This window comes from Paenibacillus sp. N22P23, assembly GCF_059383735.1.
Window position 1 is genome coordinate 57672 of record NZ_JBXENT010000008.1, and the last position, 114419, is coordinate 172090.

A 114419-nucleotide genomic window follows, 5' to 3' on the forward strand; every position below is an offset into this window, starting at 1 on the left:
CGATACTTGCTCCGACAATTTTTACTTTCAGCGGGACCGGAAATAGCGCGAAGTCCCTGGAGCTCTTGGCATTCGCGAAACTTCGCTCTGGCGGTTTGCCTGAATGCTCTAACGAACCGTACAGCGCTTATTTGCCCACTAATGGTTCCGAAAATATTCTAACGAACCGTAGGGGCTCTATTTGACGGTTTTGGTTTAGTTGGGAGCCGATTAGCGCCTAATAAGACCTCTACGGTTCGTTAGATTCCCAAAGCCCCGAAATTCGGTCGAATAACGCCACTACGGTTCGTTAGATTTTCGCGTCATGCAAAATGGGGAGTGCGAGATGAGATTTTCACTATCGACGGCCTGGCCTGAACCTTCCCTCCATGAGGTAGGGCTTCTTTCTTGCGTCCGGGTCGCTCTATTTCCACCTTCAAATTGCTTCCAGCTCCATAATCTGGCACTATGGAAGGTGTACCTAATCACGAATCGATAAGGAGCGACTCCTAGATGAAAATCAGTTTTCACGGCCATGCCTGTATCCAAATCAGCACTGGCGACAAATCTCTTGTCATTGATCCCTTCCTTAGCGGCAACCCCGTTGCTGTTATGAAACCGGAAGCGCTGAAGACCGATGCCGTGCTGCTCACTCACGCCCATCAGGACCATATTCTAGATGCTGCTCCGGTCGCTATCGCTAACGATGCGCCTATTGTATCCATTGTCGAGCTTGCCACTTATATGTCCTGGCAGGGAGCCAAGACGATTGGGATGAATATGGGCGGGACGGTCGATCTTGGATTCGCAAAAGCAAAAATGGTGCAAGCCTTCCACAGCTCCGGCATCGTGGATATGGAAACCAAACAAATCATGTATGCCGGCATGCCGGCCGGGTACCTCGTTTTCGCAGAAGGGCTTACGATTCTGCATGCGGGAGATACGTCCCTGTTCAGCGATATGAAGCTAATTGGAGACCGTCATTCGATTGATGTCGCATTCATACCGATCGGTGACCACTATACAATGGGCCCTGGCGATGCTTTGCAAGCTGCGACATGGTACAACGCGAAGCTGACCATCCCTATTCACCACAGCACCTTCCCGCCAATTAAGCAGGATGCGGAGCTGTTCGTTCGCCGATTAGAGGAACAAGGACTTAAGGGGAAAGTGATGGAGCCGGGAGACGAAATTACAGTCGAAGCCAACTAATTCTGTTCAGAACAGGGGAATGGGAATGAATCAGGAGCAACCGGTCATCGAGCAGTTTAAGCAAGCGGTAATAAGCAACAATACGGCGGCGGCGACGCAATACTTACAGGAACATCCTTTCCTAGCCTCGGGGATAAACGAGCCTTGGTTTTCCTTCGATACCCCCGCTATCGTAGCCGCGGCTGCATCAGGACACCGCCAGATGGTCGACGTCCTGCTTGCTCACGGCGCAGATCTGCATGCCAAAAGCAGTTGGTGGGCCGGGGCGTTCGGGGTCCTGCATCATGACCATGCCGAGCTGTCCCGCTATTTGATCGAACGAGGTGCCCCCGTAGATATCCATGCCGCCGCTGCACTTGGCATGCTGGATGTGATATCTGAAATGGTCCATCAAGATCCGGCCGTCGTAAATCAGCGTGGTCCCGATGGGCAGGTCCCTCTTCACTTTGCTGTGAAGCCTGAAATCATAGATTTTCTGCTTGCGCACGGCGCCGAAATCGATATGCGCGATATTGACCATGGCAGCACACCTGCTCAGTGGGCGGTCGATAACCCGGCAAAATGCAGTTATCTAATAGAGCGCGGAGCAACTGCTGATATTTTCATGGCGATCAAGCTCGGAAACGCGGCGCTAGTCCGCACGCTTATTGAAGCCAGCCCTGAGTGCCTTCTCGCTCAAGTCGGGCTAGGCAGCTTCACATCCGGCGAATCGAACGGCGGCCATATTTACACGTACAAAATAGGCGCCAATGTCAGGCCGCTCTTCCTGGCGGCACGCTGCGGCAATACCGAGATCGTAGAGCTGATTCTCGAGCATAGTCCGATTGAACAGCGTTTCCTGCTCGCTTGCATGCAGGAGGATGGTAAAGTCGTTCATGCGCTGCAGGAGAAAAATCCGGGCTTAGTCGACTCCTTGTCTTCCGAGGACCAAAGCTTGATTGCCGATGCGGCCTGGGATAATCAACCTGGTGCCATCCGTGTCATGCTGGAGGCTGGATTCCAGGCGGATGCCCGCCGTGATGCTGGGTCATTCACAGCGCTGCATAACGCAGCTATTCGAGGAAATGTTGATGCGGTTCAACTGCTTCTGTCGCATGGCGCATCCGTCCACCTCACCCATGGACATGGCGGTACGGCGTTAGACAGTTGTGCTTGGGGCTCCGTTCATATTCAAGATCAAACGGGGAATTATCCGGCGGTAATTGAGATCCTTATTGAAGCCGGAGCTTCTTTGCCTCGCCGCGCAACAGGCAGCGATGCTGTTATTGACGTGCTTGTCCGGCATGGCGCGCCACACTGACGACCATTTCAATACCAACTAACGTTACGATTGGGGGAGACTGCAAGTGCCGGATTGGTCTTATCAAACCTTGTTTCGCCCCCTGCTGTTCCGACTCCCGAATCGACTCGCCCGCTCCGTCACGCTTGGCGCTATCGGCACCTTAAGCCGCCTGCCGCTGGGCTCCTTCGTCATTCGTACGCTGGGGCATATGGAGCCCGCTCCTCTGCTTCGCAGCCAAGCATGCGGTGTCGAGTTCATCACGCCTGTCGGTCTGTCAGGCACGGTTGATCCTTCGGGCACCGCCCATCGGGCCGTGGCACAGTTCGGGCTGGGCTTTATGGAGATCGGACCGATTACTATCGAGCCCATTCACACCGCAGGCGCGAGGCCAATTCGACTGCAACAAGAGGAACGAAGCATCACCTACCCGTCCTATGCAGAAAATGACGGCGCTGCCCCAGCAGCATCGCGGATTGCAAAACCCGGTCACCAGCTGCCGCAGTTTGCAAGACTGTTGCCGCTGCCAGCGCGTACGCCTGAACAGTCGCTCGAACAACTGCTGACTATGATCCGGCAGTTAGGCGAGGCAGGTGCCGCAGGGTTTTATCTGGATATTTTGCAGAAATCTGTGTCGCCTGAACAAACGATCCAGCTGCTTCAGCTTATTGCTGCATCCGGCGCGGCTGCCGAGAACCGCTTGTTCCTGTACATCCCGCACGACGCCGCTGACGAAACGCTCAAACTCGTGCTCGATTCCGCAGATTTCACAGCGTGGTGTGGCGCTATCATCGGCGAAGCTCGTGCAAGTGATGGCGGGCTCATGATACAGCCTGCAGATAAGCAGTCTTGTGCCGAGAAGCTCGCCTTGCTTCGGCGGTTTGGTCCACAGCATTTCGTGCTCAAAGCATCCTGCGGCGTCTATGAACCACAGGATGCCTTAGACTTAATGGCCGCAGGCGCCGACTACATCCTGCTGCATGGCGGGCTCATCGATACCGGGCCCGGACTGCCCAAACGGGTCAACGAAGCGATCCTGTATGAGCGAGTCCGACACCTCCCTGAGCCTAAGCCCGAATCCTTCTGGCGTCACTGGGGCTGGATGTGCTTGCTCGGCATCGGGATGATTTTCGGCGGACTAGTCGCTTGGATGATCGCAACCACATCGGTGCTGCTTCCTTATGACGAAGCGTTTCTCGGCATGAATCGCGACACGCTGCATCATCTGAATCACCGCCTGCTGCACTTCATGTCGCATGACCGCATTACGCTTGCCGGTACGATGATCTCCATCGGCGTGCTCTATTTTCAGCTTGGCAGGCATGGACTGCGTCAAGGGATGCATTGGGCGAGAACGGCACTGCTCGTGTCTGGTATTACCGGCTTCGCAAGCTTCTTTCTCTATCTTGGCTATGGCTACTTCGATCCGCTGCATGCGGTCGTTGCCCTGATACTTCTTCCTATGTTTCTGCTGAGTATGCGCGCTAACCCCGATAAGCCGTTTCGCAATCCTGTCAACTTACGCAGTGATCAGGTGTGGAAAAAGGCCATGTGGGGGCAGTTCTGCATGGTGGTGCTTGGTTTTGCGCTCGTGATCGGCAGTATCACCATCTCTGGCTTCGGTGTAACACGTGTGTTTGTTCCGCAAGATCTAGCCTACATGGGCCTCACTTCCGACCAAATCGCAGCCATGAATTCGCGGCTTATTCCGCTCATTGCCCATGACCGTGCCGGATTCGGCGGCGCACTTTTCTCTGATGCACTGGCGATGCTCACGATGGCATTATGGGGAATTCAGCAAGGGGAACGCTGGCTGTGGTGGACGTTTCTAATTGGCGGAGCTCCGGCATTCTACGCGGCCTTCTCCGTTCATTGGCATATTGGCTATACGGATTTCGTTCACTTATCGCCTGCTATCTTCGCCTTATTGCTCTATATAATGGGCCTCATATTACTCTATCCCTATTTGATGCGGTCACCGCTTAGCGCACCACATAGCCGACAATAGAATCAAACCTTCTCACATAAGCGGCTCCCGGCATAGCGGCCATAACCGCATTACGACAACGAATGAGCAGTGCGTTCTCCACCTGCACCATTCTCCCCATGGAGCGCGATATTCGAACGATTTTATAGGCTCGTGCCATACGTTCCTTCTCGTAGAGCTGCAATGCAGCCGGCACTCCGGATGTTGTCTGCTGCAGGCACCGAGCCAGCACCACAGCATCTTCGATGGCCTGCGCACCGCCCTGCCCCAGATTAGGCAGCATCGGATGCGCGGCATCGCCGAGCAGCGTCATGCAGCCGGAGCTCCACCGAGTCAGCGGAGCTCGATCTACGATGTCATGGGCCAGAATCGATGTCGGTTCTGTGGCTTCAATTGCAGCGATAACAGGTCTATACCAGCCGCTAAACTGACTAAGCAGCGCGGACTTCCGCTCCGCAACGGGCAAAACTGTTCCCTGCGGCGCATTAATCGCCGCAAACCAGAACACACGACCATTGCCCAAACTGGAAAATCCGAACCTCCGGCCTTGTCCCAATGCCTCAAATCCGCCGCCTTCCGCCGCTCCAATCGGTAGATCAGACAACGTGCATACACCTCTAAGCGCGGTATAACCGGAATAACGAAGCGGACTTGCACCAAATAACTGCTCTCGCACCGCAGAATGAATGCCGTCAGCTCCAATAACAAGTGCGGCCTTCTCACGCGTCCCATCGTCAAACACAGCAGTAACTCCATCATCCGTCTGTTCGCCGCGAATCCACTGCTTCCCGGTGTACACAGGGGATTCCGCCATAACCGCTTTCAGAAGAATCGACTGCAGCTCTGCTCGATGAATGACGTAGCTGTGCGTGCCATATTTCACCGCTTGTTTCGCTGCCGGAAGGCTCGTAATAAGCTTACCGTCCCAAGTCCGAATGTCCGCTTGCATGACAGGAGCGCCTGCTTCTCTGACCCTCCCTCCAACACCTAACAAATCCAGTGCCTTCATCGCATTGGCGGCAAGCACGATACCTGCGCCGGCTTCCCGCAGTGCCGCAGCTTTATCGTATACCGCCACCTGCCACCCGCGCTGCCGCAGTGCCAAAGCCGAACACAATCCGCCAATACCCGCTCCAATTACAATAGCTTGACGCTTGTTCATGCTGCTCATCACCGCATCCACCGACCTTCTCCTATTACTCTGGTTCCATCATACCCAAGGAGGAATGACGTTGACTACCCTTAAAGTTTGGCTCGACACCGACATCGGCGGCGATATCGACGATGCGCTTTGTTTAGCGTATCTGCTGGGCCAACCGAACTGTGAACTGATTGGCATCTCGACCGTAGGCGGCGAGGTAGAGAAACGAGCCATGGTTGCGGATGCCATCTGCAAAGCAGCGGAGCGCCGTATCCCCGTGTACGCTGGGGCAGACAATCCAATTATGCCAACCAGCGTCTATCCCACACCGGACGGTGCATCGAAACTAGTGAATTGGCCGCATGAGCCCCATTTCAAAGCGAGCCAAGCCGTAGATGCTATGCGCTTAGCCATCCGCGAGCACCCCCATGAAATCATGCTGCTGGCTGTCGGTCACCTCACCAATATTGCGCTGCTTTTTCTGCTCGATCCGGAGATTCCGAAGCTGCTGAAGGGGCTGTACATCATGAGCGGCGTATTCTCCGATGTGCTCGCAGCCGGGCCGGATATGCCAATGGGAAATTGGAATTCCTGGATGGACCCGCATGCCTGCGCCATCGTGTATAACACGCCGGTGGCTATTCATCGTACATTTGGATTGAATGTGACGTCACAGCTTGTCCTTGGGCGAAACGAGCAAGCAGACTTATTCGCGGCACCCGTCATGCGGGCGGTAGAGGATTTTGGATCACCGTGGCTGGAGCATTACGTGATGACATTTCACGATCCGCTCGCAGCGGCATGTTTATTTGAATCCGAGCTGTGCACGTACCAACGCGGCTCCGTTGAAGTAGACTATGTCCACGTTGACACGTTCGGCCAAATGACGTTCCAGGTGAGCAGCTCCGCCGACCATGAAATTGCCACAACCGTCGACCGCAACCGATTCTTCGAGCATTATTTCTCCATCACCGGCCAGTAGAGCCACCTTCTCTAACGCAAAAAGAGCCTCCTTACCACCACAACGGCGTGAGTAGGAGGCTCCTTTTTTACTAGCTAGTACGCTCATTTGACGGGTTTTTCCCGAAGAAGCTCACCAGGTGATCCACATGGAGCAATTCCACGGATTTTACTCCAAAGGAGCTCGAGCTACATCGAACCTGCCTTCTTCTCCCCCGACCCAACCATACTCCCGAGCTTCTGCACCGGAACACTAGACAGAATAAGCAGCGCCGCGAGGCCGTCCATCAGCGTCAACTGCTCATCGAGCAGCAGCACGATAAACAGCAGCGTGACGAACGGAGTAAAGAAGGTAAAACTCGCGATGAGCGAAGCCGGCGAATAGCGCAGCGCCCGAAAATACAAGAAGAAACCGAGCACGATGTTGCACATGCTTAACCAGAACACGCCACCGAAATCTACAAGCCGAGGGAGCATGAGGTTCGAATAAACCAACAGGCCACCGGCAGACAGCACGAAAGCTACGACCGTAATCAAGAAGGTGCTGATCAGCATATCCTTCTTGTTCCTCTTCACCAAATTGGTGAACAACCCCCAACTAACCGCCGCCAGAATCGCCAGTACGTCGCCGGTCAGATTCGTCAGCTTTAGCGACGATACATCCCCTTTGGTCATGAGCAGCACCGTCCCCGCAAAGCCCATAACGACGGAGAGCAGCTTAAACCGATTCATTTTCTCCTTATGGATAGGGATCGCGAAGATGACAATAAAGATGGGAAACAAATAATTCAGCATAGATGCCTCGACCGCCGGAATCCGATCAAGCGCCTGCAGGTAGAGAACATCATACAAGAACGCAAACAGGCCGCACGACACAATAAGCGCCGTTTGTCGCCATGTCCACATACGCAGTGTTCTCCATCGCACTTTATACAAAACGATACCTGCGAAAATGACAACGCCGATCCCATTCATATAAAATAACACCTGGTAGCTGTCCAATTGGCCCAGCACCAGCTTACTAACTGCTGCAACCGAGCCCCACAGCAGCAGCAAAATCGGCATAAGCACATAGGGGCTCCGCGATAATTCCGACTTCGTCTGACTAGCTTGCATCCTGTCTACTCCTCACTCCACAACTTCCTTAACGGCGGTCAAATCGACAGATCATCAGCGCATTGCCTTCGCAATCCTTAAAGCTAAAACAAGCATGGTCACTGTATTCCCGAATGGGCTCCGGATTCACGCCCCGCTCAGTCAACTGTTGATGCGCCAGCTTAAGATCAGTCGTATCAAACGTGAATGGCGCCCGTGATACCGGCACAGCTTCACCTTCTGATTGTAGCAAATGCATGACGTAACGACCATCAATCGCCAGCTCGACAAACGAACGGTAATCATAAGCGGTTATCGTAAACCCAAGCGTGTCGCAGTACCATTTTGCCGCAGACTCCAAGTCCTTCAAATAATGCATGACCCCGATAATATCTTGCTTAATTAATGGCTTCATCTGCTTCATCCACCTCACCTGGTTATTTGACAACCCCGTACTTGTTACCATCCGGATCGTATAGCGGAAAGCCGGTAATGCCGTCATCATAATGGATGATCTCGCCGATATTAGCTCCTTTGTCCTTTAAATTACGGTAAGCTTCTTCCACATCATCCGTGTGAAAATTATAATATTGCTCAACCTGGTAATCGTTCTGCGGAAACGAATGCTGCACGATGTCATACGACTTCACGAGGCAGAACATAATGCGGTAATCATTCATCATCATAACGGTTGCTCTGGGCTCGTCTCTACCTGTAATCTCGAAGCCAAGCACCTCCGAATACCACGTTGTAGAACGTTCCAAATCGCTCACCGGGACAAAAATACCTACGCCAAATAAAGACGGTTTACTCATCTCATTGTTCCTCCTGCTCGGATAGTTTGGATAGATTGGATCTGAAAGGCGTCGACACCATCAGGACATTGCCATCGGGATCTTTAAAATAAAACCAAGCTTGCCCGCGGACCACCATGACCCGGTCAATCGTTATACCAAACCCCGACAGCTCGCGATAGCTGCGGAACATCGCCGTCATATCCGCTTCGCGAAACGCTCTCACGAAGGATTCGAACAGCTCCGTGCCGGACTGCCGATGCATGGCCGTTTCCTTCGGGGAACCAGCTGCCTCCAACCAGTGAAGCTGCCGCTCTGCCGCTTTCTTAAGCCTCGTACGCGCTCGGTGAAGCACAGCCTTAATCGCTGTTACCGGCTGCCCCAGCGCCCGGCTGGTCTCTGTTGGGGAGAAGCCGAACACATCTGTCAGTAGAATAAGCACAACCTGCCTTGGCTCAAGCGCGTCCATTAGATATTCGAGTGACTCTCGTACATCATGTCGATTCCATTCCGTATAAGCCAAGTTGTTATAGTCGGCCAGCAGCTCCGGCATGAAGGCGATTTTGCGGCGGCGGCAGATATCAAACCATGCATTTGCGGCAATCCGGTACAGATAAGGCTTGCTCAGCTCGCGCTCCGGCCAGCGTGTAAAGCTGCGATACGCTTTGAGCATCACCTCTTGATACAAATCCTCGCCATCCCAGGCTGACCCGGCTAATTTGCCGCAATAGCGGAGCAGTTCCGATTTGTATGGTGTCGTCTGTTTCTCGAATGTTTCGTCATTGTAAGTTGTCATAGGTGTTAATCGTGGTTGTATTTCTGTTTGTGCGAATAGTAAGCCGAAGTTGGCAAATCTTCCACAATGCCGATGAGATTGCCGTCCGGATCAAGGCAATCAAAGAAACGCGTTCCGCTCGCATCATGCACAATCGGCAGCACTTCAGCTCCTTTCTCACGAAGAGAAGTATGGGAGTATTCGATATCAAAGGACTCAAAATTGTAATACGGAATCCGCGCCCCGCCTCCCGCATCGAACTGCGTCGGTACAGGCCTCTCTACTTTCCATAGATTAATAAACGTAGCCTCACCCGAGAAAGCAAGCCCTGTGCAGCAGTCTGACAGATCGATCGTCTCCAGATCAAACATCCGTATGTACCACTCCGTAGAGCGCTGCATATCCGTTACAGGAATAAAGATACCGCTAATCTTACTTACGCTTCGTCGCATGAGACTCCCTCCCAATTGGAAATTCACTACACCTATCATAACGCGGTCAGAGGGCACACAGATACGGGGTCAAAATAATTTATTCAAGGTGATAATAATTATCATTTTCAGTAAATCTATTGAAAATTTACATTTGCTGTTATAAAATAGACTTTCTTGATAATGATTATCACTATTAACTAGCGTAGAAACGCACAAAAGGGGACATTAGACATCATGAAATCTGTACTAACGAAACGCACTGCACTCATCACTGCCATTCTTGCACTATCCATCGCCACAGGCTGCGGCAACAACAATACGCCGGCTGCTAACGAATCGGCTAACGACGCTGCAACAACCAATGCTGCTGCCAACAATGCAACAACCAATAATGCGGCTGCTAACGAATCGACTAATACTGCTGATGAAGCGGCTGCACCTGCTGCTGTCACTGTCGATGAGGCAAAAGCTACTGAACTGAAAGCGAGCTTCGGCGACAAGAAACCAGAGAAGGTTGTCGTTGCTTCCGTTGCCATCGCTGAGTTGCTGGATGCACTAGGCGTTATGCCAGTTGGCGTGCCAACATCGATGTCGGCTCTTCCTGCAGCCTTCGATAACGTACAGAAAATCGGTTCCGCGTTGAAGCCGGATGCCGAAGTGATTACAAGCCTGGAGCCGGATGTTGTACTCGGCCCTGCATCTATCAAAGACAGCCTCGACAAACAACTCGGCTCTGCGAAGCTGAATATGGTTTATATCCCTACTGACTCCTTAGAAGAGCTTACGCTGTCCACTGTCGTACTCGGCCGTGTATTCGGTCAAGAACAGAAAGCAACAGATTTGGTCAACAGCCTGGCAACTGCAGAAGCTGCTGCGGTTAAACAAGCAGAAGGCCAAACACAACCGAAGGTTATGTTCCTGTTCGGCTCTGCCGAATCCTTTATGCTGATGAACGAAAGCACGTATGCAGGCAGCATGGCGAAGAAGCTCGGTGCTTCCAACGTCGTATCCGATGTTCTGAAATCGCAAGAAACGTATGTACCGCTCGATATGGAGAGCGTTGTAACGGCTAACCCGGATGTAATCTTGCTTGTGGCACACGGTGACCCTGAAGCTGCGAAGAAAGCGTTCGAAGACGATGTGAAGAAGAACGGCGCTTGGGAGAAGCTGAACGCATTCAAGAACAACCGCGTAGAAGCACTTGACTACAATCTGTTCGGTATCACTTCGATTACAAAAGCAGCATCTGCTTATCAAGAATTGGCAAGCAAGCTCTACCCTGCTAACTAACATCATGTGGAGGAACTAGAATATGGCACCCGGAGAATTGCAACGTCGATCGAGTAAACTTATTATGCTGCTCACCTTTGCGCTGCTGGCAGTCGCGATTATCGCATCCATCGGCCTTGGCAGCGTCAAGATCTCGGTTGCCGACATTATTACAGCGCTGTCCGGCCGTGCTACCGATGCTTCCGATACCATCCTATGGGACATCCGCATCCCGAGAGTGCTGCTCGCGTTAATTATAGGCGCGAATCTGGCAGTCTCGGGCGCAATGCTCCAAGCCGTGATGAACAATCCGCTCGCTGATCCCGGTCTAACCGGGGTTTCGAGCGGCGCGGCTGTAGCGGCGCTGTTCATTCTGCTCGTAATGCCTGAGCTCAGCTCGCTCATTCCGATTGCAGCCATTGCCGGAGGCGCTGTGGCAGCGGGCATGGTTTATCTATTAGCATGGAACAAACGCGGGATCGCGCCTTTGAGAGTCATCCTCTCCGGGGTCGCGGTCAATGCCATTTTTGGCGGGATTATCGGGTTGATGTCCATCTTGTACAGTGAGAAACTGCCAGGTGCGCTACAATGGCTGAACGGCAGCTTGTCCGGTAAAGGACTCGGTGACTCGTTGCTTGTACTTCCGTATTCCGTAGTCGGCTGGATTGCTGCTTTCTTCTGCATCCGCAGAGCAAACACGCTTCGCCTCGGCGAACAAGCCGCTGTGAATCTCGGGGAAAATCTGACCCGCGTCCGTCTTATCCTGTCATTCGTTGCCGTCTACTTGGCTGCCGTATCCGTATCCAACGTCGGCTTGGTCGGATTCGTCGGTTTGGTTGTTCCGCATATGGCTCGCATTTTGGTCGGTTCTAACTACGGTAAGCTTATTCCGATGAGTCTCATGCTTGGCGCACTAGTGCTGCTTGTTGCCGATACAACCGGACGTACGCTGTTCGCGCCGCTTGATATCCCGGCCGGCATTATTATGGCGATTGCCGGAGGTCCTTATTTCTTGTATCTGATGCGTAAAGGAGAGGTCTGATATGATCGAGGCCCAGTCGGTAGCCGTCAAATACGATGGAAGAACCATCATCGACAATTTATCGCTTCAGGTGCATGAAGGAGAGATACTATCGATCATCGGCCCGAATGGGTCCGGTAAATCGACGCTGCTGAAGAGCATGTCCCGCATCATTCCTTGCGAACGCGGCAGCGTACGGCTCTGCGGAGAGAAGCTGGCGTCCATGAGCAGCAAACGGATCGCGCAGCTCCTGTGCATGCTGAGTCAGTCCAACCAAACTCCGCCTGACATGACGGTAGAAGAACTCATCTCCTATGGGCGTCTGCCGCACAAGAAATGGTATGAGCGTCTAGGTGAGTCCGATCACGAGATTGTTAATTGGGCTTTGGAACGTACCGGTCTCCTTACCTTCCGGAAACGGTATGTCAGCTCACTATCCGGCGGAGAAGCGCAGCGGGCATGGATCGCAATGGCGCTTGCGCAGCGGCCGAAAGTACTCCTCCTTGATGAGCCGACGACTTATCTCGACATCGCTCATCAACTGGAAGTGCTGGAACTTGTTCGTTCCATTAATCGCGAGCTCGGCATTACGGTCGTGATGGTGCTGCATGATTTAAATCAGGCCAGTGCGTACAGCGACCGCATCTGTGTCCTTCGGGACGGCAGCTTGACGGTCACCGATACACCGGCAAACGTATTGACGCCTGAACTGATTCGCAATGTGTACGGCGTGGAGGCCGAAGTGACGCCGGACCATCTGGACGGCAGTCTTCGCATCCATGTACGCCGAAGATCAGCTATTTAGCTTTTTTCTTATATGTTACTATCCACTACAAGGAGGCATTTCCATGAAACAGCCCAACATCGAAGAGTCACGCGGGAAGTATATCGACTTTATTGAAAGCCGCAAATCGCTGATTCTCAGCACACAAGATGCAGAAGGTACACCTTTCATCAGCTACGCGCCATTCGTTAAAGTGGACGGCAAGCTGTACATCTACATCAGCCGGATCTCCGATCACTACCGTTTCGTAGAGAATAACGAACGGATTCACGTGATGTTGATCAATGACGAGTCGGCTACGCCGAACGCTTTTGCCCGTGAGCGCGCTCGCTGGGTATGTGAATCGCAGAACCTCGGCAATGAAGGCTATGAAGCCATCTTCACCGCATTCGATGAGAAGTTTGGCGACAAAATGATGACAATGCTGCGCGGCCTCGACTTCTCGCTGTTCGAGCTCACGCCATCGGCAGGCCGTTATGTGGTTGGTTTCGGACAAGCGTTCGATGTCGATCTGGCCGGAGACCGTTTCGAGCATGTTGTCGTAGATCGCAAAGATAAATAATTTGATGAGGACGGTGTAAGCATGAGTTATGAAGCGGTTGGTCCAATTTGGCGCGTTGTCCGTGATCGGTTTCAGAAAATGGTTCAAGGATTGAAAGAAGAAGAGCTTAGTCTAGCGATGACTTCAGAATCCTCCTCTATCGGTCATATGATTCGGCATAACGCCGAGGTTGAATATATGTTCGCGGAGTGGTTCTTCGGCGCAACGGTGCCTGAAGGAACGGAATACATTGCGAGCGGTCAAGGCGGTGCGCAGAACGAACATGCCCTTACGCTGCAAGAGTTGATCGCGTTCTCTGCGGCATCTGATGCTTTTCTGACGGAAGCAATGAAACAGCTTGGCGATGATGCTTGGGATACAATCGTCGAATCGAAGATCGGACCGTCCTCACCGCGCGAAGCGCTGGGCCGTGCCATCTATCATACGGGACTGCACGCAGGTCAAATCGGACTCATTCGTAAACATGCACCACAACCATCGTCAGCTCAGTAATAAATTGAGTAAGAGGGAGTGCTTTACTTCCAACCACTCATACCACCGAACGTGTCGTTCGGTATACCGCATACAAAGAAGGGGCGAGCCTGTCTAGGCTCGCCCCTCTTGTTAGCTAATGTACAACAACATAGCCTGCTCGTTCTCAGCAGCCACCCGATAGTAATGAACCAAATCCCGATAGTAATCCATCACGTATTCACGATCACCGTCGTCATCCCAGCTCAGTGAAGGGTAAAGATCGATCTCCCTCATATGCTCAGGATTGTAACGCCTTAGCAGACTTTCCTCTGAAATACTCGCCAGCGCTTCATGAATCTGTTTTACCTGCGTAACGGTCAAATAACGTGTCGGCTCCTCTTCCTCGTCAGTCTCCTCACCAATCGGTGTACCTCCAAGAACGGTATGTACAAGTGGTTCCGTGCCTTCCCATGCAGCCCCATTGAGCAAATAATGAATGGCATGCCATGACTTATCTAAATATAACGATTCGTTTTCACTTCCGCCGTTATATAACACATCTTCCAACTCCACTTCCCCTTGAAGCAGATCATCAAGTAATACGGACGAGATTCGTTGTAAATTTCCTACCATGCTCATGAAAAACACTCCTCTACACATCGGTTGGGGTTGATGCTATTCAAGTGTGACATGCGTGAAATCCAGTTCTGGATGATTCAGTCCGAAGTATGCGGTATTGTCGGAATTTCTTCCTTCCTCAACGAACGCATTCTCTCCCAAATGTTTCTTAACTGCTATCCTAGCTTCATAAGGAACATCCTGCATCGGATCATCCGTTAATTGCAAGCTAACCATACCATTGCTTAACTCTTCGATCTTGAAGCATGGCGTAGACAATAGCTTCTCTCTTCCAAATAGATCGATATAAGGTTTACCGAAGAATTCTTTCCATACTAATTCCGGATGAATACGATTCAGCGCTATGGGTTGACTCCAAGCTTCAAATGAAGTATTGTACATTCTTGCTTTTATCGGATCGAAAAAGGTTAGAAACTGATTACATGTCAGTAAAAACTGTTCAAAGCTTAATCCTTTTTTGAAGAAGCTCTCATGAATGCTTATTGATGCCACATTGTATATCTTTCTACTACTCCTTCCCCATCTAAACCGATAAGATACCTTATTCCTAGCTCCCCTTTCTAGAAAAAGTACGCCATCCTCGAAATTATTTTTATATCCTGCTTTCGATCTCATTTCATTTACTTTCTTATTCATTAATATTTCATATGCTTGATCATACTGTTCTTTATTGAATGAATAAACTTTTGCAGGTGAATACTCATCCATTCGATCAGGGACCATTAATTCATGCTGAGCCATAATAAAGCCAAAGATTTCATTCCAATTTTTTCTTTGAAAATCTTCTAACGTAATAATGTCGAAGGAAATTGTCTTCATCATATTCACCTCTCATCAAGAACTAAGTGAGAAAAATCTAAACTTATAAAGTAATATAAGTCGGTTTCTATAATTTGTAAATAATGATCTGAATTGCAAATCATGTGTCATTTCTCGGATCTGAGCGGCGCAATCAAAGAAGGCAGGGCCTCGTAATGAGGCCCTGCCTTTTATCTTGATCAGCCGAGCTTAGTGACCTTTGCTCTTGTTATCCTGATTGTCTTGATTATCTTTACTGCCTTGGTTGTTTTGGTTGTCTTGATTGCTTTGGTTGCCGCCTTGGCCGCCGCCTTGCGAACCACTGTTATCCTTGCCTTGTTTTTCAGGACCTTGTTTTTCAGGACCTTGTTGTTCCGATTTCTCTTCTACTTGGCCTTTCTCCTGTCCTTGCTCGGTGCCTTGTTCTTGTTTTTGCTCTACGCCGCCGCCTTGGCCGCCACCTGCACCGCCGCCTTGGCCGCCGCCTGCGCCACCACCTGCACCGCCGCCTGCGCCGCCACCTGCACCGCCGCCTGCACCGCCACCAGCACCGCCGCCTGCACCGCCACCTCTACCGCCGCTGCGAATGCGTTTAGCGCCTTTACCCATACCGTTGCCCATGCCTCTGCTCTTCGCCTTCATCTTCACGCCTGACTTCTTGGCGTCGTAGGCATAAACCATCGACTTGAGCGTCCGTTTATCTACAGAGCCGGTCATCGGAAGGCCGTGTGTCTTCTGATAATACTTGACACCGCGAACGGTCAGCGCATTATAGCGCCCATCGATCGGTCCGGAATAGCTGCCTAACGATTTCAGCATCCCTTGAATAACGTAAACATCGGGCCCTTTTGCCCCTTTGCCTATCGCCGAGCCGACATTCGGTGCACCAACAAGAAGGGTAAGCACCAACAATAAAGATCCAAGCACCTTAGCAGCCGATCTCAAGGATTTTCCTTTAGATCCATGAGAACGTTTATTTTCCTCCATTCAACAAGACACCTTCCTTTTGGATGTAGTGAGCATGATTTGCCACAGCCCTTACTATACCCAATACCTAATTTCCATTATGCTTCTTCATGGTAAAGGAATGGTCTTGCGCGCAGTTTTTTAAAGCGGATATTTCTTGAACATGCCCACCGACTGGGGAGCCGTGTATGCAAACCCATATTTCTGGTATAATTTATCTGCCGGAACATCAGCAAGCAAACTCACATACGCACCGCCTGGTGCATGAGCATCCAAATATTTCATTAGTTCTTCCATAATCCGTTTACCTAAACCTCTGCCTTGAAATACGGGATCTACTGCAATATCCACCACTTGATAGAAACAGCCGCCGTCGCCGATAATTCTGCCCATTCCAACGAGTCTGTCTGAAATCCGCAGTGAAACCGCATAGATCGAATTTTGCAGCGCAGTGAGTGCTGCCGTTTCGTCCTTGGAACTTAAACCGGCTGCCATTCGCAAGGCAATATACTCACGCGCCTCAGGCGCTATGTATTGAACATTTACATCTGTGTTCAGTTCATCATGCCCCCTCGCTCTTGCCATTTTCTCGCACATTATTTCCATGGGTAACATGAATGATACCAAATAGGAGGAAATCATCGATGATCCATAACCGCTCTGTACCAACTAGCCATGTATTGCCGCATCTTTATTACGAGAATGTCGCAGAGGCACTGACATGGTTATGCCAAACCTTCGGTTTCCAAGAGCATTTCCGCTTCGAGCTTCCGGATGGGCAGCTGCATGGAGCCATGATTTATCTGGATGATGTGTGGATCATGCTGAAGAGCCTCGGCCAACTAACGGCTAGTCCCGCCAAGTTCGGGGCTGTGACGCAGTCATTAATGCTCTTCGTGAGCGACATTGAAGTCCACTATAACCATACAAAATCAATCGGAGCGCGAATCCTAGAGGAACTCTTCGAAACGGAGTATGGGGAGCGGCAATATACGGCCGTGGATATTGAAGGTCACTTATGGCTGTTCTCGCAACATGTCAAAGACGTGGATCCTGCTGAGTGGGGAGCCACTCTGGCAGCTCGTACATAAACAAGAAAGCCGGGAGCTTCTCGATAAGAAGTCGCCCGGCTTTTTTTGTGCCGATTGACATTGGATTCCATATCCTATAAAATCTGATTAAGTAATCAGTTTTTTGATTAAATGCTCAGCAAGTTTCGTAACCGTATAATTAAAAAGGAGAATGTCTATGAATGAACCCATCAAAGAAACTCAATCAGGAACAGGTTGGAGATCGCTCCCATTAAATACGCTCGGCCTGCTGGCCGTGTTAGCCGGTATTGCTTATCCACTAGTCACCTGGCTGCTCTTCCGTCATTCATGGGGATCTCCTGACTTCGAATGGTATCAATGGATCACCCCAATCGCATTTCTGCTGGGCGGCGCAATGAGCTTGCTTGCAGCAGCGATGCTCTTCAGCCGTCATGCAGCCGGCCGCGATGTGCTGGAGCTTGCGATTGCTATCCTACCAATTACACTGGCACTGCGCTTGTTAATTGTCATCGTTGTGTTCATCGGTACTGCAGCACGCAGACTGCTTGATGGAACGATTGTCGATTTCTTTACAGGGCTGGAGATCACATCCGGCAAGTTGCTCATTAATATCGCAATTATTCTGGTCATCATCACCCTAATCATCGTACGAACCAACGCTAAATCCAAACCAACACCACCGAAGGAGAACAAGGATGACTGATCGAAAGGAAGGCGAGAAGCAATCCTTCATAACCGAAGCGAGAAGGTCGCAAATCATGAACGCGGCCATCACTACACTCGATGAGATCGGTTATGTGAACGCGAGCCTCGCCCAAATCGCCAAGAGAGCCGGCATCAGCACAGCGCTCATTTCGTATCATTTTAAAGACAAGAACGACCTGATGGACCATACACTTATGATGCTCGTTCAGGAATCGTCCGCCTATGTGCTGAAGAGAACGGATACCGCGGTTACAGCCACCGAGAAGCTTCGTGCCTATATGAACGCCAGCATTGCCTATCAAGGCACTCGGCCCCAACATAACACGGCCCTGATTGAGATTGTGTTTCACGCTCGGACGCCCGATAATGTGCCGTACTACAAACTTGGCGAAGATGAGGATGATCCGATGCTTGCTCAGCTCAAGCAAATCTTGATCGATGGGCAAGCAGCAGGCGAATTCCGTGCTTTCAACGTCCTCATTATGGCAAGCACTATTCAGGGTGCCATCAGCGAATATTTGGCGAATGGGAGTCTTATTGCACAAGTGGACATGGAAACGTTCAGCGTGGAACTGGTTCGTACTTTTGAACGCGCAATCCTTGCTTCGCCATAAGGCGCTATGAAGAAAACAAAAGCCGGACATTCACCTGTTGAGATGAGACCCGGCTTTCTCTATTACATCGGACTGCCGCCCGTTAAGAACATCAGCTGCTCCTCCGTTAGTGTCAACTCACCGGCCGCACAGCTATCCAGCATATATTCCCGCTTATTCGCTCCGGCAATCGGGAAAACAGGAATCGGCTGTGAGGTCAAATACGCGAGCGCAATGCGCGAGGCCGTCGTACCGAGCTCTTCTGCGAGCTGCTTGGCGCGATCCAGCCGGTCGAAGCTGGCTTCGTTGAAGTAATGCGCTTTGACGATATGCGCGCTGCCGCCCATCTGAATGTCCTGCCCTCTGAAGTAGCGTCCGCCAAAAAATCCGTTCGCCTGCGATGAGAAAGGAACGACCGCCATGCCGATCTCCTTGTAATAGCCGAGCGACTTCTCGTCCATAATCGCAACCGTCGGATCCGTGATAATGCCTTCATTAAGCACTGCCAGGTTCCACAGAGGTTGACTCGCTGCGAAACTCGCAATCCCTTTCAGCTCTGCATATTGGCGTGCCTCCTCGATACGCGCGGCACTCCAGTTCGAGCAGCCGAACGCGCGGATCTTGCCTGCGGCCGCTTGTTCATTCAGCGTTTCGATGATTTCTCCTGCGGGAATCGACGGGTCATCTCTGTGCAGCCAGTATAAATCAATATAGTCTGTTTGCAGATGGCAGAGACTCTGTTCGAGATCATGAGTGATCTCCTCCTTGCCTAACCGGGACACGGACATCGATTGCAAATCCGGATGGCCGCCCTTGGTCGCGAGGATGACCTTGTCTCTGCCTCCGCGTAATTGAAGCCATTCCCCAAGCGTGCGTTCACTCGTGCTCTTGCCTTTGCCAAGCCAATCTTCATATACATTGGCCGTATCCAGAAAATTGCCCCCGAGCTCCGTGAATAGATCCAGCAGCCCAAAAGCCTCTTCCTTAGGAAGAGTGCCCCCGTAAGCGGAAGTTCCAAGACAAATGACGGAAGCCTCAAGCGGCGTTCCCGGTATGGTGCGCTTATTCATCCTAACTGCCTCCCCCATGATTGTTACTCGGATGATCGAATCGCCGCTTTCTCCCTGTATTCCTGAGGCGAAAGGGTCGTCATTTTCTTGAAATATCGGGAGAAGTATCCGGGGTCCAGCCCGATTCGGATCGCAACCTCGCCTATCTTGAGCTGAGGGTCGCGCAGAAGCTCCTTGGCTTTGGACAGCTTCAGCTCCGTAATGTACTCCGATAAGCCGCTCCCCGTCAACTGCTTATACAATCTGCATAAGTAGCTGGCGTTCAGCCCTACCAGATCCGCCAATCGAGACAACGAGAGGTCCCCTTCAATATGCTCGTGAATATATCCATGGAGCTGATCGACGACCTCATTGCTCTTCGCCGACTTATCCTGATCGAGCAGCGCGAAAATCACTTCGGCGGTTCGCTTGAGATAGTCGCCTGCCTCCTGCCAAGACACATGGCCATCCAAATGAAGCAGCCGATTGATGGGAAGCTTGTGGGATACGGCTTCATAAACGCCCCAGCGGTTCATGTTCGAAAGCAGCAAAGTCGCAATCATATAATAGGTTTCCTGCACGATGCCATATGACCGCCCGGCCGCTCGCTCCAAGATGCTCTCCAGCAGCTGCAAGAAAGCATCGCGATTGCCGCTGTCAAGCAGTGTTCCCAGCTGGTTGAGCTCGCTGTGCCAACGCGAGATGCTCGTCTCCGAATCCGGATCCTCCTGCTTCTCGTAGAGCAGCATGCGGTCGCCGTGCCCAAGCCCTCGAATAAGGAGCCTGTTCAAGCGTCCGTAATAATCCGGCAGCTCGCTCCAAGCGATCTCCTGTTCTGTTGAAGCGAGCGAAATCGGTATGCTGAGCAGCACCTCGCATTGATTCTGGATAAAGTCGAGCGATTCCTGAACAAACCGCGACGGAACCTCACCTTCCGATGCACGGCCACCCATTTGAATGAACCAGAAGAAACGCGAGCGGTCGTTCATCACGGGGACGAAGGTACCCGCATGGTTGACCACTTCCTCGGCTATATTCTGAACGGCGTACAGGAGCAGCTCCTTGTCCAATGCGGAATACTTCTCATCCCAGCGGTCGATCCGCCCTACGACAAGCATGAACGGTCGGTCGGCCCGCAGTCCCAGCTCCAGCTCTTGAAACCGCTTGGCTCTCGTCGCATCGGCAATAGGTTCGCCTTCTGCAAGTTCGGTCAGAAACCCTCTTTGCAGCACCGGCTGTGCCTGCCGCATACGGAGCTGCGCTTTCTCGATCGAGCTTTGCAAATGCTGTTCACTGTTCATGCCCGCGATGACGTTCGCTACGGCATTCACGATTTCCTCTTCATCATCTGTCTTCAGCAGATACCCCGCGCTTCCCTGCCGAAGGGCCTCTTGTACATACGAGAACTCATTATGCCCGGAGAGGAAAATCACTTTGCAGGCCGGCCATCTGCGCCGAATCTGCTCAAGCAGCTCAAGCCCTGTCATGCCAGGCATGCGGATGTCGCTAAGCACGATGTCGATGCGCGTCTGCTCGAGCCGTGCAATCGCGTCCATAGCCGAGCCTGCACAATAGATATCCAGCTCGAGATGCTCCGCTTCCTCGAACAATTCCTTCAAACTCGAGACGATATACGGCTCGTCATCTACAATCAGCAGCCGATGCATCATGATTCCTCCTTTACCGGAATATAGAGCTCTACTTTCAGCCCGCCGAGCGCCTTGCTGGCCGTTACACGAATACCGCTTTCCTTGCCATACATCAGTTGAAGCCGCTTGTGCACATTGATCATGCCCGTCGTTTCCAGCCTCGCCTGCGGATGGCTGAGTTTGCGGTTCAAGGACTGCATGTCCTCCTCGCTCATCCCCTTGCCGTTATCTTCGATGACAACGGTCAGTAAACCGACCGCTTGTTCGAAGGAAATGTGCAAACGTCCACCCGATACGACATCCTCCAGCCCATATTTATAGCAATTCTCGATAATAGGCTGCAGGGTAAGTCTTGGCACCAGCAAATCGGCAACATGTTCCGGCAGTTGTTCGATATCAATCTGGATCCGGTCCTCAAACCGGATTTTCTGAATTTCCAAATAGGACTGTGCAAAAGCCAATTCTTCACGGAGCGCGACCTCGTCCGAGGCGTCTCGTGTTATGAATTTGAAATAGTTGCCTAAGTGTTTCGTGAACGGCTTCAGCTTCGGATAATCCTCCACCTTCACCATCCGGTTCAGAATAAAGAAGGTGTTGTACAGAAAATGGGGATTGATCTGAGCCTGCAGCTGCTTCAGCTCCGCGCGCTGGGAACGAATCTTCTGCTCGTACACTTCTTCGATTAAGACGTTCAATCGCCCAAGCATCGAGTTGAACTGGCTGTACAAGTATTCAAATTCATCGCGGGTTGTCGGATTCAGACGCACATCGAGCTGTCCTTTCTCCACTTTGCGGAACGTTCGGACGAGCTGCTCAAGCGGCTTATGGATCACCCGGTAGATCCAATACGAGAAGAATAAGACGATAATGAGCGAGGTGAGCGAAAGCACCCACAGCCATACGTTATATTTTGCAATCGGCCCGAGCGCGTTCTTCACCGGCATGTACATGACGAGGGTCATATCAAAGGAAGACTCATGTTCCAATGTAAGCAGATAAGACGTTCCTTCGAAATCGATCGTATCCATGGCCGTCACCGTGTCGCCGTCATTCACTAAACGCCTTGCGATTTGCCCTATATGTTCAATCAAATCGGAGTGATCGTCATTCGTGATCGACCAATCAAAGTCAGTCCCAAAAAGAATAGCCTGCTCGTCTTGATTATTACTATATTGCTGCAGCTCCTGCCGAATCGCTTTCTTCGAAATCTCTTCATTTAAGAAAAAGGTGAGCGAATCGGGATACCCGATATCGGGATATTTCTGCGTGATGAACAGACGATCCTGCCACGACTGGACAATGGGATGGATGCGGTCGGTTTCGTCGATCAGTGCCTTCAAATACGCTTGTTCCGCGGAATCATAATTGTTCTGCGAATTGATAACCTTGCCCAATGTCGGGATATAGGCGTTGAAGCTGGCGATATAATTACTGGAATTCTTCACAAGCGCAAGCCGTTCCTGCAGCCTGATAATCGCCTGGGTCCGCTCATTATCGGACATAATTTCACTGGTTACGCTTAGCCTCTGCAAATCGCGATCATTAATGAAATCCCACTGCAGCCGCTGGATCCGTTCAAACTCCACAACGAGAGATTGAATATAGAAGTGCACTCTGCCTTTCATCGACTTCGTAATTTCATCGCGGACGCTGGCTGCGCCCCACTGATTCAGATAGAGGCTTATCGTGTACATCGGAATAATGACGAGCATGAAGGCGATGACGAGCTTGCCGAAAATCGGGATTCGTAGCTTGGCGGTTCGTCTCAGGTGAATCGACTTCCTTTCGGATCTTAACATCTGCTCATTATAACATGCCCTCGTTCATCACCTTCGCTTGGTGTCGCTATTCCTTCACGCTTCCGAGCACGATGCCTTTGACGAAGAATCGTTGAAGGAACGGATAGATCAACAGGATCGGCAGCGCCCCCATGAAGATTTGAGCGGCCTTGGATGTGCGGTCAGACACTTGCGCAAGGGAATCCAAGTCCTTCGCCGATTGCATCGCCAAATCAATCTTGATGACAACCGTATGCAGATAGCTCTGAAGCGGATAGTTCTCCGGGCGGTGCATGAAGATTAACCCGTCGAACCAGGAGTTCCAGTGGTGCACGATGGTAAACAGCACAATCGTCGCAAGTGCAGGCATAGAGAGCGGAACAAACACTTTCCACAGCACCGTCCATGCACGAGCGCCGTCTACGAATGCAGCCTCCTCCAGCTCTTTGGGTAATCCACGGAAGAAGTTAAGCAGCAGGATCACATTAAATACCGGCACCGCGCCGGGGATAATCAGCGCCCAGATCGTATCCATTAAATGCGTCTTCGACACAACGATATAACTCGGGATTAAGCCGCCGCTGAACAGAATCGTCAGCACGAAGAACCATGCGTAAACGGTGCGGTATTTGAACGTCCGGACTTCCTTGGACAGCGGATAGGCCAGCAGAATAGTCAGAAACATATTAACGAGCGTGCCAAGAGCAACCCGCTCTAATGTAACAATGAAGGATCTCGAGAATTCCGGTTTGTGAAGCACGTATTCGTAGGATTGCAGGGTGAAATCTACGGGCCATAACACGACATCACCTGCGGCAGCCGCAGTCTTGTCGCTAAGCGAAATGGCGAATACATGGAGCAAAGGAAGTATGCACAGAATGGACAATCCGATAAGAAACGTATAGTTGGCTGCGTTAAACAGCTTGCGGCTGGTCGTTAATTGATAAGACAAGTTCGCGCACCTCCTAGAATATGCGATAGTTGGCCAAACGGTAGGCGAGTAGATAGGAAGTCGAAATGAGCACGAACGAAACGAAGGATTTGAACAATCCGACCGCTGTCGCAGGTCCGAACTGCGCCTGCTCTAGGCCAAGGCGGTAGACTAGCGTATCAATAATATCTCCGCTTTCGAATACTTGCGGGGAATAGAGATTGAAGATTTGATCAAAGCCGGCATTAAGCACATTGCCAAGGCTTAAGGTTGTAAGCAGCACGATAATCGGCACCATGCCCGGAAGCGTCACATGCCAGGTTTGCTTCCAGCGGCTTGCTCCGTCCACAACGGCCGCTTCGTAAAGCACCGGATTGATGGAAGTGAGTGCGGCCAGATAGACAATCGTGGAGAAACCAAATTCCTTCCACAGATCACTGATGACGACCGTAAACGGGAACCAGCGGTTATCACCAAGAAAATAAACCGGTTCTACGCCAAAGAGACCAAGTACATGATTCACGATACCGCTCGATGGCGACAGAACATCGATTAGGATGCCGCCAAGGATAATCCAAGACAGGAAGTGAGGCAAATAGATGAGCGTTTGAATGCCCCGCTTGATTGCGGTCTTGGTCACTTCATTAAGCATGAGCGCGATGAGTACGGGAAACACGAGCCCAGCTGCGATTTTCATAACGGAAATGTAGATGGTATTCCAGAGCACGGTTAGCGTCTCCGGCATATCCCACACGTACTTGAAATTCTCCCAACCGGTAAACTCCGAGCCGGAGTAGCCGAGCGCAGGGATAAAATGCTGAAACGCCATTACAATGCCGAGCATCGGACCATAACTGTAGATCAGCACAAGAATGACACCCGGAAGCAGCATCAAATGAAAGGGCATCTGGCTGATTCTATTCTTAACCATCGCGGTCCCTCCGTCTTTCGTATGTCGTATTTGGGGTAGATGAAAGAAGAAGAAGAAGGATAGGAAGATCACTATCGTTCTTCTTCTTTAGCTTCTGAATTATTTGCTTTGCTGCGCGGCCCACTCGGACACTTCTTGCGTAATTTGATCGCCGCCAAGCTTCTTCCAGTCGGCTACGAACTTGTCGAACTCTTCGATTGGGGAACCTAGAATGATTTTGGTGAACACTTCTTTTTGCATTTTATCAAGCGTCGCCATTTTCTCTGCCATCGTCTTCGTCTTGGAGCCGTAGAACTTCGTGAAGCTGATGTTCTGCTCCTTGTTCTGGTAGATGCCGTCTAGGACGCTATACGCGCTTTCCGTACCGAATACGCGCACGGTTCCCCATGTGGTGCGGTCGCCGCCTTGGAAGGCAACGATTTTGTCGTAATAGCCCTTCTCCTCCGGATTAAGCGGTGCCGTATCCTTAGAGTCGAGCGCGCCAATTACTTTCTTGTAGTGGCCGTAGTTTCCGATCGGGTCGGAGCCTTTAACCATCATGACGTTCTCTTTGAAGTGTGCATATTCTTTGTCTCCCACGATTTCCGTGTGGAACACTTTAGGATCTGCTTGACCGCCATAGAGCTTCTCTTGGCTTGTATTCAGCAGCTTGATGAGCGCTTCGGGATGCTCCATCTTCTTGCTGACAACCATATATTCGTTGAATTCCAATGCACCCGTATACTGAACCGGTTTATCGGTAGCCGAGATGCCCGGAAGCACTACCCAATCCGCATCTGCATTCTTCGTTACGCTGTCTTGCAGCGGCCAAAGTGGATTCCACAGTGCACCGAAGTTAATACCGATCCGGTTATTCGCATAGTCCTCGCCGACTTTACCGGAATCTTTGACCCCGAATTCGCGGTCGATGAGGCCCTTATTCTTCATCTCTTGCAGCTTGATCAGCGCTTCTCTTACTTCCGGCTGAATACCGCCGTAGCCGATTGTGCCGTCTGCTTGTTCAACCCACGTGTACGGCTGTGCGCCGAATGCGTTGAATATGCCCGTAGCCTCCGCAACGCCGTTCTCGTACAAGTCTTTCGTCAGACCCATTCCGAAAGTATCCTTCTTGCCGTTGCCGTCCGGATCTTGGTTCACGAATGCATCCATGACCTTCTCGAGCTCAGCCCACGTCTTAGGTGCCTCAAGATTCAGTTTCTTCAGCCAATCTGCACGGATGTACATCAAGGACAGACCGCCCTCGAATGAACCTTCATCCGGCGGAATCGCCATCAGCTTGCCGTCAAACGTAGCAGAAGCTTTGGCCAGAGGTCCCATTTCGATCGACTTCTTCGTCAGTTCGGAAGCGTATTTGTTATATACATCAGTCAAGTCGGCGATTAAGTCGGCATCCACCAACTGTTTTAATTGCGCGCCGTTTACTTTCATGATGTCCGGAATATCCCCGGAAGCGATTGCAACGTTAAGTTTCTCGTAATATTGGTCAGATGGAGCGATCCAATCGTACTTTAGCGTAATGCCAAGCTCATCCGCATAAGCTTTGGTCCAGTTGTTCTTCTCGAAGTCGTCTCCTTCTTTGAAGGCCATGGACGGGTCTTGATCTCGAATGGCAGTAACGGTAATCGGCGGATCATACTTCGCATTAATGTCGATCGTTTCTTCAGCCGCGTTCGCATTATTATTGCCTGCTGCAGCTTCATTCGTCGCATTGGTATCCGACGTGTCGTTCGATTTACTGCATGCTGAAGTAAATACGACCATGGTCATTAGAGACAACAGCAACGCGTGTTTCATGGATTTCATCTTTGCAACCTCCCGTTTGTATATACGCTGTCATTCTTGCTGCTTCATCATACCGAACTCACCGGGAGGCGAAAATATGAATGTATTGACATGAAATGTCCAATCTTTACTTTAGTAAACGAAAGAGCAAGGAAGTCAATACTTTCCTTATCTATTGGAACAGAATCGGCTTCTTGGATAAGGCATCCTGCTTCGTGGCGCTGCGAATTGGACGATAGATCGGTGAGAAATCGAGCTTATTCTGTTCATCCCGATACACTGCGTTTCCGAGTGGCACCAGCTTGGAGCCCGCTTGGATGGATATGGCCTCGACGTCTTGCGTTCCATGAAGGAGAAGCGCGCCATGCCGCAGCGTAACCGGAGCTTGACCCTCCTTGCTGCTTCGGATGGGTACTTGCTGCAGCGCAATGCCGAAATTGAGTTCGAGCTTCATTCCTGTTGCAAAGATAACCTTAACCTCTATGAAACCGTTACACGGCACTGCATCGTTCACCGGCTCACCATTTAGACGAAGTTCCACAGAACCCGCCACGGCGTAGCTTGGCACGAACAGCCGGATCGTCTTCTGCTGAATGGCTTCGGGGCAGTCGACGACGGTTAGTGCTGCGCGGCCTGCATATGGATAGCTCGTCTCCAGCTCGATCGTCACTGAGCCTTCTGTAAATGAAAGCTCAGCTTTGCTCGCGTGGTAGAAGGGCACCGTTACTTCGTTGTCTCTCAGCCAATAGCTGTATTCCGCGGCGCGTGAGAGTCCTTCTCCGCCGCGCATCGTGCAGCACCAATAAGCTTCATATACATTCTCCAGCGCGTATAATGAAGGCTCCTCTTCACGCGTGCAGCAATCGCAGCCAAAGCCGCCGTTCTCGCGCTGTCCATGGCTGATTGCATTGTAATAGATAAGATGCGCGGTCTCCAGATAGTGCGGTTTATCTGTATAACGCCATAGCTCTACGGCGGCGACGAAGGAGTCCACAACTGCGCAAGGCTCCGTCCACCACGGGCGGTTAAACCAATTGCGATTCGCATAATTCTCCGTCTTGCCCTCGTCCAGATATAAGGCATAAATAGATTCGGCCGCTTGCAGCAGCCTCTTATCCCCACTCATGCCATAGAAGCGGAGGATGCCTCGCAGCGCCGATAACGTTGCGTGTGTTTGCGCGTTAATGCCCGCGAGATCAATCGCGAGGAAACGCTCGATCATTTCTTGGACGGTCGCTTTCAGCTCCGGCCATTGCAGAAGCTCGTAAGCATGAGTCGCCCCGTCGAGCATAATGAAGGCACAGCCAATGTCCGTCGACAGGTACCAATCGCGAACAGGCTTATCGGCTAGCGTGCCGGACGCTTCGCCGCCCTCCGCCCGCTCGGACGGGTCGGTCGGGTAATGCGCAAAGTGGCTGTGGGCGGGCAGCAGCAGGTTCTTCACGATACGTCCGATTTGCGCCAGCACATCGGGATTCTGCTTCCAAGCGTACAGCTCGCGCAAGGCGCGCAGAAACCAGCTGTTACCGGAGAGCTGCTGCTCATCGGTAATCCCTTCAGGCAAAATATTCCCAAAATAGCCTTGTTCATTCAAATAAGACGGAAGCTTCGCCAATATGGCGTCCATGTGGACGGCATCCTTGCCTGTCGCGCGGGCGGTCAAGATTTGGGCGAGCAGCGTTCTGCCTTCATTATCGCCGGGCCAATCATAGCTCGATGGTTTGAAGACTTCCTCTGGACTATATATCGTGTCTGCCAAACGAGAAGCATTCGCTCGTAAACGATCAAGTAAATCCCCCTGCGCAGCGACATGTTCCAAACCGATTGTATTGCGATTCGTCATACCGATTCCCCTTTTCTCCTCGTATTCGGTCCGTCTTCTTCCAGTCACGGCTCCCCGCAGCCCGCTGCTGCATCTGCATCGTCCAATATGAAGACCCAATCCTCGCCGACTCCGGAGGTGGGCGGCACGAATGTTTGTTTCCCCTGGTTCGGAATCACCTGTATAGGCGTACTCAAAGTCTCGCCTGTGCGCGGATCGTACCAACTGGCGCGGACGTGGTCGCCCGTTATGTGCCCCATGTTCACCTCGAACGGCTGTCCGGTCGCACTGTATACATACAGATAGCTGCGCCCTCTAGCCGCCCGAATATGGTTTGCCCCTTCGAGCTGATCTGTGATCAGACTCTGATCCGGAACTAGCTCCAGCAAAGGTCGCGACTCGAAGAGCGTCCGCACATGCTTCATCTGGTCGGCCCCCGGGCGGCTGAGCGCCTCCCGCCAGTGCAGCTTCGCCCCGCTATACGCTAGGCGGCCCGGCTCATAAAACTGCCAAACACTCGTATGGCCGTAAACATGACCAAAGGCACCGGCCAAGACCGCCCAGTACGCCGCCTGCCGGACGTCATAATCGAGGAAGAAACCAAGCTCCTCGTTCCAATTGACCGAGTGGTCTTCATAGCGGGGTTCCCCATCGATCGTCGGCTTAGGCGGATAGATATGATAGTCCTTGGCAATTAAGTTGTAGTTCGCCAAATGCCTGCCGAAATGGCCGGATTGATGGGTGTGATAATCACACCATTCGTCGTGATGGAACCAGATCGAAGAGGAGAAGCCGCCCATCGGATGATAGGTAATCAGATGATTGCCGCCGTCTCCTTCGCGCAGTCCTTCCGCCATCGCCCGCCACACCGCAATACGTTCATCCGGATTCCGGTCTCCGCCGAGAATCCAGACGATATTTGGCTTGTCCTTGTATCGCTCACCAACATAACGGCCGTATTGGCGTGCATTGTCCACATTGAAGATCTCCGGTCCCTTGGCAAAGGGATTACCCAGCAGCACCTTGTCCCCCCAAGTCGGTACGATGCCAACGACGAGGTCGAGCGATGCCGCATGATCGACGACATAATCGATATGCTTCCAATAATCGTAGCGATCCGCGACTTCCGAGGGACGCGCGGGATCATAGTTGCCCGACTCATCCTGAAGCAGCGGCACCTCGCCGTATGCATTCTGCTCTGCCAGCCCTTCAAGCTCGAAGAGAATGACCGCTTGTACGACATTAAAGCCCTGCTGCTTACGGGTTTCCAAATACGCTGCCGTCTGCTCACGGTCAAGCCGGTGGAACAGCTCCCATGCGGTATCGCCCATATAGAAGAAAGGCGTACCGTCCTCTTTGACAAGAAATCGTTTATTCTCGGATATGTTCAGCATCGCTAGCTTCGCACCTTTCAATCTTAGTTGGCATTTTGACTTAGCCTTGCGGTCTCTGCGTCCGCCACTCATTGCCCCACAGCTTCGTTCCGCCCCCGAATGCTTTGCGGTATTCTTGCCGCCAATAATGCACGTCGTGCAAATTGAGCATCGGCATGTTCTGTCTGCCGGCCCGATCAGGCAGCTTCGGATACGGCTTATGCGGCTCTGATTGATACCAGTACGCAACGGTGGCAAGGTCCAGCGTCAATACGTTTCCATGACCATGCTCGATGCTCGCGCGCAGCGATTTCTCGAAATACACCGGATCCTCCAGCATGAAGCGATAGCAATGCGTTCGTCCAAGGAACCCGGTTTCCCCTTCATTGATCTTGGCAATGCCGAAATACGGATGCATGAACACTTCCTTCGGACACCAAGCGGTATTAAAATAATCCTCCGTCCCCGTGCCATGCAGCGATCCCGGCCATTCTTCGCCGTCGATCATCCACATGTCATCACCTTCTCCGTACCACATCGGGCTCGGATTATCGACGAAGTAATTCAGCCCGACGAAATGGCCCTTTCCTTCTATATCTGCAAACACATAATTGTTCTTATCATCCAAAGTCGGCTTCAGCGGTATGATCTCAAGCAGTCCCTCATTCTCGCCGTCCTCGGGATCCGCATCCGTCAACTCGCGGCGCCAACTAGCGTGAAATCTGCCGATATCATCTCCGAGCTCGTCATGCTCTTCATAATCCACATAGAAATAGAGAGCATCCATCGGCGTGTCCGAATCATTCTCTACCGTAATGACAGCCCCTTGACCGAACGGCATCGGAAAATAACAATTCAGTCCTCTGCCCCCTTGCGGAGCGGCTGCGAGCGGCAACGACATGAACGGATAGGACTGGCCCCAGCCTTGTCCGAAGAAATCGCCGATCGGTGACTCCACGCTTGGCTCGCTTTCTCCATCCCAATACATGCGCAGCACCGCATTGCGGCGAACCATGTGATCACTTGTGCTGATAGTCATCCAGATATGGCGGATAATGCCCGCTCCTTCGATCCGTGCAATTTCCCGGACCCCTCCCGCCCCGATCGGCACGGAATCTTTGTTGAAGCCTGCTCGGTCATAGCTCGAGATGCGCTTCGTTCTTCTGCCGTTTTGAAGCTTGTAAATACCGTCTAGTATGGACATGATGATCGCTCCTCTATTGGATATGATAGAAATGTGTGATTAATAAACTTGCCTACTCCAAAAAAACTCCTATCCTCAGGTGGACAGGAGTGGTCGGAGCTATGCGGGACTGGTGTTCGTTTTATTACTTCAATTATAGAGCCTGCGCAAGCACGCCAACAACGTGAAATCGTTGACTCTAGTTGTCTTTCATTTACCTTTTTGTTGATCGTCGATTACATTTTTTAACGCTGGCCTTTTTGATCGGCTTCAACTAAGATAAGGGAGGTTGATTGATTCGTTCAAAAATTTTTGAACAAACTTTACTATGGGGAGTGGAGCAGCATGAGAAACAGAGAGAATAAAAAAGCTGGCAAGTTAGTTGCAACTACATTGGCAGTAGGGATGCTCGCAATGCCATTTAGCGGGATCGTTTCGGCAGAAGCAGAAGGCAGCTCGACTTTGAAGCTTAGCATTATGGAAACAACGGACATTCATACGAATCTGATGTCCTACGATTATTATAAGGATGCTGCAGCTCCAACTGTTGGTTTAGCAAGAACGGCGAACCTGGTCAAACAAGTGCGTGAACAATCCCCAAATACGTTCTTGGTCGATAACGGTGACCTGATTCAAGGCACGCCGCTCGGCACGTACAAAGCGAAAGTCGCTCCACTGAAAGCCGATGAGATTCACCCGGTTTATAAAGCGATGAACCTGATGGGCTACGATGTAGCTACGCTCGGCAATCATGAGTTCAACTATGGCCTTGATTACCTGAGCCAAGCCATTAAAGGCGCTAACTTCCCTTACATCTCCGCTAACGTATACGTGGATGATAAGGATAACAACCCTGACAATGACGCAAACAAATTCGAGCCGTACAAGCTCATCGAGAAAAAATATAAAGACGAAGCCGGACAAGAGCAAACGCTGAAGATCGGCGTAATCGGTTTTGTGCCTCCGCAAATTATGGATTGGGACAAAGCTTCGCTAGAAGGCAAAGTCATCACGAAAGACATCGTTGAGACGGCTGAGAAATTCATACCTGAGATGAAGGCTGCAGGTGCGGATATCATTATCGCTATGGCGCACACAGGTTTTAACGGCAGCGCGCAGGCGAATGTGAAAGCGGAAGATGCTGTATTGCCGTTAAGCAAAGTAGCTGGCATTGATGCAATCACGTTCTCTCACACGCATAAAGTATTCCCGGCAGTTGACGAGAAGTCACTTGATGCGCTGTTCAAAGACGCTTCGGGCAAAGTATTGCCTGGCGTAGACAACGCTAAAGGTACAATCAACGGCGTTCCTGCTGTTCAAGCCGGATACGGCGGCAGCGACCTCGGCGTAATCGATCTTACACTCGAGAAGCAAGACGGCAAATGGAAAGTGGCGACTTCCCAGTCCTCCACGAAATCCATCTATGATAAAGTAGCGAAGAAATCGCTCGTTGAAGAGGATCCTGCGATTGTAGCAGCGGTTAAAGCTGATCACGATGCGACGATTCAATATGCGAACAACCCGATCGGTACAACGACTTCGCCGATTCACAGCTATTTTGCCCTAGTTCAAGACGATCCATCGGTCCAAATTGTAACGAACGCGCAGAAATGGTATGTGGAACAATATGTGAAAGACAATTTGCCGCAATACAAAGACACGCCGATTCTGTCGGTTGGCGCTCCGTTTAAAGCCGGCCGTAACGGCGTAGAAGAATATACCGAAATTAAAACTGGCCCTCTTGCGATTAAGAGTGCAGGCGATCTTTACCTCTATGACAACACCATGAAGGCCATTTTGGTTAAAGGCTCTGTAGTGAAAGAATGGCTGGAAATGTCGGCAGGCAAGTTCAATCAGATCGATCCGACCGTCAAAGAAGAGCAAGCTCTGCTGAACGCAAGTTTCCCTGTTTACAACTTTGATGTGATCGACGGCGTAACGTATCAAGTTGATGTTACGAAGCCAGCGAAATATAAGACAGACGGTACCGTTAACAATGCGGATTCCAGCCGTATCATTAACCTGAAATACAAAGGCAAAGCAATTGATCCAAACCAAGACTTTATCGTGGTAACGAATAACTACCGTGCAAGCGGCGGCGGTAACTTCCCAGGCGTTAAAGGAAGCAAGTACATCATTGATTCCACGGAAGAGAATCGCCAAATTCTGATGGATTACATCACGGAAAATGAAGAGATTAACCCATCGATCGACAACAACTGGTCCATCGCGCCAATCTTCGGTGACGTGAATGTAACGTTCGCTTCTTCTCCGAAGGCAGAAGGGTATGCGAAAGCAACGAGCAACATCCGTTACTTGGACAAAACAGATGACAAAGGCTTCGGCATCTTCTCCATCAACTTGAACAAAACGTTCCGTGACGTACCTGCTTCGCACTGGGCATTCCCATCGATTCAGCGTCTAGCGGCGAAACAAATCGTACAAGGCAAGAACGAGACAGACTTTGATCCGAACGCACAAGTTACACGTGCTGAGTTTGCAAGCATGCTTGTGAAAGCACTGAATCTTAAACCAACCGCAACTACAGCATCGTTCAAAGACGTTCCGGCTGGCAGTTGGTACGCTGACGCGGTAGCAGCAGCTTACGGCAACGGTTTGGTTAAAGGCATCACGAGCGATCAGTTTGCTCCAAAAGCAAACATCACACGTGAGCAAATGGCTGTGATGGCTAAGAATGCATTGGATCTTCAAGCAGCGGAAACACAAGAAGCAGCTGCCGCGATTGTATTCGCAGACAGCGACATGATCAGCGCTTGGGCGAAATCCAGCATCGATGCAGTAACAGGCAAAGGCATCATGAACGGCCGCGGAAACAATACGTTCGTTCCAAAAGCTACATCGACACGTGCAGAAGCAGCTAAAGTTATTGATCTGCTGATGACAAGCGCAACAAAATAAATTTCGTGCAGGCCTAAGACCCGCGAGATGGACACTTGAATTCAAGTGACCTCTTGCGGGTCTTTTTTTGGTGGTAAAAATGGACGGCGATTTGGCGGATGGATGACCCGGCGCCTTCGTTCTATTTTGCAGCACAATTGTTCAAGCGAGGCGTACGGAAGCTGCGCTCATCATAAAGGATGGCACACCATATTTCTTGAAAACAGGGTACCCTAATCAGGTACCTTTTTCTAATTTATATATCAATATTGACATATACCATGGTTCGAAGCATAATACTTCGTATGCGAAAGTTCGTATACGAAGTAAATTGCAGCACGCTTAGGAGGTAGCCGCTATGGACGAACAACATCGAATCCTTCAAATATTTCAAAGCTACCGCGAAATCAATCAGGCCTTCTTCCAAGTTATGAAGAAAGTTGCGAAGCAGCATCAAATCACGCCGATTCAGCTCATCGTTCTACGCATCTTGAAGGAGCATCCTGAGATCAAACTGACAGAGCTGGCCGAGAAGCTTAATCTTGGCAACAGCACGACCAGCGGCATTATTGATCGGATGGTGCGGGATGAATTGGTGTGTCGCGAGCGCACCGAGGCGGATCGCCGAGCCATGACGCTAACGCTCTCCGATAAAGGAAACACCTTATGGGAAGAGTCGAACACGACGCGCACGCTGCTGTTCCAGCCTCTTCTTCGTTTGTCCGAAGAGGACCAACAACAGTTCCTCCGTATCCAAAGTGAAATTTTAGGCATCTTAAGAAAAGTGAAAGAGGATGGTGTTCTATGACTAGCATGATAAGTTCAACACTACGTAAAGGCCCGATCATGGCCTCCCTGCTCCTCGCAGCCTTCGTAGCGTTGCTCGCCCAAACAGTATTGAATGTCGCGTTACCCAAAATGATGGCTGATCTTAACGTAAATGAGAGCACGATCCAGTGGCTGGCCAACGGCTACATGCTCGTAAACGGTGTGCTCGTACCGATCAGTGCCTTCTTGTTCAATCGTTTCTCAACGCGTAGGCTGTTCTTGGTAGCCTCCTCATTGTTTGCTATCGGGACGATCATTTGCGCCTTCTCCGGCAACTTCGGCGTGCTGCTCTCCGGGCGTCTTGTGCAAGCTGTCGGCGCAGGTATCCTTATGCCGCTCATGTCCGTCGTGATTCTAACGATCTTCCCAGTAGAAGAACGCGGCAAAGCGATGGGGATGATGGGAATTGCCATGATTTTCGCGCCAGCCATTGGTCCAACCATGTCCGGATGGGTCGTCGAGCATTATGATTGGCATGTCCTGTTCTACATCATCTTGCCGCTTGCCCTCTTAGCCGTCATCATCGGTGCCATCTTCATGAAGGATGTTATTAAAACCAGTCTTCCTAAGCTCGATATCCTTGGGGTTGTCCTATCCACCATCGGCTTCGGCGGACTCTTGTACGGCTTTAGTGACGCCGGCTCGGCCGGCTGGGGCAGCACAACCGTTATTGTCTGTCTTGCATTAGGCGGGCTGTCCTTACTGCTCTTCATTATTCGATCACTCACGGCCGAGAAGCCGCTGCTTGATTTGAATGTATTCAAATATCCGATGTTCTCCTTGACTACACTGATCAACGCAATCATCACGATGGCCATGTTCTCCGGGATGATTCTGCTTCCGATCTTCTTGCAGAATATCCGCGGCTTCTCACCGCTGGACTCCGGTTTGCTGCTGCTGCCGGGAGCGATCCTGATGGGGATTATGTCGCCGATCACGGGGATGATTTTCGATAAAGTAGGCGCCCGCTGGTTGGCTGTTGTCGGCCTCGTCATTACGACGATTACGACCTATGAATTCAGTCATTTGACGGCGGACACCACTTATAATCATATGATGCTGATCTATACGCTGAGGATGTTCGGGATGTCAATGCTCATGATGCCAATCCAGACAGCCGGTATGAACCAGCTGCCGCGACGCCTGAATGCACATGGATCGGCGATGTCGCAGACACTTCGAAATGTCTCCGGCGCACTCGGCACCGCGATTCTGGTCACACTCATGACGAACAAATCGGCGTCTCACGCCAAGGAGCTAATCCTTGCAGGCAAGATCGATACGACCGACCAAACCAAAATGGCGGAAGTCACACAAACAGCGATGATCTACGGAATCAATCATTCCTTCATCGTTGCAACTTGGCTGACCGTGGCCGCGCTCGTTCTGGCGTTCTTCATCCGCAAGGTGAAGCCGCATGAGGAGCCTACAGTCGCACGCACGGACTTCACTGATTTCGCCGATGTGGATTAACTAACCATGTTTGTCCCAGAAACACAAAAGGCCGGGAATTCTCCGCAAGCGGAGATCCCGGCCCTCTTTTTCACCATTTTAAGCGATACCACTCTCTTGCCGGCGCAGATCCTCATAGAAATGCCCCATCGACGTGCTGAAATATGGGCATAACCAGAGGAACCCAATCCCGAGTGTCGGGATGCATAGTAATAACCAGCCGAGGAAGGACAAGTAGAGCATGAACAATCTTCCTTTGTTCCCCGCCATCATTGCCTTGCTGCGGTTGATAGCCTCCGAAGGTGCCATGCCCGGATTATCCCGCAAAATATAATACGATTGCGAATAACGAAGCGCAGCGATGATGCCTGGAACGATCAGCAGCAGCAGCCACAGCAACGTAAAGATCATATTCAATACATAGAGCACTAGCGTTTCTTTATACCGCTGAAACCCACGGAAAATGCCGTTAACTTCCGGCACATGCCCCCGAGCAAAATCCAAATAATGATTGTAAATCCCGTACGCCAATGGGGCTTCCAACAGGATGCTAATGATCCACCCGATGTAATCAATCTTATTCGTGACGGTACTAATGAGAATGGAAATGATCATGAATAATAAAGTGTGGAGAACAGCCGGCTTCCAATTGCCCGATAAGCTTTGCCTTGCTCTGGCACGAATCTGAGGACGAGTAAGCATGTGTTGTTTTTTCCCCCTGGAATAATAATGTGTCATTCTATTCCTATCTTACTTGGGAATTCTCAGCTTTAACAATCTCTTTTTTACAAAGATTGTCTAGAATGAACCATTCTACAATGACAATATCGAGAACAATCGCGGTCCAAATGTTGACGTTCAACACTTCCTCAATCATCCCTTCTCTACCCGCCGGCAGAGAAAACCCATTCACCACACCATAGGTTAGCAGCAAAATCGGAACCACCACGCGCGCGCACACCGCCACCAGCGTAATCCCGTAACTGCGAATCATCCATTTGCGATGATCGTCAAACCTCCTAAGCACCGCAGTGCGATACCCTTTCCAGCTCGTAAACAGCCAGAGGCTGGTCAGAATGAGGAAAGACACCGCTTTTGTAAAATCCTCTACATACAGAATGACCACTAGAGATAGAATCCCGCTTAGGAAGACACACCCGACATACACGCGTCCCAGAGTCCGATGTACACGGGGATGATGTTTGCGGATGTGCCCCACAAATTGACTCCATCCCGTCAGCAGTGCGATAAAAGCAAAGGAAATATGCGCAACGAGTGCCGGATATTGAATATTCGCAGAGGAGATACTCACGCGACTGTTATTCGGGTCAAATGTCAAATAAGGGAACATGAATGGAATCATCACCCCAATCGAAACCACAAGCAGAATCCACCAACGCCTATTCGTTCTCACAACCATCACGCCACCTAGGTTTTCTTTTCATTGTACCCCGTCATTCTATGGAATCCGTAAAGGAATTCTAAAAAAAGGCTAAAAACAAAAACCGAGAAGCTCCGCTAACGGAGTTCCCGGTTTCTTATCAACCTGTTTAAACGGTACGCCCTTGCGAACCGGCAAGATCCTCGTAGAAATGTCCCGCCGCCGTGCTGACATACGGACCCAGCCAGAGGTATCCGATACCGAGCGTTGGGATACACAGCAATGCCCATCCGATGAAGGACAGGTAGAGCGTAAACAAACGCCACTTGTTCCCCGCCATCAACGCCTTGCTTCGGTCGATCGCTTCTAGCGGGGCGATGCCTGGATTATCCCGCAATATAAAATAAGATTGCGAGTAGCGAAGCGCCGCGATAATACCCGGAACGATCAGCAGCAGTGCCCATAGCATCGTGAAGATGGCCATAACAACGTAGACCACAAGCGACTCCTTATACCGCTTAAATCCGCGAAAAATATCTGTCGCCTCCGGCACCTTCCCCCGGGCGAAATCCAAATAATGATTGTAGATCCCATACGCCAAAGGAGCCGTGAGCAGAATATTGATGATCCACCCAATGAAGTCAATTTTATTCGTAATGGAACTAATAAGGCCCGAAACCACCATATACAGTAAGAAGTGAAGTACGGCCGCTTTCCAATTGCCGGATAAGCTTTGCCTTGCTTTGGCGCGAATCTCAGGACGAGTAAGCATGAATCGGTTTCCCCCCGAACTAGTATCGTTTAGCTTCAAACTATACTACGTCGGAGAGATCGAATTTAGTCCCCATACATACCGTCTATGAGCAAATCTTCAGCATTGATTCGTTCATTCCGTCGTTAATGCTTATTTTCCCCTTGCTCCTCCGCACTCCTGCTTCCGATGGGTCTGGACAGCAGTTCAATTAGCGATATCGGGTTATCCGACATTTGAATATGATCGCGGACCTCGGGGTCGTTATTCTCAATATCTTGCATCGATTTATACAGGTTATACAATACGCCCATTATACGGATCCTCCAACTTCGGCAAGCATGCTGACAAATTGTCCGCCAAACTGTTTGCAGATTTCTTTCTCAGCGGGGCTTGGCCCGAATTCTATTTTTAGCCCTTCCAAAACAACATCTGAGCCTAATTCCTTGAGTTTATCCATCAGGATATCTACAGCAACTCCATACGCAGGGTAAGAGGAATCACAGGAGCCGAATACGGCAGATTTGGTGCCCTGCAATTGCAGGCCGTTCATTTGTGCATAGTAATCAAGAAACTCATCCGGCAGTTCTCCGTCCCCCCACGTATACGCGCCAAGGACAATTCCATCGTAAGCCGCCATGTCGGCAGCAGCAGCATCCATTACCATCTGAACCTTGAGGGTTCCGCCTGCCTCACGGATGCCTTGTGCGATTGCCTCCGCCATATCCTCTGTATTACCTGTCATGCTCGCATAAACCAGCAGTATATTAGCCACGCCGTCAACACTCCTTTACCCTATGTCTCCATAGTCCGTTGCTTGGTTGTGCGTTCCTTACGTCCCGCATTTCCTCTCTCATATTAGTTGATAATGATTCTCATTGTCAATTATAGTTTAGAAAAAAGTTCCGATTGTTAGAAAACGTTTGTCCATTTCGAGAACAGTGTTTGGGCAATCCTCGATTTTGTATAGCGTCCCTTGCGGAAAAATTATACAATTTGTCTATTACCGTCGAATTGGAGTGGAATTTGTGACGAGAAAAATAATCGTGCCGTTGCTTTGTATGATGATGATGCTTCTTTCATTGCCGGGAGTTACGCAAGCAGCCGCCCAGCCTGCTGGTCAAGCGGCAGTTCTCCGAATGGAGAATGCGATGAAAGTAGGCAGCAATTATATTTTTTATTTGAAGGATTTTCTGAAAGACAAACCCTTAACACGAGCTTCGCTGAGTGATCTATCAATGAATTTCTATAAAGCTTTAATCAAAGGAGAGTTTGATGCCAGCAAAGTACAAGGTACGCAGACGATTCCATCGGATGTCCACACAAGCAATGCATTAATGGCTATTCGACTCGGATTCATCTCGCCTGTGCAGGGCAAATTTATGGCTAGTCTTCCGGTATCCCGTGAACAGGCCGCCGTTACTCTATACCGAGTTATGCTAAAAGCCGGCGTCGTCAAGCCTGTCAGTGCGGCGAAGAAGCTAGCCTCCGTTCAGGATTACAATCAAGTGTCGAGCTGGGCTCGTCCAGCGGTTACTTATTTTGGAGATAAGCAGCTGCTCCCCTATCAAGTCGCAGGCACGACGCTGAAATTATTGCCAAAGTCCAACATTACCTATGGGGATATGGTTGCTTTTGTCGGATTGATTTATAAAGCAATCGCTACCGTGGACGTGACAGATCATTTTGAGCTGATTGAAAGCATGGAACTTGGGATGAGAATGATGATTACTGACAAGGAATTGAAGCAGGCATATATTAAAGCAGAGAAGCTGGTCAAAGATCTGATCTCCCCCGGTATGAGCGACTTCACGAAAGAATTAGCGATACATGATTATATAATTATGCATATGGAGTATGATCAGGCGGAGAATCCTCCACCAAGTGCGTACTCCATTACCGGCGCACTCTTATATGGATCAGGGGTATGCGACAGTTATACCAACACAGCCTTTGTGATGATGAAGCTCGCTGGATTGGATGTAATCACTATCTTGGGTTCGGACAAACAGGATGGAGTCGCACATTCTTGGAATAAAGTAAAGGTGGACGGCAGCTATTATAATGTGGATCTTACATGGAATGACGGGGACGATACTGTTGGCTATAGGTATTTCAACTTAACGGACGATGAGTTCATGGAAGACCATACCTTTTATCACCTTGAAATTCCGGCAACTGCAGTTGACGGCAATTATTATAACTATCAGGGCTTAGTGGCGGATTCAGAAGAGCAGCTACTCGCCTTAATAAATCAGCATGCGGCAGAGCTTAAAGAAGGCGCATCATTTAAAGTGACGTTCAATCCCACTCGGGAACAGTTGCGACTATTGGTCGAGAAGCATTTTCCTCAGCTTCATATCTCGCTGCTTCTGTTAAACAACACGAATATCATAAAGGTTCTTAACACACCGATTTATGACGACGAATAGTGAATAAAAGCCGGAACTCCTTATGTAATAGGGAGTTCCGGCTTTTTTAGTGGTTTAAGATTTCTTTTGCCATACTGGCTATACGGTAAAGCTTCTCTTTGTTGGTTAAGGAACGCGTAAGCACTCGCAGGCCGAGCAAGCTGTTATGCAGACTTTCGGCCAGTTCCTCAGCACTGTGCTTCGAGGTGAACTCACCCGACTGCTGCCCTCTACGAATAACATCCGTGACAGTTTGCTCCCAATAAGCGAAGCTCTCGCTCACTTTGGTTCTTGCCTCGGGATCGCTCGATGCCAGCTCAACTGCCATATTCACCATCATGCAGCCGGCAGGGTTATCTTCGCTTGTACCCTGGATCGTGTAATCGAATATGAAATCGATCGCCTGACTAGGTGTAGAGTTCGGAATGAGCGAACCAAGCCGATTGTTGGTCAGCGTTTTGTACCGATCAAAGGCCCTTAGATATAACATATGTTTATCACCGAACGTATCATACAAGCTCCTGCGGTGAATGCCCATACGCTCGACAAGATCATTAATTGACGTTTTCTCGTAGCCCTGCTCCCAGAACAGCTTCATTGCCTTCAGCAGTACGACGTCTTCTTCGAATTCTTTCGCTCTAGCCATAAGCATACCCCTTTCCAGTCGATTTTACCATATTGAGAACATTCGGTAAAGAATCGGCGGCGGGTTGTCGATCTTGGATGACCTTCTTACGCTTAACGATACAACGGCGCGCCGAACGGCGATGAGCCCGCGCCTCCGTCTACACTGATTTCGGCACCTTGAACGAATGATGCATCATCCGAAGCCAGGAACAAAGCGACGTTGGCGATTTCTCCAGGCTCTCCTAAACGGTTTAGAGGAATCGATCGTGTGAGTTTGGTCTCCATTTGCGCAAGTCCCTCAGGCTGACCCCAAATCGGCGTGCGGGTAGCACCGGGAACGACGGTGTTTACGCGAATACCCCGTGGAGACAGCTCGGAAACAAACACTTTAGCCATGCTGGTTACAGCTGCTTTGCTCGCCGCATAAACCGCCCATCCCGGGCTTCCTGCATTAGCAAGCACCGAGCCATTCAGGATCACCGAAGCGCCTTCCTTCAGGTAAGGCAATGCAGCTTGTACGGTGAAGAATACGCCTGTCACATTCACGTTCAAGACTTCCTGGAATGCGGACAACTCCGTACCGCCTAGCGGAGTATGACCGCCTATGCCGGCATTGGCGAATACGACGTCTAGTCGGCCAAATTTCTCAACAGCTGCAGCTGTTGCCTTCTCCAAGTTCTGCGGATCGGTTGTTTCTGCTTGAATACCGAAACTATTCGCCGTACCAAGCTCCTCCACTGCTGCGTCCAAGGTAGCTTGATTTCGACCTGTAATGACAACCTTAGCTCCTTCTGCCACGAACAATTTCGCAGTTGCGAAGCCAATCCCACTGTTACCACCTGTAATGAATGCTACTTTACCGTCTAATTTACCCATTTCAAATCGCTCCCTCAAATTAGAATGATCGTTCCCGAAATAATAAAAAAAATGCTGCTGCACATCCTATCATTAGTTGCCCGCCTGACTACATATCCACATCCTCATACGAGAATGATCGTTCTACTATTTCGATTAAAAAAGGAATGCATCCATACCACATGTTTGCTTCCTTCTTGCTTACGAGTTGATCATATCATATTGAGAACGATCGGTAAAGAATAAATTAAAAGCTAGCCCACTCGTGTGGACCAGCTCAACTTCTTCAAGAACGTAACCCGATGATGTTGATCATTAACCTCGTACCCTGTCATATTCCATCAGCTTAGCAGCCAACTTCGCCCGCTCCTCGCCCAGCAGCTTGCCGATCACATATAACGATGCATCGATTCCCGCAGAAACGCCGGCTGACAAAATAATGTTCCCATTGTCCACATAACGCGCATTCTCGTCAATGTCAGCGGATTTCGGAGCAATAGCTCGCAGCTCATGAATCGCGAGATGATTCGTAGCAAGCTTCAAACCTTCCGCCAGCTGTGACTTTACTACCAGCAGTGCACCTGTACAAACCGACAGCAGCAGCTCGGCTTCTCCCGCGGTCTTATGGATCCAGTCCGTCATGACCGTATTGTGCATTTCAGTTCTGGTGCCTGGTCCTCCGGGAATGACGAGAATGTCCGGCTTCGGACAATTCTGAAAGCTGTAGGCCGGGTTAATGCTCAGGTTGCCTAACGCACGAACCGGACCATCGTGTTCCGCCACGGTGAACACATTGAAGTCCTGACCAAAGTTACTACCGGATAGAAAAGCCTCGAATGGCCCTGCAAAATCCAACACTTCCACGCGATCAAAGATCAAAATCGCTACATTTCTTGCCCGCCGCACCTGCTCCATCTCATCATCTCCCATGAAATAATAAAAAGTGCTCAGTCCAAAGACCAAGCACTTCGCCCAGGCGTACGGCATATGAAATATGTGCTCCCTCGTGGTACTCCACGTTTACGCCAGTCACACACACCCAATACTACCTTCAGTTTAGTCCGAATATTCTCACAAATCAATCGTTCGTTTCATCCGTTGTCCATAAACCACTCGAATTACGAACTCGGCTGCGAGCAGCAGGAACAGGATTGCCCCATAAACGCCGATGGTGTAGCTCCGCGTATACGACACGCCGAATCCTTGGTGAACCACATAAGTAATCGCGTGAATACACAGGTTCGTATAGCAGAATGCATAGCTTCTCACCATCCAATTACGATGGGCGATGCGCTGTTTCCTTCTTATTTTCACAATAGCGATCACCGTCATGGCCGTCCATAGCATGCTCACAAGGTTAAATGGAACGCTGTTCAGCTTGCCACCGGTGGCAGAAGGCGCCATATAGCCGGAAGTGAGCACAACGACAAGGATCGCGCCAAAATAAACATAGCCGATTATTCTGTGTGCCTTGCGGTATTGGGTCTGCACCTTCGCTGCAAAATTAACCGCTCCCGCCACCATCGCGATGCACGCGCACACCACATGAACATACATGATATTGAGCCAAACCGGCTTATTTAGCGGATGCTTCAGGTTGATTTTATGACTCAAAAAACGCTCCGCCTGAGGATCTATAAAGAAATTGATGCTAATGACATAAACGATAAAGCTAATCGCAATCGTCAGCATGCACCGATAGAGTATATTTGATTTCTGCATCGCTATGTTGTACCTCGCTTTATAATTAAAACTCCACGCCGCGTACCTTCGCATAGATCACCGTATCCTGCAAACGTCCTTCCACATCGAGTTTATCGCTGTAAAAAAATATGGCGAGGCTGCACACAGTACAATGATAACCTGCGCACAGACTCACCACAATTTTTTTCGCGGACAACTTATATCTTCTTCACCCAGCCGAAAGGATCTGCAACAGCTCCGGTTTGGATGCCCGTCAGCGTTTCATAGATGGATTTCGAGAGCTGCCCTGTTACGCCATCGCTAATCACGAGCTTCTCTCCGTTCCAGTTCATCTCCCCAATCGGCGAAATGACAGCAGCTGTTCCGGTTCCGAAAGCTTCTTCCAGCGTACCGTTACGACCGGCCTCATACAACTCCTCAACGGAGAGTGCTCTCTCTTCAACCGGAATGTCCCAATGCTGTAGAAGCTGAATGACCGAGTTACGCGTGATGCCAGCCAGAATACTGCCGTTTAGTGCAGGCGTAACAACCGTTCCGTTGATTTTGAAAAACACATTCATACTGCCGACTTCTTCTATATATTTGTGCTGTTTGCCGTCGAGCCACAGAACCTGGGTGTAACCTTGCTCCTTAGCAGCTTGCTGCGATTTCAGAGCTGCCGCATAGTTGCCCGCTGTCTTCGCTTCGCCTACGCCGCCAACAACTGCGCGAACATATTCGGATTCCACGTGGATTTTGACTGGGTTGATTCCCTCCGGATAGTAGGCACCAACAGGCGACATGATAATGATGAATTGGTAATTCTCGGATGGAGACACGCCAAGCGTCGCTTGCGTAGCAATGACGTAGGGGCGAATATAGAGCGACGTGCCCGGAAGATCCGGAATCCAGTCTTGATCGACTGCAATTAATTGCTCCAGCGCCGCAATAGCCGTATCTGCATCTATAGCAGGCACGCTCATGCGATCATTGGAACGGTTCATACGGGCGAAGTTGTCGTAAGGACGGAACAACTGAATGCCGCCGTCTTCGGTCTTGTAGGCTTTCAACCCTTCGAAGATGGTTTGTCCATAATGGAACACTTTTGCTGCCGGATCGAGTACGATCGGCTGGTAAGGGGTGATACGCGGGTTATGCCACTCTTGCTCGACACTATAATCCATTACAAACATGTGATCGGTAAAATAGATGCCGAAACCAAGCTGATCCTGCGCTGGCTTGGTCTTCTTGTTCTGACTGCGTTCAATCGAAATGGCGTTATTGGCTGTTGTCATGGTTTTATCAATACTCCCTTACTTTCATAATTGGTGATTGCATACTACCATTCGTTGAGGTATATATAAAATATCTATTCTGTTCATCATCCATACCTTTAAAGTATGTAAGGTGGAATTGAAATTGGGGATGCTTACATGGACTTTCGACAGTTAAAATACTTCTTGGCGATTGCGCAGGAGAAGCAGATTACACGAGCAGCGAAGCTGCTGCATATGGAACAACCGCCCCTTAGCCGTCAGCTCATGCTCATGGAAGAAGAGCTTGGCGCCCAACTGTTTGAACGTAGCCGAACCCAGCTGACGCTGACCGCTGCAGGGCGGCTGCTTAAGGATCGGGCGGAATCGTTGCTGCTGCAATTGGATGAGACGATGAAAGAGGTCAAGGAGCTCGAGCTGGGTGTACGCGGTACGCTTTCTCTAGGCGCTGTTGTTTCCTGCGTTTCGATTCTCCCTGGACCCATTCAGCAATTACGAGAGAAATACCCCCAGGTAACGTTTAAGATTGCCGAAGGCGATCATTATCTGCTGGGGGAAATGCTGGAGAGGCGCTCCATTGAACTTGTCATATCCAGATTGCCATTCGAAGCTCACCTGCTTCCGAATAAGCTGGCCATGCTCCCGCTTCCTTCCGATCCCTATGTTGCCTTGATGCCTGCCGCGTGGGCTTCCCCTGGCGGAGGGAACGATATTAGCATGGAAGAGCTGGCCCAATATCCACTGCTAACGTTAAAGACGGATAAAACGATCAAAATGCACGAACAAGTCGTTAACGAATTCAGGCGCCACGGCTTCGAGCCCAACATCATCTGCGAATGCTCCAGCGTCGCTATTATTATGTCCCTAATTGCTGCAGGAATCGGCGCGACCGTGTTTCCGAAATCGGTCATTTCATCGTTCCCCTCCGGGGACGTCATCACGCTTGGCATCCGCGATGCCGATTTCCAATCCGAGGTCGGCATTCTGTGGCTGAAGGATCAGCTGCTGTCTAAGCGCGCTCAGCATTTTATTGAATGCTTTCAATAATCAAGCAAACCTAATTAAGGCCGGTATCGCTCCTTCGAAGGAGTATACCGGCCTTAAATATTTATTCAAACTCCTCGTCACGGCAGTCTGCTCCACTACTATGGATGACCGGAATCATCCACTGATAACGCTGGCGCTCGTGGAGCTGATGACGCTCCAGATTAGGTCCATCCGACTCGAAGCCGAACGATTGCAGAACGAGCATTAAGCTAAAGCAGGCATAGGGATCATTCGATAAACAATCCAGCGTCACAAACAAGGTTGGTTGTATTTGCTCTAGTTCGATTTCAAAGCGCGTCTCATGCTTCCAGCTATCCGGCACGATCGTCTTTGCAGGCAAACGGAACCCGATCAGACCGATCATTTCATCGCCGATGATTTGTTCCTGCCGCACATAGGCCTCTTGCGATACCAGAATCCCCTGCTTCTTTAAATAGGCCGCACTCTGATCCATAGCCTGTGCATAGGGCTGAAGCTGACGTTTCACGCGATGTCGGAACCACAGCATTCTTGTTGCATGCGACCACCTCACCAGCCGAACATGCTCATCAACCGCGTCATCGATGCCATCCAAGTATTGCTTCGCTACGTTCAGAGCGAGCAGCTTGGAGTCTACATCTTGACGCCATTTGCGCAGCCACCCTGTCTGTCCCTCTGTGTCCGCGGCAAGATATTGTCGAATCTCGGCCAAACCTATATCTGCTTGTCGAAGCGTATGAATTTTCAACGCACTCGGAATTTGTTCCTCCTGATAGAACCGATAGCCGTTATCCGCTCGATAGCTCGGCTGGAGCAGCCCTTCTTTCTCATAATAACGAAGCGTACTGGCAGGTAGACCCGTTCGCTCGGCGAAGCTTTGGATCGGCATGCCCGTTCTCAAACAGATCCCCTCCATGCAGCCTTATTAATAGTAGCTCCAGACGTTCAAGCGATTGCCATCCGGATCGTAGAAATGGAATCCTTTCCAGCGTTCCCCGATAATATCCGAGGCTTCGATTCCTTGCTCCTTCAGCCAAACATTCGTTTTATACAGATCCTCTTGCTGCTTAATATGAAAATAGAGTCGTGCGCCGGGATTGGCCTTACCCGCACGCTGAGACTTCTCCCCTGTGAGCTGCTCCAACCAAACAAAGTCCCATTTGTCTTTCTTATCGCGCATGAGGGCAAACCCTTGATCCTGGTAGCTCTTCTTCGACCGCTCCCAGCCGAAAACCTGCTCATACCAAGAGATCGAGGCTTCCAGATCCGTTACACCAAGCCATAGCGGCTTAGGTGCATATTGCACGATGCGCGAGTCAGGGAATTTCCCTTCCAGCTTGCGATCTTCGATTAGCGTCAGACGAACATTGCCGAATGCGAGAATATCAGCCGCCCATCTGCCATCGGGCATCTCAAACGGATCAGCACAAGTGACGTCCTGGGATTTGAAATAATCCAGCGTCTGCTTCAAATTAGCCGTACTGAAACAGAATCGGCAGTGCCCTTCTTCATAATCGCTTAATGTGAAGTGATCCAGCTCACTCTCGAACGACTTCAAGTTTGCTTGTCCAACGCCGGGCAATTTGAAGAACGCTTTTCGGCCGACCGGCCCGTCGCCTGTTCCTTTCAACCGCCATCCCATCTTCTCCCGATACCATTCCACGGCTTCGTCGAACTGCCCCCAAGGCACCATAATAAAGCCGCCGTCAAACTTAAAGTAAGGTGTCTCCATGTCGTTTACTACCTCCACTTTTGGGATATTTTTGCTAAGACGATCATACACCTTGAAGTTACTTTAAGGTCAATAGCAATCTGGACCTCCATAGCAGAATAATACGCAAATAGACCGGGAGCGCTGCCAGGCAGATGCTCTCGGTTTATTGTTGGCATACACACTCCATTCCTCGAATATGTTGTCTTGAAACTCCGATGTATGGATCCAGCTAAAGGGGCGAACCGAAATGATGAGACGATACCTGGGCATGCTGGCAAATGTAGTGCTGTATTTGGCTATGATCATAGCCGCGATTGTGGTCTATAATGTCGCTGTAAACCCGCTGGTCGGGTGGGGAACATTCGGGGAAGGCGAACAATTGCCTGCGCAGGCTTTTATCGTGCTGGCTCTGTCCGTCGTGCTGTGCTATCTAGCCTATAAGGTGAAATACAAGCTGATGGTATCGCAATCGCCGCCCGGCTTCATACGGATGCAGGAGTACCTGCCTATTTCAACCCTGAAGGCTGTACATATGGTCACCGTCGGCATCGGGTTTGCTTTCTTCTTCACCGCTGCCCTCAAGCTCCTTCTCCATCAAGGGGTAAGCGAACTGGCGAGCTTCACGGATCAATATGCCGACGTTCCAACCGGTTACCTCATCGTCTCTGCCGTCATCAACACCACGCTTGAGATCATTTTGTTCATGGGCATCCTCTTTAATGAAGCACGCCGAAATGTCGCCGTCTTCTGGGCCGTGCTCCTTGTTTCCTTCATTATCGCTGCCCTACAGCCGGGCGGAATCGCCATGCAGCTGCTTGGCATCCCACTTGGTTTTCTGTATGGCTACATGTATATCCGTTTGCGTTCCATTTGGCCCGTCATCCTCATCGGGTGCTCCTTTAATGTCCTGTTCTTTGCTTTTGTCAAATCGACCGCATTCGAGTGGTTCGACAAGCTTCACGATGGCTGGCTTATCGTCATTATCGCTGTTGCGGCAGTGTTTATGGCAGTGAGCGTCTTGAAATACAGCGCTAAGCGCTCAAGTACCGTGTAGCAAAAAAAAGCGTCACTCGCATGAGTGACGCTTTTCATTCTGATTCTGCATGCCGTTCCAACTGCCGACGAATACCATCGCGATCATTCCAACGCACATAGAACGCCTCCCCCGGCAGCACGGAAAAGTTGCCTTTTCCATGCTGCACCGGGGAGGCGCTACTCGCTTCTATTCTAAAGCTTCAAGGACAGCCTGCAGGCCGTAGCTGTTGCCGATCGGACCGTAGCCCATCGCCAGCTCGCCATTAATGGCGTAGGTATGTTTGTTTTCAACAGCCTTCAGCTTGTTCCAGACCCCGCTTTTCTCCCACTCATCTGTCATGGCAGGGAGCGATTTATCGACGTAATTGAAATAGCCAAGGAAGAGATGGTCGGGATTAAGCTTGCTTAACCCTTCGAGAGAGAGCTCTACGCCTTCCTCCATAGCCGGATCGTCAGGTGCTTTCAAGCCAAGACCGCCTTCGTAGTACTGCGTCAAATACTTCGTGCCGCCCAACCATACCGCATTATTCCGAACTTGGATGAAGGCTACAGTTCCTTCCACCTTCGCCACTTTTTCTTTGACTTCTTGAAGCTTCGCATTGTAAGTGTCGATGTATTGCTTCGCAACATCCTCTTGTCCAAGGATTTCCCCGAACTTCGTCACAAGCGGCTGCCAATTGCTCCATACATCCGTTACGGCTTCATCGATAACAACCGTCGTTGCAATCTTCTGCAGTTGATCCGTGATTTCCGCATTGACGCTGTTACCGGCAATGATCACGTCCGGTTTATAGCTCAGCAAGGCCTCCATATTGACAGTTGTATTCTCGCCAACGACGACCATTTCACCAAGCTTGTCTACATAAGGCTTGTAGCTGTCCGTATGCAGCGCTGACGACTTCTCTGTAAAAGGAAGTGCAAGCGCAGCTGATTTCACATCAAACAGCAGAATCGAGTCGATATAGCCCCAGTGAACGACTGCCACTCTTTCCGGCTTCTTAGCAATCTCGATTTTGCCATTCGCTGCATCGATGGTACGCGGAAATGCACTTGTCGAAGTATTGTTGCTCTGCTCCGTTTCACCACTCGGCGCAGTATTAGTTGCTCCTTTATTATTTGAACCAGAGCACGCGCTCAGGAACAAAGCCAAACTTAACAGAGTTATTAGTACCAAATAAGATTGTTTTCTCAGTTGCATGTCAAGCTTCCCCTCTTCCATATCCTCATTCTATCTATCTCGATAACGATTCTCATTATCAACTAAAACAGTACCATCAGATGCGGGAAAATAGAATAGAGAAATTCCCGACTCCACAATGGACTATTTCTTCTGATGAAGCAGTCCGACCATGCTTGGCGCTACGCCTTTATATTTCTTGAACAGTCGGCTGAAGTAATAAGGGTCGGCATACCCGACACTCCTCGCAACGGCCGATACCGACACCTGCTCGGTAAGCAGCCACTCGTGCGCTTTGTTCATTCGATATCGAATCAGATAATCGATCGGTCCGGTACCTGTATATTTGTGAAATAGATAAGAGAAATACTTCGGCTTCAGCTGATAGCGCTCAGCTAACCCAGCAAGCGTAAGTGCATCCATGAAGTGGTCATGAATATGGCTGAGCGCGTCGTCAATCACCGAATAGCTCTCTTTGTTCTGACGGTTACGCTCGGACTGCAGCAGCTTGGCAACGTACTGGTAGAACAACGACTTCTTCTCGAGCATCCCCATATTGTCAGGAACCGAAGCAGCTTGAAGCAGCTGCTCTTGCAGCCGCAGCAGCTCCGGATCGACCGTAACCTCCAGCAGCGTTATTTCATGGGTGCGCTTTAAGCCGCCCGGCACTGCTTCCGACATGCTTGGCATATAATGCGCGATGTTGTATTGAAAACCGCTGCTGCCCACTACGATTTCAAGCCTTCTGCCCGCTCCTCCAAGCAATATTTTGCCAGGTTCAAGCTGGTAGCGCTCCTCGTCATCGAAGATAAATTCGGCAGATCCGCTTAGGGAGCAAACAATCGCGCATTTCGAAGTTGGCTTGTCCACATGCCCGCTGTACACTTGATTCGCTTCTAGCTGTGTCCGAAACACACCAAACAGATCAACAGGCGTATGTACAAATTCTCTCGCCAGCTCTTCATAGCTGTAGGCCATGTGGTGCCACCCCCTTCGTTAATTCTCACAATCATATAATAAAATGTACAGGCTGACGACTACAATAGCAGCTATGACTATGAGGTAATGTGATCCTAGTGAAGCTATACGTCATCCCCGGGACAGTGAATTATGATATACTGTCTACTACATATACACTTATGGAAGCCGTAAGCTGACGGAGGAATAGTAGCAATGTCCGACAAAAAGGATCACAATGATGATGAAGCGATACAAAGCTTGCCCGAGAGCGTGAAACTGAGCTGGGGTATTATCAAGCCGTCACGCAGAGGGCCAAAGGGCGAGCTTAGCATTCCCAAAATCGTGGACACCGCCATCGCGATCGCCGATCAAGATGGTCTGTCCGCCGTATCGATGAGCCGCGTTGCCGGAGCGCTTGGTTTCACTACGATGTCCCTTTACCGATACATAACGAGCAAAGAGGATTTGCTGCTGCTCATGCAAGATAGAGTGTGTCCGCTTCCACCTGAGGCGGAGCCGGGGGAGTCAAAGAAACATTGGCGAGAGGAAATGCAGGACTATGTTCAGTTCTGTATTGGTGTCTTTAGGGATCATCCCTGGTTCGCCGATATTCCCATTCGAAGCGTCCCTATGATGCCGGGCAATCTTCGTATTATTGATTGGATGCTTCGCATTATGCGCGACTTCCCAGTCAATGAGTTTGAGAAAATGTCATTTGTTCTCCTGGTTAGCAGCTACGCGAGAGCATGCGGCATGATTGCCAGAGATATGGATTTGGTTATCAAGGCAGGCGACAGTTTCTCGACTTTCTCCGGATTGAGCTACACCGCTGCATTGAAGCAGCTCATTACGGAGAGCAGCTTCCCGGACCTGCATCCCATCGTCATGTCAGGCGCCTATACAGGAGAAACGGAGAGTCCGGTTGGGGACGATTTGGTCTTCGGACTTGAACGTATTCTGGATGGCATCGAGCAATATCTTGAAGTTAGGCGTCAGATTAAACCTTAATCTGCATTAAAAAAGCAGCGACTCGGGCTATAGCTCGAATCGCTGCTTTTTCATTTATCGCTGCCCGGCTTTCCGGCGGAACGCGAGCGTGCACCATACCAGCGCAATAATCAGGATGGCTGCGCACCAAGCGATCGCCCACCAGCCGTTGTTTCCAATTGGCGTGCCGGAGAGCAGGCCGCGAATGGTCTCGATGACCGGCGTGATTGGCTGATGATTGGCCACGCCTTGCAGCCAAGAAGGCATCGTACTCGTCGGCACGAAGGCGCTCGACAGATACGGAAGGAAGAGCAGTGCGAAGCCATACCCGCTTGCGGCCGACGGGCTCCCGGTCACAAGTCCGATTGCGGCGAATAACCACGTGAACGTCAGAATGAACAAGATGATGACGCCGAGCGCACCCGCCCACTCCATTACGCTTGCGCCCGAGCGGAAGCCCACGGCCAGAGCAACGCCGATGACGATACACGTCGCAAGCAAATTGCGGACCAGGCTGGCGACCACGTGTCCAACGACGACGCTTAATGAGCGGATCGGCATCGTACGGAATCGATCAATGATGCCGTTCGTCATGTCTGTCGCGACATCGACTGCGGTGCTTGAGGAACCGAAACCTGCGCACAGAAGAATGATCCCCGGTACGACGTAATTGACATAATCGCCCGAAGGGTCAATCGCACCGCCGAACACATACGTAAACATCAACATGAGCATAACGGGGAGCATAATCGCCATCACGAGCGACTCGACGTTGCGAAGGCTATGACGGAGGCTGCGCATGATGAAGACAAGGTTGGTCACTCCGAAGGATGCGGGCTTCGGTGCCCGCTGCTGTATAGTTCTCATGCTCATGCCAGTGACGCCTCCTTCTGGGTGGTCGTTAACGCTAAGAAAACATCGTCCATGCTCGGCTTGCGAATGCTGATATGCGTACCTTCAGGGAAGGAATGAACGAAGCTCCCAAGCGTTTGCCACACATCAACGATGGTTCCGCTCGTTGGTATCGTTCGCAGCAGCTCGTTATCCTTATTTCGCAGCTCGATCACTTCTCCGCCCACACGCGTTTTCAGCTCGGCAGCTGTTCCAGACGCAACGACTCGGCCGTGGTTAATGACCGCGATCGTATCGGCCAGCTGATCGGCTTCCTCCAAATACTGTGTCGTCAGAAAGATCGTGATGCCCTGTTCCTTCAATTGCTGAATATTCGCCCAGAGCGCGCGGCGGCTCACCGTGTCCAGCCCGGTTGTCGGCTCATCCAAGAACAACACCGGCCGGTGCACGACGAGGCTGACGGCAAGATCCAGCTTCCGGCGCATCCCGCCGGAATAGGTCTTCACGCGTTTGCCTGCGGCAGCTTCCAGATCGAAACTTCTCAGCAGCTCTGCTGTGCGGGCACGGCTCTCCGCGGCTGATAGACCAGACAGCCGGCACATCATGTTTACATTCTCCGCCCCAGTCAGCACTTCGTCGACCGCAGCAAACTGGCCTGTCAAACCGATCGACTGACGTACTTCTTTCTTGTCTGCCACAATGTCATGTCCTTCAATCCGCGCATGGCCGTCATCAGGTTCGATTAAAGTAGATAGAATATGAATAAGTGTCGTTTTGCCGGCACCGTTCGGACCAAGCAGGGCAAAAATCGTACCCTTCGCGACCGCCAAGTCGATGCCGTCCAGCACCGTTTGACTGCCGAAGCGCTTACGCAGCCCCGCAGCTTCAATTGCAAGCTTTGCCATAAGATTATCCTCCTCATTAACTGTGTATGTTGTAATCAGTATATTATGTATACAGTTATTTTACAACAAGAAAAAAGGGTCCCTTGTATCTTATTTAGATACAACTTGGACCCTTTCTCTTCTCCAACCATTAAAAATCGTGACGATTACCACCACACAAGCTGCTATGTGCTGAGAGTTGGATTAAGCAACTCTCAGCGTCAATTCGGCGTGTTTCGGGAGGTGAGAGTTCGTTTTTGCGACTCTCGGCTCCAGTTGTGGGACCCTTCTCACTTTTGCACCGGCAATACGCCCGGCAGTTCCGCCTGCCCGAGCAGTACCTTCATGCCGGCTCCGATATTGGGCTCTTGCTTCCCGTATAGCGCCACGCCTGACTTTACGTCCCGCAAGTAAAGCAGCTCGTAAGGGTTGCCCAGCGATACGAGCGAATACCGTTTGCCCAGCTTATTTACCTTATCGATAACCGATTGGTACTCCGACCACCCGAACTGACTGGCTGCATTGCGGAACTGGTAGGAGGCCACCACAACGTAATCTGCACCATTCAGCTTAGGCAGCGCAGCCGCTGTCTTCCCTGGCCCGATGACCACAACCTCTATGCTCAGATGCTGTGAAGCACCGGCCTCTCGCAATTGTTTCTCCAATTGCTTCCCGATCTCTTCGTCTACAGCGGCAATGACGACCCGATCCCCTTGTTCAATTAGATCAGGATATTTCCCATCGCGTCCAGCCAGCAGTGTCACCGCACGTTCTCCAATCTCTTGCTCGACCTTGCGATGCGGCGCAGAGCCGATAACTTCCGTAAGCCCAGCCAGCTTGGAAGAGAGACTCTTGCCCCTTTCGCCAAACAAACCATACTTCGCCTTCAACTGCAAAATCCGCTTAACCGCGGCATGAATCGCATCCGAGGAGAGCGTCCCATTATGGACGGCCTTCACCAGCGCCTGATGCGCAATCGCCGAATCCTGCGGCATCAGAATGATATCGATCCCTGCGGATACCGCACGCACGACAGCCTGTTCCTCGCCAAAATGCTCCGCGATCCCGTTCATCGTAAACGCATCGGAAATAATAACCCCTTTGAAGCCCAGCTCTTCTCGCAGCAGTCCGGACAGCACCTTCTTCGATAAGGTCGCCGGCACAGGCACGCTGCTGCCATCTTTGCGGGAGATGACATGTTCATTATCTACAGCCGGGAACGCAATATGCGCGCTCATGATCATTTCCACGCCGCCCTCAATGGCAGCGCGGAACGGCTTCAACTCAACCGCGTCCAACCGCGCGCGATCATGCGTCAGCACGGGCAGCCCCAGATGGGAATCCACCGTCGTGTCGCCATGCCCCGGAAAATGCTTTACCGCCGGAATGACGCCCGAGGACTGCAGCCCCTTGATCTCCGCCAGCCCAAGTCGCGTAACCAAATCCGGGTCCGAGGAGAAGGAGCGCATCCCGATGATCGGATTGTCCGGATTACTGTTAATGTCGAGCACCGGAGCAAAATCAACCTGCATACCGAGCGCCTTCAGTTCCTCGCCCGTCAACTGACCCGCAGCCTCAGCCAGCACCGCATCCCGCGCAGCTCCCAGCGCCATCTGCCCTGGCAGATTCGTACCGCCGGGAATCCGCTTAATCACGCCGCCTTCTTGGTCGATCCCAAGAAACAGCGGAATATCCCCTGCCTCTGCTTGCAGCTCATGCGTGAGCGTCGTGACCTGCTCGGCGTTCACGATATTTTTCTCAAACAGAATTAAGCCGCCCAGATCCTGGTCGTGAATCGTCCCCTGGATGCCTTCGTTTACCGTTGTCGTGGGCTGCCCCTTCCACTGCCGGATATCCGGCATGAGCATTTGCCCTACCTGCTCGCTAACGGTCATATACGACATGAGTTTATCCCAGTCCTGCGCCTGAATCGCGTTCTCTCGCTCAAACCGGATTACTCTTGTCATAAACACCGTAAACTCCGCACGCGTAACCGATTTATCCGGTCGATAGGTGCCGTCTGCATACCCGCCGATCAGCCCATTCGAGCTCATAATTCCAATAGGTGCAGCCGCCCAGTGCGTCGCGGTATCCGTCAGACTCACTAGGCGCTCGCCGGATTGAAGTGCGTAGGCACGTGTGAGAAAAGCCGCTGTTTCGGCTCGACTGATGGGTGCGTCCGGGTGGAACGATCCGTCAGGAAAACCACCGGCCAGTCCCATTTGTGCAGCTACGGCAATCTCTTTGTAGAAATGGTGGTTTTGCGGTACGTCCTTATACGTCTGTCCACCGTCAGCTGATTGCTGCGGATACAGCTCTCGCACCATGAAAGTAACCGCCTGTGCACGGGTAACCGCCCCTTCAGGCTTAAACACCCCACTGCCGTAACCGGCCACCGTTCCCCGCTTGGCCATGTACGTAATACTATCTGCCGCCCACTGTGCTCCCTGTAAATCTGTAAATTGTTCTTCCGCCGCTGCCGCAGTTCCCGCCCAAACCATAAAGGCAACTCCAGCAGCCGTGCCAATCGCAGCAGTTGGCTTCCATTTCATCATTTGTCACACACCTCTGTATCTCATCTCTACATGGTTAAACGCAAAGGAACGTGTTTTGTTACTTGGCAGCATTTTCTAACCGCAAAGGAAGATAATACGCTCGGCAGTGAATGATTAGGCTGCAAAAGCGTACACCAGCAAGGCAACGATTCCGGCTACCCAGATCATAGGCACGGAGTTGATTATCTTCGCTAAACCCTTCTTACGCTTATAAAATACCCAGGCAAGGATTGAACAAATAATTGCAGCCACCGGATACGCAGCAATAGTGGAGACGAAAGCCACATTCCAGGTACTGAAGCCGGCATCGAAGGACATGAATGACATGAGGAATATCCCTAGCCACGGCAGCAAGAAGAGCAAGTAAGCAATCTGGCTAATGATGAAGTACTTTTTCATTTCTTATTTCCCCCTGTATTCTCCTGATAGAAACGCTACTAAGCTATGATATAGGGCAAGGCCACCTGTAACAAGACGGGGGGGTGATATTTTTTATTAATACCCACTTGACTGATTGGAATTATTGGTTTAATATCAACTCAAGATCCTTCAGCGGTCATTATTTTAGTACTAAAGTAATTTCATAAGCCGATTGGTTAACCAAAGGCCACAACAAATCCCTACTCTCGGGACGACGTTGCGGCCTTTTTTGGCGCTTCAAATGAAAGTTGCTAAAGGAAGGAGATTATGGTGGATATTGAATGGTCACAGCTAGAAGAACTCGACTGGCTCTTTCGGCGGATGGTCCGGAAGTTCGTCAAGGAACGCGACAAAATCTCCATTGAAGGGGTTGCGCTGCCCGGCATTCTCATCCTGCACAAACTGGTCCGCGATGGACAGCAAAAGCTTGGCGATCTGGCGGAACAACTCGATTTGACCTCCGGAGCGATCACAGCACTTTGCGACAAACTCGAAGAGAAGGGCTTCGCCGGACGTCACCGCATGACGGAGGATCGCAGGACCGTACTGCTCGATATTACCGAAGAAGGACGCTCCCTATTAGCACGGCATCAAGATATTGGGCAGCGCTGCATCACCCTCCTATTCGGTGAATTTTCGAAGCAAGAGCTCGATTTACAGAAGGCTACATACACCCAAATCACAGACAATCTGGAGCATTTCGCGGAGACGATTCTAAGTATGGTTCGCAACAATACTGCCAAACCTCGAGAAAACAAAATCGCTAAGCCAGCTGTGCCGGCCCAAGAAAACCGTTTCCTGCATTACTAAAACCAACCTTTAGAGGAGAGATGAACATGGGACACCCTACTATTTACCCGACCGGAACAACCGTCTACTTACCGGAGAAAGCTTGGAGCGGCTACACCATCTACCAAGCAGCCGAAACCGGAGCGCTTCTAATCGACATGAGCGGCAAGGAAGTCCACTTGTGGCAAGGACTCCGCGGCTTTCCGAACAAGATCCTGCCAGGCGGCTTCGTAACGGGGAGCACCAAGGAAAGAGATCCGAGGTATGGCTTCCAGGATGAAGCTGACCTCGTGCAGGTAGATTGGGATGGCAATATCGTATGGAGCTTTAACCGCTATGAGCTCATAACCGATCCCGGCTACGAGCCGGAATGGATGGCCAGAGCGCATCATGACTATCAGCGTGAAGGCAATCCGGTCGGCTATTACGCGCCTGGTCAGGAGCCGAAGACTGACGGCGGGCGCACGCTCATCCTCGCCCACAAGAACGTCTCCAAGCCTGAGATTTCGGATAAAGTGCTGCTGGACGACACGATTATCGAGGTCGATTGGGAAGGCAATATCATTTGGGAGTGGGCGGTCAGCGACCACTTCGACGAACTCGGCTTCGACGAGGCAGCGAAGAACGTCCTGTTCCGTGATCCGAACGGCCGCCATTTCGGCAATGATACCGGTGGGGATTGGATGCACATCAATTCCGCGTCATGGGTCGGTCCGAACAAGTTTTATGATGCCGGTGACGAGCGGTTCCACCCGGACAACATCATCTGGGATGCGAGGGAATCGAATATTACGGCCATTACCGACCGGCAAACAGGCAAGATCGTCTGGCAGCTCGGCCCTGATTTCTCGAAGCCGGAATTCAAGCATCTCGGCTGGATCATTGGCCAGCATCATGCCCATATCATTCCAAGAGGGCTTCCCGGTGAAGGCAACCTGCTTGTGTTCGATAACGGCGGCTGGGCCGGATACGGTCTGCCTAATCCCGCTTCCCCTTACGGCCAGAAGAACGCGGTACGCGATCACTCGCGTATTCTCGAAATCAATCCGGTTTCGCTCGAGATTGAATGGCAATATACGCCGACTGAAGCCGGCTACTTAGCGCCGCTCGACTCTTATCGCTTCTATAGCCCTTATATCAGCTCGGCGCAGCGACTGCCAAACGGTAATACGCTCATCACAGAAGGTGCCGACGGACGAATCTTCGAAGTGACAAGCGAGCATGAGCTGGTGTGGGAATATATCTCCCCTTACAAAAACAAACGCAACTCGAACATGGTCTATCGCGCCTACCGCGTCCCTTACGAGTGGGTACCGCAGCTGTCTAAGCCGCAGGAAGAAGCGATTATCCCGCTCGATGTCGCGGACTACCGAGTGCCAGGCGCAGCAGCGAAAGGTTCTAGCTCCGTCGTGAATATCGTAGGCACACGTTCCTTCGAGGAAGGTGCATTCTGTGTAGCCAGTACAGACGAGAAGCCGCCGGGACAGGATTCATAACTTTTAGTCGAAAATAGGAAAGCGAGGGGTTCCAGATGAAAACAGCGAAAAAGAATCGGTCCTTATACAGCTTACTAATAGCCACCCTATTATTGACGGTCGTGCTGAGTGCATGCGGCAAGAAAGAGAATACCGCGAATACGAATGCCGCGCCGGCGAACGCTTCTCAGTCGGAGGACGTGAAGTCTGACCCGGTCACGATTAAGATTGCCGACATCTTGACCAATCCGGTGTTCCGAATGGCCAAGAACAAAGGTTTCTTCGACAAATATGGCATTGATGCAGAGATCATTACATTCGCCACGCCTGCCGAAGGGATCAATTCGCTCTTCATCAAACAAGCGGATGTCGCCTTTGGTGCGGATTTCCCGATCCTTAACGCGGTGAGCAAAGGCGATTACTCCATTATTGCAGCCACCGGCACCAACACGGACATTGCAGCGTCCCAGTGGAAGCTTTTCGTCAGAGATGACATTAAGCAAGTGTCCGATCTGGCAGGTAAGAAGCTCAGTACACTTCGCGGTACCTTCCTCCCCTACTTGTGGGATGAATATCTGAAGGAGAACGGAGTCGCCTTGCAAGATACGAAACAGATTGGTCAAGGCGGCTTTGACGAAGCTTACGTGGCATTGAAGAAAGGCGAGATTGACGCAACCTGGATTGTTGGCGCAGCCATGGTTAGCAAGTTCCAAGCCATTGAAGGGGTTCACGAGCTGACGGATATGTCCAAGACAAAGGTGCGGATTGGCGGCGGTATCGTAGCACCGAACACCCTAATTAAGGAGCACCCGCAAGCCATTTCGAACTTCTTGCTTGCCCTCGATGAAGCGTCCGCGTACATTACAGCGCATCAAGAAGAGACGGCAGACATTCTGTATAAAGAAGTGAAGCAGCCGAAGGATGCCACCATTCGCGATCTGCCGACAAACAACTGGGAAATCGGCTTCAAGCAGGAATCCTTCGATTCCTTGACCAGCCAGAAGACTTACATGGTTAACGCGGGCATCATTAAAGAGGACTTTGACCTTACCGCCAAGCTTAGTCTGGATGGCGCAAAGCAGGCAGTGCCCGACCGTGTTACTTACGGCCAATAAGGGAGGAATATCGATGTCCTTAGCAACCTCAACCTCAACTTCGTCTTCGTTACCCGGTAACAGTACCGATACCAATACGATAACGATTGAGCGGCTGAACAAGAGCTATTCCGATCATAAACCCGGTGCCGTGCACTATATCATCAAAGACATCGACTTAGTCATCAAAGGCGGGGAATTCTTCGTCCTGCTTGGTCCGAGCGGCTGCGGAAAGTCAACGCTGCTGAACATTATTGCCGGTTTCGTATCCAAGACCGGAGGCAATCTGCGCGTTGGCGGCATTGAGATCGATAAGCCGGGCCGTGAACGGGCGGTCGTCTTCCAACAGGCCGATTCGTCGTTATTTCCTTGGTTGACCGTGCGCCAGAACGTAGAATTTGGTCTGAAGATGAAGAAGATGCCGAAAGAGCAGCGTAAAGTCATATCGGATCGTTTCATTAGTCTCGTCGGCTTATTCAGCCATGAGAACAAGTTCCCTCGCGAACTGTCCGGAGGCATGAAGCAGCGTGTACAACTGGCACGCGTACTAGCTAACGATCCAGCTATCCTGCTGATGGATGAACCGTTTGGGGCGCTAGATGCCATGACCAGGCGAACAATGCAGAAGGAACTTAGCCAAATTTGGTGGGAGACGGGCAAGACCGTTATCTTCGTTACGCATGATATCCAAGAAGCCATTCTGCTTGGCGGGCGAATTGCCGTCATGTCTTCCGGACCTAATGCATGCATTTCGGATATCTACGATGTTCCGTTAGCCTATCCTCGCGAAGCAGCATCATCCGAATTCCAGTCCCTGCATCGGCGCATTCAGTCCCACTTCGATGCCGAGCTCGAAGGAGGATTGCATCCATGAAGAAAACATGGCAGAACAAATGGGTTACCCTCCCGTTACTGTGGGTATTAGCCTTCTTCGCTTGGCAGGTTGGCGCTTGGATCTATGGGCCGGAGATTATTCCCGGCCCGATAGCCACATGGCAAGGCGCACAGGAACTGCTATCTGATGGTTCCCTCATGAAGTACATCGGTATTAGCTTCTACCGCGTATTTACCGGCTGGGCGCTTGGCAGTCTTCTCGCGATTCCGATTGGGCTGACGATCGGCAAGGTCTCCGCCATCCGCATTTTTGCAGAGCCGTTTCTCAACTTCATTCGGTTTATCCCGCCTATTGCCTTCATCACCTTGTTTCTGGTCTGGTTCGGGATCGGCGAGCAGTCGAAGATCGCCTTAATCATGTACGCGACCTTATTCATCGTCATTATGAATACGTTAACGGGCGTCCTCTCCGTGGAGGAGGATAAAATTCGTTCTGCACGAAGCATGGGCGCTTCGGAGTGGCAGATTGTGCTGCATGTCGTCATTCCCGCAACCACCCCTTATATCTTCACCGGTATTCGCCTGGCTATGGGTACTTCCTATATGGCCATAATTGGCGCGGAAATGATTGCAGCGAACGAAGGCGTCGGCTTTCTGATTTGGAATTCCAGGCTGTTCTTCCGCACGGATTGGATTTTTGTCGGCTTGATTAGTCTTGGCCTCATGGGCTTCATTACAGACCGCGCCGTCGGATGGATTGGACGCAAGGCATTATATCGATACGGTGTAATTAGTTCGGCACCGAACCGTCGATGAGAAACGAAAGGCCGTGAACCCGACCTCAGCGTCGGTTCACGGCCTTGCTTGCGTTATGTGCTAAGCGTTGGACTCTGGCTCTGCGCCGTACTGCGTGCTTTACTGCCTCTTAATGCAGCCAAGCAGACCCAGATGATGCCGATGCCCCAAACCTCAGGCGCGATTTGAATGCCGAAGTCAATCGGGATAAAATCTGCGATCGGACCGATCATGATAATTATAGCGCCAATAACAGGCAGCTCTCTTCGTACAATCAGGCTGATGCCAAAGTAAATCCAGCTTAAAGCAAAGAGCATGAAGGTCACCATAACCCCCTCCTGTGCAGGGGAAGGCGGGTCTTCTGCAAGTGGCCGTGCATGTTCGTAAAGCATCGGCAGCGCGAAGCTCTCGACATACTTAAAGCCAATGAAAAAGCACATGCCGGTGAAGAGAATAAGAAAGCTCACAAGCAAATTTGTGGTTGTTTTCGAATGGTACGCAAACATCGCGATGATACCAATGACGATCATAATCGCGCTGACCATGTCAATTAACCCGATTGTGACATCATGCGCCATCTTATCAAGCCCCAACACGTACTCATCAAAAAACACATTCAGGAACTGCACCGCTCCTCCGATTATTCCAAGTACCGCAAATACGCGAAGCACACTTGGTTTCATTAGAACTGCCTCCTTCTCCATAGGGACGTTTTCGGCCTGTTTATCCCATCTTAGAATGGTTTTACTCCCATAAACACTACCATTCCACTACCACCTTAACGTCTATTAGCGACTGGAACGAGTCACAATTCTGGAAGCGACGAAAACGAGCAGGATCAAGGCTAAGCTGAGCCCCAAGCCTATCCGTTCGTTACGATGCAGGAGTGCGCCGGAGATTGCCGCCAGAATAAGTACCATTCCGATATAAGCGCCATAGGGATGTGCAAAGGCCCGAAACTTGCCAGTACTCGCCTCATTGCGATTATGTAATTTGAGCGATGAAGCAAGAATGAGAATCCAGTTCAAGATGAGCATCGCACCCGCTGCTGTGCTCACATATTCATACATCGTATGGGGCAGCAGATACGAGCACACAATGGAGATGGCCAGCGCAGCCGCCGTAATCCAAAGCGATTTCGAGGCAACGCCGCGACTGTTTACCTGTTTCAGCGAGCGTGGGGCATCGCCATCCTCCGCCAGCGACACCATAATCCGATTCACACCGAATAACGCCCCGACCATAGTAGAAAAGGCCGCGCTGATGATAATGAGATTAAACAACGTATCGAGATACGGGATGTGAAAGCCAGAGAGGGCCGTTACAAAAGGACTGGTAGCGTCGCTGATTGCAGACGGATCCGTCATTTTGAGTACGCCGAACAAGGCGAGGACATAGACAAGAACCAGCACCACTAGGAGCGTAAGCCCGGCTTTTGCAATCTCATCCCCGCGCTTCAATTCCGAAGCGGTCACGCCTACCACCTCAATGCCCCCGAAGGAGAAGAAGACAAAAATCATGCCAGACCACAGCCCGCTAAAACCATGCGGGAACCAGTCATGCATACCGATGGGTTGAATCGGCACCTTAGGCGAAGTGGATAACAAGCCGCACAAGAACAGCGCGCCAAATAAGATGAACAAGACTAAGATTGAAAGCTTGATGACGGCAAACACAGACTCGATGGTTCCGAAATTGCGCACGCCCATGAAGTTGATGCCAAACCCCAGCACGGCATAGACCACGGAGAAGACGCCGAGCGGAATGTTTGGAAACCAATACTGCGTGAAGGTAGACAACGCGACGATTTCGCTGGACATAATGAGCACGCCCGATAGCCAGTAGATCCATCCCGACATAAAGCCTGCCGATCGGCCGAAGGCCAATCTCGCATACGTGCGAAACGAACCCGGCTGCGGGTCGTTCACGGTCATTTCAGCTAAAGCAGCAAATACAATAAACGTCGCAAGACCTGCTATCATATAGCCGATGAGCACGGATGGCCCGGCCATACCGATCGACAGACCGCTCCCAAGAAAGAACCCCGCTCCTATAATGGAGCCTATCCCGATTAGCGACAGCTGCCACCATGCCAATCTTTTATGCATTCCTAGTACCCTCCACATCTAAATCGTCGCATTAGTATGCCCTGGTATAGTGGAGAAGTTGCGGATTATCGAATGTAATAACCACTTGGGTTCCCCCGTGTCGTCGAACACATAGCAGCAGCCCGCTCGAGCTGTTGACCAGTTCGGGCGGGCTGCGTGGACGATATGTTACAGCACGAAGACAAGGAGCATCCATAGGAGATGATACATGGCCAGCAGCGCGTAGATGAGGGTCACGATAAGCACCCACTTTTTAAGAAAGGATGTTTCAGATACATTTTGTATCAAAAAATACAGAAGAAGCGGCAACATAATCTTATACGCGTAGAAGACGGTTGGGTCCGTCTCGTACAAATAAGCAGCAAACGGGTTTACTTCACTGATCGCACGCATACGAATGCCCATATCTGTAGCAAATGCATCGAAAAAAGATAAAAACACCAGCCATTTCAATGTGTTTTTACCCGGACGCAAGCTCCATATGGCCATTTTCGCTCGAGCCGGCATGGCATCGCCTCCCTATTTTAGATACATATTGTATCATATTCTACCAAATAAATACATACCCTTGCCTAGTAAAAAGAGCAGCGGCGACATCGTCGCCCTGCTCTCCTATGCTGCTTAATCTCTCGAGGCTTCATACAGCTTCTGTGCCAGAAGTCCGGGCTGTGTTCTAAAGTAGGTCATATGGTCGCCATGCGATCGAATCAGCCTAAACAATCCGAGTCGGCTCGACATATGCGGATGCCAGCCGAAACCCTCCCCCTGAGGCAGCAAATTATCCTCCGTGAGATAGAGATAGCTTCGCGGGATGTTCAAACTGTAAAACTTCTTGAGGTCCAGCTTCTCAAAAGCAGGCTTCGCCGGCTCCGATCCCGCTTCGCTGTACAGCTGCTGCGCAAGCTTCAGATCCGCCAAATTCACGAACAACTCACGGAAGATCGGAAACGGCAGCACGAGCGAATCATCCCTCGAGGATTGTCTAAGCTGCTCGAACATTTGCTGCACAGGAGGCGGAAACTGATCCACTACCGATTGCCCGTCGCCCAGCACAAAACCATCCATAAAGACAAGCCGCTTGATGCGGTCCGGAACTAGCTCCGCCGTTTTCTGTATGACCGATCCACCGAAGCTATGCCCTACCAGCACAATATCGCGCAAGTTATTTTTGATGATGAAATCAGCTACCGCTTTCGTAATCATGGCATGCGTCACATTCTTATTCGGATCACTGCCATGGCCGGGATATTCAGGGGTATAAACGCGATGCCCCATCTTGCGCAGCATCACCGCTACCCCGTTCCAGAAGCTGGCATTCGCCCATGAACCATGGACGAGGACGAAGGTGAGCGGCTGCTCTTTCGCCCTCTGCTCCATCACATATTGCCAGCCTGGGATCCACTCACTCACGCTATTTCTTATATCGAGATACATGACTTTTATTCCTTTCGTACATAGCATTGGTTTATAGCCTAGTCTATGTCCGAAGCGGCTTTGGGGTGCCTTACCTGGCATTGCCTCCATTTGAAATATGTACATTCAAACGATCTGAAATTTCATATATAGTGAGAGAACAATGATCAATTCAAAGCAAATGGGGGAACTATTTCAATGAAAACAGGCAGCTCGATTATCGTTCAGGCCGAAGAAGGCCGTTTGCAAGGCGTTGCGGTTGCACAAGAGACGCCGGGTTATGGCGGAGCCGGTTATGTGAATGGCACCAGCAACGATGGAGATAGGCTTGAAGTGGATGTACAGATTCAGGAGGAAGGCTTCTATGAGCTAAGCGTCCGCTATGCAGTACCGGACGGCTATCGGTCCAACGCGCTTCTCGTCGACGGCAACTGCTACGGTTACGTAAGATCGCGTCCGACAGGCGGATTTATAACGGAGCATCAATGCAGCGTTTTTCTAACGGCCGGCTTGCATACGCTTGCCTTGCTCAAAGCATGGGACAGCGGTGTAGAAGTCGATTGCTTCTTGTTATCCGCCGTGGACAAGCCCGAGCTTAGCCGTACGCCGCGCCAACTGATCAACCCCAAGGCCACGGCGGAAACCGTGTCGCTGTGGAACTACTTGAACAGCCAGTTTGGCAGCAGCCTCATTACAGGCCAACATACCGCTTCCGGGTTTACGCCCGTGAAGGAGTTCACTTATATCGAGCGCGTAACCGGCAAACAGCCTGCCATCCGCGGGTTTGACCTGCTCAGCTATACACATGCAACTGAGACAGCAGATCCAACCCCGCATAAGCTGCTGGAAATCGCAGAGAACAAAGGCTCTATTGAGTCCGCGATCGAGTGGACGACCGTTCACAATGGGATCGTCACCTTGACCTGGCACTGGTTTGCGCCTACAGGCGGCACGGACAAAACGTTCTACACGAAGAACACCGACTTTAATCTTCCACTCGCTTTGATGTCTGATTCGAAAGAGCATCAACTGCTGCTCGCCGATATCGATGCCATTGCAGAGCAATTGAAGAAGCTGCAGGATGCGAACGTACCTGTGCTATGGCGGCCATTGCACGAAGCAGACGGCGCTTGGTTCTGGTGGGGCGCATTCGGTGCCGAGCCATGCAAGCAGCTATGGCGATTGCTGTATGACCGTCTGACGAACTTGCACCAGCTACATAACTTGATCTGGGTATGGAATTCTCATGTGGACGAGTGGTATCCGGGCGAGGGCGAAACCGACATTGACAGCTGCGACATTTATGCGCCATCTGCCAATTACGGCCCGCTGCGCAAGCCGTTCGAGCAAGTGGATGCGCTGGCCGGAGGCAAGAAGCTCATTGCGCTTGGCGAGAACGGATCGATTCCTGATCCGGATCAGCTCCTCGCGAGCCGTACACCTTGGCTGTGGTACATGACATGGGGCGAAGGCTTTGTGCTCGATGGCCATTCAACGACCGATGAGCAGTTGAAGAAAGTCTATCACCACCCGAACTGCATTACGCTTGACCGACTTCCAAACTGGAGAAATATCGGACAAGCCTAGGGCAGTATCATAGCTGGAAAATACGACTCCGAGCCTGCTCGGAGCTCAAGCTATAGCCAAGGTCCCTGTTTGGGGCACTTCAACCAACAAGATCGCCTTAACCTCCTTGATCAAACAGGTGGTTGGCGATCTTTTCTTTTCAGGAATGCGCTAACGAACCGCAAGGCGCTTATTTGCCCATTCATGGCGCCGGAAAAATTCTAACGAACCGTAAGAGCACTATTTGACGGTTTTGGAGTCGTTTGGAGCCGATTATCCCCCAATAACGCCTCTACGGTTCGTTAGATTCTCGGAGCCCCGAAATTCAGCCAAATAACGCCCGTACGGTTCGTTAGATTTTCGCGGCACGCAAGCTGTCACAGAAACAGAACTTCAATTGTCTTATTAGGTGTGAACGACAAATGAGACTCATTGGAGGAATCGATATGAACTTACGAATGAACGCGTCCCAAGCTAACCCAGCTGCCTACCAAGCGATGCGTAAACTAGATGGAACGGCAAAGGAATTAATTGCAGACAAGGTGCTCTATGAGCTCGTCAAAATCCGGGCTTCCCAAATCAACGGCTGTGCGTTCTGCGTGGATATGCACACAACCGATTTGCGGAACATGGGTGAAAGCGAGCGCCGGCTGAACCTGATCGTTGTATGGCGTGAATCCCCGCAATTTACGGAGAAGGAACGCGCTGCACTCGCATTGACCGAAGCGGTGACGCTGATCTCCGAAGGCGGCGTGCCGCAGAGCGTATACGACGAAGCCCGCAAACATTTCGACGAAAGCGAGTTTGTTGCCCTGCTCCTCGCCATCAATGCCATCAACGGCTGGAACCGCATCGCGATAGCCACAGGCATGTTCCCTGACTGCTATGCAAATGCGAAATAAGTGAATGTACTGACAAGCCACCCGGCCGGGTGGCTTTCTTTCATGCTCTTCTCTTGATAAAATGCATCTAGAATCGGAGGTGGATACGCCTTGACGTCAATCGATGACACGTTGGAAGTGGAACAGTTATATCGCGAGCATAAGACGCTGCTTACCTCCATTGCTTATCGGATGCTCGGTTCGATGAGCGAAGCCGAGGACGCCGTCCAGGATGTGTTCGTCACGATTAGCAGACTCGGTAAGATTGAGATGTCGCACCCAAGAGCCTACCTGGTCAAAATGGTTACAAACCGCGTACTCAACGTGATGAAGGCAGCGCCGCGCAACCGTGAGAGCTACACCGGCCATTGGCTGCCGGAGCCTGTCATCGCGTTTGGACCTGCGGAGGATCTGCCGCTCGCGCGAGTAATCCAGCATGAGCAGCTCGGCTATGCCATGCTCGTTCTGTTACAGACCTGCACGCCTCAAGAGCGTGCTGTCTTCGTGCTGCGCGAATCGTTCGGCTACGATTACGCCGATATCTCGGCCATGCTGGATAAGACCGAAGCCGCCTGCCGCAAAATCTTCAGCCGCGCCTCCGCGAAGATCGGCCACTTGTCGCGCACGGACAATGAGCCTATCGTGGATACCTCCATCGAACGTTTCGTCCAATCGTTCACACAAGCAATCCATACCGGAAGCCTGGAGAGCTTCCTTCACCTGCTGACCGAAGATGCGGTCATGCTCAGCGATGGCGGCGGCATCGTTCGCGCAGCCATCAAACCTATTCTGGGCCGCAGCCGCATCGTTGCTTTCTTTGAGGGTATTGCGGGTAAAGGCTCCCTTAACGGGAAGCTCCTCCGTGTATCGATCAGCGGCCAGCAGGGACTGCTTCTGCAGCGGGAGCAGAAGCCGCCGATTGCATTCGTGCTCGAGCCGAATGAGGATTTCAGCGCCATCCGAGCTGTTTATATGATTTCAAACCCCGAGAAGCTTACCCGAACTAGCGGCGAGTCTGATCAGACAAAGAGCTGCTGAGGTCATGCCCCGGCAGCTCTGTTCGTATATTATGGAATGCGGCTCTCGCTTAACGCTTGCACGGCTTTCTCTACGCGCCGCTGCCTGGTCTCGGCCGTCTTCGCGCCGTCAATGGATAGTACAATTCTACGCTTATTACTGTATGACAACCCGTCGAAGAAGGTTTGGGATGCCGGTACTCCGCTGAGTGCATCAGATAAATCTTCAGGCACCTCAAGCTCCCGAGGCTCGGTATCCAGCTCGAGCTCTACCTCGATCTCTTCGCCTGCAGCAACGCCGGCACCTTGGCGATTCTCCGCACTGAGCGGGAGCATGAAGCGTCCGCCATATACAGCAACCGTGCTGCGGTACGTATGAGAGCCAATCTTCACCTTTACGGCTGGCTTCTTGCCCGTCCCAAGTGACGCTACAGCATCGCTCGGCACCTCAAAGCCGGTTGCGGTCTTGCCGCCTAGCTCGACTACGGTTCGAAATTTCATACCCTTCGCCTCCTTACTTTTCTTTGATCGTCTACCGTTCCATTCTCGCTGCCTGCAATATCGCGATTGCAGCCTGTTCTCGCCGCTCTACATCCTCGCTTCGCATCGCGGCTTTCAGAATCTCGAGCGCTTCCAGAATCGTCGCTTCGTCGACCAGCCTCGTTCCGGCTGGCGCTTGTCTGCTCACCAACTGATCCAGCTGCTCCCGGCTAACCGGACGTCCGAACATGCCAAGCTTCCCGTCCTGCTCCAGAAAAACGATCAGCTCCGGATGCAGCTCTTCGCTGTTCAAACTTCGCAGCCACGTCACGCCTCGCCGATGCCCGCTCTGATCCTGCGCGTTATCGAAGTCATCGAGATAATAATAATCGCCAAGATCGCCAAGATACATGCGATCGCCATCGCCCACGATAATGTAATCGCCGTCCTGCATCACATACGCGAAACTGTAATGCGCCTGTACTTCGCGTTCCAGCTCTGGCCCATTAAGCCCATAACCTGCAGCAGCTAGTGACTCTTCCAGCTCTGCCTTGGTTAATTGGCTCATGTCTCCGATACCCGGTCTGCCGCAGCTTATATAATGATTTTCCACAAATTCCGATAATCCGTTCTTGCCTTCCGACTCCACCTGCATCCGAAACAACTGCATGTCGGTATCGCCCCTTTACACCATTATCCAGTTGCTTTACCATTCATACTATAACGCCCTTTAGCACGGTTTGCCATTCATCCGCATCATATCGATTAGGAGGCAATGAGCATGACAGCAGCCATGAAGGAAGAGTTCGATCGGCAAGGCTATATCATCCTGAAACAGCTCTATTCGCAAGAAGAGGTGCAAGCCTTAAAGGCGGAAGCAGCCGAGATTTTAGCTAGACATGATGTGGATAAAAGCGGTGTTTTTCTCGGATTAGCAGCCGAAAGCGAATTGTTCAAGGAGGCTGCACGGACACCTGAGCTGACCAACGTATTGAAAGCTATCATCGGCGATTCCGTCCTATTCATGAACGACAAGGTGGTCTTCAAGAATGCGAGCACGGGCTTCGGCTCACCCTGGCACCAAGACTACTCTTACTGGCACGGCAGTCACAAGTTCTCGGTTTGGATTGCGCTTGACGATGCCACTCCGTCTAACGGCTGTCTGAGAGTTCTTCCCGGTTCCCATCGCTCGACAGTCAGCCATGATGGTGAAGCAGCGGATAACAACGGATTCATCTATCGGTTAAAGGAAGAACAGATCGACGCATCGCAGATTGTTGATTTCTCAGCCTCCAAGGGAGACGCCATCGTATTCCACGACCTGCTGCTGCATGCCTCCTATTCCAATTCATCCGGTGCAGACCGCTGGGCCTTAATCTCCACCTACAAAGACGGTACACAACCTGATCCCGAATATCCGTGGGCCAAAGCCGCCTTTGCGCTGAATTAACGCTTGACGCCTCCGCTGCGGATCATTCGTTGCGTTCGCTAATACCTCTTCTTATAATCGACCAAATTACGTAGATTAGCAGCATTCCCGGACACATACAGCTCCATATTCGATAGGAACAAGTGAACGAGCCGCCCCCCGTTACGGACGGTCAGACCACCGGCATTATGCGGCGTGAGAATCACGTTCGGCATTGCCCAAAGTGGATGATCAGCGGGCAGCGGCTCCTGTTCGAATACATCAAGTCCTGCACCCGCGATAATCCCCTTATCCAGCGCCTCCACGAGATCTTCCGTCCGTACTGTCGCCCCGCGCCCAACGTTGATAAAATAAGCCGTCTGCTTCATCACAGCGAAACGCTCCGCATGAAACAGATGCTGAGTCTCGCCCGTAAGAGGCAGAATGTTAACGACATAATCGGCTTCCCGCAGCGCATCGTCAAGACGTGACGTATCGTACACAACATCCGCTTCCGGCATCGATCCGCCCGAACGGCGAACGGCAATGACGCGCATATCGAACGCACGGGCAATCCGCGCCACCTCGCGGCCAATTTCGCCTGCCCCGACAATCGCAACCGTGCCTCCGTTCATCTCGGCAAGCGTCTCCGGACTTTCCCATAAGCCTGTCCGCTGATTGCGAACGGCTGCTGCAATACCGCGTGACAGCCCAAGCATCATGGCGACGGCCGTCTCGGATACCGACCTGGCATGCACACCGCTGGCATCCGTCAGCAGGATGCCGCGCTCCTCCAGCAGGTCCAGCGGCAAGCTGTCGATCCCGGACGACCAGCTCTGCACCCAGCGCAGCTTAGTACCCTCCTGCAGCGCAATTTCTTTGACCCTCTTATCCCACCCGAGAATAATCTCCGCTTCGCGAAAATCTTGATCGACCACGCCAGACTTCCCGCCGCCGAAAATAATCGATGCATCAGGCGCTGCATGGCGCACCGCTTTCTGCTGTTCCGAAGTAAGCTCTTGTAAACAAAGTATCGTTATCATGAGGTGCAACTCCTCCTTGTTGGTTATCCCGTTTCCAGTTTTAACCGTACCATTATTGGGCATAGTTGTAACTACTAAATCTGTTAAAAAGAGGTACAGCGTATCTTGTGGGAATATCAAGCGCTGTCAGTAGGGCAAGTAAAAGAATCCTAACATGCCAATTTCTGCATTTCCAAAAATAAATAGTTTACATTCCATGTAATATCTTTATACTTAATAAAGATCATTCACACATGCAGAATAACCCATAATAGGAGGAATTTGAAGTGAGTAAAACAATCAAAATTGGTATTGTAGGTTACGGAAACCTCGGCAGAGGCACCCAGAAAGCGATCGCTCAAAATCCCGATATGGAGCTTACCGCGATCTTTACCCGCAGACAGCCTGAGCAAATGACCGGCGGAGAAGGCGTCCGCTTCGAACATATTTCGGCAGCAGAGCAATACAAAGGCATTATCGATGTTATGATCCTGTGCGGAGGGTCGGCTACTGACCTACCTGAGCAAACGCCTGTTATTGCAAGCATGTTCAACACCGTAGACAGCTTCGATACCCATGCCAAAATTCCGGAATTCTTCGACAAGGTCAACGCTGCCGCGCAGCAAGCCGGTACACTTAGCATTATTTCGACAGGCTGGGATCCGGGTCTGTTCTCCCTTAACCGCCTGCTTGCAGAAGCTATTCTGCCTGAAGGTAAAGACTTTACGTTCTGGGGCAAAGGCGTGAGCCAAGGCCACTCCGATGCCATCCGCCGTGTACCCGGTGTTAAAGCAGGCGTTCAATATACCGTGCCGGTGCAAGAAGTCATTGATCAAATCCGCTCGGGTGAAACACCGGAGCTCGCAACTCGTGACAAACATTTGCGTGAATGTTTCGTCGTCGCTGAAGAAGGCGCGAATAAAGAAGAAATTACACAAACAATTGTGAACATGCCGAACTATTTCTCGGATTACAACACGACCGTTACGTTTATTAGCGAAGAACAGCTGCAAGCGGAGCACCAAGGCATGCCGCATGGCGGTTTCGTCATTCGCAGCGGTATTACCGGAGCCGGCACCAAACAAATCATCGAGTTTGGCCTAACGCTCGAGAGCAATCCCGAGTTCACGGCAAGCGTCCTGGTTGCCTGCGCAAGAGCGGGCTACCGTATGAGCCAAGAGGGCAGCAAAGGTGCGAAGACGATTTTCGACCTTCCGATCGGCTACCTATCCCCAAAATCAGCTGAACAGCTTCGCCGCGAGCTGCTCTAATCGAAATTCAAGCTTGCCATGACACTCATGGCAAGCTTTTTTATTTGACAAAAACAACTTCTTTCGTTTCTCCACCGCCCCACTCCCCGTAACGCCAAACTGGGCCTCTGCATAGGATAATCCATGTTTACAATGGAGGTTATCAATCATGAGCTCGCAAAATCAGTCCGTGCAACAGGAACTAAAGCCGATCTATCAGTGCGACTCCAAAGTTTATCATACGCTGCGATCCGTTCAGGACCATCTTCATCAGCTGTGCACGAATCATGCCAATCGGATGGTTAAGGTCGAAACGATGGACGGCGATGTTTTCGAAGGACATATCGTCCATTGCGACAAGAGCATTCTCTACATTTGCCTGTCGAATGAAGGCGCCCATCGCGGGTTCTTCCCTGGACCTGGTTTTCCGCCACAACAGACCTACAATAACGTTATCCTGCCGCTCGTTCTGTTTAATCTTCTTGCCATCTCGCTGCTTTAAGCATGTAGTGGACCCGTTACATTTACATTTACTACAAAGGAGTGATAAGCATGGCTTTTATGCCACCGGTCGGACCTCAAGGTATGCAGCAGCCCCCAGGTTCACCGCCGCCGCAAATGGTTCCTCCAAGACCTATGACTTCATCGATGCTTGCCATTGATCCGGGAGCAATCTCCCGCTGCCTGTTCCGCCAAACCTATATTTGGCCGCGCAATGGAGCCGGCTTCTGGTTCTACCCCGTCTTCCTCGGTCGGACGTCGGTCTCCGGATTCCGCTGGAACGGCTTCTTCTGGATGTTCTCCGGATTCGACCTTAATCGAATCGATGCTTTTGCCTGCGTTTAATTGATAACGCCTGTTAAGCTAAGCCTCCAGAATTCCCCTTGGAGGAGAAGCTCCAACTTTTCCGAGAGGTAATAAAGCGAGATGTCTCTCTGTCATGCTGGCCATGGCCGAGGGACATCTCTTTTTGCGCTAGCGAATCCTGAGAGTCTTATTCCTGCAAAAATAGCCATTTATCAGATCTAACAAATCGTAGGAGCCTTATTGTGAGGGAATCGAGCGAGAATGGACCTTTTGACACCGAATAAGGCCTGTAGGATTCGTTAGAATTACAATCCCCTTCAATTTGTTGATATAAGACCTGTAGGATTCGTTAGCGCTCGTGAGCATCTAACTCTGCGGGACTTGCCGGGTTTTTCATTCGCATGGAATCTGACAAGCTCGCTGCAAATACAATTTCAAGTGGAGATTGTTACGACGAAAGCAGGGATATATGGAATGGGGAGTAAGCAAGAGTTTATAGTCGTGGTCGTTCCGATGTCGGAAATTAAGAAGTTTGTCGTGATTGATATCATTGGAGGTACCGTATTGTACTATTTAATTAAACTGCCGCTCCATTCCTTCTATGCAGCAATGGTGGGAAGCGCGGTTGGTCCGCTCCTCATCCGCCGTTCCTTGAGGAATCCGCGGCCGCGCAAAAGATAGCGATCGCCTAATAGGGCAAACGCTTTCCATCCAGATGGGCTTTCAAGTTTTCCAGTGACATCGAATACCCTTGTTCGGTCGGCCTTGCCTGTTCCTGCGATTCATAACCAGACTCCGTGATCGTCACGCGCGTGCCGCCGTTCTCCTCTGCGAGGATAAAAGTCGTTATCATTTCATGCTCAGGTGCAGCCTCCAACTCCCACCGCAGGGAAAACCGAAGCGGAGGATTAACGGTTACGATTGCTGCTCTCATCGTCACGACTTCGGCGCCCGTGTGATAGGCATTCGGGGAATGATGGAACCATATATAATCTCCCTCCCGCAGATGCGGAATCTCCCAAGGGGAGCCTGGGGAATACCATAACGAAATCTCCTCCGCTGCTGTTACCGCAGACCATACCCGCTCCTGCGAAGCCGCCACCCAAATCGTACATACTGCTTCTATATTGGCCATAATAACACGCTCCTTATCGCTATTATCCTAACTTGCCATCACCTAGATGGCAAGTTTTCTCACATTTAGTCTATAAATGTATTCTATCACCCCGCAAAGATTAATTAATTGGTATTATAACAACCACGCGCTTACAATGTATAAAAATACAAACTTTGAGTAGAAAAATGCAAACCGCAACAACCATCATCTAAAGGAGCGTTGGTAAAATTGATAACCGTTATACCTGATCAACAGACAACCGCAAAAGAATATGTTCAATCCGTATACGAAACAATTGTTCAACGTAACCATCACGAGCCTGAATTCCACCAAGCTGTGAAGGAAATTCTGGACTCCCTCGTCCCTGTACTAGCCCAGCATCCGGAGTATCAGCAGAATAGCATTTTGGAGCGAATTGCTGAGCCGGAGCGTGTCGTATCCTTCCGAGTGCCTTGGGTGGATGACAAGGGAAAGGTGCATGTGAACCGCGGATTCCGTGTTCAGTTCAACAGCGCACTAGGTCCGTATAAAGGCGGACTTCGGTTCCATCCGTCTGTAAATGCAAGCATCATTAAATTTCTGGGCTTCGAGCAGACCTTCAAGAACAGCCTCACCGGCCAGCCGATTGGCGGCGGCAAAGGCGGATCGGATTTCGATCCGAAAGGCAAGTCAGACCATGAAATTATGCGCTTCACGCAAAGCTTCATGACGGAGCTCTATAAATACATTGGACCTGAGGTCGATGTTCCTGCAGGCGATATCGGCGTGGGAGCACGGGAAATCGGCTATATGTTCGGGCAGTACAAACGTATTCGCGGCGGCAACGAGGCAGGTGTTCTGACGGGGAAAGGCGTTGTCTATGGCGGCAGTCTTGCACGCAAGGAAGCGACCGGCTATGGCTGCGTTTATTTCGTGAACGAGATGCTTGCAAGCAAAAACTTGAGCTTCGAAGGCAGCACGGTTGTCGTATCCGGTTCGGGTAACGTCTCCATCTATGCGATTGAGAAGGCACAACAGCTTGGTGCTAAAGTGGTTGCATGCAGTGACTCCAACGGTTATATCTACGACCCACAAGGAATCAACCTGGATACGGTCAAGCAATTGAAGGAACTAGATCGCAAACGCATTAGTGAATACGTGAAAATCCATTCACATGCTACCTACACGCCTGGCTGCGACGGTATTTGGTCCATTCCATGCGACATTGCGCTGCCATGCGCAACTCAGAATGAGATCGACGCGGCGTCTGCACAGCTGTTAGTAGATGGCGGGGTAAAGGCGATTGGTGAAGGGGCTAACATGCCGTCAACTTTGGAAGCCATTGACGTGTTTCTGAATAACGACGTACTGTTTGGGCCTGCCAAGGCTGCAAACGCGGGCGGAGTGGCTGTATCTGCACTCGAAATGGCGCAAAACAGCATGCGACTGTCATGGACCTTCGAAGAAGTAGACGCCAAACTACATGATATTATGAAAAATATCTATGCTAACAGCATCAAAGCAGCTGCAGATTACGGGCATGCCGGCAATCTGGTCTATGGTGCGAATATTGCTGGATTTATTAAAGTAGCCGACTCCATGATCGCGCAAGGCGTCGTTTAAGCATAACATGCAAAGGCCGGGAGACCGCTCAAATGAGCTGTTTCCCGGCCTTTTTCTGCTTGATGCTACCCTTCTTCGCCCAGAACGGCTCCGAATTGGTTCTTAAACATATTGGCATACACGCCTTGCTTCTGAAGGAGCTCTTCATGTGAACCCTTCTCCATGATAGCCCCGCGGTCGATGACCATGATCGTATCGGCGTCACGAATCGTATTGAGCCGATGGGCAATCAAGAAGCTGGTGCGACCATGCAGCACACCTCGCAGCGCATCTTGGATATGCAGCTCTGTCCGGGTGTCGATGCTGCTTGTCGCCTCGTCGAGTATAAGAATCGGCGGATCAGCCAGAATGACCCTTGCGATGGCAAGCAACTGCCGCTGGCCTTGGCTTAGGTTACCGCCGTTCTCGGCGAGCACCGTATCATACCGCTCTGGAAGTCTGCGGATGAAGGAAGCGGCATTCGCCAGCTCTGCCGCACGTTCCATTTGCTCGTCCGTTGCACTTGGCATGCCGTACTTGATATTTTCCCGGATCGTCCCGGAGAATAGATAGGTATCCTGCAGCACAATGCCGAATGCCTGCCGAAGGCTATCCTTCGTGTAATCACGGATGTCGCGTCCATCGATACGGATGGAACCGCCTGTCACATCGTAAAACCGATTTAACAGGTTCACAATTGTTGTTTTTCCTGCGCCAGTTGGACCAATAAGCGCCGTGCTTGTGCCCTCTGCGGAATCAAAGCTGATTCCCTTCAGAATCGGCACATCAGCACGGTAATCGAAGGACACATTGTCGAAGACGACATGTCCGCGCGGATTGACGAACGTCTTCGCCCCCGGACGATCGGCCGGCTCCTCCTCTTCATCGAGCACCTCGAATACCCGCTCCGCCCCCGCAACGCCTGACTGCAGCACGTTGAACAGATTCGCAAGCTCGATGAGCGGCCGCACAAATTGACGGGAATAGCTGAGGAAGCTGGCGATTACGCCGACTGTAATATGCCCATTCACCGCCAGCATCCCGCCTACAATGGCAACGGCCGCGAAACCGACGTTGTTGATGACGTTCATAATCGGCATGAGGAAACCTGAACGGATCTGCGCCTTAATCCCAATCTCACGCAGCTCTTCATTAACGACCTCGAAGTCATCGATAACCTTGTCTTCGCGGTTAAACGCCTTCACGATCTCGATGCCCGAGATCGTTTCTTCAATATGGCCGTTCAGCTTGCCGAGCTTGTTCTGCTGCTGCTTAAACAAAGGCCCTGTAGCACGGGCAATCGTGCGCGTCAGCAGGAATACGGCCGGTACCGTGATCAAGCTCGCCAGCGTCAGCACGGGGCTGAGCACCAGCATCATCACGAGCGCGCCTGTAATCGCTACCGATCCCGTCATCACTTGAATAGCCGACTGCGCGACGGTATTGCTCACATTGTCGATATCATTGGACATCCGGCTCATCAATTCCCCGTGCGTCCGCGTATCGAAGAAGCGAATCGGCAGCTTGTGCAGCTTCGCGAATAAGGAGGTCCGCATCCGCCCAACGATACGCTGCGATACACCGGCCATCAGCCACCCTTGCAGGAAGGTCAGACCGCCATCTGCGATGTAAGAAGAGACAAGCGCAATGAGGGCAATCTGAAGCAGTCCGAAATCGACAGGGCTGCCATCGTTCTCTACGGACATGGCATCGATCGCCACGCCGATGAGGTAGGGACCAGAAAGCGTAATGAGGGCATCGATCAGTACGATGACGAAAATGATAGCCAGAAGCTTTCTTTCCTTGCCAAAATACGACCACAGCCGACCCAGAGTCGCCTTCAAATTCTTCGGTTTCACAACCGGCCCCCGGCCCATCAAACCGCCTCGGCCCGGGACATTCACGGCAGGCATGGGCGGCGGCGAACCCTGCGCTTGCGCCTGCGATTGAGGTTGACCCTGCGCCGGAGTACCTCCTTCGGGTCGGTTATTCCGTTCAGACATTGGCACGCGCCTCCTTGCCGGTCTGCGACCGATATATTTCCTGATACGCCGCGCAGCTTAGCATCAGCTCTTCGTGCCGCCCGGAGCCAACGATCTCCCCATTGTCGAGCACGATAATACGGTCCGCATCCATGACAGAGGACATGCGCTGAGCGATTAGAATACAGGTTAAGCCTTGTGCATATTCCCGCAGCGCTTCCTTAATACGTGATTCCGTCGACGTATCCACAGCGCTCGTGCAATCGTCCAGAATCAGGATCGACGGCTGGCGAATGAGCGCCCTTGCAATGGAAACCCGCTGCTTCTGACCGCCGGAGAGATTTACCCCGCCTTGACCGAGCAGCGTATCGTAGCCTTCGGGACAATCCATAATGAAGTCATGCGCCTGCGCCATCCGCGCTGCCAGCTCGACCTGCGCGTGGGTAGCTTCTTCCTTGCCCCATAGCAGGTTCTCCCGAATGGAGCCGGTAAACAGCACGGCTTTCTGCGGCACAATGGCTATTTTCTCCCGAAGCGACTTCAATTCGATGTTTCGTACATCCTGCCCGTCCACTTCCACCGTTCCCGAGGAGGCATCGTAGAACCGGGGAATGAGGTTAACGAGCGAGCTCTTGCCCGAGCCTGTTGAACCGATAATCCCGATCGTCTCTCCTGGCCGGCAGTCCAGCGTAATATTGCGAAGCACAGTCTCCGACTTGGCATACGAGAAAGACACCCCTTTGAACGAAATGCTCCCGCTGCCGGATTGCCCGGAAGCACGCTGCCCCTGTCCCCCATCTCTCACCGTCATGGAATCCTTCTCCGCGAATACCTCGCCGATCCGCTCTGCCGACGCTTTTGCTCTTACGAACATGGTGAACACACTTGATATCATCAACAAAGAGAACAGAATTTGCGTCATATAGTTGATAAATGCAATAATATGGCCAACCTGCATATGGCCGCCGTCAACCCGAACGCCGCCGATCCAAATAACCGCGGTAATACCAAGGTTCACGGTCAACATGATGCTTGGGCTGAAGATCGACATTAAGCGCATCGCGCGCGAGGACGCTTCCCGATAGGTATCATTGACCATGCCGAACTTGTCCGTCTCATAATCGACCCGGTTAAAGGCTTTGACAACACGAACCCCGGATAAATATTCGCGTGACACGCCATTTACGCGATCGAGCGCTCGCTGAACGCCTGCAAACAACGGAAAACCAATGCGCATATTGATCACAATGAGCAGCGCCACGAATGGAATGACAACAGCCAATACAACCGAAAGCGGCGGATTCAATCGAATCGCCATAATGAGACTGCCGATGCAAATAAGCGGTGCTTTGACAAAGATACGCATGAGCCCGTTGGTGAAGTTCTGAATTTGGGTCACATCGTTCGTCAGCCTTGTTACTAGAGAGGCACGATCGAATTTGTCGATGCTGTCAAACGATAACGTCTGAATCTGGCGGAACAGGTCCGACCGCAGTCGTGTGCCGAAATTCAAGGAGACATGGCTGGAGATAATGTTGCGCATGGTCGCCCCTGCCGCACCAATAGCCGTTATGAGCAGCATGTAGCCGCCGAAACGGAAGACATAATCGAGTTCCCTGTTCGCAACACCAACGTCAATAATGCGCGACATGAGCGTGGGCTGCATGAGATCACATAACGCTTCAAGCATCAGGAACAGAATCGCTGCGGCAAACGGTTTTCCAAATTGGCGAAAATAAGGCTTTAGAAAGCTCAACGTTCAGGACTCCCTTACAGTTTGTCTTCCTTTTATTGTAACGACTATTACCCTGCTAATGGAACCCAGTTAACGAAAACTAATCAAGGGGATACCTTCTATGAAGAAAAAATTAATCATTAGCGCTGCAGTCCTTGTACTCCTTATTCTGATTCTATTCGGTACGCTTAAATGGATGAACTCGCGAACCTTTCAAGTATTCGGAGGCATCACCAACCAGGTGGAAACGAATCAGAAAGTCATCGCCCTCACCTTTGATGACGGGCCCACCGGCAACGTCGATCAGATTCTGCCGCTTCTGGACAAATACAAAGCAAAGGCCACCTTCTTCCTCATTGGCGGTGAGCTTGCGCAGAACCCGGAGGAAGGACGCCAGATAGCAGAGACTGGACATGAAATCGGGAATCACACCTATTCGCATGACAGGATGGTCTTTAAATCTCCTTCTTATATCCGGGACGAAATCGAAAAGACAAATACGCTAATCCGCCAAACCGGCTACGAGGGAGAAATTCTTTTTCGCCCGCCCTACGGCAAGAAGCTGGTTGGACTGCCTTATTACTTGAAGAAGCATCATATGAAAACGATCACTTGGAACCTGGAGCCGGATACGTATTATTCAACGACTGCCGATAAGGTACGTTATGTCAACGAGCAAGCGAAGCCGGGGGACATTCTGCTTCTTCATCCCATGTATGATCAGAACGAGATCACCGCGATCGATGAAATTCTGCAGGCGTTGACGGAGCAAGGGTATTCCTTTGTTACGGTTAGCGATCTGCTGAAGCTGAAATAGTAAGGGCTTGTATCCCAGCTTGTATCCAGGCCTGCATCTTGGCTCGCCTTTAACGGGCCGCGGAGCAAGAAACACCTAACTAAAATGTTGCACTTTGTGCAGCATATAGCGGCGGTAGACCTTTGGGAGATGCGAAATGTATTGCGGAAGCGTCCATTAGTGCTGCTTCACTCCGCGGCGCTATCGTGTTCGGCGGCGGTTACGTGAAGGATCTGATTAAGATGGATAAGGACCGTAATCGCATAGTTTGGGCACTGAAAAGCTGGACGAAACAGTATGTCCGGGGCATCCTTGCTGCGGTGGGATGATCATCACTATTCAATCAAAAAGGACCGAGCAGCCGCTTGGTCCTCAGGCTGTCCGAGAAAGTCTAGACAGCCACTTTTGTGCCTATGCTTCATGAACAAAACTTTAACGGTTGTCAGCGTGGCTATTTGATGATTATAAGCCTTTTTGAAAGGCTAACGGTTGTGACAGACGTTATTTGGAGCAAATGGGTCGATTCCCAATAGAAAACGTTCAAATAAGCTCGCTGACAACCGTTAGCATATAAAAAGGGGCTATTTATGCCAAATAACCACTGTCACAACCGTTAGAGTTTAAAATGCGACAAAGATCCGCCCATCACGGGCGTATAGGACATAAAGAAGTTTGCTCTCGTGCCGCGCCGGAAGCTAAAGAACAGAAGTGAGATCAAACGTAGGTTTCTCAACACACGAAGGACCGAGCGGCCGCTCGGTCCTTTTCCAACTTACAAATAACGAATGGCTGTGCCGTAAGCGTTCAATGACCCAGCCGCCAGACCGGGCGTGAGCAGAATGCCGATGACCGCATCACACGTAGCAACTGCCCCGCCGGCGCGACCGAGCTGCTGCAGCATATTAACGGGCGAGCTGTTACTAATCCTGCCGGAGTAAACGGTGCAGAGCACTTCATAAGGCTGGGGCAGCGAATGAACGGTGTATACCGGCAATACCCGGGCTGTCTCCGTTGCAACCGGCTCGGTTGTTTGTTTGGAATTCTTATTGCCGAACATGGAACCATCACCCCGACTGTTGTTTTGCAACTATCATAGCAGATGACTCCCTAATCGCATATGGGCTCGGCCCAATTAAGCTTCCTGCCCCCGCCCGGCGGCTCGTCGAACGGACGGAAATAGAAATCCTTGAAATGAACGAGCGACACGGGCAAAAGCGGCGGCTGCAGTCCTTCTTTATTTGTCAAAAAAAGTCGACACGGAGTCTCCTCCATGTCGACCTGCTGAACTAGCTTATCCATGTCATGTCTGCCTTCTCAACTTGCCATTTGCCGTCTTTCCATTCCACGACAACTCGCATGCCTATGGCCCCGTCACCAGAACGATACTTGGAGCCCTCTACAATAAGCTGCTTAACGGAAACTTCCGTTTTATCGACTTTCAACAGCACGCCGTCAAGCGAAAGCGTATCCGGGTTATATAACCCTTTGGCCTTCAACTGCTCATAGGTCGCTTCCATCACTTCAACCTTGTAGGACTTGAAATGCTCCAGAATCTGCTGTTTATCTGCAGCATCGAGGTCCTTTAAATTGCTCATATCAATCGCAATGTACTCCATGTCACTATTCAAACCTTTATCAACCGGCATATAGGCATCTAAAGCCAAGCCGTACAGTTCGCCTAAGTCCATAGCTCCGACCTCAGATTTCTCCCCGCATGCACTCAATAGCAACATGACCGCACATAAGGATACCCACATCATTTTTTTGAAAAGCATACTGCGCCTCACATCCATTCCGACCTTATTGCTATACAAGACGGTGTGAATAGTAAATTTGTTGCCGGGGTAAGTTATACAATCCGTCCTTGCGGGTGGTTTGTTCTGTATTTAAATATTCCTTGACAGGAATATTCCTAATAAGGTATATTCAAAACAAGAACTTAACTCTGGAGGAATCATAATGACCGATAACCAAGCAGTAAAAGCCAATGTAACAAGCATGGAGGATGGGAAATTAGTCATTTCCCGTACCTTCAACGCGCCACGCGAACTGGTTTTTAAAGTATTTACGGAAGCCGAGCATCTGAAGCACTGGTGGGGACCGAAAGGTCTCAGTCTTGAAGTGGTGAAGCTTGATCTGCGTCCCGGTGGGATCTTCCACTACACCATGAGCGCTCCCGATGGACAAACCATGTGGGGTAAATTCGTTTATCAAGAAATCGTGGCACCGGAGAAGCTCGTCTGGCTCAACTCGTTCTCTAATCCTGAAGGCGGCACAGAGCGCCCTCCGTTCGCAGCGGATTTCCCGCTGGAAATCTTGAATATCGTTACGTTTACGGAACAAGACGGCCAAACTACCCTTAAACTGGAGGGTGGCCCTCACAATGCTAACGATGCGGAGCACGCATTCTACAGAGGCATGTTCGAATCCATGAACCAAGGGTTCGGCGGCACCTTCGACCAGCTCGACGCTTACTTGGCAAGCTTGTAAACGACAGAAACAAGGCCGTGGCAGTCACCTTATCAGGTGGCTTTCACGGCCTTTTTGTATGATTTCTACTCGTACTCGCTCCTAATAATAGCTAGGATTCGTTTAGCTTCTCCTGCAGCGGCAGACTCTTTATCGTGCCCATAGTAAGTGATGAGCGCTTTCCATAATGCCCAGCCGCACGCCCGGTGACGTGTTCCTTCGTCGCAGCCAAGCTCCCGCAAGAATATCTTCCTGCTTTCCTGATCAAAGAATGTCCATGCCATCGCATAATCACAGGCTGGATCACCCACGCCCAGTATACCGAAGTCGATCACGCCGCTGAGCCGACCATCCTCCACCAAGAGGTTGCCTGGTGCGATATCGCCATGCACCCAAACCGGCCTTCCCGTCCATTGCGACTGAAGTGCCAGGTCCCACATGTCGTGGAATACACGAGTTTCAAAGGCTGATTTCAAATGCTCGAGTGTACTCTTCGTTTCCTCATGATAGACAGCAAGCGAACCGCCACGATGGAAATTATGTGCTCCCGGAGGAGGCCCATCCGATGCCGGAATGGCTTGAAGCTCCTTTAGGAAAGCAGCTAAATCTGCGGCTAGTTGATTCAAATCGTCTATTGCAGCTTGGCTTACGGTCTCCCCTTCAATCCATTGATTGACGGACCACGGCCACATATATCCTTCCGCAGGATTCCCTTTAGCTATTGGAGCTTGTATAGGCAAAGAAAGATGCGGTCTAAGCTTCGGCAGCCAGAATAGTTCCTTCTCAACCTGAGCCGCATACGGCTCATGACTTGGCAGCCTGACGCTCATCGCAGCGCCTAAGTGGAAGGTCCGATTATCATGGCCGCTGCTGGCAACCGGATAGATCGGCAAGTCCGCCCATTGCGGGAATTGCCCTTTAATAAGTTTACTCACTAGTTCCGTGTTGATCTCCATCATTAGTAACCTCCTAGACGAATCCGAAACGCCAATATATTCGATGCCGCCGGGTAACGATGAGTGTCCTCCGGCGATGCGGCAGGGATCTCCAGAACGCGGGATCTGCGTGTTTGATTCATCATTTTGATTGCCTCCGCTACCATACATCACTCATTTCGATAATTAGCACCGCCGCCGAGCAATTCCACGAAGCCGTTGAACGCTTTCGACTTCCATTTCTTCTTTGAGTAAATCAATTGCGTATAGAACCTGCAGTCCGGGTGGGCAAAAGGAATCGCGATAAGCTGGCCTTTGCGGACTTCCTCGGCCACTGTAATCTGAGGCACTAAGGCGATCCCCAGACCGTAGATTACACACTGCTTGATGGCTTCCAAATTGCCAAACTCGTAGGAGAGACTGAAGCTCACTTGATTGCCCTTCAACACCTTGAGCAGCATAGCTCGGTACGTGCAGCCATCTTCCGTCAGAATGAGGGACTCGTTCTCCAAATCCTCGACATGGACCTCGCCTCGTCCATTTAACCGATGCTCGGTGCTTGCGATAATGACCAAAGTTTCTTCTCGCAGGATGCTGCTGTGAAGCTCCGGGTCCGTGAACGGAGGATCCAGAATGATCCCGACGTCGAGCTCTCCTTCTTTGACCGATTCGATAATAAACGGCTCATTAGCCGGCTTAATGACAATGTTAACGTCCGGATACTCACGGCGATAGGCCTGAAGATGCGGCGGGAGGTAAAAGGCGGCCAATGTCTCAATTGTTCCAATCGAGAGAGTCCCTTTGGCTTGCTTGGCCACAACTTCTTTGGACTCTTCATGCAGCCTGTAAATATCGTTGGCGTATTGCAGGAGCGATTCACCCGCCATCGTCAGCTTCATGCCTCTTCCGAAGCGCTCCAAGAGGACCGCTCCGTAAGATTCCTCCAGCTTTTGGATCTGTGACGTGATGCTCGACTGGGCGTATCCCAGTGATTCCGCGGCTCGCGTGTAGCTCCCACACTTGGCCACCTCGCGAAAAGTCTTCAAGTACGTCAGTTCCACCGGTACCGACTCCATTCCTATAAGAAGTTCCCGCTACTTTATCATGATCTCGCAGTTACGGCAATCCATACGACTATGAGCCATTTTCTGCTTATAAATTCGAATGGAACTCGCGCAGCGTGTTCAAGGCGTTCACCTCTAATGCCTGAAGCTCTCTTAGGAGCACGGCGCACTGTTCACTCTGTTTCAGTTCTTGCCGGCGCGGTTCCGAATATGGATACATGTCCTTTAGAACCTTGCATTTCGCCGCGATTTCGTTATAGGCATGAACGAGCTCATCCAGTAACCCAAGATTGACATTCGTCACGTTCTCTCTGATTTCAGATAGAAACTGGGCCGCATGATGCCTGGCTTCATTCAAGATTTCGACGAATAGACTGAAGAAATACTTATCCAGCTTATGGTTATCCAAAGCCGTTAACCAACGCTCATAGGCGCGAGAACCGACGTCATATGTTTTTCCCGACTCTTGATATGTCCCCCGATCATGTAACCGAATGACGAAGCCCAGTGCCTCTTTCAATGCAGTCCGATCCTCTTGCAGAGCCGGAATAGGCCTCGCCCAGTGCAGGGAAATCAGTCCGCTGGATGGGTCGGTTTGCGTATCGGATGACGTACGATCATTGACGCAATTGATGCACGGGCATTGACTGAACCCCAGTCGGTTCCACGGAATTACATCTTCACTATGCTCATACCCCGTATGCCACGTGTAGGTGTAGTACCCCTGGTTATCGTACGCGTAGATGACCGACGATTGGTTGCCGATATCGATGTTTTTTGCAAAAACAGGCTGCCCTGCGTTAATAGCCTCTTTCGCTTTCTCCCAAGCCTCAGCCTGTAAACGTGTAAAGGTTTCGCCTTCTGCATGTATATGCAGGCCCTCAATGCCCAAGCCGATATTACGGGCAAGCTGAAACACCTCTGGCTGAGGCGGTCCGCCATTCGGTTCGCACATATTCTCATCAAGTATATGCAGGAAGGCAATGCCTGTCATGCCATAGATCCATGAAACCGTTAGAGGAAGCTGATAATAGTCCGCAACGGACTTCATCGCACCGACTAGTGAAGCATCAAGGCCGCTAAACTTATAATTCTCTACCTTTACAACACCACTCGGGAGAACAATCGCATCATCCTGCATTTGGCAGCACCACCTCCGCAATTTCTTACAGAGATTATTCACCATTATTATCCAAATTACCTGCCGTATATAAAAAAATACAGAGCCACGGCGGTAAACTCCCCCCTGCTCTGTACGCATACTTACTGCCGAAAAGATAACCCGTTTGCCTCTAAAGCCGCTCTCAGCTTCGGCATTGAACCGGGTCCCATTCCGTGATATTTCAAAATATCCGCTTCGCTATAATTGGACAGCTGCTCTAACGTCGTTATTCCGTTATTCTCTAATGCTCGCCTTGCTGGGGCTGATAGCTGCGATAGAAATCCGCTTTCCGGCTTCTTTTCTTGCTCACAAGTTGGGCAGGTCGGACAATCGCTGCTTTTATAATACTTATGCCCTTTGCGGCAGGTTCTTAACGTCTTCTCCGTCGTTGCCATGTTTAGATGCCACCCTCTCTCGAGAATCTGTCGTTTTTTCTTTATTGTACCGCAAAAGGACCGGGTATTTCCGCCTTCGGTCTTTCTCTGTTATGATTTCACGATTTATTCGCTTGCGGATCGTTCGCGTTCGGTAACCGCAGCATCAACAACCTGACGCAGCTGCCGGGATGTGGCGAATGGATCCTCGACCAACGAAATCGCGGAGATGAGAGAGATGCCATCGGCACCTGCTTGAATGACCTCAGCCGCATTCGATTCCGTAATTCCGCCGATGCCGACAAGCGGAAGGCGCATGCCCATTTCCCGCATCTGCGTGAGCACGCTGAGACCAGAGGCGTCCTTAGCATCCTCCTTCGTGCGAGTGGAGAACAGCGGGCCAATGCCTAGGTAGTCCGCGCCGCAACGAATTGCGGCTTCCGCCTCCTGCACGTCATAGGCGGAGACACCAAGCAGCTTATCGCCGATCAATCGGCGTACGGTCGATGCCGCCTCGTCTTCTTGGCCGACATGAATGCCGTCCGCGTCTACTTCCAAGGCCAGCGCTACATCGTCGTTGACGATGAATGGAATGCGATGCTCGCGGCACAGCTTCCGAAGGCGCCAAGCGAGCTCAAATCGGGCATCGCCAACAAGCGCGCCGCTGCCCTTCTCGCGGAACTGAAACATCGAGACGCCGCCCTTGATCGCCTCGCTCAACACCTGCACAGGATCCACTCCCGGCAAACAGTTGTTGCTCCCCATGATGAAATAAAGCCTCAGCGCCTCACGAGTGGCATCATCCTGCCATACCCCTGCGCTCATCGTCCGCTCTCCTGATCGCGGTACGCCCAGTGATTGGTCGGCCCGTGTCCTTGTCCAAGACCTAGCGGAAACTCGATCGCCGCCTGGATGAATGCTTTGGCGACCTCGACAGCTTCAGGCACGTCGCGGCCTTTGGCAAGCTCAGCCGTAATCGCGGAAGCGAACGTGCAGCCCGTACCATGCGTATGACGCGTTTCTCTCCGCTGGCTGCGAAACTCGTAGAAGTCCCGTCCATCATAGAGAATATCGATCGCCTGCCCATCATCGGTCAGATCATGGCCGCCTTTGAGCACGACATGCTTCGCACCGAAGTCAGCCAACCGTTTGGCCGCTTCTTTTCGCGCATCAATGCCAGAGATCGTCATGCCCGTCAGCGCCTCCGCTTCCGGTACATTAGGCGTGACGACCCACGCTAGCGGAAGAAGCGTTTCCTTCATGGCGCGAACCGCTTGATCGAGCAGCAGCGAAGCTCCGCCCTTCGCGATCATGACCGGATCTACGACGACCTTGCTCCAGCCGTAGCGGCGGATTTCATCGGCAACAGCGACGATAATTTCATCGTTGAACAGCATACCCGTCTTAACCGCATCCGTTCCGAGATCGTCGCCAATGGCCTCAATCTGCGATCGAACAGCTTCAGCCGTCAGCGGATAAATCCCCCGCACGCCTAGCGTATTCTGCGACGTTACGGCCGTAATAGCCGACATCCCATACACGCGAAGCTCTTGAAATGTTTTCAAATCCGCTTGAATACCGGCGCCGCCGCCGCTATCTGAACCAGCAATTGTTAATGCTCTCGCTATACTCATTGGTCAATCCGCTCCACTCGGCCAAGCTTCTCGATATCCGCTGCGGTTACATTCGATAATTGATCGAGGAATGCGATTTGGAAGCTACCAGGTCCTTGTCCAGCCGCCTTAACAACTGCAAGCTCAGCAGCTACGCCGTATGCCGCCAATGCAGCTACGGAAGCGACGATCAGATCGCTCTCTACCGCCGCGAATGCGCCGATAACCGACGTCAACAGACAGCCCGTTCCGGTAACGCGTGTTAGAATCGCATCTCCATTGCGCACCGCAAACGTTCTCGTTCCGTCAGAGACGATGTCCGCCTCACCGGTAATAACGACGACTGTACCGAGCTGCAGGGCCGCATGCTTAGCCAACTCCACGACATCCCCGCCGCTTGTGCCAGCATCAACGCCTTTAATCGACCATTCGCGGCCGACAACGTTCGCGATTTCGGCTGCATTGCCCCGAAGAATGCTGATTTTCACGTCTGCGAGCAATCCTCTGGCTGTATCTGTACGATAAGCTGAAGCTCCCGCTCCAACCGGATCCAGCACGACCGGAACACCATGCGCATTGGCTGAACTTCCTGCCAGCTTCATCGCTTCAATTTCCGTTTCATTCAGCGTTCCAATGTTCAGTACGAGCGCTCCGGAGATTTTGGCGATATCCGCAACTTCTTGTTTGGCATACGCCATAACCGGGGAGGCTCCCAATGCCAGCAGTCCGTTCGCAGTGAAATTCGTGACGACGACGTTCGTAATATTGTGAATCAACGGGTTCGTTTCCCTTACTTGTGTCAGCTTGCTCGCTATTGTTTGAATGTTCATAGCCTCGGCCACCTCTTCATTCTTATTTTTCAATCGATTATCAAAAAAGCGCCTTACCCGCAGAACGAGGGTAAGGCGCCACAATGCGCACGACAGCCGTGAACTTCCTACGATGGCATTACCCAACAGGTTAAACGGTCTACGACGGATTAGTCGTACTCTCAGCCTGTTTCTACAAGCTCCCGCGCTATTATTTGATTGTGATCAGTGTAATCCATGACATCCAAAATTGCAACGAAATTCAAGGGCTCCGCGCCCCTCTTATAACAAAGCCTTTCTTCATCTATAAGGAAACGCTATTTGCCCGCTTACCGTTCTAGTGGTAATTTTAATTACGAGTAAAATAATGGGAATAATAAGTTTTAGGACGAGGAGGATATTGTCCCTATGCTGCTGTCAAAGATTTTGCCTCATGTGGCTCGAATGTATCCCACCCATTACGCGATAAAATGTAACCACGAAACCCTGACTTATGCCGAGCTACTGCACCAAGTTAGCTGCGTCGCCCATGGTTTTCACAAGCTTGGCATTAAGCCCGGGGACCGGATTGCGCTTCTAAGTGATCCTTCTCCTTACCTTGCCATTGCGGAATGTGCAGCGGTCGCTATTGGCGCAATTCCAGTTGCGATATTCCCCAAGTTAACGCCTCATGAAATGAAACTTATCCTTCAAGACGCCTCTCCCGCAGCCCTAGTTTACGACGCTGATCAAGCGAATATCGCCTCATTTATCCCCACGCTGTTTATAGCTTATCCCGTTTCATGTAAGTCGGCAGGCGGCCATGCCACGCATTCCATCGAATCTTTCATCTCCCAGTCCACGCCTCTTGCAGAATGGTATGTGGCGAACCCTGATGATATTGCGCTAATCATTTATACAGGCGGCACCACAGGTCGTTCCAAGGGGGTTATGCACTCCCATCGCAGTATCCGTAATTGGTCCTTTATGAATCCCGCGCGAGGCGGAGGGCACAACCCAAGTAAGAAATCCCTCGTCCCGAATCAGGCTCATCTGACAGGCCAATTTATTCTCTGGACGACTTTATTCGAAGGCGGCTGCCTCATTTATCCGGCTTCTTATCCGCTGCAAGCCGCAGAGGTTGTCGATCTTATCGAACGTGAACAATTAAAATTCCTGGGTACCGTTGGGCTTCTATTCCGAGATATCGTCCATTTGGATAATATTCAATCCCGAAACCTGCAATCCATTGAAGGTATCTCCTGCGGAGGCGCTCCCGTAAGCGAGAAAACCTTTCACCAAGCACGAGCCATTTTCCCGAATGCTCATGTTACGGAAGTGTATGCGCAAACCGAAAGCGGTCAATTCATCAGTTCCCTCTCCATCAACCAATGCTTCGAGGAGGGCAAAACAGAACGGCTGTTATCCGTCGGAAACCCCTCTTATATTGCAAATTGGGGACAGAAACCTTTTGAAGTGCGAATCGTGGATGATTTCGGTATTGATGTTGCACAGGGAGAAGCAGGCGAGATTATTTGCAAAAGCGAACAAATCATGCTCGGTTATTGGAACAATCCCGAGGAGACAAGTAAAGCAATACGCGGCGGGTGGCTTTATACCGGGGACTTGGGCAAATTCGATGAAGATGGTTATTTGTATCTGCTCGATCGCAAGAAAGATATCGTCATCGTTGGCGGTTCCAATGTGTACGGCTCTGAGGTTGAGGAAGTCTTAAGTAAACATCCCTTGATTGTTGAGGTTGCCGTGATCGGAACACCATTGCCGGATGAGGGTGAAGAAGTCACTGCAGTGATCACCGTGAGAGGGGAGTCGGCACTCACCTTAGAAGAACTCAGGCAGTTCTGCCACCAACAGCTGGCCGCGTTTAAGCTCCCTACTCGTCTAGAGATTGTTCGGAGCCTTGCAAGAACATCCGTAGGAAAGCTGGATAAGGCGACAATCCGCAAGCCGTTCTGGCGACCGGAGGGACACGGATGATTAACTAATTCTATCTATCGTTATAGAAGTCCTATCAATCTCAAATTACTAGAATAAGATAGAGTATCCCGCTTTGAAAGGAGGATACACCTCATGGCAGGTTTAAAAACATTTGTAAATACCACCGGAGCCGCTTTGCAACTTACGCTGTTTATCCGCGCAGGACTTGAACCTTACAACCAATATGGCACGGAGTCCTTTACCCTTGGACCATTTGGGACAGAAGAGGTTGCTTACGGCGACGACGACAACACTTTTCTAAATGGCATCCTGCTTTTCACGATTTTCGAAGGCGACCTGTACAGCAAAATGCAATTCGTTGTTACCCTCGAAAGCGATTTTGATGCGTTGATTAACACGAACAGCACCCTTACGTACACGCTCTCGAACACGGATTACGTCATTTCAGGCAGCAATTAACTAAAATAGGCCCCGCTTCACGCAAAGTGATGGCGGGGTCTGTTTTTCCATAATAATTTAATATGACTTTTGCAGGAATTCTGACATAATTAATTGAATATCACCAAATATTGTAGAACTTTAATGCCGCGGAACGGATGATTACTCTGGAACAACCACAAATAAGTCCTGTACGAGGGCGATTGACCTCGTGGCAGCAATGGATAATCGCTCTCGTGCTGCTGCTGCTCCCGTTATCAGTAGCTCTCTATTGTTATCTCCCTCAGTACTATAGCTTCTCTGCACCGGGAAAGCTTGTACCCATTCGAGACATCGGCGTGAACGGGAGCGTTCACTTCGTCTATGTCCGCGAAGGATTCACGCGTAATCGGTACGAGAAGTTCTCAGTCAGACGCTCATTCCCAGACGCCCAATTTACGCGAGTAGATGCCTCCGCCCAAGAAGCTAGTGACGACATGCTGGACTTTGAAACCTACATGAAGGACGATACCATTCGTCATGCAGTAGATTCAGCCGCAGAAATCTCAGACCAAACGACCACGGTGGATCAGTTGGAGGATCGGCAGAACGCGCTAATTGAAGAAACCTCGCAGTATTACGGAAATTCTATTGGGCTTATGCTCGGCATCGGCTTGTATGAGGAAGAGAGTAAAATCGACTTTTCTAAAGGCAGCCAGCTAATGATTGCCGGCACCGGTACACTCGAGGAGGACCAATCAGTCGGGTCCGTGGGAGCCATTCGTGACAAGCTGCGGACTGCAGAAGCCCAGGGGGCTGATATTTTCTTAGTTCCCAAAGATAAAGAAACCTTTATGTACGAGGGACTCAGTAATGAGGATGAGGCACTGCAAGTCGCCGGCGAAATGCATTTGCGTTTACGCGTTATTCCTGTATCCACCTTGGAAGATGCGATACATGTCTTAAGTCAACTACCCTAACTAACTATGAATTGGAGCTCGATACGACTTGAAATTCAAATCAGAATTCATCGCATTTATACTCAAAATCCTACTAGGCGCACTCGTGGCAGCCGCACTCGCCGATCTCGTTTTTTCCGCAATCTACATGATTGACTTGAATGTGTTCAGTGACTACATCTATCCTTTATACGGTTTTGTAGATATCGTTTCGGTTGTGCTTTACTTTGTTATCATTGTCATTTATCTAATCTGGATATACCGGGTGCACATGGACTTGAACCGACTGTTTCTTCAGTACCCGCGCACGCCCGGATCTGCCATTGCCTGTATGATCATCCCGTTCTATAATTTCTACGGCATTCCCTCTGTCTATCAGCAAATCGGCAGCTATTATCAGCGCTCGGCAGCTCTAAGTAAGGTTGGACAGTGGATTCAAGGCCTGTCCGTTCCGCTGATTATCTTCATGATTGCCTCTAATATTATCGGCCGTTTTGTATCGAACGCAGACGAAGTCTCCGGGGCGCTTCTCTTCGCATCAAGCTTCGTTACCTTTATTTTGTACACCATGTTCTTTACCCTTTGCTTGCTCGTATCGAAGGGGCTGAACAGCACGCATGTTCGAGCAAATCATACGACTTCCGATTCAATCGATCCCGCGAGTGCAGTGCAGCTTCCTTTATAGATAGACGAAATAGAAAAAAGAGCAGGCGACATCGCTTGCTCTCAGGCTCCCCGAGAAAGTCTCGACAGCCACTTTTTTATTTCATGAACAAACTTTAACGGTTGTCAGCGCGGCTATTTCATGAGAATAAACCTTTTGGAAACTCTAACGGTTGTGACAGACGTTATTTGCTGCAAATGGGTAGATTCCTAGTGGAAAACGTTCAAATAAGCTCGCTGGCAACCGTTAGAAAATAAAAATGGTCTATTTATGCCAATTAACCACTGTCACAACCGTTAGAGTTGGAATGTGACAAAGCATGCGCACATCTCGGAAGTACAGAACGTAAAGAAGATTACCTTCGTGCCATTGCGGAAGCTTAAAAACCGACGTTATATCAAACGTGGATTTCTCGACACACTGAGAGCAGGCAACCTTGCCTGCTCTCTTTCGTTGGCCACCATACTCAACAAACTACTTCACCGTCACAAGTGCCTCAGCCTGCTGACCCAGCTTCCGATCCCCAATCGTAATATCGACTGCGATTCGGGCACGCTTAACAGAGATACCTGCAGGAACTGTAATAACGAACTGTATCGTCTCCACCTTGTGAGGATCGATTTCAAGCTGCTGCTCGTCGGCCACCGCATTCCAGCTAGGAGGCGTAACCAGTCGAACGGTCACCTTTTCCTTGCGTGGAAACGGATTTAACACCTCAACCACAAATTCGGTCGTTTCCCCGCTGCTGACCTCCACTTGGTAAGGTTTAATCCATGCACAACAGCCTTCAGCTCCTAGGTCGATATTCTCGACTGGCAGCAGCTCGTCATGCAGCCGCTTCAAGCTCTCCCCATCCCGCTTCAGCTTGTCAAAGTAGCCTTTCTCCACCCACAGCGGGTCCCAGTGGCCGGAAACAATGAGGTCGGGATTCAACTTCTGGTACAATTCCGCACTTAACATATAGTCATGAGAACGGAACCGATTCTGATAAACGTAATTATTCAGATTTCCGTCATTACCTTGCTGATCGCCGATTGCCAACACGCGTTTGCCATCGACTTCGAACGAGACAGCGACCGCATAGAGGGTATGACCCGGCTGCTCGTAGAGACGGATATCATACTCCTCCCACACCACGGACTGTTCGAGCGGCACTCTGCGGTCTACCGGAATCGGATCATACCAAATGCAGGGTACGTCGTAGTGGGATGGATTTTCGAAGAGATCGGCAAAATTATCGGCTACCCACGTCTCTGTTCCTTCAACATCACGCAGTAGGTTAAACCCCGCCACATGATCGTCATGATAATGCGTCGGGATGACCACATCAATCTTAGTGACATTGTATTGCTGCTTTAACCGCTCAATGGGGAGGAGGGACGGACGACGTGATGCGCGATCAGTTCCTGCTATGAAGATCTGGTGGATGCTCGAATACCCATAGTCGATGAGAAGCGCTTTACCGCTTTTGGACAGAAGTACAAAGGAATTGGCAAAGCTGCGGGCATTCCAAAGTAGATGAGGAGTAATTTCCCGGTATTCCGGTTCCTTCATATTCTCGAGGTCGGAATATTGGCCGCGCAGTCGAAGAAGCTGCTCTAATTTCTCGATTACAGGTTCAATGGCGGCCGAAGGTTGCTCCATGATTTCGCCATGTGATGGAAGCAGCATGTGTAAGCCTTTATCCCGAAGTGCCGTTAATGAACAGATCGTATGGTTGACCCCTTCGCAGCCGTTATACGACCACTGAGTAGCAGACATAGACCAAACCTTTCCCGGACCGGCGATCAAGTCCCCTGTAAAGGCAACAAGGCTGCCATCCAGTACAGTTGTCAGCGTAATTGACCCTGTCGTATGCCCGGGAGTAGGAACCACGTTAAATGAATACCCGCCGAAAGTGTGATTAGAATAATCCTTCAGTGTCCCGGCAATCGATATCGGTTCGAGTAAGGAGAATTTATCTTGGCGTACATTGTAATTCACGAGTATTTCACGGCCTTGCCAGTGTTGGTCCACTTGGGCAAATAAATCCTGCTCATGATGCGGTACCCAGATGCGCGCTCCGGCCGCAACCGCTTTGTCCAGTCCTTGTCCTTGATCCCGATGATGATGTGTCATAAGCAAATCCGTAACCTTGTCCACCTCGATCGAGGCCAATTCTTCGAGCACGGTACCCGATCCGAAATCGATCAAGACCGCTTCTCTGCCGTTCTTTATGACATACACAAGACAAGTATCCTCATATTGAAATAGATTCGTAGAAATCGGCTTCAGCATAACCGTTACTCCCCCTATTCATTAGCGGTGAATTTGTCTTCTCATCCACTGGGTTGCCACCCATTTCTCACCGGCCACAATGGGATTCCCCCCATGCAAGGTGAGCTCATTCAAGAGCTCATCCGTATAAAAGTATTCAAAATAGACAGCGCTTCCTTTTTTGGGCGTCACTGCAAAACGAAGTGAAGGAAAATACGTTTCGCCGCCCTCTTCTACATCATTTAAATACATGATCAGTGTGCTAATGCGATTGTTTACTGCGTTTTCGGATTTAAAATAGTCAAAATGAGGCTGATACTGTTCACCGGCTTTATAATGTAAAATTTGCAGCGGTTCTGCGTGCGCGATCGGTATATTCATGAGCTCAGATATTCTGGTTTCGATTCGATGAATCGATTCATTCTCGCTTTCCTCGAAGAACATGCTGCTGCTGGTGCGAATATCGCTTACCTCGTGAGACTTGCCGATCTTGGCTCGCTGCATTCTGCTTGTAGCTAAGTCTATCAACAGATCACATTCGGCGTGGCTTAATACGTTTTCCAATATAAGAACAAGCGGTTCATCTATCTTGCCGACAATCGTAATCTCTTTATCCGTTGTTATAATTTTATTTTTACTTGAATTCATAATCGTCTGCTCTTTAATCGTCATCGTTCCGTCCCCCTCATTCTCGAATACTGAGGAAGTAGTCGAATGAAACGTTATTCCAGTTGATTACTAATTCGGCAAAGGAGTGGGAAATACCTTCCGGATGACGGATTGGCCACACTCCGCAGACGCAAAAAAGGTACAGGATTCCCCTCCTGTACCACCAGATTGTCCTTACACCCGCGCCACGAGATTCTAACGAACCATAGGGGACTTATTGAATTAAATTTCGGTGTTTCGAAATTCTAACGAACCGTTGAGGTCTTATTTCGGGAAAATCCACCCTCAACCCCCTCCAAACCACCAAATAAGACCTGTAGGGTTCGTTAGCATTTTTTCGGAGCTATTTTCGGGCAAATAAGACCTGTACGGTTCGTTAGCGCATTCCGCTATAAATAAAATCGTCTTCTTCCTCAACAATCTCACCGTCCGCTAACTCGCTCCACAACCGTTCCAAATCTTGTTCAAGCAACGGTATTAAACTCGCACATGTTTCAAGCAAATCATTGTCTTCGGCCATGAACGGTTTTGCGATAAACCCTTTTGCCCCTGCACTTAGACTCTCAAGCACGTTCAGAGCCTGTGACCTCGCTGAACACATAATCATGACTGCTGAAGAATTTATCTGATGAATTCTCTTCACGACATCAATGCCGTTCATCCCAGGCATCGTAATATCTACGATAGTTATATCCGGTCTGAGTTCATGGTACAAGCTTACGCCCGACTCCCCTCTCACATCCAGTCAGCAGGCTGACGAAGATCATTTAATTACTTCAGTTATTTCCAATTTATTTAAGTATTCATAATTTTTAATTGGGTTATTAGGGATTTTTAGTGTTTTTAAATGTTTAAGATCTTTTAATGGCTCTATATTACTGATTCTATTATCGCTCAAGTACAGAACAGTAAGATTCGGTAAATTGTGCACCCACTCGATTTGTTCAATATTGAGATTTTCTGCCGATAAAACTTGAAGTTTTGTCATAGAATATAATGGAGTGAGATCAGAGATAGGATTCAACCCTATACCTAAAACGATAAGATTACTAAGCTCTTTAATAACTTCAATATTTTTTATGTCGTTACTATCAAAGGCCAGCGTGTATAGCGAATGAAGTGTTCTTAACGGTGCTAAGTCGTTCACATGATTACGAGTCATGTCCAAGTATGATAAGCTTACTAGATTTCCAAGAGCACTGATATTACTAATTTGATTCGAACCTAAATTCAAATAAGTTAATTTTGTTAGCGATGCAAGACTACTGACATCTTGGATCTTATTATTGGACAGGTCTAACTCTTTAAGATTTGTGAATTTCTTTAAATCACTTAGATCTGCCAAAGAAATGCCACTCAATGAAAGCTGCTCAATTCCTTCAATGTCTGTTTCTTTTATTGCTTGTTTACGATCAATATGTAGAGTTTCTCTAACAGCAGCTTCAACTAATGGGCTATTAAAAATAGTAGTACTGCCCTGTCTATTAAATAAGAAGTAACCTGCAAATAAAATAATAATAGCCGTAATTCCGATTACATTTCTTTTCATTCTAACATTCCTTTGGTCTTTGAAATGCTCAAGAAACTAGAGGTTTATTGAGCATTTCATGATTGTTATTATTCAATTAGTTAATAGTATAGTTATAAGTCACATACTTTGTCCTTTTATATAATAGTACATCACCTGTAACTGCAGAGTATGTTGTAGTAGTGCCCGTTTGAGTATATCCGTGAGGAAAAGAGATCGTTTTGTAGTAAGTTTCTGCAAACCCTACATCATACCACGATAAGAATCCTGTCTTTTCCTGACGCTGCGCAGTGTAGTTAATTACCTCTTCCACATAAGACATTGGAGTAATGGTTTCGCTGCTTGCACTCACTGAAGAGTCATTGCTTGCATAGGCATTCGATGAAACAGTTATTGACATTAGTACTGACAACGCAATTACTTTTTTGTTAATCTTCACATTAATTACTTCCCTTCAAACTATATTTTTTTTCTTACGATTAGAAGTATATGTAAATTTTGTATGTAGGTCAATGTTTGTACAGTATATTGTAAATAAATAAAGAAATAATATTACATTTTATTTTTTAAATTCATTCCACATTGCCACTAGCAATCTATTAATGTTTCTCTAATTTTCATATTCTCAATATTCATAGCGAGTGAGCATGAAAAAAGCGCCAAACAAGGGCCGGGAATCTCTCCTATGGAGGATTCCCGGCCCTTGTTTTTTCATCCAATCATGCCAATTTAAGCCACTTTCCTCACAGCAAACCATAATTCAAAGTAGTTCAGTCCATCCGAACCGCCGTAGATTTCAAAGTCCAGTCCATCGACCTGCTCGTATCCCGCCGTTGGCAGCCACTCTGTGAAGAAGCGCCGATATAACGTCTCGATAACCTCATCGAATACATCCCAAGTGAATGGATCTGAGGGGAAAATAGCCCATGTATATGCCGGAATGGTTATTGTTGAATACCCGTCCGTTTGACTGGATTCACTCTTAAAGGCACACAACATATACGGAAATGTATCGTCGGCGGTTGATTTATAACTACATACCGCATGTACTTTACTTAAATTTCTACTCACGAATGCCGGCAGCTCTCCTGCATTTGCAGCTAATCGCTCCACTTCACCATTCGCATGGCATTGCTGCCACAATTGTGCCGGTGTAGGCTGATCCTCGCTGTCCGGGTTAGTTTGAAACACGCCTTCAATGCCGAACACCTGGAACGCTTCTTTGGATTCGATCCGATAATTCATCGCCTCTGCCCCTTTAATTGCGATAAGGAAGGAAAGACGAGGATAAGCTTTGAGTGCAATTCCGTCTTGCCGGGCCATAGCAGGTGTGACACCATGCAGCAATTGAAAGGCTCGTGCAAAAGAAACCGGCGATTCGTACCCATATTGAAGTGCAACATCGATCACCTTGGCAGCAGCGTTATTCTGCAATTCCAGTGCGGCAAGCGTAAGGCGCCTACGCCGAATATACTCGGCAAGCGTCACATCCGTAATGAACGAGAACATTCTTTGGAACTGATAGGATGAACAGCATGCCTCACGAGCCACTTTTGCCAAATCAATCTCTCCGGTTAGATTCGTTTCGATGTAGTCCATAGCACGATTCATCCTCGTAAGCCAATCCATCTCATTCCCTCCTTTCAATTGAAGTATAGAGCAGCGGTAATTGGGAATCGCAACTATTCCTGCACGATAATGTTTCTCCTAATTGGCGGTAGCTGCGGAATGATCATCCCGACCAGCATGAACAAACAACCCATTACGCCTCGAGCATCCAACAATTCACCGAGTATGAGGTAACCGCCAACAACCGCGAATACCGTTTCCATACTCATAATAATCGCCGCCTGCGTCGGATGCGCATTCTTTTGACCAACGACCTGCAGCGTGTAGGCAATCCCGACAGAGCATATTCCGCCATACAGAAGTGGAATAAGCGCCTGCGACAGTCCTGTCCAGTCAATCGTCTCTGTTGCAAATGCAACAATAAAGCTAAGAATAGAACAGGTCACCACCTGAAAGAACGACAGCTTAATGACATCCGTTTGGCGAGACAGCTTGTCAATCAGCAGAATATGCGCCGACCAGAAGAACGCTCCGACGAGCTCGTATAAGTCGCCTGTTCCTAGCGTCAAATCATTCTTTACACATAGCAAATATAAACCAAATACCGCCACGACCGCGCCTACTGCACTGTTCACATGAAGGCGCTGCTTTAGAAACAAGCCCAGAAACGGCACTATCACGATGTATAAACCGGTTATAAACGCCGCTTTTCCCGCCGTAGTATGGATGAGTCCGATTTGCTGCAAAGACGCCCCGCAAAAGAGAATCACGCCTGCCATGGAGCCGGAGACAGCCGAACTTTTGACCGAGGCCTTAATTTCTTTAAATGATTTCCGGGATCTAAGGTCCAGCCAGAGGATGAGTGGAACCAAGGATAAGGCACCAAGAGCGAATCGAACCGCATTAAAGGTAAACGGGCCCGTATAGGACATCCCCTCACGCTGTGCTACAAAAGCGAACCCCCAGATGCAAGCCGTAATCAGAAGCAATAAACTAGATTTCATTTGTTGTTGTTTACTCATAGATGTCGTCTCTCCCAGCCTTTATGCCCAAATTATTCCGTTGAATCAGCTGCAATAGGCTTGGTTATCGAAACCAGTACAAGCCCAATCACCAGAATGACAGCCCACGCGATAAAGGACGGCAACCCTTCCTGCAGTAATCCAAGAAACTTATATGCAATCGGTTTGCCGAATAACGCCCGAATCAGCGGCTGCACGATTGTTGCGATACCAGTGAGACTCAGAATGATCCCCAATATCTGCAGCCCGTTATTTTGAAATTTCTTCATGTCCATCTCTCCTTGTCGCAAGTGTAAAGGTGTGGATGGTTTCTTGAATAGCCTCTTCGAGATCTCCGATTTCGTTAGTCGCTATTCTACCGCTTAACGTATCTATGGCACTTCTGACGAGCATGGCCATTAGCCCTGTCGAAAACATCCTGAAGCTCTTCTCTTCCTCTTGCCCGTATTGAAAAATCTCGATTAGCGGCTGATGAATGAGATTGTCTTTATCCGAGAAGGCTAATTGCCCGTCCTTATTTCTATGGTTAGCGATCATGTGCATAATAGCCAATGTTCGGACTCGATTGTCGGCCACATAACGCAAATTAGCGTCAATATAGGATGCCAGCGCTTCTGGCGCTGTTCTATCAACGACCATATGTTGCCCCATATACGCAGCCGCATCATGAAAATAGCTTTCCACCAGTTCATGGATGATCTGATCTTTTTGAGAAAAATGATACGTGACCACGCCCTTGCTGATCTTCAGCTGCTCCGCAATGGCACCAAGCGTAAACCCGGCGTAGCCGTTTTTCGCTAAGAGTTCCTGGGAGGCGAGCAGTATTTTATCACGCGTATCCTTCACACTCTTCCACCTTCACTTTCACTTTCATTCCATGCCGATTGTTCGGTTACTCCCTTACATATTAGTACGATCGAGCTAAAGTTACAAGCATTTTAGTACGTCCGAGCTAAAAGTTTGATGTTTACATCCCAACTACTTGGTGATACTATGTAGTGGTACTAAGCAATACAGAGTAGTTTGGAGGACTTCAATGGAGAACCTGACGGAAATGCTGAAAGGGGTCCTGGAAGGCTGCGTACTCGAAATCATCGGCCGGAAAGAAACCTACGGGTATGAAATCGTAAAAACACTAAATACGCTCGGGTTTAAAGATATTGTCGAAGGCACGGTCTATACCATATTGGTACGACTGGAAAAGAATCAGCTGGTCGCTATCGAGAAGAAACCTTCCGAAATCGGCCCGCCAAGGAAATTTTACAGCCTTAATGAAGCCGGACGGCGCGAGTTGTCTATGTTTTGGGATAAATGGGGATATGTTTCCTCAAGACTTGCTCAACTGAAGGAGGATAGCCATGTATAAGACCATATCCACTACGCTCAAAGATTGGCGGCATCAGAAGAAAGCGTACAAAGCGTGCATGAAACGTTCAAAAGCGCTCCCGAACGATTTCCGTGACGTTTACGATATCGCAACTCGTTACATGCTGAATTTCTCTACATCCGATTCCGGCGTTATTAATCTGTTCCCCGAAATGCTCGACATGTTCGAGCTGGCAGCCGCTGAAGGACGAGATGTGCTGGAGCTTGTGGGGGAAGACGTTATGGCGTTCTGCGACGGACTGCTCGAAGGTATTTCCGCTCAGACATGGACCGGGCAAATGCGGGCCAAAATGAACGAGTCCATTCATAAAAAATTGGGAAGATAGGGGGGAAATCAGCATGACAGCGAACAATTGGTCCATCGAGGTAACTGGTGTCACAAAATCGTATAAAGACGTGAACGTTCTTCGGGGAATAGACTTCCGCGTGCAGAAGGGTTCTACCTTCGCTCTTCTCGGTTCCAACGGCGCGGGTAAAACCACCATGATTAAAATTCTGGCCACCTTGCTCCAGCCCGACAGCGGAAGTGCGAAGATTAATGGGGATGACGTTACCAAACACCCCGAGCGCGTACGCGAGGAAATCAGTCTGACCGGACAAAGCGTAACCGCAGACTATATCCTGACCGGGCGCGAGAATTTGCGAATGATGGCCAAACTCCGCCATTTGCCCAACCCTGACAAACATGCCGAAGAGCTGCTGCGCCGCTTTGACTTACTCGATGCCGCCGATCGTAGAATCTCCACTTATTCCGGAGGGATGTGCCGGCGGTTGGATTTGGCCATGAGCTTATTAGGCAGCCCTTCGGTGATCTTCCTCGATGAGCCAACCACCGGGCTTGACCCGCAAGCCCGCATTGCCATGTGGGAGATGATCAAAGATTTAGCGCGATCAGGTGTCACAGTATTTCTGACCACCCAGTATTTAGAGGAGGCCGACCATCTGGCCGATCAAATCGCGATTTTACATGAAGGTCATATCGTAGCATCCGGCAGTCCGGCGGAGCTGAAGAACCGAATGCCTAAGGGTCATATCGAACTTCGATTCGAACATGAAACGATGCTGAATCAGGCACGCGACCTGTTCAAGGAACACAACGTGACCGCAGATTTAAACAATCTCACGCTCTCCGTCATTACAGACGGAAGTACCAAACAAATGATACGACTGCTTACGAAAGCCGCGGAAGCTGACATTGAAATTGCCGAGTTTGCCCAAAAACTGCCTACGCTTGAAGATGTATTTCTCACACTTGTCACAAGCAAACAGGAGGATGCCAAATGAAGCTCACTCATCTAATAAGCGATACCGCCGTCATGAGCGGGCGCATCATTCGCCATTCCACGCGCAGCATCGACACCATGATTACGGTCATTGCCATGCCCATCATGATGATGCTTCTCTTCGTCTATGTCTTTGGCGGAGCGATGAACACCGGCGATGTAAGCTATATCAATTACATTGTGCCTGGCATCTTGCTCTTCTGCATTGCCAGCGGCGTGGCCTACTCTTCTTTGCGCATCAATAATGATCTCACAAAAGGGATATTCGAGCGTTTTCACTCCATGCCAATCGCAAAAGCCTCCATTCTGGGCGGACACGTGGTAGCCTCATTAGTTTTTAACATCATTTCGCTGCTCGCCATTTTCCTCGTTGCCTTCGTTATGGGATTTCGGCCGACTGCGGATGTGCTCGGCTGGGTATTAGCCCTTATCATTCTGCTGCTTAGTATTCTTGCGTTTACTTGGATTGCCGTCACCTTCGGCTTACTTGCCAAGTCCTTTGAGGGAGCCGGAGTGTTTGCTTACGTTCTGATGCTGCTATTATTCGTTAGCTCAGCCTTTGCCCCTACCGACAGTATGCCTGCGGTTATCCGGGTATTCGCGGAGTATCAGCCCATGACGCCGCTTATTGAAAGCATTCGATCACTCTTACTCGGAGGAAAGGCGGATGGAACTACGCTTGCCGCAGTGTTATGGTGTCTTGCCATACTCGGTTTCTTCTGCGCTAGCGCCATGAGGGTGTATAAACGGAGGATGAAATAACCGTTTCGAGGAAAAAAGAGACCTTGCATCACGTAAAGTGACTGCAAGGTCTTTTTCTGCCGAAAGCTTGTAACTTTTGACCCGCTATAGACGTAGCAACTCACGAACCTAATCATTCATTAGTGGTATAGAAGGGGAGAACGTTCGCATGTCCATTTCAAAGAATCGTGCCATTTCACTCGATTTGGCCAGAGGCGTGATGCTGCTGCTTATTGCGCTTGCCCATGCACCCCTCTATTTGTACAATGCCAAACCCGGGGTTATGCAGCGAGTAGAGAGCGTTGATTTGATGGACCAACTCGTGAATATACTGGGCATGCTCCTGATTGATAATCGGGCCAGAGCCATGTTTGCGGTTCTCTTCGGCTATGGATTAGTTCTGGCCTTCGAAAGACGGATCGCAAGAGGGATAAGTGCCCAAGAAGCTAAGAGGGTTATTCGTCGTCGTTGCTGGTATCTCATCCTGTTCGGTATCTCTCTGGCCGTCGTCATTGGAGGTCAGGATATTCTGATGGCCTATGGGCTAACCGGTCTGCTCGTCGGCTGGCTGTTAACACGCGGAAATCGCACATTAATTCGATTCTTTACGATCACCACTCTGTTCTATGCCGCACTTCTTCCCTTCTTATGGGGCTTTCTGGTTCAAGATATCGGGGCCTATGGATTCGATCCGGAGTTCTCAGCCGCGGATACCTACCTCCAAACAGCATTAGTGAGGCTAATTGCTTTCCCTTCTATTCCTTTTCTGATTCATGTCATGTTCCCGATTATTCCGAACGTCTTGCTTGGCATGTGGATCGCTAGATACCAATTACTCACGAATCCGTCGCAACAGGTACGAACACTCTCCATCCTCGCAACGCTAGGATTAACCCTATCATTGCTTGGCGCGCTGCCGATGACCTTATTGGATACCTTATGGCACCCCGGCTTCTTTACAGCCGGTGTCCTGTATGGAGTCCACATCCTGACTGGAATAGCCGGCGGCTTAGCCTATTCAGCGCTCTTCGGAATAATCGGCGCCAAAATAAAGCGGCCCGGCAAGTTTACAGGAGCATTACTGGCTCTTGGGAAACGTTCCTTGACCTTCTTCGTTTGGAACGAGGCGATGCTTGTTCTGCTCTTATCACCGGTCGCCCTGGATTTCGGAGGTCAGGTGAGCAGTTTCGTCGCTGCCGGAATTGCCACTGGCGTCTGGATGATGTCCGTCGTCTTGGCTGCTTGGCTGGAGAAGAAGAATCGTAATGGCCCTTTGGAGGCATGGTTAAGGCGGTTAGTTTCCGGAAGATAACCCACGGACGGCCTTTCCTATCTCGAACACAGAAAGGCGTCACAGACGGAGCGCCTTCTCTATTGCCGCGATGCGAGCCATCGGGGGACTTCGCTTAGGAATCGGTCGTGCTGGCTTGCGGCGTAATCGTTCCAGTTATTCTTCCTTCTCAGCCATTGGGTTAACCGCAAACAGAGCATGAATATTACCGTCCGGATCCGCAAAGAATCCTGTTGTGTGCCCCCAAGACATAGATTTGGGCTCCGTAATCGACGTGGCTCCCTTGGAGACAAAATCATCATACATTTGGCGGACAGCTTCCGGAGACTCACATTGAAAATTAAGCTCAAAGGCTTGCCCCTTGTGCCCTTCAATAAAAGAATAATGCCCGTTCGTATTATCAGCCATCAATGGCCTCGCACAAATCGCGAAACGAACACCCTCATTAACAAATTCAACATAATGGTCTTCCTCTATAACGGTATGAAATCCGAGCACCTCGCGATAAAATCTGGCCAAGCGTGATACATCATCCGACAACACGGTAATACCTTCTAATTGCACTCTCATATTGAAACGCTCCTTTATTAAGCTTTCGATCGTACCAGCAAGAAGAGAAAATACGGGGAACCGATTACCGCGACAACGATGCCCGTTGGTATTTCCGATGGCATGAAGACCCATCTGGCGATTGTATCCGCCGTGATGACGAGCAGCCCGCCCGCAAGTGCGGTCACCGGCAGCAGCGCCTGATGCCTCGAGCCAACGAGCCGACGAGCGAGATGCGGCGCAATCAGACCGACGAAGCCGATGCTTCCGCTTACCGCAACACACGAGCCTGCGAGTCCGACGGCCGCGGCCAATAAGAGCAACTGCTCGCGGGAGACGAATGCACCGAGACCGGTCGCCAACGATTCACCCAAATTCAGCACGTTTAACGTTCTGGCTTTGTAGAGGACGTACGGCAGCAGTATCGCAATGAATGGCAGTAAGGCAAGCACGAAACTCCAGTCTTTTCCCCAGATGCTTCCCGCAACCCAGGATTGGATAAAAATAAACTTTTCTTTCGAGATCCGAAGTGACAGCACGATCGTCACCGCGGAGATGCCCGCCGTTACTGCAATGCCTGAGAGCAGAAGCCGCGTCGGCGATAGTCCCGCATTGCGCCGATAGGCTAGTGCGAACACAATTGCGGCGGTTATCGCCGATCCAATCCACGCGAGCACCGGCAGTAAGAATACGGGAGCACTGGCCCCCACCGGGAAGTACACCACGAACAAAAGCACCGCGAGTCCTGCCCCCGAATTAACGCCGAGAATACCTGGATCTGCCAATCCGTTACGCGATATGGCCTGCATAATGCAGCCAGATACCGCCAAGCCCGCTCCGACGAGTACCGATAGGACAATACGAGGCAACCGAAAATCGAACAGAATCGTATGCTGCTCCTGCGTCCCGCCTCCAAAGAACGTGCGCAGTACTTCCAATGGGCTAAGCCGGATAAAGCCAGTGTTTATGCTAAGGATAAATACGAGAATAATTAGCAGGCCAAACACGCCGAGTGCCATAACATTCCGCTTCTGACTGCTTCTGTCCGCGGAAGAAAGTTCGATTCGATTCATACTCACAGCTCCCTCCTCTCTTTACGAGCCAAATAAAGAAAGAAAGGAACGCCGATGATCGCAATCAATGCTCCGATAGGCGTCTCTTCAGGTGCGTTGATCGTTCTTGCCGCCAAATCGGCCAGTACGACGAGCAACGCCCCAAGAATTGCCGAGCAAGGGATAATGAAGCGATAGTCGACGCCAACCAGCTTGCGCGTTACATGCGGTATCAGTAACCCGATAAACGCGACTGCTCCGGCGACCGATACGGCAGCGCCTGCCAGCACAAGTACGACAAGCATGGCCATGAATTTGATCAGCCCAGTTCTTAGTCCGAGCCCTCTTGCCACGTCATCTCCGAGACTCAGCATTGTGATCGCGCGAGATAACATGATCGCTCCGACCACAGCAGCTATAAACCAAGGAAACATAATTTTGAGCTGTTCCCATCTCACGCCAGCCACGCCGCCTGCATAAAAGAAAGCCAAGTCTTGTCCAATTCGGAATTGAATCGCAATCCCTTCGCTGAGCGCGGTCATCATCGCCGACAGCGTTGCGCCAACAAGGACCAGACGAACCGGTGTGAGTCCTCCGCGAGATAAAGCCCCAAGCCCGAAGACGATCAACGAGCCGAGTCCGGCACCGGCAAATGAATACAGCATTAAGTAGGTATACGGCAAGCCCGGGAAGAAAGCAAAGCAAATCGCCAGCGCAAACCCTGACCCGGAGTTGAGTCCGAGCAAGCCTGAATCAGCCAGCGGATTGCGCGTCATTCCTTGCATAATAGCCCCCGCGATCGCGAAGCTGGCGCCAACGAGCGCAGCCCCGATTACCCGCGGCAACCGCAGCTCTTGTATGATTTGATGCGAGATCAAATCCGATTGATAGTGAAAAATAGCATCCCAAACCGTAGCAAATTTAATATCAGCCGCTCCGAAGGAGACGGACAAGGCAATGGCCAGAGCAAGTCCGATGAGTCCGCCAATCATAATGAAGGTCGCCGCCCATGGCCGCGCATACACGCGAACTTGTTCACCCTGATTGCGCGCCGGAATTTCCGATTTTATAGATAATGACACGTTAAATTCTCCAGTCTAGTGGCCTATTAATTTCGGCTAAGTGTTACCTAAGGCACCCAACCCTGTAATGATTGTAGTGATAATTATTCTCACCGTCAACCTAAGGCTGTTCAAGAAGCAGACCGGAGTTTCGCCAAGCCAAATGTCTGACAAGTCTCCGATTATTTAATCAGATGCTCCGAAGCAGCCGATGCGCAGGCAAGCGTTCTCCGAATGAGTGTGGCAGCTGAAGTTGCTGGCGCGTATGCGGCACCACATCGCGTGTTACAGAATGCGGCATACTCTAACGAACCGTAGAGGCCTTATTTGCCCCAAAATGCCACTATAAAAATTCTAACGAACCCTAGAGCCTCTATTGGGCGGTTTTCGGGTATTTTGGAGCTGATTTACTCCTAATAACGCCACTACGGTTCGTTAGATTCTCGGAGCCACCAATTCCGACCAAATTAACGCCCGTACGGTTCGTTAGAGCATTTCGCACTTTTATATCTGCCGAAATATAAAAAGATCGCCAACCACCTGTCTAAGCAGGCAGCTTAAGGCGATCTTGCAGCCTGACCGAGCGCGATGCACCGGCGCCCGGTCTATCTTTTATAACCATCCCACAATTTGCAAAACCGTCAATACAACCTCGATGACAATGAGGATTACGATAATCCATTCCACGAATAGTCCCCGAATCGAATGGCTGATCGTCGAAAACCCCTCCATGATGTGATACAACACTTCCGTTTTGCTCTTCATGATTTTATATCGGTCGCTCAGCTCGAAGAATTCCATCATCTTGTCGTAAAATTGACCGGCACTGCTGCTGGTCCATGTGATATCGGGCTTATCCAGAATCATGATATAAGCAAGGGTATTATATTCATGGCGAACGATGATCGCGGTCGTTCTTGCCAGTTCCTTGTTGCCGATTCTAAGCTTTCCTTTTTCCAATCGGTCCAATAACGTTTCGAGCTTATCGTTGATTTTGCCCAACTGCTCCTCTATTCGCTCGAGCGCTACAGACTTTGCGAGTACGGTTGAGATCAGTTCAGGGTATACACTTTCGTATTCGGGAACCACGATGTATTCGTCGGTTAGCTCGATGGCTTCGGTCGCTCCGATGTGAAGGCTATAGTCATCCGTATAATAATCCGCACTCTGAATATCGATTTCCGGCTCGAAGGACTGGATGTAGCGCAGGAAGTCCGTGATTTCGCTCGCATGGGCGTTATTGACGAAAACAACACAGCCGAATGAAAAAACAAGCACCTGCTGCATCTCGTCTACATTTTTACGGAGGATGGATGCCAGAATGCCGTCTCTTAGAATTAAAGGTTGTTCCCAGGTGTATTTCTTACGAATGCCGCAATGAACGGCGATTTTGTTCAAGTCGATCTCGTTCGAGATCGCGAAGGCTTTAAACATCGTGTCTTGCATGTTATCACGCTACTTTGTATGTGTGACCTTACTAAGTCTATGCTCCAAATGGCAGAAAAAGCCCCTCATTCGCTTCATCAAGAGCTCCGATTCCGGTCACCGCTACCCGGCATATTAACAAAACCTTCTCATGTGCATGAATGTTGTACGATAGAGGTAGCAGTAAAAATTCATCGAATGAAAGGAGACTTTTAAATTGAATCAAATCAAACCTATTTTGCCGTGCCCCTCCATTAAGGAGCAGATTGCCTTTTACGAACATTTGGGCTTCGAAACCGTGTATAACAGCAATCGCCCGCATCCGTATGCCATTGTAAAGTACGGCGAGCTGGAGATTCATTTCTATGTAAGCAAAAAGCTATTACCTTCCGCAAATCAGCAAATGTGCTACGTGCAAGTGGATGACGTCAATCAGCTATATGAGGCTTTCACTTCCGGCTTGAAACAAGCAATCGGCAAAATCCCTCGTTCCGGTATCCCGCGAATTTCGAAGTTGAAAGACCTGGCCGACGATCGAAGATTCATCATTACGGATTTGGGTGGAAACACGCTGTTTGTCGGAACGCCCAATACCGAGATTGCCAATCCAGCCTTCATCAGAAGCATCGAGAGCGCGGATTGGTCCAATTCCTTCGAGACCCTCTTCGATCTGATGTATTCCAAAGAAGACAGCCAGTCCGCGTTCATGATGCTGAGGAAGTTTTTCCCCGCAGATCTCAATACGTTGAACGTCGGAAGCATGGATTTAGCCAAAATCCTGCTGGTTGCCCTGGACATTCATTTGCAGCTCCATAACGTCGTCGAGCAAGCGATGAATGATCGCCTAAAGGCGTTAATTGACGAAAGCGATAAGAATAATGCCGATTGGAAACGAATTTCGCAGCAGTATGACGACATCATGAACGGCGAATAAGAAAAAAAACAGAGCGTCGGTGTTCGAATCACCGGGCTCTGTTTTTTAACTTCATGCTTATTTCCCAATAGTGCGAGCATAAGCGACGATCGGCGGTTCTCCGAATGCCTGCGCGTAGTCCTCACCCAACCATACGCCGAAGCTGGTCTGCCGGTTGAATCCGAGGCTCCGATAGTATTCCGCGTCTTGACGGATGACCTCTTCGTAGAAAGGTAGCGGCATCAATGGTCTTGTCCATTTTAAGAACCGGGAATTGTCCATCCAGTACTCCAGAATTTGAGCACCTTCCTGACCGAATAGCTGCAGCAGACCGGGCAGGTGTTCGAGTTCCTTGAAATTCTCCGGGCAATCCGGGTCGTTAATCGGCCGGGCTGAATCCCGATATATAGGCGCGTACTCCAGGAAAATACCAGGTTCGGGCCGTACATGAACCGGAGCTTGGATCGTATCTTGGTAAGCCAGATAGCAATGCTCGGCCGACGGATCGAACCGCCGAATCCCCCGCAGGATATGATTGTAGAAAATCATCGCCTGGTCGGAGGTGGACAACATCCGGCAGTCTCCGCAGTGACACGCACTATTGGTCACGTCGTCAATCCAGAAATAATATCGCCCCGAAAGTGTAGGCAAAGCGCGAGCCAACTCTTCTGAGCGCGCCTCCAGGTAATGGAGTGCCTCTGTGTTGGAAGCACACAAGTTAAAGTCCGAATTACGCTTCCCTGTCTCGTCCAACCGGAACCAGTCGGGACGCTCAGAGAAGAGAGCCCGCGGAACGAGCCATGACATGGCATGGGATTCGAACTCGAGAGCCACATTCAGTTCCTTCATCTGTTCTGCGAACTTCTCAAATACCGGCGTTTTCACAAAATCCAGCATTTTCTCCAGTTCCTCAAGCGCTCCCGCTCCCCAGCCCGGATGGATGCCCACCAGATTAAGGCCGGAACGAGCAATCAGATCAACCCAATAGGGGCCAACCTCCTCGGGTAGAATTAGTATGCCGCGTTTTTCTTCCATATTGTCTATCTCCTCTTGTGCTGTCAAAATTTATCTGCTGTGTACCAGAAAATAGGAAGTGGAAACCATCCGGCAGGCACGTTAGCTCCTGTATAACGACCTTGCGGCGTAAGCAGAAGTGTCTGTGCCTGCTTCTTATTAAGCTCGGCTGCACCGGGCTTAGCTGTTCTTTCGACCGTCACCCCGTTCTCATCTACACGAGCAGTAACAGGCTGGCCGTCCAGCACGGCAGAGAATTCGCCTGGTGCAAGTCCGGTCGTTCGATGCGCCAGCGTCAAATAGGCTTCAAGCACGCGGGCAAAATCTATAATATGGTACATGTCGGAAGTACCCATCGAGTAGTTCTCCGCAAAGTTGCTAAGGCTCGCATTCAGCTCCGTCTCATACTCAGGTGCAAATACGGCTATCCATTCCTCACCGGAATGTGCCAAATACCCTTTGATTGCTCGCGGAATATCATTTGCATGTTCCATCGCAAGCTCCGTTATTTCATTACCCGCTTTGTTGACGACAATGTAGCCAATCAGCTTGTCCCCATCCAACAGGCCAATCGCTTGCTGCTCGAGTCCGTTCAAGATGTACGACATGTGCTGCTCTTCACGATGAACGAATGCAGGCCGAGCATCGTTCAGCTTGCGTGCAAAGGCTGCCGCGCCTTCGATCTCGAACAAGGGGGAGAAGGACAGCCCCTTCACGTTCACGTCTTTCAAAGCATGGCGGCAATTGACTTCTCCCACCGAATATTTGATTTTCACCCCTCCGAGGGTAAAATCGAAATACTCATACCGCTGTCGCTGACCATATAAGACAACCATATCGTACAATTCAGGCGCCTCTTCCAGCCACTTGTTCATCAGCACCTTCATATGCCCTTCCCCGCGAGCCCTTGGATGCACCGACACAATCCCTAAGTATCCGACTCGCAGCGAAACGCCGCTTACGTTCATCGGCTCCGGGTATATAGCTACCTGAGCGCGCAGCCGGCCCTGCTCATCCGCGGCCACCATGTGGATCGCCGATGAATCAATGTCTTTGCTGTATACTTTGGGAAGCACGGTTTCTACATCAATCTTAAAGGCATAATTGGCCAAATCGATATATTCCTCACGCTCATCCGGTCTTGCCTTTCTATATTCCAGCACGAAGTTAACTCCCTTTGTATAGTGATTTTGGAACCGTGATGTCAGGCAACCAACTTAAAACTACATCCATTATACAGAAAAAAGAATGCCCCAAGACGAGCAGATCAATAATGCAGTACTTTCGACAAATCCTTAACCGCATCCCTTAGAATTAGCAGACTTCCTGCATGGATATAGCAACAATCTTATTGACAAGAGCTGCAATTCCCATAAAAAAATACATCGCCAAGCTAGATGAAAGCCCTGACGATGTATTTGACTTGCATCCTGACATTCTACGTTCTACGTGCCGTCGATTCCCTCACGATCAGCTCGGGATCGATTTGTACCGTCACGCTGCGCTTGGCATGCTCGTTAATGACATTCAGCAGCAGCTCCACAGCCGCATGTCCGATTTTATCCGCCGGTTGCCGAACTGTCGTCAACTGCGGATGAAAATCCGAGGCCAGCATTTGGTCGTCAAAGCCGACTACCGAAAGATCCTGTGGTACGCGAATGCCCGAGGTCATACACGCATTCAGAACGCCTACAGCGATATAATCATCCGAAGCGAAGATCGCAGACGGCAGTCTGCCCTCTTCAATCCATTGTTTTGTAATGCGATAGCCGGAAGGAATTTCGAAGCCGCCGCGTTCAATCCCGTAAGGCTGTAAACCTGCTTCTTCGAGTGCGAAACGGAATCCCCGCTCGCGTTCTCTGCTGCTCAAGAAGGAATCCGGCCCTGAAATATGCGCGATTTGCGTATGTCCAAGATCGATAAGGTGTTTCGTCGCATCGTATCCGCCTTTGAAGTTGTCTACGATTACCGAAGTCACGGACGGGTTGCGCTGCGAATTATCGATCATCATAAATGGGATTTTCTTCTTCTTAAGCTCCATCACATACTCATCTTCATCGACGGGAGACAGCAAGATGACCCCGTCTACGCGATCTTCCTGAAACAAGGAACGATGAAACGTATCTTCGTAGCCGTTCGATATCGACAACGCGAGAAAGTAGCCGTGCTCGGCCAGCCGGTCATTGATTTCCTTCACTACAGCATCCAAGAAAGAATCGTGAAGCGTCGTCAGCATTAAGCCGATAATGCCCGTTTTCCCTCTGGCTAAACTACGCGCTGAAGCGTTCGGGTGGTAATCGAGTTCCTTCATCGCTTGAAGCACTTTCTCTCTATTGTTCTTACGCACCGATGACGAATTGTTTAACACTCTCGAAACCGTAACCACGGACAAGCCCGATTTTTTGGCAACATCAAAGATACTGACTTTCATCGATATATCGCTCCTATAGCATAAAAAAATAATGGCCCTTACCGTATCATAGTTGGAGCAAAGAGCAAACGCCAGGCGAAAATTAAAGCGGTTAAACTTTGTATGATCATTATAATTGGAATTCGAAGCAATTTACAAGAACTGAGCTACATAAAACATTTACAATTTCATGATTCCTCGAAAACATACAACTTGTACTCTACTTGTAGACCAGTTGGATTTCCTAGGAGGGCACTTATTCATGAACCGTACATCAAAACTAACAACAGCTGTTTTATCCGCAACTTTACTCGTAGGCGCAATTGTCGCTCCTGCATCGAGCTTCGCATCCCCAATCGCTAAGAAACCGGGTGCCTTCACACAAGCAAGCGTAGAACGCACGGCACAAGGCAAACTAATCGTTCGTTGGAAAGCTGACGCCGACCTCGGCGCGGCCAAAGTATACTGGAGCACATCCCCGGACAATATCGAGAAGAACGGTAAACTGCTGGCCAAGACTTACTCGGCATTTAACGGGTTTGTAACAGCAGACCCTAAACCGGGTTCCCGCATTTACTTCCTCGTGAAGGGCGGCAACAGTGCGACCATCGAGACCGCTGAGCGCAAAGTGAACCTGCAAGGCGCCTTTAACTTCCGCGATCTCGGCGGCTATAAAACGGCTGACGGCAAAACCGTGAAATGGGGCAAACTGTTCCGCGGCGAAGAGCTCGGTCATCTGACGGATGCTGACCTTAAGGCGATTCAAGAGATGGGCATCAAGACTAACGTGGATTACCGTACCGATGCGGAAGTCAAAGCCCTTCCAGATCCGGTAATCGCAGGCATTAACAACGTCCGTACCGATGCTGGCAACGCTGGCTCGACGGCTGATATGAATGCGATGATTGCTTCCGGCATGATGAAGGACGCA

The 114419-nt window shown here is 50.5% G+C and carries 121 protein-coding genes and 1 riboswitch (1 of these 122 only partly in view); of the genes, 47 read left to right on the forward strand and 74 right to left on the reverse strand.

Annotated elements, in window-relative coordinates:
• Positions 1–492 precede the first annotated feature (492 nt).
• The 3 genes from AC506A_RS24395 to AC506A_RS24405 are packed head-to-tail and all read left to right on the forward strand — an operon-like array spanning position 493 to position 4478.
• Positions 493–1191: a metal-dependent hydrolase gene (locus AC506A_RS24395; RefSeq protein WP_495463597.1), complete on the forward strand. Its 699-nt coding sequence runs from the start codon at positions 493–495 to the stop codon at positions 1189–1191.
• Between the two features lie 25 nt (positions 1192–1216).
• The gene (locus tag AC506A_RS24400) at positions 1217–2491 is read left to right on the forward strand and encodes an ankyrin repeat domain-containing protein (RefSeq protein ID WP_495463598.1); all 1275 of its coding nucleotides are present in this window, start codon (positions 1217–1219) and stop codon (positions 2489–2491) included.
• A 46-nt stretch (positions 2492–2537) separates the two neighbouring features.
• On the forward strand, positions 2538–4478 hold the full coding sequence (locus AC506A_RS24405) for a dihydroorotate dehydrogenase (protein WP_495463599.1): 1941 nt from the start codon (positions 2538–2540) through the stop codon (positions 4476–4478).
• Here AC506A_RS24405 and AC506A_RS24410 read toward each other — a convergent pair.
• Positions 4453–5640: an FAD-dependent monooxygenase gene (locus AC506A_RS24410; RefSeq protein WP_495463600.1), complete on the reverse strand. Its 1188-nt coding sequence runs from the start codon at positions 5638–5640 to the stop codon at positions 4453–4455. The genes AC506A_RS24405 and AC506A_RS24410 overlap by 26 nt on opposite strands.
• A gap of 49 nt (positions 5641–5689) precedes the next feature.
• Between AC506A_RS24410 and AC506A_RS24415 the strand changes: the two genes are divergently transcribed.
• Positions 5690–6580 carry a nucleoside hydrolase gene (locus tag AC506A_RS24415; protein ID WP_495463601.1) on the forward strand — a complete coding sequence of 297 codons (891 nt, stop codon included), beginning with the start codon at positions 5690–5692 and terminating at the stop codon, positions 6578–6580.
• Between the two features lie 167 nt (positions 6581–6747).
• Here the strand turns inward: AC506A_RS24415 and AC506A_RS24420 are convergent, their stop codons facing one another.
• The 5 genes from AC506A_RS24420 to AC506A_RS24440 are packed head-to-tail and all read right to left on the reverse strand — an operon-like array spanning position 6748 to position 9674.
• Positions 6748–7674 (reverse strand): DMT family transporter, encoded by a 927-nt coding sequence (locus AC506A_RS24420; protein WP_495463602.1) that lies wholly within the window; start codon positions 7672–7674, stop codon positions 6748–6750.
• A 28-nt stretch (positions 7675–7702) separates the two neighbouring features.
• Complete coding sequence (locus tag AC506A_RS24425) at positions 7703–8068, reverse strand: VOC family protein (RefSeq protein ID WP_495463603.1); 366 nt, start codon at positions 8066–8068, stop codon at positions 7703–7705.
• Positions 8069–8090: 22 nt separating this feature from the next.
• Complete coding sequence (locus tag AC506A_RS24430; RefSeq protein ID WP_495463604.1) at positions 8091–8468, reverse strand: VOC family protein; 378 nt, start codon at positions 8466–8468, stop codon at positions 8091–8093.
• A 1-nt stretch (position 8469) separates the two neighbouring features.
• Positions 8470–9243 carry a sigma-70 family RNA polymerase sigma factor gene (locus AC506A_RS24435; protein ID WP_495463605.1) on the reverse strand — a complete coding sequence of 258 codons (774 nt, stop codon included), beginning with the start codon at positions 9241–9243 and terminating at the stop codon, positions 8470–8472.
• A 5-nt stretch (positions 9244–9248) separates the two neighbouring features.
• Positions 9249–9674, reverse strand: a complete 426-nt coding sequence (locus AC506A_RS24440) for a VOC family protein (RefSeq protein ID WP_495463606.1) — start codon at positions 9672–9674, stop codon at positions 9249–9251.
• A 216-nt stretch (positions 9675–9890) separates the two neighbouring features.
• Between AC506A_RS24440 and AC506A_RS24445 the strand changes: the two genes are divergently transcribed.
• From AC506A_RS24445 to AC506A_RS24465, 5 genes are read left to right on the forward strand one after another with little or no spacing between them, the layout of a single operon-like run.
• Complete coding sequence (locus tag AC506A_RS24445; protein ID WP_495463607.1) at positions 9891–10946, forward strand: helical backbone metal receptor; 1056 nt, start codon at positions 9891–9893, stop codon at positions 10944–10946.
• Positions 10947–10968: 22 nt separating this feature from the next.
• Complete coding sequence (locus tag AC506A_RS24450; protein ID WP_495463608.1) at positions 10969–11967, forward strand: FecCD family ABC transporter permease; 999 nt, start codon at positions 10969–10971, stop codon at positions 11965–11967.
• Position 11968: 1 nt separating this feature from the next.
• Positions 11969–12751 carry an ABC transporter ATP-binding protein gene (locus tag AC506A_RS24455; RefSeq protein WP_495463609.1) on the forward strand — a complete coding sequence of 261 codons (783 nt, stop codon included), beginning with the start codon at positions 11969–11971 and terminating at the stop codon, positions 12749–12751.
• A gap of 43 nt (positions 12752–12794) precedes the next feature.
• Entirely contained in the window at positions 12795–13292 is a 498-nt protein-coding gene (locus AC506A_RS24460; RefSeq protein WP_495463610.1) for a HugZ family pyridoxamine 5'-phosphate oxidase, read from the forward strand.
• Between the two features lie 21 nt (positions 13293–13313).
• Positions 13314–13784 carry a DinB family protein gene (locus AC506A_RS24465; protein WP_495463611.1) on the forward strand — a complete coding sequence of 157 codons (471 nt, stop codon included), beginning with the start codon at positions 13314–13316 and terminating at the stop codon, positions 13782–13784.
• A 111-nt stretch (positions 13785–13895) separates the two neighbouring features.
• On the opposite strand, the gene AC506A_RS24470 is transcribed toward AC506A_RS24465, so the two are convergent.
• The 4 genes from AC506A_RS24470 to AC506A_RS24485 all read right to left on the reverse strand — a co-directional run bounded on the left by AC506A_RS24470 (position 13896) and on the right by AC506A_RS24485 (position 16733).
• A complete protein-coding gene (locus AC506A_RS24470; protein ID WP_495463612.1) occupies positions 13896–14384 on the reverse strand; it encodes a YfbM family protein in 489 nt (162 codons plus the stop codon).
• A 36-nt stretch (positions 14385–14420) separates the two neighbouring features.
• Positions 14421–15206 (reverse strand): hypothetical protein, encoded by a 786-nt coding sequence (locus AC506A_RS24475; protein WP_495463613.1) that lies wholly within the window; start codon positions 15204–15206, stop codon positions 14421–14423.
• Between the two features lie 186 nt (positions 15207–15392).
• Entirely contained in the window at positions 15393–16169 is a 777-nt protein-coding gene (locus AC506A_RS24480; protein WP_495463614.1) for a peptidoglycan-binding domain-containing protein, read from the reverse strand.
• 120 nt (positions 16170–16289) lie between these two features.
• Positions 16290–16733 (reverse strand): GNAT family N-acetyltransferase, encoded by a 444-nt coding sequence (locus tag AC506A_RS24485; RefSeq protein ID WP_495463615.1) that lies wholly within the window; start codon positions 16731–16733, stop codon positions 16290–16292.
• 59 nt (positions 16734–16792) lie between these two features.
• On the opposite strand from AC506A_RS24485, the gene AC506A_RS24490 reads away from it, so the two are divergent.
• The 3 genes from AC506A_RS24490 (at position 16793) to AC506A_RS24500 (ending at position 18519) form a co-directional block, all read left to right on the forward strand.
• Positions 16793–17239 (forward strand): VOC family protein, encoded by a 447-nt coding sequence (locus AC506A_RS24490; RefSeq protein WP_495463616.1) that lies wholly within the window; start codon positions 16793–16795, stop codon positions 17237–17239.
• A gap of 157 nt (positions 17240–17396) precedes the next feature.
• Positions 17397–17903: a hypothetical protein gene (locus AC506A_RS24495; RefSeq protein WP_495463617.1), complete on the forward strand. Its 507-nt coding sequence runs from the start codon at positions 17397–17399 to the stop codon at positions 17901–17903.
• Positions 17896–18519 carry a TetR family transcriptional regulator gene (locus tag AC506A_RS24500; RefSeq protein ID WP_495463618.1) on the forward strand — a complete coding sequence of 208 codons (624 nt, stop codon included), beginning with the start codon at positions 17896–17898 and terminating at the stop codon, positions 18517–18519. The genes AC506A_RS24495 and AC506A_RS24500 overlap by 8 nt, the downstream gene beginning before the upstream one ends.
• Before the next feature lie 62 nt (positions 18520–18581).
• Here AC506A_RS24500 and AC506A_RS24505 read toward each other — a convergent pair whose 3' ends face one another.
• From AC506A_RS24505 to AC506A_RS24545, 9 genes are all read right to left on the reverse strand, one after another.
• Complete coding sequence (locus tag AC506A_RS24505; protein WP_495463619.1) at positions 18582–19568, reverse strand: aldo/keto reductase; 987 nt, start codon at positions 19566–19568, stop codon at positions 18582–18584.
• A 23-nt stretch (positions 19569–19591) separates the two neighbouring features.
• Positions 19592–21217, reverse strand: a complete 1626-nt coding sequence (locus AC506A_RS24510; protein WP_495463620.1) for a response regulator transcription factor — start codon at positions 21215–21217, stop codon at positions 19592–19594.
• Positions 21214–22995 (reverse strand): sensor histidine kinase, encoded by a 1782-nt coding sequence (locus tag AC506A_RS24515; protein ID WP_495463621.1) that lies wholly within the window; start codon positions 22993–22995, stop codon positions 21214–21216. Before AC506A_RS24515 ends, AC506A_RS24510 begins: the two co-directional genes overlap by 4 nt.
• Before the next feature lie 46 nt (positions 22996–23041).
• Positions 23042–23926, reverse strand: coding sequence for a carbohydrate ABC transporter permease (locus AC506A_RS24520; RefSeq protein WP_495463622.1), 885 nt, complete (start codon positions 23924–23926; stop codon positions 23042–23044).
• 13 nt (positions 23927–23939) lie between these two features.
• On the reverse strand, positions 23940–24836 hold the full coding sequence (locus AC506A_RS24525) for an ABC transporter permease (RefSeq protein WP_495463623.1): 897 nt from the start codon (positions 24834–24836) through the stop codon (positions 23940–23942).
• A gap of 99 nt (positions 24837–24935) precedes the next feature.
• Complete coding sequence (locus AC506A_RS24530; protein ID WP_495463624.1) at positions 24936–26639, reverse strand: extracellular solute-binding protein; 1704 nt, start codon at positions 26637–26639, stop codon at positions 24936–24938.
• Positions 26640–26790: 151 nt separating this feature from the next.
• Positions 26791–28461, reverse strand: coding sequence for a glycoside hydrolase family protein (locus tag AC506A_RS24535; protein WP_495463625.1), 1671 nt, complete (start codon positions 28459–28461; stop codon positions 26791–26793).
• A 44-nt stretch (positions 28462–28505) separates the two neighbouring features.
• Positions 28506–29834 carry a glycoside hydrolase family 140 protein gene (locus AC506A_RS24540; protein WP_495463626.1) on the reverse strand — a complete coding sequence of 443 codons (1329 nt, stop codon included), beginning with the start codon at positions 29832–29834 and terminating at the stop codon, positions 28506–28508.
• A gap of 40 nt (positions 29835–29874) precedes the next feature.
• Positions 29875–31017, reverse strand: a complete 1143-nt coding sequence (locus tag AC506A_RS24545; protein ID WP_495463627.1) for a glycoside hydrolase family 172 protein — start codon at positions 31015–31017, stop codon at positions 29875–29877.
• Positions 31018–31341: 324 nt separating this feature from the next.
• Between AC506A_RS24545 and AC506A_RS24550 the strand changes: the two genes are divergently transcribed.
• The 3 genes from AC506A_RS24550 to AC506A_RS24560 all read left to right on the forward strand — a co-directional run bounded on the left by AC506A_RS24550 (position 31342) and on the right by AC506A_RS24560 (position 36195).
• The gene (locus tag AC506A_RS24550) at positions 31342–33915 is read left to right on the forward strand and encodes a bifunctional 2',3'-cyclic-nucleotide 2'-phosphodiesterase/3'-nucleotidase (protein WP_495463628.1); all 2574 of its coding nucleotides are present in this window, start codon (positions 31342–31344) and stop codon (positions 33913–33915) included.
• Between the two features lie 337 nt (positions 33916–34252).
• On the forward strand, positions 34253–34702 hold the full coding sequence (locus AC506A_RS24555) for a MarR family winged helix-turn-helix transcriptional regulator (RefSeq protein ID WP_495463629.1): 450 nt from the start codon (positions 34253–34255) through the stop codon (positions 34700–34702).
• Positions 34699–36195, forward strand: coding sequence for a DHA2 family efflux MFS transporter permease subunit (locus AC506A_RS24560; RefSeq protein ID WP_495463630.1), 1497 nt, complete (start codon positions 34699–34701; stop codon positions 36193–36195). The genes AC506A_RS24555 and AC506A_RS24560 overlap by 4 nt, the downstream gene beginning before the upstream one ends.
• Positions 36196–36273: 78 nt before the next feature.
• Here AC506A_RS24560 and AC506A_RS24565 read toward each other — a convergent pair whose 3' ends face one another.
• From AC506A_RS24565 to AC506A_RS24585, 5 genes are all read right to left on the reverse strand, one after another.
• Entirely contained in the window at positions 36274–36876 is a 603-nt protein-coding gene (locus tag AC506A_RS24565) for a DUF975 family protein (RefSeq protein WP_495463631.1), read from the reverse strand.
• Between the two features lie 43 nt (positions 36877–36919).
• Positions 36920–37588, reverse strand: a complete 669-nt coding sequence (locus tag AC506A_RS24570) for a DUF2306 domain-containing protein (RefSeq protein WP_495463632.1) — start codon at positions 37586–37588, stop codon at positions 36920–36922.
• A 136-nt stretch (positions 37589–37724) separates the two neighbouring features.
• On the reverse strand, positions 37725–38327 hold the full coding sequence (locus tag AC506A_RS24575) for a DUF975 family protein (protein WP_495463633.1): 603 nt from the start codon (positions 38325–38327) through the stop codon (positions 37725–37727).
• Positions 38328–38452: 125 nt separating this feature from the next.
• Complete coding sequence (locus AC506A_RS24580; RefSeq protein WP_495463634.1) at positions 38453–38620, reverse strand: hypothetical protein; 168 nt, start codon at positions 38618–38620, stop codon at positions 38453–38455.
• Positions 38620–39081, reverse strand: a complete 462-nt coding sequence (locus AC506A_RS24585) for a flavodoxin (RefSeq protein WP_495463635.1) — start codon at positions 39079–39081, stop codon at positions 38620–38622. Before AC506A_RS24585 ends, AC506A_RS24580 begins: the two co-directional genes overlap by 1 nt.
• Positions 39082–39334: 253 nt before the next feature.
• Here AC506A_RS24585 and AC506A_RS24590 point away from each other — a divergent pair, with 253 nt between their 5' ends.
• A complete protein-coding gene (locus AC506A_RS24590) occupies positions 39335–40738 on the forward strand; it encodes a transglutaminase domain-containing protein (protein WP_495463636.1) in 1404 nt (467 codons plus the stop codon).
• Between the two features lie 46 nt (positions 40739–40784).
• Here AC506A_RS24590 and AC506A_RS24595 read toward each other — a convergent pair whose 3' ends face one another.
• The 5 genes from AC506A_RS24595 to AC506A_RS24615 all read right to left on the reverse strand — a co-directional run bounded on the left by AC506A_RS24595 (position 40785) and on the right by AC506A_RS24615 (position 45177).
• A complete protein-coding gene (locus tag AC506A_RS24595; RefSeq protein WP_495463637.1) occupies positions 40785–41363 on the reverse strand; it encodes a TetR/AcrR family transcriptional regulator in 579 nt (192 codons plus the stop codon).
• Between the two features lie 92 nt (positions 41364–41455).
• Positions 41456–42220, reverse strand: a complete 765-nt coding sequence (locus AC506A_RS24600) for an SDR family NAD(P)-dependent oxidoreductase (RefSeq protein ID WP_495463638.1) — start codon at positions 42218–42220, stop codon at positions 41456–41458.
• 294 nt (positions 42221–42514) lie between these two features.
• Complete coding sequence (locus AC506A_RS24605) at positions 42515–43114, reverse strand: DJ-1/PfpI family protein (protein ID WP_495463639.1); 600 nt, start codon at positions 43112–43114, stop codon at positions 42515–42517.
• Positions 43115–43162: 48 nt separating this feature from the next.
• Positions 43163–43242, reverse strand: a riboswitch (ZMP/ZTP riboswitch).
• 28 nt (positions 43243–43270) lie between these two features.
• Positions 43271–43921: a DUF2306 domain-containing protein gene (locus AC506A_RS24610; protein WP_495463640.1), complete on the reverse strand. Its 651-nt coding sequence runs from the start codon at positions 43919–43921 to the stop codon at positions 43271–43273.
• A 179-nt stretch (positions 43922–44100) separates the two neighbouring features.
• Positions 44101–45177 (reverse strand): branched-chain amino acid aminotransferase, encoded by a 1077-nt coding sequence (locus AC506A_RS24615; RefSeq protein WP_495463641.1) that lies wholly within the window; start codon positions 45175–45177, stop codon positions 44101–44103.
• Positions 45178–45315: 138 nt separating this feature from the next.
• Here AC506A_RS24615 and AC506A_RS24620 point away from each other — a divergent pair, with 138 nt between their 5' ends.
• Complete coding sequence (locus AC506A_RS24620; protein WP_495463642.1) at positions 45316–46203, forward strand: LysR family transcriptional regulator; 888 nt, start codon at positions 45316–45318, stop codon at positions 46201–46203.
• A 61-nt stretch (positions 46204–46264) separates the two neighbouring features.
• Here AC506A_RS24620 and AC506A_RS24625 read toward each other — a convergent pair whose 3' ends face one another.
• The gene (locus AC506A_RS24625) at positions 46265–47083 is read right to left on the reverse strand and encodes a helix-turn-helix domain-containing protein (RefSeq protein ID WP_495463643.1); all 819 of its coding nucleotides are present in this window, start codon (positions 47081–47083) and stop codon (positions 46265–46267) included.
• Between the two features lie 24 nt (positions 47084–47107).
• Positions 47108–47914, reverse strand: coding sequence for a VOC family protein (locus tag AC506A_RS24630; RefSeq protein WP_495463644.1), 807 nt, complete (start codon positions 47912–47914; stop codon positions 47108–47110).
• A 229-nt stretch (positions 47915–48143) separates the two neighbouring features.
• Here AC506A_RS24630 and AC506A_RS24635 point away from each other — a divergent pair, with 229 nt between their 5' ends.
• A complete protein-coding gene (locus AC506A_RS24635; protein WP_495463645.1) occupies positions 48144–48950 on the forward strand; it encodes a CPBP family intramembrane glutamic endopeptidase in 807 nt (268 codons plus the stop codon).
• A 168-nt stretch (positions 48951–49118) separates the two neighbouring features.
• Here the strand turns inward: AC506A_RS24635 and AC506A_RS24640 are convergent, their stop codons facing one another.
• Together AC506A_RS24640 and AC506A_RS24645 are read right to left on the reverse strand one after the other, a co-directional pair.
• Complete coding sequence (locus AC506A_RS24640) at positions 49119–50129, reverse strand: ABC transporter substrate-binding protein (RefSeq protein ID WP_495463646.1); 1011 nt, start codon at positions 50127–50129, stop codon at positions 49119–49121.
• A gap of 123 nt (positions 50130–50252) precedes the next feature.
• Positions 50253–51086, reverse strand: a complete 834-nt coding sequence (locus AC506A_RS24645) for a helix-turn-helix transcriptional regulator (RefSeq protein ID WP_495463647.1) — start codon at positions 51084–51086, stop codon at positions 50253–50255.
• Between the two features lie 195 nt (positions 51087–51281).
• Here AC506A_RS24645 and AC506A_RS24650 point away from each other — a divergent pair, with 195 nt between their 5' ends.
• The gene (locus AC506A_RS24650; protein ID WP_495463648.1) at positions 51282–52076 is read left to right on the forward strand and encodes a TetR/AcrR family transcriptional regulator; all 795 of its coding nucleotides are present in this window, start codon (positions 51282–51284) and stop codon (positions 52074–52076) included.
• Positions 52077–52130: 54 nt separating this feature from the next.
• Here AC506A_RS24650 and AC506A_RS24655 read toward each other — a convergent pair whose 3' ends face one another.
• The 4 genes from AC506A_RS24655 to AC506A_RS24670 form a co-directional block, all read right to left on the reverse strand.
• Entirely contained in the window at positions 52131–52928 is a 798-nt protein-coding gene (locus tag AC506A_RS24655) for an ABC transporter permease (protein ID WP_495463649.1), read from the reverse strand.
• Positions 52925–53812 (reverse strand): ATP-binding cassette domain-containing protein, encoded by an 888-nt coding sequence (locus tag AC506A_RS24660; RefSeq protein WP_495463650.1) that lies wholly within the window; start codon positions 53810–53812, stop codon positions 52925–52927. The genes AC506A_RS24655 and AC506A_RS24660 overlap by 4 nt, the downstream gene beginning before the upstream one ends.
• A gap of 269 nt (positions 53813–54081) precedes the next feature.
• A complete protein-coding gene (locus AC506A_RS24665) occupies positions 54082–56346 on the reverse strand; it encodes a glycoside hydrolase family 3 N-terminal domain-containing protein (RefSeq protein ID WP_495463651.1) in 2265 nt (754 codons plus the stop codon).
• 114 nt (positions 56347–56460) lie between these two features.
• Positions 56461–56745, reverse strand: coding sequence for a hypothetical protein (locus tag AC506A_RS24670; RefSeq protein ID WP_495463652.1), 285 nt, complete (start codon positions 56743–56745; stop codon positions 56461–56463).
• Positions 56746–57033: 288 nt separating this feature from the next.
• Between AC506A_RS24670 and AC506A_RS24675 the strand changes: the two genes are divergently transcribed.
• From AC506A_RS24675 to AC506A_RS24695, 5 genes are read left to right on the forward strand one after another with little or no spacing between them, the layout of a single operon-like run.
• The gene (locus AC506A_RS24675) at positions 57034–57576 is read left to right on the forward strand and encodes a MarR family winged helix-turn-helix transcriptional regulator (RefSeq protein WP_495463653.1); all 543 of its coding nucleotides are present in this window, start codon (positions 57034–57036) and stop codon (positions 57574–57576) included.
• 26 nt (positions 57577–57602) lie between these two features.
• Positions 57603–59051: an aryl-sulfate sulfotransferase gene (locus AC506A_RS24680; protein WP_495463654.1), complete on the forward strand. Its 1449-nt coding sequence runs from the start codon at positions 57603–57605 to the stop codon at positions 59049–59051.
• Positions 59052–59086: 35 nt separating this feature from the next.
• A complete protein-coding gene (locus tag AC506A_RS24685; protein ID WP_495463655.1) occupies positions 59087–60145 on the forward strand; it encodes an ABC transporter substrate-binding protein in 1059 nt (352 codons plus the stop codon).
• 13 nt (positions 60146–60158) lie between these two features.
• The gene (locus AC506A_RS24690) at positions 60159–60998 is read left to right on the forward strand and encodes an ABC transporter ATP-binding protein (protein WP_495463656.1); all 840 of its coding nucleotides are present in this window, start codon (positions 60159–60161) and stop codon (positions 60996–60998) included.
• Positions 60995–61774: an ABC transporter permease gene (locus AC506A_RS24695; protein ID WP_495463657.1), complete on the forward strand. Its 780-nt coding sequence runs from the start codon at positions 60995–60997 to the stop codon at positions 61772–61774. The genes AC506A_RS24690 and AC506A_RS24695 overlap by 4 nt, the downstream gene beginning before the upstream one ends.
• Before the next feature lie 53 nt (positions 61775–61827).
• On the opposite strand, the gene AC506A_RS24700 is transcribed toward AC506A_RS24695, so the two are convergent.
• The 4 genes from AC506A_RS24700 to AC506A_RS24715 all read right to left on the reverse strand — a co-directional run bounded on the left by AC506A_RS24700 (position 61828) and on the right by AC506A_RS24715 (position 65271).
• Complete coding sequence (locus tag AC506A_RS24700; RefSeq protein ID WP_495463658.1) at positions 61828–62436, reverse strand: hypothetical protein; 609 nt, start codon at positions 62434–62436, stop codon at positions 61828–61830.
• Between the two features lie 105 nt (positions 62437–62541).
• Complete coding sequence (locus tag AC506A_RS24705) at positions 62542–63861, reverse strand: amino acid permease (RefSeq protein ID WP_495463659.1); 1320 nt, start codon at positions 63859–63861, stop codon at positions 62542–62544.
• Between the two features lie 168 nt (positions 63862–64029).
• Entirely contained in the window at positions 64030–64368 is a 339-nt protein-coding gene (locus tag AC506A_RS24710; RefSeq protein ID WP_495463660.1) for a DUF5658 family protein, read from the reverse strand.
• Between the two features lie 114 nt (positions 64369–64482).
• On the reverse strand, positions 64483–65271 hold the full coding sequence (locus tag AC506A_RS24715) for an alpha/beta fold hydrolase (protein ID WP_495463661.1): 789 nt from the start codon (positions 65269–65271) through the stop codon (positions 64483–64485).
• A gap of 201 nt (positions 65272–65472) precedes the next feature.
• Here AC506A_RS24715 and AC506A_RS24720 point away from each other — a divergent pair, with 201 nt between their 5' ends.
• From AC506A_RS24720 to AC506A_RS24730, 3 genes are all read left to right on the forward strand, one after another.
• Positions 65473–66861, forward strand: a complete 1389-nt coding sequence (locus AC506A_RS24720) for a glycosyl hydrolase (protein WP_495463662.1) — start codon at positions 65473–65475, stop codon at positions 66859–66861.
• Between the two features lie 425 nt (positions 66862–67286).
• A complete protein-coding gene (locus AC506A_RS24725; RefSeq protein ID WP_495463663.1) occupies positions 67287–67742 on the forward strand; it encodes a carboxymuconolactone decarboxylase family protein in 456 nt (151 codons plus the stop codon).
• 90 nt (positions 67743–67832) lie between these two features.
• A complete protein-coding gene (locus tag AC506A_RS24730) occupies positions 67833–68759 on the forward strand; it encodes a sigma-70 family RNA polymerase sigma factor (RefSeq protein ID WP_495463664.1) in 927 nt (308 codons plus the stop codon).
• A gap of 29 nt (positions 68760–68788) precedes the next feature.
• Here the strand turns inward: AC506A_RS24730 and AC506A_RS24735 are convergent, their stop codons facing one another.
• Both AC506A_RS24735 and AC506A_RS24740 read right to left on the reverse strand, forming a co-directional pair.
• Positions 68789–69238, reverse strand: coding sequence for a YdeI/OmpD-associated family protein (locus tag AC506A_RS24735; RefSeq protein WP_495463665.1), 450 nt, complete (start codon positions 69236–69238; stop codon positions 68789–68791).
• A 31-nt stretch (positions 69239–69269) separates the two neighbouring features.
• A complete protein-coding gene (locus AC506A_RS24740) occupies positions 69270–69887 on the reverse strand; it encodes a DUF8426 domain-containing protein (protein ID WP_495463666.1) in 618 nt (205 codons plus the stop codon).
• 111 nt (positions 69888–69998) lie between these two features.
• Between AC506A_RS24740 and AC506A_RS24745 the strand changes: the two genes are divergently transcribed.
• Positions 69999–70667 (forward strand): phytanoyl-CoA dioxygenase family protein, encoded by a 669-nt coding sequence (locus tag AC506A_RS24745; RefSeq protein WP_495463667.1) that lies wholly within the window; start codon positions 69999–70001, stop codon positions 70665–70667.
• A gap of 38 nt (positions 70668–70705) precedes the next feature.
• Here AC506A_RS24745 and AC506A_RS24750 read toward each other — a convergent pair whose 3' ends face one another.
• Positions 70706–71668, reverse strand: a complete 963-nt coding sequence (locus AC506A_RS24750; protein ID WP_495463668.1) for a D-2-hydroxyacid dehydrogenase — start codon at positions 71666–71668, stop codon at positions 70706–70708.
• A gap of 266 nt (positions 71669–71934) precedes the next feature.
• Between AC506A_RS24750 and AC506A_RS24755 the strand changes: the two genes are divergently transcribed.
• The 4 genes from AC506A_RS24755 (at position 71935) to AC506A_RS24770 (ending at position 74385) form a co-directional block, all read left to right on the forward strand.
• Complete coding sequence (locus AC506A_RS24755) at positions 71935–72918, forward strand: diaminopimelate dehydrogenase (RefSeq protein WP_495463669.1); 984 nt, start codon at positions 71935–71937, stop codon at positions 72916–72918.
• A gap of 148 nt (positions 72919–73066) precedes the next feature.
• Entirely contained in the window at positions 73067–73399 is a 333-nt protein-coding gene (locus tag AC506A_RS24760) for a hypothetical protein (protein ID WP_495463670.1), read from the forward strand.
• Positions 73400–73449: 50 nt separating this feature from the next.
• A complete protein-coding gene (locus AC506A_RS24765; protein WP_495463671.1) occupies positions 73450–73743 on the forward strand; it encodes a transporter in 294 nt (97 codons plus the stop codon).
• 435 nt (positions 73744–74178) lie between these two features.
• A complete protein-coding gene (locus AC506A_RS24770; protein WP_495463672.1) occupies positions 74179–74385 on the forward strand; it encodes a hypothetical protein in 207 nt (68 codons plus the stop codon).
• Between the two features lie 7 nt (positions 74386–74392).
• Here AC506A_RS24770 and AC506A_RS24775 read toward each other — a convergent pair whose 3' ends face one another.
• Positions 74393–74839, reverse strand: coding sequence for an SRPBCC domain-containing protein (locus tag AC506A_RS24775; protein ID WP_495463673.1), 447 nt, complete (start codon positions 74837–74839; stop codon positions 74393–74395).
• 210 nt (positions 74840–75049) lie between these two features.
• Between AC506A_RS24775 and gdhA the strand changes: the two genes are divergently transcribed.
• On the forward strand, positions 75050–76423 hold the full coding sequence (gdhA, locus tag AC506A_RS24780) for an NADP-specific glutamate dehydrogenase (RefSeq protein WP_495463674.1): 1374 nt from the start codon (positions 75050–75052) through the stop codon (positions 76421–76423).
• A 65-nt stretch (positions 76424–76488) separates the two neighbouring features.
• Here gdhA and AC506A_RS24785 read toward each other — a convergent pair whose 3' ends face one another.
• Both AC506A_RS24785 and AC506A_RS24790 read right to left on the reverse strand, forming a co-directional pair.
• On the reverse strand, positions 76489–78315 hold the full coding sequence (locus AC506A_RS24785) for an ABC transporter ATP-binding protein (protein WP_495463773.1): 1827 nt from the start codon (positions 78313–78315) through the stop codon (positions 76489–76491).
• A gap of 82 nt (positions 78316–78397) precedes the next feature.
• Positions 78398–80140 carry an ABC transporter ATP-binding protein gene (locus AC506A_RS24790; RefSeq protein ID WP_495463675.1) on the reverse strand — a complete coding sequence of 581 codons (1743 nt, stop codon included), beginning with the start codon at positions 80138–80140 and terminating at the stop codon, positions 78398–78400.
• 100 nt (positions 80141–80240) lie between these two features.
• Here AC506A_RS24790 and AC506A_RS24795 point away from each other — a divergent pair, with 100 nt between their 5' ends.
• Both AC506A_RS24795 and AC506A_RS24800 read left to right on the forward strand, forming a co-directional pair.
• A complete protein-coding gene (locus tag AC506A_RS24795) occupies positions 80241–80936 on the forward strand; it encodes a polysaccharide deacetylase family protein (protein ID WP_495463676.1) in 696 nt (231 codons plus the stop codon).
• Between the two features lie 122 nt (positions 80937–81058).
• Positions 81059–81244 (forward strand): hypothetical protein, encoded by a 186-nt coding sequence (locus tag AC506A_RS24800; RefSeq protein ID WP_495463677.1) that lies wholly within the window; start codon positions 81059–81061, stop codon positions 81242–81244.
• A 443-nt stretch (positions 81245–81687) separates the two neighbouring features.
• Here AC506A_RS24800 and AC506A_RS24805 read toward each other — a convergent pair whose 3' ends face one another.
• The 3 genes from AC506A_RS24805 to AC506A_RS24815 are packed head-to-tail and all read right to left on the reverse strand — an operon-like array spanning position 81688 to position 82690.
• On the reverse strand, positions 81688–81972 hold the full coding sequence (locus AC506A_RS24805; RefSeq protein WP_495463678.1) for a hypothetical protein: 285 nt from the start codon (positions 81970–81972) through the stop codon (positions 81688–81690).
• Between the two features lie 50 nt (positions 81973–82022).
• Positions 82023–82214, reverse strand: a complete 192-nt coding sequence (locus tag AC506A_RS24810; RefSeq protein WP_495463679.1) for a hypothetical protein — start codon at positions 82212–82214, stop codon at positions 82023–82025.
• Positions 82202–82690, reverse strand: a complete 489-nt coding sequence (locus AC506A_RS24815) for a peptide ABC transporter substrate-binding protein (RefSeq protein ID WP_495463680.1) — start codon at positions 82688–82690, stop codon at positions 82202–82204. The genes AC506A_RS24810 and AC506A_RS24815 overlap by 13 nt, the downstream gene beginning before the upstream one ends.
• Before the next feature lie 184 nt (positions 82691–82874).
• Here AC506A_RS24815 and AC506A_RS24820 point away from each other — a divergent pair, with 184 nt between their 5' ends.
• Positions 82875–83405, forward strand: a complete 531-nt coding sequence (locus AC506A_RS24820; protein WP_495463681.1) for an SRPBCC domain-containing protein — start codon at positions 82875–82877, stop codon at positions 83403–83405.
• A 65-nt stretch (positions 83406–83470) separates the two neighbouring features.
• Here the strand turns inward: AC506A_RS24820 and AC506A_RS24825 are convergent, their stop codons facing one another.
• From AC506A_RS24825 to thiM, 8 genes are all read right to left on the reverse strand, one after another.
• Entirely contained in the window at positions 83471–84343 is an 873-nt protein-coding gene (locus tag AC506A_RS24825; protein ID WP_495463682.1) for an aminoglycoside phosphotransferase family protein, read from the reverse strand.
• Positions 84343–84465 (reverse strand): hypothetical protein, encoded by a 123-nt coding sequence (locus AC506A_RS24830; protein WP_495463683.1) that lies wholly within the window; start codon positions 84463–84465, stop codon positions 84343–84345. Before AC506A_RS24830 ends, AC506A_RS24825 begins: the two co-directional genes overlap by 1 nt.
• A gap of 24 nt (positions 84466–84489) precedes the next feature.
• Entirely contained in the window at positions 84490–85380 is an 891-nt protein-coding gene (locus tag AC506A_RS24835) for a LysR family transcriptional regulator (RefSeq protein ID WP_495463774.1), read from the reverse strand.
• A 91-nt stretch (positions 85381–85471) separates the two neighbouring features.
• Entirely contained in the window at positions 85472–86524 is a 1053-nt protein-coding gene (locus AC506A_RS24840) for a hypothetical protein (RefSeq protein ID WP_495463684.1), read from the reverse strand.
• A 122-nt stretch (positions 86525–86646) separates the two neighbouring features.
• Positions 86647–86940: an RNA polymerase alpha subunit C-terminal domain-containing protein gene (locus AC506A_RS24845; protein WP_495463685.1), complete on the reverse strand. Its 294-nt coding sequence runs from the start codon at positions 86938–86940 to the stop codon at positions 86647–86649.
• Positions 86941–87045: 105 nt separating this feature from the next.
• Complete coding sequence (gene thiE / locus AC506A_RS24850; RefSeq protein WP_495463686.1) at positions 87046–87744, reverse strand: thiamine phosphate synthase; 699 nt, start codon at positions 87742–87744, stop codon at positions 87046–87048.
• Positions 87741–88553 (reverse strand): bifunctional hydroxymethylpyrimidine kinase/phosphomethylpyrimidine kinase, encoded by an 813-nt coding sequence (thiD, locus tag AC506A_RS24855; RefSeq protein ID WP_495463687.1) that lies wholly within the window; start codon positions 88551–88553, stop codon positions 87741–87743. The genes thiE and thiD overlap by 4 nt, the downstream gene beginning before the upstream one ends.
• On the reverse strand, positions 88550–89362 hold the full coding sequence (gene thiM / locus AC506A_RS24860; RefSeq protein ID WP_495463688.1) for a hydroxyethylthiazole kinase: 813 nt from the start codon (positions 89360–89362) through the stop codon (positions 88550–88552). Before thiM ends, thiD begins: the two co-directional genes overlap by 4 nt.
• A 387-nt stretch (positions 89363–89749) precedes the next feature.
• Here thiM and AC506A_RS24865 point away from each other — a divergent pair, with 387 nt between their 5' ends.
• The 4 genes from AC506A_RS24865 (at position 89750) to AC506A_RS24880 (ending at position 93340) form a co-directional block, all read left to right on the forward strand.
• A complete protein-coding gene (locus AC506A_RS24865) occupies positions 89750–91318 on the forward strand; it encodes a class I adenylate-forming enzyme family protein (RefSeq protein ID WP_495463689.1) in 1569 nt (522 codons plus the stop codon).
• A gap of 93 nt (positions 91319–91411) precedes the next feature.
• Complete coding sequence (locus AC506A_RS24870; RefSeq protein ID WP_495463690.1) at positions 91412–91738, forward strand: hypothetical protein; 327 nt, start codon at positions 91412–91414, stop codon at positions 91736–91738.
• A 182-nt stretch (positions 91739–91920) separates the two neighbouring features.
• Positions 91921–92676 carry a hypothetical protein gene (locus AC506A_RS24875; RefSeq protein ID WP_495463691.1) on the forward strand — a complete coding sequence of 252 codons (756 nt, stop codon included), beginning with the start codon at positions 91921–91923 and terminating at the stop codon, positions 92674–92676.
• Between the two features lie 28 nt (positions 92677–92704).
• Complete coding sequence (locus AC506A_RS24880; RefSeq protein ID WP_495463692.1) at positions 92705–93340, forward strand: DUF4328 domain-containing protein; 636 nt, start codon at positions 92705–92707, stop codon at positions 93338–93340.
• A gap of 453 nt (positions 93341–93793) precedes the next feature.
• Here AC506A_RS24880 and AC506A_RS24885 read toward each other — a convergent pair whose 3' ends face one another.
• The 9 genes from AC506A_RS24885 to AC506A_RS24925 form a co-directional block, all read right to left on the reverse strand.
• On the reverse strand, positions 93794–95596 hold the full coding sequence (locus AC506A_RS24885) for an MBL fold metallo-hydrolase (RefSeq protein WP_495463693.1): 1803 nt from the start codon (positions 95594–95596) through the stop codon (positions 93794–93796).
• A 21-nt stretch (positions 95597–95617) separates the two neighbouring features.
• A complete protein-coding gene (locus AC506A_RS24890) occupies positions 95618–96247 on the reverse strand; it encodes a 2OG-Fe(II) oxygenase (RefSeq protein WP_495463694.1) in 630 nt (209 codons plus the stop codon).
• A gap of 373 nt (positions 96248–96620) precedes the next feature.
• Complete coding sequence (locus tag AC506A_RS24895) at positions 96621–96983, reverse strand: response regulator (RefSeq protein ID WP_495463695.1); 363 nt, start codon at positions 96981–96983, stop codon at positions 96621–96623.
• A 24-nt stretch (positions 96984–97007) separates the two neighbouring features.
• Positions 97008–97793 carry a leucine-rich repeat domain-containing protein gene (locus AC506A_RS24900; RefSeq protein WP_495463696.1) on the reverse strand — a complete coding sequence of 262 codons (786 nt, stop codon included), beginning with the start codon at positions 97791–97793 and terminating at the stop codon, positions 97008–97010.
• A 76-nt stretch (positions 97794–97869) separates the two neighbouring features.
• Complete coding sequence (locus AC506A_RS24905; protein WP_495463697.1) at positions 97870–98211, reverse strand: hypothetical protein; 342 nt, start codon at positions 98209–98211, stop codon at positions 97870–97872.
• A gap of 290 nt (positions 98212–98501) precedes the next feature.
• Positions 98502–99401, reverse strand: a complete 900-nt coding sequence (locus AC506A_RS24910; protein ID WP_495463698.1) for an AraC family transcriptional regulator — start codon at positions 99399–99401, stop codon at positions 98502–98504.
• 53 nt (positions 99402–99454) lie between these two features.
• On the reverse strand, positions 99455–100363 hold the full coding sequence (locus AC506A_RS24915) for a DMT family transporter (RefSeq protein ID WP_495463699.1): 909 nt from the start codon (positions 100361–100363) through the stop codon (positions 99455–99457).
• A gap of 32 nt (positions 100364–100395) precedes the next feature.
• Positions 100396–100632, reverse strand: coding sequence for a hypothetical protein (locus AC506A_RS24920; RefSeq protein ID WP_495463700.1), 237 nt, complete (start codon positions 100630–100632; stop codon positions 100396–100398).
• On the reverse strand, positions 100613–101209 hold the full coding sequence (locus AC506A_RS24925; protein WP_495463701.1) for a TetR/AcrR family transcriptional regulator: 597 nt from the start codon (positions 101207–101209) through the stop codon (positions 100613–100615). Before AC506A_RS24925 ends, AC506A_RS24920 begins: the two co-directional genes overlap by 20 nt.
• A gap of 190 nt (positions 101210–101399) precedes the next feature.
• Here AC506A_RS24925 and AC506A_RS24930 point away from each other — a divergent pair, with 190 nt between their 5' ends.
• The 5 genes from AC506A_RS24930 (at position 101400) to AC506A_RS24950 (ending at position 105085) form a co-directional block, all read left to right on the forward strand.
• Positions 101400–101729 carry a PadR family transcriptional regulator gene (locus AC506A_RS24930; RefSeq protein WP_495463702.1) on the forward strand — a complete coding sequence of 110 codons (330 nt, stop codon included), beginning with the start codon at positions 101400–101402 and terminating at the stop codon, positions 101727–101729.
• Complete coding sequence (locus AC506A_RS24935) at positions 101722–102075, forward strand: DUF1048 domain-containing protein (RefSeq protein ID WP_495463703.1); 354 nt, start codon at positions 101722–101724, stop codon at positions 102073–102075. Before AC506A_RS24930 ends, AC506A_RS24935 begins: the two co-directional genes overlap by 8 nt.
• A 13-nt stretch (positions 102076–102088) precedes the next feature.
• On the forward strand, positions 102089–103033 hold the full coding sequence (locus tag AC506A_RS24940) for an ABC transporter ATP-binding protein (protein ID WP_495463704.1): 945 nt from the start codon (positions 102089–102091) through the stop codon (positions 103031–103033).
• On the forward strand, positions 103030–103794 hold the full coding sequence (locus AC506A_RS24945) for an ABC transporter permease (RefSeq protein WP_495463705.1): 765 nt from the start codon (positions 103030–103032) through the stop codon (positions 103792–103794). The genes AC506A_RS24940 and AC506A_RS24945 overlap by 4 nt, the downstream gene beginning before the upstream one ends.
• A gap of 148 nt (positions 103795–103942) precedes the next feature.
• Positions 103943–105085, forward strand: a complete 1143-nt coding sequence (locus AC506A_RS24950) for a DUF418 domain-containing protein (RefSeq protein WP_495463706.1) — start codon at positions 103943–103945, stop codon at positions 105083–105085.
• A gap of 135 nt (positions 105086–105220) precedes the next feature.
• Here AC506A_RS24950 and AC506A_RS24955 read toward each other — a convergent pair whose 3' ends face one another.
• The 4 genes from AC506A_RS24955 to AC506A_RS24970 all read right to left on the reverse strand — a co-directional run bounded on the left by AC506A_RS24955 (position 105221) and on the right by AC506A_RS24970 (position 109172).
• A complete protein-coding gene (locus tag AC506A_RS24955) occupies positions 105221–105634 on the reverse strand; it encodes a VOC family protein (protein ID WP_495463707.1) in 414 nt (137 codons plus the stop codon).
• 17 nt (positions 105635–105651) lie between these two features.
• Positions 105652–106632 carry a FecCD family ABC transporter permease gene (locus AC506A_RS24960; RefSeq protein WP_495463775.1) on the reverse strand — a complete coding sequence of 327 codons (981 nt, stop codon included), beginning with the start codon at positions 106630–106632 and terminating at the stop codon, positions 105652–105654.
• A gap of 56 nt (positions 106633–106688) precedes the next feature.
• Positions 106689–107747, reverse strand: coding sequence for a FecCD family ABC transporter permease (locus AC506A_RS24965; protein ID WP_495463708.1), 1059 nt, complete (start codon positions 107745–107747; stop codon positions 106689–106691).
• 591 nt (positions 107748–108338) lie between these two features.
• Positions 108339–109172 (reverse strand): RMD1 family protein, encoded by an 834-nt coding sequence (locus AC506A_RS24970; RefSeq protein ID WP_495463709.1) that lies wholly within the window; start codon positions 109170–109172, stop codon positions 108339–108341.
• A gap of 196 nt (positions 109173–109368) precedes the next feature.
• On the opposite strand from AC506A_RS24970, the gene AC506A_RS24975 reads away from it, so the two are divergent.
• Entirely contained in the window at positions 109369–110085 is a 717-nt protein-coding gene (locus AC506A_RS24975; protein WP_495463710.1) for a DUF8817 family protein, read from the forward strand.
• A 57-nt stretch (positions 110086–110142) separates the two neighbouring features.
• On the opposite strand, the gene AC506A_RS24980 is transcribed toward AC506A_RS24975, so the two are convergent.
• The 3 genes from AC506A_RS24980 to AC506A_RS24990 form a co-directional block, all read right to left on the reverse strand.
• On the reverse strand, positions 110143–111099 hold the full coding sequence (locus AC506A_RS24980; RefSeq protein ID WP_495463711.1) for a DUF4838 domain-containing protein: 957 nt from the start codon (positions 111097–111099) through the stop codon (positions 110143–110145).
• Between the two features lie 23 nt (positions 111100–111122).
• Positions 111123–112241, reverse strand: a complete 1119-nt coding sequence (locus AC506A_RS24985; RefSeq protein ID WP_495463712.1) for a GNAT family N-acetyltransferase — start codon at positions 112239–112241, stop codon at positions 111123–111125.
• 275 nt (positions 112242–112516) lie between these two features.
• Positions 112517–113509, reverse strand: a complete 993-nt coding sequence (locus AC506A_RS24990; RefSeq protein WP_495463713.1) for a LacI family DNA-binding transcriptional regulator — start codon at positions 113507–113509, stop codon at positions 112517–112519.
• Between the two features lie 241 nt (positions 113510–113750).
• Between AC506A_RS24990 and AC506A_RS24995 the strand changes: the two genes are divergently transcribed.
• A protein-coding gene (locus AC506A_RS24995) for a tyrosine-protein phosphatase (RefSeq protein WP_495463714.1) crosses the window boundary here: on the forward strand, positions 113751–114419 show its 5' portion. The gene runs 450 nt beyond the window's last position; 669 of the gene's 1119 nt are visible here — the first part of the coding sequence; the start codon lies at positions 113751–113753; the stop codon falls past the right edge of the window.

Excerpts from the sequence above, each read along its gene's own strand:
- AC506A_RS24395 (WP_495463597.1), top strand. The coding sequence starts at position 493 with ATGAAAATCAGTTTTCACGGCCATGCCTGTATCCAAATCAGCACTGGC.
- AC506A_RS24400 (WP_495463598.1), top strand. The coding sequence starts at position 1,217 with ATGAATCAGGAGCAACCGGTCATCGAGCAGTTTAAGCAAGCGGTAATA.
- AC506A_RS24420 (WP_495463602.1), bottom strand. The coding sequence starts at position 7,674 with ATGCAAGCTAGTCAGACGAAGTCGGAATTATCGCGGAGCCCCTATGTG.
- AC506A_RS24425 (WP_495463603.1), bottom strand. The coding sequence starts at position 8,068 with ATGAAGCCATTAATTAAGCAAGATATTATCGGGGTCATGCATTATTTG.
- AC506A_RS24430 (WP_495463604.1), bottom strand. The coding sequence starts at position 8,468 with ATGAGTAAACCGTCTTTATTTGGCGTAGGTATTTTTGTCCCGGTGAGC.
- AC506A_RS24435 (WP_495463605.1), bottom strand. The coding sequence starts at position 9,243 with ATGACAACTTACAATGACGAAACATTCGAGAAACAGACGACACCATAC.
- AC506A_RS24440 (WP_495463606.1), bottom strand. The coding sequence starts at position 9,674 with ATGCGACGAAGCGTAAGTAAGATTAGCGGTATCTTTATTCCTGTAACG.
- AC506A_RS24445 (WP_495463607.1), top strand. The coding sequence starts at position 9,891 with ATGAAATCTGTACTAACGAAACGCACTGCACTCATCACTGCCATTCTT.
- AC506A_RS24450 (WP_495463608.1), top strand. The coding sequence starts at position 10,969 with ATGGCACCCGGAGAATTGCAACGTCGATCGAGTAAACTTATTATGCTG.
- AC506A_RS24455 (WP_495463609.1), top strand. The coding sequence starts at position 11,969 with ATGATCGAGGCCCAGTCGGTAGCCGTCAAATACGATGGAAGAACCATC.
- AC506A_RS24460 (WP_495463610.1), top strand. The coding sequence starts at position 12,795 with ATGAAACAGCCCAACATCGAAGAGTCACGCGGGAAGTATATCGACTTT.
- AC506A_RS24465 (WP_495463611.1), top strand. The coding sequence starts at position 13,314 with ATGAGTTATGAAGCGGTTGGTCCAATTTGGCGCGTTGTCCGTGATCGG.
- AC506A_RS24470 (WP_495463612.1), bottom strand. The coding sequence starts at position 14,384 with ATGAGCATGGTAGGAAATTTACAACGAATCTCGTCCGTATTACTTGAT.
- AC506A_RS24475 (WP_495463613.1), bottom strand. The coding sequence starts at position 15,206 with ATGATGAAGACAATTTCCTTCGACATTATTACGTTAGAAGATTTTCAA.
- AC506A_RS24480 (WP_495463614.1), bottom strand. The coding sequence starts at position 16,169 with ATGGAGGAAAATAAACGTTCTCATGGATCTAAAGGAAAATCCTTGAGA.
- AC506A_RS24485 (WP_495463615.1), bottom strand. The coding sequence starts at position 16,733 with ATGGCAAGAGCGAGGGGGCATGATGAACTGAACACAGATGTAAATGTT.
- AC506A_RS24490 (WP_495463616.1), top strand. The coding sequence starts at position 16,793 with ATGATCCATAACCGCTCTGTACCAACTAGCCATGTATTGCCGCATCTT.
- AC506A_RS24495 (WP_495463617.1), top strand. The coding sequence starts at position 17,397 with ATGAATGAACCCATCAAAGAAACTCAATCAGGAACAGGTTGGAGATCG.
- AC506A_RS24500 (WP_495463618.1), top strand. The coding sequence starts at position 17,896 with ATGACTGATCGAAAGGAAGGCGAGAAGCAATCCTTCATAACCGAAGCG.
- AC506A_RS24505 (WP_495463619.1), bottom strand. The coding sequence starts at position 19,568 with ATGAATAAGCGCACCATACCGGGAACGCCGCTTGAGGCTTCCGTCATT.
- AC506A_RS24510 (WP_495463620.1), bottom strand. The coding sequence starts at position 21,217 with ATGATGCATCGGCTGCTGATTGTAGATGACGAGCCGTATATCGTCTCG.
- AC506A_RS24515 (WP_495463621.1), bottom strand. The coding sequence starts at position 22,995 with ATGTTAAGATCCGAAAGGAAGTCGATTCACCTGAGACGAACCGCCAAG.
- AC506A_RS24525 (WP_495463623.1), bottom strand. The coding sequence starts at position 24,836 with ATGGTTAAGAATAGAATCAGCCAGATGCCCTTTCATTTGATGCTGCTT.
- AC506A_RS24530 (WP_495463624.1), bottom strand. The coding sequence starts at position 26,639 with ATGAAATCCATGAAACACGCGTTGCTGTTGTCTCTAATGACCATGGTC.
- AC506A_RS24535 (WP_495463625.1), bottom strand. The coding sequence starts at position 28,461 with ATGACGAATCGCAATACAATCGGTTTGGAACATGTCGCTGCGCAGGGG.
- AC506A_RS24540 (WP_495463626.1), bottom strand. The coding sequence starts at position 29,834 with ATGCTGAACATATCCGAGAATAAACGATTTCTTGTCAAAGAGGACGGT.
- AC506A_RS24545 (WP_495463627.1), bottom strand. The coding sequence starts at position 31,017 with ATGTCCATACTAGACGGTATTTACAAGCTTCAAAACGGCAGAAGAACG.
- AC506A_RS24550 (WP_495463628.1), top strand. The coding sequence starts at position 31,342 with ATGAGAAACAGAGAGAATAAAAAAGCTGGCAAGTTAGTTGCAACTACA.
- AC506A_RS24555 (WP_495463629.1), top strand. The coding sequence starts at position 34,253 with ATGGACGAACAACATCGAATCCTTCAAATATTTCAAAGCTACCGCGAA.
- AC506A_RS24560 (WP_495463630.1), top strand. The coding sequence starts at position 34,699 with ATGACTAGCATGATAAGTTCAACACTACGTAAAGGCCCGATCATGGCC.
- AC506A_RS24565 (WP_495463631.1), bottom strand. The coding sequence starts at position 36,876 with ATGCTTACTCGTCCTCAGATTCGTGCCAGAGCAAGGCAAAGCTTATCG.
- AC506A_RS24575 (WP_495463633.1), bottom strand. The coding sequence starts at position 38,327 with ATGCTTACTCGTCCTGAGATTCGCGCCAAAGCAAGGCAAAGCTTATCC.
- AC506A_RS24580 (WP_495463634.1), bottom strand. The coding sequence starts at position 38,620 with ATGGGCGTATTGTATAACCTGTATAAATCGATGCAAGATATTGAGAAT.
- AC506A_RS24595 (WP_495463637.1), bottom strand. The coding sequence starts at position 41,363 with ATGGCTAGAGCGAAAGAATTCGAAGAAGACGTCGTACTGCTGAAGGCA.
- AC506A_RS24600 (WP_495463638.1), bottom strand. The coding sequence starts at position 42,220 with ATGGGTAAATTAGACGGTAAAGTAGCATTCATTACAGGTGGTAACAGT.
- AC506A_RS24605 (WP_495463639.1), bottom strand. The coding sequence starts at position 43,114 with ATGGAGCAGGTGCGGCGGGCAAGAAATGTAGCGATTTTGATCTTTGAT.
- AC506A_RS24610 (WP_495463640.1), bottom strand. The coding sequence starts at position 43,921 with ATGCAGAAATCAAATATACTCTATCGGTGCATGCTGACGATTGCGATT.
- AC506A_RS24615 (WP_495463641.1), bottom strand. The coding sequence starts at position 45,177 with ATGACAACAGCCAATAACGCCATTTCGATTGAACGCAGTCAGAACAAG.
- AC506A_RS24620 (WP_495463642.1), top strand. The coding sequence starts at position 45,316 with ATGGACTTTCGACAGTTAAAATACTTCTTGGCGATTGCGCAGGAGAAG.
- AC506A_RS24630 (WP_495463644.1), bottom strand. The coding sequence starts at position 47,914 with ATGGAGACACCTTACTTTAAGTTTGACGGCGGCTTTATTATGGTGCCT.
- AC506A_RS24635 (WP_495463645.1), top strand. The coding sequence starts at position 48,144 with ATGATGAGACGATACCTGGGCATGCTGGCAAATGTAGTGCTGTATTTG.
- AC506A_RS24640 (WP_495463646.1), bottom strand. The coding sequence starts at position 50,129 with ATGCAACTGAGAAAACAATCTTATTTGGTACTAATAACTCTGTTAAGT.
- AC506A_RS24645 (WP_495463647.1), bottom strand. The coding sequence starts at position 51,086 with ATGGCCTACAGCTATGAAGAGCTGGCGAGAGAATTTGTACATACGCCT.
- AC506A_RS24650 (WP_495463648.1), top strand. The coding sequence starts at position 51,282 with ATGTCCGACAAAAAGGATCACAATGATGATGAAGCGATACAAAGCTTG.
- AC506A_RS24655 (WP_495463649.1), bottom strand. The coding sequence starts at position 52,928 with ATGAGCATGAGAACTATACAGCAGCGGGCACCGAAGCCCGCATCCTTC.
- AC506A_RS24660 (WP_495463650.1), bottom strand. The coding sequence starts at position 53,812 with ATGGCAAAGCTTGCAATTGAAGCTGCGGGGCTGCGTAAGCGCTTCGGC.
- AC506A_RS24665 (WP_495463651.1), bottom strand. The coding sequence starts at position 56,346 with ATGATGAAATGGAAGCCAACTGCTGCGATTGGCACGGCTGCTGGAGTT.
- AC506A_RS24670 (WP_495463652.1), bottom strand. The coding sequence starts at position 56,745 with ATGAAAAAGTACTTCATCATTAGCCAGATTGCTTACTTGCTCTTCTTG.
- AC506A_RS24675 (WP_495463653.1), top strand. The coding sequence starts at position 57,034 with ATGGTGGATATTGAATGGTCACAGCTAGAAGAACTCGACTGGCTCTTT.
- AC506A_RS24680 (WP_495463654.1), top strand. The coding sequence starts at position 57,603 with ATGGGACACCCTACTATTTACCCGACCGGAACAACCGTCTACTTACCG.
- AC506A_RS24685 (WP_495463655.1), top strand. The coding sequence starts at position 59,087 with ATGAAAACAGCGAAAAAGAATCGGTCCTTATACAGCTTACTAATAGCC.
- AC506A_RS24690 (WP_495463656.1), top strand. The coding sequence starts at position 60,159 with ATGTCCTTAGCAACCTCAACCTCAACTTCGTCTTCGTTACCCGGTAAC.
- AC506A_RS24695 (WP_495463657.1), top strand. The coding sequence starts at position 60,995 with ATGAAGAAAACATGGCAGAACAAATGGGTTACCCTCCCGTTACTGTGG.
- AC506A_RS24700 (WP_495463658.1), bottom strand. The coding sequence starts at position 62,436 with ATGAAACCAAGTGTGCTTCGCGTATTTGCGGTACTTGGAATAATCGGA.
- AC506A_RS24705 (WP_495463659.1), bottom strand. The coding sequence starts at position 63,861 with ATGCATAAAAGATTGGCATGGTGGCAGCTGTCGCTAATCGGGATAGGC.
- AC506A_RS24710 (WP_495463660.1), bottom strand. The coding sequence starts at position 64,368 with ATGCCGGCTCGAGCGAAAATGGCCATATGGAGCTTGCGTCCGGGTAAA.
- AC506A_RS24720 (WP_495463662.1), top strand. The coding sequence starts at position 65,473 with ATGAAAACAGGCAGCTCGATTATCGTTCAGGCCGAAGAAGGCCGTTTG.
- AC506A_RS24725 (WP_495463663.1), top strand. The coding sequence starts at position 67,287 with ATGAACTTACGAATGAACGCGTCCCAAGCTAACCCAGCTGCCTACCAA.
- AC506A_RS24735 (WP_495463665.1), bottom strand. The coding sequence starts at position 69,238 with ATGAAATTTCGAACCGTAGTCGAGCTAGGCGGCAAGACCGCAACCGGC.
- AC506A_RS24740 (WP_495463666.1), bottom strand. The coding sequence starts at position 69,887 with ATGCAGTTGTTTCGGATGCAGGTGGAGTCGGAAGGCAAGAACGGATTA.
- AC506A_RS24745 (WP_495463667.1), top strand. The coding sequence starts at position 69,999 with ATGACAGCAGCCATGAAGGAAGAGTTCGATCGGCAAGGCTATATCATC.
- AC506A_RS24750 (WP_495463668.1), bottom strand. The coding sequence starts at position 71,668 with ATGATAACGATACTTTGTTTACAAGAGCTTACTTCGGAACAGCAGAAA.
- AC506A_RS24760 (WP_495463670.1), top strand. The coding sequence starts at position 73,067 with ATGAGCTCGCAAAATCAGTCCGTGCAACAGGAACTAAAGCCGATCTAT.
- AC506A_RS24765 (WP_495463671.1), top strand. The coding sequence starts at position 73,450 with ATGGCTTTTATGCCACCGGTCGGACCTCAAGGTATGCAGCAGCCCCCA.
- AC506A_RS24770 (WP_495463672.1), top strand. The coding sequence starts at position 74,179 with ATGGGGAGTAAGCAAGAGTTTATAGTCGTGGTCGTTCCGATGTCGGAA.
- AC506A_RS24775 (WP_495463673.1), bottom strand. The coding sequence starts at position 74,839 with ATGGCCAATATAGAAGCAGTATGTACGATTTGGGTGGCGGCTTCGCAG.
- AC506A_RS24785 (WP_495463773.1), bottom strand. The coding sequence starts at position 78,315 with ATGCCTGCCGTGAATGTCCCGGGCCGAGGCGGTTTGATGGGCCGGGGG.
- AC506A_RS24795 (WP_495463676.1), top strand. The coding sequence starts at position 80,241 with ATGAAGAAAAAATTAATCATTAGCGCTGCAGTCCTTGTACTCCTTATT.
- AC506A_RS24805 (WP_495463678.1), bottom strand. The coding sequence starts at position 81,972 with ATGTTCGGCAATAAGAATTCCAAACAAACAACCGAGCCGGTTGCAACG.
- AC506A_RS24810 (WP_495463679.1), bottom strand. The coding sequence starts at position 82,214 with ATGGATAAGCTAGTTCAGCAGGTCGACATGGAGGAGACTCCGTGTCGA.
- AC506A_RS24815 (WP_495463680.1), bottom strand. The coding sequence starts at position 82,690 with ATGCTTTTCAAAAAAATGATGTGGGTATCCTTATGTGCGGTCATGTTG.
- AC506A_RS24820 (WP_495463681.1), top strand. The coding sequence starts at position 82,875 with ATGACCGATAACCAAGCAGTAAAAGCCAATGTAACAAGCATGGAGGAT.
- AC506A_RS24825 (WP_495463682.1), bottom strand. The coding sequence starts at position 84,343 with ATGATGGAGATCAACACGGAACTAGTGAGTAAACTTATTAAAGGGCAA.
- AC506A_RS24830 (WP_495463683.1), bottom strand. The coding sequence starts at position 84,465 with ATGATGAATCAAACACGCAGATCCCGCGTTCTGGAGATCCCTGCCGCA.
- AC506A_RS24840 (WP_495463684.1), bottom strand. The coding sequence starts at position 86,524 with ATGCAGGATGATGCGATTGTTCTCCCGAGTGGTGTTGTAAAGGTAGAG.
- AC506A_RS24845 (WP_495463685.1), bottom strand. The coding sequence starts at position 86,940 with ATGGCAACGACGGAGAAGACGTTAAGAACCTGCCGCAAAGGGCATAAG.
- thiE (WP_495463686.1), bottom strand. The coding sequence starts at position 87,744 with ATGAGCGCAGGGGTATGGCAGGATGATGCCACTCGTGAGGCGCTGAGG.
- thiD (WP_495463687.1), bottom strand. The coding sequence starts at position 88,553 with ATGAGTATAGCGAGAGCATTAACAATTGCTGGTTCAGATAGCGGCGGC.
- thiM (WP_495463688.1), bottom strand. The coding sequence starts at position 89,362 with ATGAACATTCAAACAATAGCGAGCAAGCTGACACAAGTAAGGGAAACG.
- AC506A_RS24865 (WP_495463689.1), top strand. The coding sequence starts at position 89,750 with ATGCTGCTGTCAAAGATTTTGCCTCATGTGGCTCGAATGTATCCCACC.
- AC506A_RS24870 (WP_495463690.1), top strand. The coding sequence starts at position 91,412 with ATGGCAGGTTTAAAAACATTTGTAAATACCACCGGAGCCGCTTTGCAA.
- AC506A_RS24885 (WP_495463693.1), bottom strand. The coding sequence starts at position 95,596 with ATGCTGAAGCCGATTTCTACGAATCTATTTCAATATGAGGATACTTGT.
- AC506A_RS24890 (WP_495463694.1), bottom strand. The coding sequence starts at position 96,247 with ATGACGATTAAAGAGCAGACGATTATGAATTCAAGTAAAAATAAAATT.
- AC506A_RS24900 (WP_495463696.1), bottom strand. The coding sequence starts at position 97,793 with ATGAAAAGAAATGTAATCGGAATTACGGCTATTATTATTTTATTTGCA.
- AC506A_RS24910 (WP_495463698.1), bottom strand. The coding sequence starts at position 99,401 with ATGGATTGGCTTACGAGGATGAATCGTGCTATGGACTACATCGAAACG.
- AC506A_RS24915 (WP_495463699.1), bottom strand. The coding sequence starts at position 100,363 with ATGAGTAAACAACAACAAATGAAATCTAGTTTATTGCTTCTGATTACG.
- AC506A_RS24920 (WP_495463700.1), bottom strand. The coding sequence starts at position 100,632 with ATGAAGAAATTTCAAAATAACGGGCTGCAGATATTGGGGATCATTCTG.
- AC506A_RS24930 (WP_495463702.1), top strand. The coding sequence starts at position 101,400 with ATGGAGAACCTGACGGAAATGCTGAAAGGGGTCCTGGAAGGCTGCGTA.
- AC506A_RS24935 (WP_495463703.1), top strand. The coding sequence starts at position 101,722 with ATGTATAAGACCATATCCACTACGCTCAAAGATTGGCGGCATCAGAAG.
- AC506A_RS24940 (WP_495463704.1), top strand. The coding sequence starts at position 102,089 with ATGACAGCGAACAATTGGTCCATCGAGGTAACTGGTGTCACAAAATCG.
- AC506A_RS24945 (WP_495463705.1), top strand. The coding sequence starts at position 103,030 with ATGAAGCTCACTCATCTAATAAGCGATACCGCCGTCATGAGCGGGCGC.
- AC506A_RS24950 (WP_495463706.1), top strand. The coding sequence starts at position 103,943 with ATGTCCATTTCAAAGAATCGTGCCATTTCACTCGATTTGGCCAGAGGC.
- AC506A_RS24955 (WP_495463707.1), bottom strand. The coding sequence starts at position 105,634 with ATGAGAGTGCAATTAGAAGGTATTACCGTGTTGTCGGATGATGTATCA.
- AC506A_RS24960 (WP_495463775.1), bottom strand. The coding sequence starts at position 106,632 with ATGGCACTCGGCGTGTTTGGCCTGCTAATTATTCTCGTATTTATCCTT.
- AC506A_RS24970 (WP_495463709.1), bottom strand. The coding sequence starts at position 109,172 with ATGCAAGACACGATGTTTAAAGCCTTCGCGATCTCGAACGAGATCGAC.
- AC506A_RS24980 (WP_495463711.1), bottom strand. The coding sequence starts at position 111,099 with ATGGAAGAAAAACGCGGCATACTAATTCTACCCGAGGAGGTTGGCCCC.
- AC506A_RS24990 (WP_495463713.1), bottom strand. The coding sequence starts at position 113,509 with ATGAAAGTCAGTATCTTTGATGTTGCCAAAAAATCGGGCTTGTCCGTG.